The organism is Actinomadura sp. ATCC 39365 (genome assembly GCF_054392275.1).
This window is the reverse complement of the sequence record NZ_CP184335.1, coordinates 9563196-9675977: the sequence shown is the minus strand read 5'-3', so window position 1 is coordinate 9675977 and position 112782 is coordinate 9563196. Positions and strand designations below refer to the sequence as shown.

103 protein-coding genes, 1 tRNA gene and 3 pseudogenes (2 of these 107 running past the window's edge) are annotated in these 112782 nt (G+C 72.7%); 59 read left to right on the top strand and 48 right to left on the bottom strand.

Going from position 1 to position 112782, the window contains the following annotated elements:
• The 3 genes from ACNF49_RS46285 to ACNF49_RS46275 form a co-directional block, all read left to right on the top strand.
• Positions 1 to 1139: the 3' portion of a GH1 family beta-glucosidase gene (locus tag ACNF49_RS46285; protein ID WP_482941703.1), read on the top strand. Its footprint begins 1210 nt before the window's first position; 1139 of the gene's 2349 nt are visible here — the last part of the coding sequence; its start codon lies beyond the left edge, outside the window; it ends in the stop codon at positions 1137 to 1139.
• 199 nt (positions 1140 to 1338) lie between these two features.
• Positions 1339 to 2226, top strand: coding sequence for an MBL fold metallo-hydrolase (locus tag ACNF49_RS46280; RefSeq protein WP_357979364.1), 888 nt, complete (start codon positions 1339 to 1341; stop codon positions 2224 to 2226).
• A gap of 113 nt (positions 2227 to 2339) precedes the next feature.
• Positions 2340 to 2546, top strand: coding sequence for a hypothetical protein (locus ACNF49_RS46275; RefSeq protein WP_482941702.1), 207 nt, complete (start codon positions 2340 to 2342; stop codon positions 2544 to 2546).
• Here the strand turns inward: ACNF49_RS46275 and ACNF49_RS46270 are convergent.
• From ACNF49_RS46270 to ACNF49_RS46250, 5 genes are all read right to left on the bottom strand, one after another.
• The gene (locus ACNF49_RS46270; RefSeq protein ID WP_482941701.1) at positions 2543 to 3490 is read right to left on the bottom strand and encodes an isopenicillin N synthase family dioxygenase; all 948 of its coding nucleotides are present in this window, start codon (positions 3488 to 3490) and stop codon (positions 2543 to 2545) included. The genes ACNF49_RS46275 and ACNF49_RS46270 overlap by 4 nt on opposite strands.
• A gap of 62 nt (positions 3491 to 3552) precedes the next feature.
• Positions 3553 to 4950, bottom strand: coding sequence for a glycoside hydrolase family 16 protein (locus ACNF49_RS46265; RefSeq protein ID WP_482941700.1), 1398 nt, complete (start codon positions 4948 to 4950; stop codon positions 3553 to 3555).
• Positions 4951 to 5046: 96 nt separating this feature from the next.
• Positions 5047 to 5730, bottom strand: a complete 684-nt coding sequence (locus ACNF49_RS46260) for a vWA domain-containing protein (protein ID WP_482941699.1) — start codon at positions 5728 to 5730, stop codon at positions 5047 to 5049.
• A gap of 329 nt (positions 5731 to 6059) precedes the next feature.
• Positions 6060 to 6779: a DUF5941 domain-containing protein gene (locus ACNF49_RS46255; RefSeq protein WP_357979373.1), complete on the bottom strand. Its 720-nt coding sequence runs from the start codon at positions 6777 to 6779 to the stop codon at positions 6060 to 6062.
• Positions 6776 to 8284 carry a CDP-alcohol phosphatidyltransferase family protein gene (locus ACNF49_RS46250; RefSeq protein WP_357979375.1) on the bottom strand — a complete coding sequence of 503 codons (1509 nt, stop codon included), beginning with the start codon at positions 8282 to 8284 and terminating at the stop codon, positions 6776 to 6778. Before ACNF49_RS46250 ends, ACNF49_RS46255 begins: the two co-directional genes overlap by 4 nt.
• A gap of 140 nt (positions 8285 to 8424) precedes the next feature.
• On the opposite strand from ACNF49_RS46250, the gene recO reads away from it, so the two are divergent.
• The 4 genes from recO (at position 8425) to ACNF49_RS46230 (ending at position 12231) form a co-directional block, all read left to right on the top strand.
• Complete coding sequence (recO, locus tag ACNF49_RS46245) at positions 8425 to 9159, top strand: DNA repair protein RecO (RefSeq protein WP_357979377.1); 735 nt, start codon at positions 8425 to 8427, stop codon at positions 9157 to 9159.
• On the top strand, positions 9156 to 9938 hold the full coding sequence (locus ACNF49_RS46240) for an isoprenyl transferase (RefSeq protein WP_482941698.1): 783 nt from the start codon (positions 9156 to 9158) through the stop codon (positions 9936 to 9938). The genes recO and ACNF49_RS46240 overlap by 4 nt, the downstream gene beginning before the upstream one ends.
• 119 nt (positions 9939 to 10057) lie before the next feature.
• Positions 10058 to 10966, top strand: a complete 909-nt coding sequence (locus ACNF49_RS46235) for an ABC transporter ATP-binding protein (protein ID WP_482945676.1) — start codon at positions 10058 to 10060, stop codon at positions 10964 to 10966.
• The gene (locus tag ACNF49_RS46230) at positions 10963 to 12231 is read left to right on the top strand and encodes an efflux permease Rv1217c-related protein (protein WP_482941697.1); all 1269 of its coding nucleotides are present in this window, start codon (positions 10963 to 10965) and stop codon (positions 12229 to 12231) included. Before ACNF49_RS46235 ends, ACNF49_RS46230 begins: the two co-directional genes overlap by 4 nt.
• Positions 12232 to 12487: 256 nt before the next feature.
• Here the strand turns inward: ACNF49_RS46230 and ACNF49_RS46225 are convergent, their stop codons facing one another.
• Positions 12488 to 13015, bottom strand: a complete 528-nt coding sequence (locus ACNF49_RS46225) for a CGNR zinc finger domain-containing protein (protein WP_352323427.1) — start codon at positions 13013 to 13015, stop codon at positions 12488 to 12490.
• Positions 13016 to 13127: 112 nt separating this feature from the next.
• Here ACNF49_RS46225 and ACNF49_RS46220 point away from each other — a divergent pair, with 112 nt between their 5' ends.
• Positions 13128 to 14024: a DMT family transporter gene (locus ACNF49_RS46220; RefSeq protein ID WP_357979384.1), complete on the top strand. Its 897-nt coding sequence runs from the start codon at positions 13128 to 13130 to the stop codon at positions 14022 to 14024.
• Here ACNF49_RS46220 and ACNF49_RS46215 read toward each other — a convergent pair.
• Genes ACNF49_RS46215 through ACNF49_RS46195 form a run of 5 tightly spaced genes read right to left on the bottom strand, consistent with a single transcriptional unit; the run spans position 13964 to position 17320 of the window.
• Positions 13964 to 14353 (bottom strand): Fur family transcriptional regulator, encoded by a 390-nt coding sequence (locus ACNF49_RS46215; RefSeq protein WP_352323403.1) that lies wholly within the window; start codon positions 14351 to 14353, stop codon positions 13964 to 13966. The genes ACNF49_RS46220 and ACNF49_RS46215 overlap by 61 nt on opposite strands.
• On the bottom strand, positions 14350 to 15222 hold the full coding sequence (locus tag ACNF49_RS46210) for a metal ABC transporter permease (protein ID WP_357979386.1): 873 nt from the start codon (positions 15220 to 15222) through the stop codon (positions 14350 to 14352). The genes ACNF49_RS46215 and ACNF49_RS46210 overlap by 4 nt, the downstream gene beginning before the upstream one ends.
• Positions 15219 to 15998 carry a metal ABC transporter ATP-binding protein gene (locus ACNF49_RS46205; protein ID WP_482941696.1) on the bottom strand — a complete coding sequence of 260 codons (780 nt, stop codon included), beginning with the start codon at positions 15996 to 15998 and terminating at the stop codon, positions 15219 to 15221. Before ACNF49_RS46205 ends, ACNF49_RS46210 begins: the two co-directional genes overlap by 4 nt.
• Positions 15995 to 16918, bottom strand: a complete 924-nt coding sequence (locus ACNF49_RS46200; RefSeq protein ID WP_482945675.1) for a metal ABC transporter substrate-binding protein — start codon at positions 16916 to 16918, stop codon at positions 15995 to 15997. The genes ACNF49_RS46205 and ACNF49_RS46200 overlap by 4 nt, the downstream gene beginning before the upstream one ends.
• Before the next feature lie 57 nt (positions 16919 to 16975).
• Complete coding sequence (locus ACNF49_RS46195; protein ID WP_482941695.1) at positions 16976 to 17320, bottom strand: DUF6703 family protein; 345 nt, start codon at positions 17318 to 17320, stop codon at positions 16976 to 16978.
• 57 nt (positions 17321 to 17377) lie between these two features.
• On the opposite strand from ACNF49_RS46195, the gene ACNF49_RS46190 reads away from it, so the two are divergent.
• Positions 17378 to 17665 (top strand): antibiotic biosynthesis monooxygenase family protein, encoded by a 288-nt coding sequence (locus tag ACNF49_RS46190; RefSeq protein ID WP_357979392.1) that lies wholly within the window; start codon positions 17378 to 17380, stop codon positions 17663 to 17665.
• 94 nt (positions 17666 to 17759) lie between these two features.
• Positions 17760 to 19145 carry a glycine--tRNA ligase gene (locus ACNF49_RS46185; protein WP_357979394.1) on the top strand — a complete coding sequence of 462 codons (1386 nt, stop codon included), beginning with the start codon at positions 17760 to 17762 and terminating at the stop codon, positions 19143 to 19145.
• Between the two features lie 148 nt (positions 19146 to 19293).
• On the opposite strand, the gene ACNF49_RS46180 is transcribed toward ACNF49_RS46185, so the two are convergent.
• On the bottom strand, positions 19294 to 20205 hold the full coding sequence (locus ACNF49_RS46180; RefSeq protein WP_482941694.1) for a dienelactone hydrolase family protein: 912 nt from the start codon (positions 20203 to 20205) through the stop codon (positions 19294 to 19296).
• A gap of 150 nt (positions 20206 to 20355) precedes the next feature.
• Between ACNF49_RS46180 and ACNF49_RS46175 the strand changes: the two genes are divergently transcribed.
• Together ACNF49_RS46175 and ACNF49_RS46170 are read left to right on the top strand one after the other, a co-directional pair.
• Positions 20356 to 21018, top strand: coding sequence for a response regulator transcription factor (locus ACNF49_RS46175; RefSeq protein WP_352323395.1), 663 nt, complete (start codon positions 20356 to 20358; stop codon positions 21016 to 21018).
• A complete protein-coding gene (locus ACNF49_RS46170) occupies positions 21015 to 22187 on the top strand; it encodes a HAMP domain-containing sensor histidine kinase (RefSeq protein WP_482941693.1) in 1173 nt (390 codons plus the stop codon). Before ACNF49_RS46175 ends, ACNF49_RS46170 begins: the two co-directional genes overlap by 4 nt.
• Before the next feature lie 102 nt (positions 22188 to 22289).
• On the opposite strand, the gene ACNF49_RS46165 is transcribed toward ACNF49_RS46170, so the two are convergent.
• Positions 22290 to 22733, bottom strand: a complete 444-nt coding sequence (locus ACNF49_RS46165; protein WP_482941692.1) for a hypothetical protein — start codon at positions 22731 to 22733, stop codon at positions 22290 to 22292.
• A 420-nt stretch (positions 22734 to 23153) separates the two neighbouring features.
• Between ACNF49_RS46165 and ppdK the strand changes: the two are divergent.
• A pseudogene (ppdK, locus tag ACNF49_RS46160) lies at positions 23154 to 25789 on the top strand (pyruvate, phosphate dikinase).
• Positions 25790 to 26074: 285 nt separating this feature from the next.
• The gene (locus tag ACNF49_RS46155; protein ID WP_482941691.1) at positions 26075 to 26545 is read left to right on the top strand and encodes a GNAT family N-acetyltransferase; all 471 of its coding nucleotides are present in this window, start codon (positions 26075 to 26077) and stop codon (positions 26543 to 26545) included.
• Here ACNF49_RS46155 and ACNF49_RS46150 read toward each other — a convergent pair.
• Both ACNF49_RS46150 and ACNF49_RS46145 read right to left on the bottom strand, forming a co-directional pair.
• The gene (locus ACNF49_RS46150) at positions 26542 to 27810 is read right to left on the bottom strand and encodes a M48 family metallopeptidase (RefSeq protein ID WP_482941690.1); all 1269 of its coding nucleotides are present in this window, start codon (positions 27808 to 27810) and stop codon (positions 26542 to 26544) included. The genes ACNF49_RS46155 and ACNF49_RS46150 overlap by 4 nt on opposite strands.
• Positions 27702 to 28031, bottom strand: a complete 330-nt coding sequence (locus ACNF49_RS46145) for a hypothetical protein (protein ID WP_482941689.1) — start codon at positions 28029 to 28031, stop codon at positions 27702 to 27704. Before ACNF49_RS46145 ends, ACNF49_RS46150 begins: the two co-directional genes overlap by 109 nt.
• A gap of 80 nt (positions 28032 to 28111) precedes the next feature.
• On the opposite strand from ACNF49_RS46145, the gene ACNF49_RS46140 reads away from it, so the two are divergent.
• A complete protein-coding gene (locus ACNF49_RS46140; RefSeq protein WP_357979409.1) occupies positions 28112 to 29332 on the top strand; it encodes a deoxyguanosinetriphosphate triphosphohydrolase in 1221 nt (406 codons plus the stop codon).
• 77 nt (positions 29333 to 29409) lie between these two features.
• Positions 29410 to 30573, top strand: a complete 1164-nt coding sequence (locus ACNF49_RS46135; protein WP_357979411.1) for an NAD(P)/FAD-dependent oxidoreductase — start codon at positions 29410 to 29412, stop codon at positions 30571 to 30573.
• On the opposite strand, the gene ACNF49_RS46130 is transcribed toward ACNF49_RS46135, so the two are convergent.
• The gene (locus ACNF49_RS46130; RefSeq protein ID WP_357979413.1) at positions 30536 to 31441 is read right to left on the bottom strand and encodes a M23 family metallopeptidase; all 906 of its coding nucleotides are present in this window, start codon (positions 31439 to 31441) and stop codon (positions 30536 to 30538) included. The genes ACNF49_RS46135 and ACNF49_RS46130 overlap by 38 nt on opposite strands.
• Before the next feature lie 209 nt (positions 31442 to 31650).
• Here ACNF49_RS46130 and dnaG point away from each other — a divergent pair, with 209 nt between their 5' ends.
• Both dnaG and rpoD read left to right on the top strand, forming a co-directional pair.
• Positions 31651 to 33492 (top strand): DNA primase, encoded by a 1842-nt coding sequence (dnaG, locus tag ACNF49_RS46125; protein WP_482941688.1) that lies wholly within the window; start codon positions 31651 to 31653, stop codon positions 33490 to 33492.
• Positions 33493 to 33846: 354 nt separating this feature from the next.
• The gene (gene rpoD, locus ACNF49_RS46120) at positions 33847 to 34950 is read left to right on the top strand and encodes an RNA polymerase sigma factor RpoD (protein WP_241563834.1); all 1104 of its coding nucleotides are present in this window, start codon (positions 33847 to 33849) and stop codon (positions 34948 to 34950) included.
• A 63-nt stretch (positions 34951 to 35013) separates the two neighbouring features.
• Here the strand turns inward: rpoD and ACNF49_RS46115 are convergent, their stop codons facing one another.
• From ACNF49_RS46115 to ACNF49_RS46085, 7 genes are all read right to left on the bottom strand, one after another.
• On the bottom strand, positions 35014 to 35820 hold the full coding sequence (locus ACNF49_RS46115) for a transporter substrate-binding domain-containing protein (protein ID WP_357979417.1): 807 nt from the start codon (positions 35818 to 35820) through the stop codon (positions 35014 to 35016).
• Positions 35817 to 37127, bottom strand: coding sequence for a GlnX family signal transduction membrane protein (locus ACNF49_RS46110; protein ID WP_482941687.1), 1311 nt, complete (start codon positions 37125 to 37127; stop codon positions 35817 to 35819). Before ACNF49_RS46110 ends, ACNF49_RS46115 begins: the two co-directional genes overlap by 4 nt.
• 61 nt (positions 37128 to 37188) lie before the next feature.
• Positions 37189 to 37827 (bottom strand): FHA domain-containing protein, encoded by a 639-nt coding sequence (locus tag ACNF49_RS46105; RefSeq protein WP_482941686.1) that lies wholly within the window; start codon positions 37825 to 37827, stop codon positions 37189 to 37191.
• Positions 37827 to 39113, bottom strand: coding sequence for a vWA domain-containing protein (locus tag ACNF49_RS46100; protein ID WP_482941685.1), 1287 nt, complete (start codon positions 39111 to 39113; stop codon positions 37827 to 37829). Before ACNF49_RS46100 ends, ACNF49_RS46105 begins: the two co-directional genes overlap by 1 nt.
• A complete protein-coding gene (locus ACNF49_RS46095; protein WP_482941684.1) occupies positions 39106 to 39963 on the bottom strand; it encodes a PP2C family protein-serine/threonine phosphatase in 858 nt (285 codons plus the stop codon). Before ACNF49_RS46095 ends, ACNF49_RS46100 begins: the two co-directional genes overlap by 8 nt.
• Complete coding sequence (locus tag ACNF49_RS46090) at positions 39960 to 42140, bottom strand: serine/threonine-protein kinase (protein WP_357979425.1); 2181 nt, start codon at positions 42138 to 42140, stop codon at positions 39960 to 39962. The genes ACNF49_RS46095 and ACNF49_RS46090 overlap by 4 nt, the downstream gene beginning before the upstream one ends.
• A complete protein-coding gene (locus tag ACNF49_RS46085; RefSeq protein ID WP_482941683.1) occupies positions 42137 to 43303 on the bottom strand; it encodes a hypothetical protein in 1167 nt (388 codons plus the stop codon). The genes ACNF49_RS46090 and ACNF49_RS46085 overlap by 4 nt, the downstream gene beginning before the upstream one ends.
• 176 nt (positions 43304 to 43479) lie before the next feature.
• Here ACNF49_RS46085 and ACNF49_RS46080 point away from each other — a divergent pair, with 176 nt between their 5' ends.
• Genes ACNF49_RS46080 through ACNF49_RS46070 form a run of 3 tightly spaced genes read left to right on the top strand, consistent with a single transcriptional unit; the run spans position 43480 to position 45415 of the window.
• Positions 43480 to 43638 carry a hypothetical protein gene (locus tag ACNF49_RS46080; protein ID WP_352318900.1) on the top strand — a complete coding sequence of 53 codons (159 nt, stop codon included), beginning with the start codon at positions 43480 to 43482 and terminating at the stop codon, positions 43636 to 43638.
• 32 nt (positions 43639 to 43670) lie between these two features.
• Complete coding sequence (locus ACNF49_RS46075) at positions 43671 to 44945, top strand: amylo-alpha-1,6-glucosidase (RefSeq protein ID WP_357979429.1); 1275 nt, start codon at positions 43671 to 43673, stop codon at positions 44943 to 44945.
• The gene (locus tag ACNF49_RS46070; protein WP_357979431.1) at positions 44942 to 45415 is read left to right on the top strand and encodes a hypothetical protein; all 474 of its coding nucleotides are present in this window, start codon (positions 44942 to 44944) and stop codon (positions 45413 to 45415) included. The genes ACNF49_RS46075 and ACNF49_RS46070 overlap by 4 nt, the downstream gene beginning before the upstream one ends.
• 57 nt (positions 45416 to 45472) lie before the next feature.
• Here the strand turns inward: ACNF49_RS46070 and ACNF49_RS46065 are convergent, their stop codons facing one another.
• Positions 45473 to 45790 (bottom strand): YtxH domain-containing protein, encoded by a 318-nt coding sequence (locus ACNF49_RS46065; RefSeq protein WP_352318894.1) that lies wholly within the window; start codon positions 45788 to 45790, stop codon positions 45473 to 45475.
• Positions 45791 to 45916: 126 nt separating this feature from the next.
• Here ACNF49_RS46065 and ACNF49_RS46060 point away from each other — a divergent pair.
• The 7 genes from ACNF49_RS46060 to ACNF49_RS46030 all read left to right on the top strand — a co-directional run bounded on the left by ACNF49_RS46060 (position 45917) and on the right by ACNF49_RS46030 (position 52160).
• Positions 45917 to 45988, top strand: a tRNA-Asn gene (locus ACNF49_RS46060).
• A 203-nt stretch (positions 45989 to 46191) separates the two neighbouring features.
• A complete protein-coding gene (locus ACNF49_RS46055; RefSeq protein WP_482945730.1) occupies positions 46192 to 46656 on the top strand; it encodes a hypothetical protein in 465 nt (154 codons plus the stop codon).
• Complete coding sequence (locus ACNF49_RS46050) at positions 46629 to 46913, top strand: effector-associated constant component EACC1 (RefSeq protein WP_482945674.1); 285 nt, start codon at positions 46629 to 46631, stop codon at positions 46911 to 46913. The genes ACNF49_RS46055 and ACNF49_RS46050 overlap by 28 nt, the downstream gene beginning before the upstream one ends.
• Positions 46914 to 47154: 241 nt before the next feature.
• The gene (locus ACNF49_RS46045; protein ID WP_357979433.1) at positions 47155 to 48297 is read left to right on the top strand and encodes a nitric oxide synthase oxygenase; all 1143 of its coding nucleotides are present in this window, start codon (positions 47155 to 47157) and stop codon (positions 48295 to 48297) included.
• Between the two features lie 41 nt (positions 48298 to 48338).
• Positions 48339 to 49112, top strand: a complete 774-nt coding sequence (locus ACNF49_RS46040) for an enoyl-CoA hydratase-related protein (RefSeq protein ID WP_358002419.1) — start codon at positions 48339 to 48341, stop codon at positions 49110 to 49112.
• A gap of 156 nt (positions 49113 to 49268) precedes the next feature.
• A complete protein-coding gene (locus ACNF49_RS46035; protein WP_482941682.1) occupies positions 49269 to 50309 on the top strand; it encodes an NAD(P)-dependent alcohol dehydrogenase in 1041 nt (346 codons plus the stop codon).
• Between the two features lie 21 nt (positions 50310 to 50330).
• Positions 50331 to 52160 (top strand): glycoside hydrolase family 15 protein, encoded by a 1830-nt coding sequence (locus ACNF49_RS46030; protein ID WP_482941681.1) that lies wholly within the window; start codon positions 50331 to 50333, stop codon positions 52158 to 52160.
• A 5-nt stretch (positions 52161 to 52165) separates the two neighbouring features.
• Here ACNF49_RS46030 and galK read toward each other — a convergent pair whose 3' ends face one another.
• On the bottom strand, positions 52166 to 53278 hold the full coding sequence (galK, locus tag ACNF49_RS46025) for a galactokinase (protein ID WP_482941680.1): 1113 nt from the start codon (positions 53276 to 53278) through the stop codon (positions 52166 to 52168).
• A 43-nt stretch (positions 53279 to 53321) separates the two neighbouring features.
• Between galK and ACNF49_RS46020 the strand changes: the two genes are divergently transcribed.
• A complete protein-coding gene (locus ACNF49_RS46020) occupies positions 53322 to 54158 on the top strand; it encodes a 1-aminocyclopropane-1-carboxylate deaminase/D-cysteine desulfhydrase (RefSeq protein ID WP_357979442.1) in 837 nt (278 codons plus the stop codon).
• Here the strand turns inward: ACNF49_RS46020 and ACNF49_RS46015 are convergent.
• The 3 genes from ACNF49_RS46015 to ACNF49_RS46005 all read right to left on the bottom strand — a co-directional run bounded on the left by ACNF49_RS46015 (position 54092) and on the right by ACNF49_RS46005 (position 55818).
• Positions 54092 to 54763: a DUF6766 family protein gene (locus ACNF49_RS46015; protein WP_482941679.1), complete on the bottom strand. Its 672-nt coding sequence runs from the start codon at positions 54761 to 54763 to the stop codon at positions 54092 to 54094. The genes ACNF49_RS46020 and ACNF49_RS46015 overlap by 67 nt on opposite strands.
• Positions 54764 to 54842: 79 nt before the next feature.
• A complete protein-coding gene (locus ACNF49_RS46010) occupies positions 54843 to 55223 on the bottom strand; it encodes a hypothetical protein (protein WP_482941678.1) in 381 nt (126 codons plus the stop codon).
• 49 nt (positions 55224 to 55272) lie between these two features.
• Positions 55273 to 55818, bottom strand: coding sequence for a hypothetical protein (locus ACNF49_RS46005; RefSeq protein WP_357979448.1), 546 nt, complete (start codon positions 55816 to 55818; stop codon positions 55273 to 55275).
• Between the two features lie 114 nt (positions 55819 to 55932).
• Between ACNF49_RS46005 and ACNF49_RS46000 the strand changes: the two genes are divergently transcribed.
• The 4 genes from ACNF49_RS46000 to ACNF49_RS45985 are packed head-to-tail and all read left to right on the top strand — an operon-like array spanning position 55933 to position 60292.
• Entirely contained in the window at positions 55933 to 56664 is a 732-nt protein-coding gene (locus ACNF49_RS46000) for a TetR/AcrR family transcriptional regulator (protein WP_482941677.1), read from the top strand.
• Complete coding sequence (locus tag ACNF49_RS45995) at positions 56661 to 59138, top strand: PEP/pyruvate-binding domain-containing protein (RefSeq protein ID WP_482941676.1); 2478 nt, start codon at positions 56661 to 56663, stop codon at positions 59136 to 59138. The genes ACNF49_RS46000 and ACNF49_RS45995 overlap by 4 nt, the downstream gene beginning before the upstream one ends.
• A 49-nt stretch (positions 59139 to 59187) precedes the next feature.
• On the top strand, positions 59188 to 59334 hold the full coding sequence (locus tag ACNF49_RS45990; RefSeq protein WP_352352560.1) for a hypothetical protein: 147 nt from the start codon (positions 59188 to 59190) through the stop codon (positions 59332 to 59334).
• Positions 59321 to 60292 carry a phosphotransferase gene (locus tag ACNF49_RS45985; protein ID WP_482941675.1) on the top strand — a complete coding sequence of 324 codons (972 nt, stop codon included), beginning with the start codon at positions 59321 to 59323 and terminating at the stop codon, positions 60290 to 60292. The genes ACNF49_RS45990 and ACNF49_RS45985 overlap by 14 nt, the downstream gene beginning before the upstream one ends.
• A 37-nt stretch (positions 60293 to 60329) precedes the next feature.
• Here the strand turns inward: ACNF49_RS45985 and ACNF49_RS45980 are convergent, their stop codons facing one another.
• The gene (locus ACNF49_RS45980; protein WP_482941674.1) at positions 60330 to 62312 is read right to left on the bottom strand and encodes an APC family permease; all 1983 of its coding nucleotides are present in this window, start codon (positions 62310 to 62312) and stop codon (positions 60330 to 60332) included.
• Positions 62313 to 62395: 83 nt separating this feature from the next.
• The gene (locus tag ACNF49_RS45975; protein WP_482941673.1) at positions 62396 to 63367 is read right to left on the bottom strand and encodes a PP2C family protein-serine/threonine phosphatase; all 972 of its coding nucleotides are present in this window, start codon (positions 63365 to 63367) and stop codon (positions 62396 to 62398) included.
• Between the two features lie 138 nt (positions 63368 to 63505).
• On the opposite strand from ACNF49_RS45975, the gene ACNF49_RS45970 reads away from it, so the two are divergent.
• The 5 genes from ACNF49_RS45970 (at position 63506) to ACNF49_RS45950 (ending at position 70502) form a co-directional block, all read left to right on the top strand.
• Positions 63506 to 65611, top strand: coding sequence for an ATP-binding protein (locus tag ACNF49_RS45970; protein ID WP_482941672.1), 2106 nt, complete (start codon positions 63506 to 63508; stop codon positions 65609 to 65611).
• Positions 65612 to 65742: 131 nt separating this feature from the next.
• Positions 65743 to 66957 (top strand): cytochrome P450 family protein, encoded by a 1215-nt coding sequence (locus ACNF49_RS45965; protein ID WP_357979464.1) that lies wholly within the window; start codon positions 65743 to 65745, stop codon positions 66955 to 66957.
• A gap of 249 nt (positions 66958 to 67206) precedes the next feature.
• A complete protein-coding gene (locus ACNF49_RS45960; protein WP_482941671.1) occupies positions 67207 to 68151 on the top strand; it encodes an alcohol dehydrogenase catalytic domain-containing protein in 945 nt (314 codons plus the stop codon).
• 3 nt (positions 68152 to 68154) lie between these two features.
• Positions 68155 to 69447: an alpha-galactosidase gene (gene melA / locus ACNF49_RS45955; protein WP_357979468.1), complete on the top strand. Its 1293-nt coding sequence runs from the start codon at positions 68155 to 68157 to the stop codon at positions 69445 to 69447.
• Positions 69444 to 70502, top strand: a complete 1059-nt coding sequence (locus ACNF49_RS45950) for an amidohydrolase family protein (protein WP_482941670.1) — start codon at positions 69444 to 69446, stop codon at positions 70500 to 70502. The genes melA and ACNF49_RS45950 overlap by 4 nt, the downstream gene beginning before the upstream one ends.
• A 4-nt stretch (positions 70503 to 70506) precedes the next feature.
• Here ACNF49_RS45950 and ACNF49_RS45945 read toward each other — a convergent pair whose 3' ends face one another.
• Positions 70507 to 71427 carry a sigma-70 family RNA polymerase sigma factor gene (locus ACNF49_RS45945; RefSeq protein ID WP_482941669.1) on the bottom strand — a complete coding sequence of 307 codons (921 nt, stop codon included), beginning with the start codon at positions 71425 to 71427 and terminating at the stop codon, positions 70507 to 70509.
• A 204-nt stretch (positions 71428 to 71631) separates the two neighbouring features.
• Between ACNF49_RS45945 and ACNF49_RS45940 the strand changes: the two genes are divergently transcribed.
• Positions 71632 to 72939, top strand: a complete 1308-nt coding sequence (locus ACNF49_RS45940; RefSeq protein ID WP_482941668.1) for an FAD-binding oxidoreductase — start codon at positions 71632 to 71634, stop codon at positions 72937 to 72939.
• Here the strand turns inward: ACNF49_RS45940 and ACNF49_RS45935 are convergent, their stop codons facing one another.
• Positions 72940 to 74214, bottom strand: coding sequence for a C39 family peptidase (locus tag ACNF49_RS45935; RefSeq protein ID WP_482941667.1), 1275 nt, complete (start codon positions 74212 to 74214; stop codon positions 72940 to 72942).
• Between the two features lie 209 nt (positions 74215 to 74423).
• Between ACNF49_RS45935 and ACNF49_RS45930 the strand changes: the two genes are divergently transcribed.
• On the top strand, positions 74424 to 74885 hold the full coding sequence (locus ACNF49_RS45930) for a GNAT family N-acetyltransferase (protein WP_498703520.1): 462 nt from the start codon (positions 74424 to 74426) through the stop codon (positions 74883 to 74885).
• Between the two features lie 26 nt (positions 74886 to 74911).
• Here ACNF49_RS45930 and ACNF49_RS45925 read toward each other — a convergent pair whose 3' ends face one another.
• Positions 74912 to 75358, bottom strand: a complete 447-nt coding sequence (locus tag ACNF49_RS45925; protein WP_357979480.1) for an Lrp/AsnC family transcriptional regulator — start codon at positions 75356 to 75358, stop codon at positions 74912 to 74914.
• 93 nt (positions 75359 to 75451) lie between these two features.
• On the opposite strand from ACNF49_RS45925, the gene ACNF49_RS45920 reads away from it, so the two are divergent.
• Positions 75452 to 78937, top strand: coding sequence for an indolepyruvate ferredoxin oxidoreductase family protein (locus ACNF49_RS45920; RefSeq protein ID WP_498703518.1), 3486 nt, complete (start codon positions 75452 to 75454; stop codon positions 78935 to 78937).
• Entirely contained in the window at positions 78934 to 80067 is a 1134-nt protein-coding gene (locus ACNF49_RS45915) for an acyl-CoA dehydrogenase family protein (RefSeq protein ID WP_357979482.1), read from the top strand. Before ACNF49_RS45920 ends, ACNF49_RS45915 begins: the two co-directional genes overlap by 4 nt.
• A gap of 154 nt (positions 80068 to 80221) precedes the next feature.
• Here ACNF49_RS45915 and ACNF49_RS45910 read toward each other — a convergent pair whose 3' ends face one another.
• Positions 80222 to 80734, bottom strand: coding sequence for a hypothetical protein (locus tag ACNF49_RS45910; protein WP_482941664.1), 513 nt, complete (start codon positions 80732 to 80734; stop codon positions 80222 to 80224).
• A 414-nt stretch (positions 80735 to 81148) separates the two neighbouring features.
• On the opposite strand from ACNF49_RS45910, the gene ACNF49_RS45905 reads away from it, so the two are divergent.
• On the top strand, positions 81149 to 81484 hold the full coding sequence (locus ACNF49_RS45905) for a hypothetical protein (RefSeq protein ID WP_482941663.1): 336 nt from the start codon (positions 81149 to 81151) through the stop codon (positions 81482 to 81484).
• A 128-nt stretch (positions 81485 to 81612) separates the two neighbouring features.
• On the opposite strand, the gene ACNF49_RS45900 is transcribed toward ACNF49_RS45905, so the two are convergent.
• Positions 81613 to 81843: a hypothetical protein gene (locus ACNF49_RS45900; protein WP_482941662.1), complete on the bottom strand. Its 231-nt coding sequence runs from the start codon at positions 81841 to 81843 to the stop codon at positions 81613 to 81615.
• Between the two features lie 255 nt (positions 81844 to 82098).
• On the opposite strand from ACNF49_RS45900, the gene ACNF49_RS45895 reads away from it, so the two are divergent.
• The 8 genes from ACNF49_RS45895 (at position 82099) to ACNF49_RS45860 (ending at position 90081) form a co-directional block, all read left to right on the top strand.
• Positions 82099 to 82419 (top strand): hypothetical protein, encoded by a 321-nt coding sequence (locus tag ACNF49_RS45895; RefSeq protein WP_482941661.1) that lies wholly within the window; start codon positions 82099 to 82101, stop codon positions 82417 to 82419.
• A 697-nt stretch (positions 82420 to 83116) separates the two neighbouring features.
• Positions 83117 to 83890, top strand: coding sequence for an MBL fold metallo-hydrolase (locus ACNF49_RS45890; RefSeq protein WP_357979499.1), 774 nt, complete (start codon positions 83117 to 83119; stop codon positions 83888 to 83890).
• Between the two features lie 113 nt (positions 83891 to 84003).
• The gene (locus ACNF49_RS45885; RefSeq protein ID WP_357979501.1) at positions 84004 to 84897 is read left to right on the top strand and encodes a lipase family protein; all 894 of its coding nucleotides are present in this window, start codon (positions 84004 to 84006) and stop codon (positions 84895 to 84897) included.
• Positions 84898 to 85111: 214 nt separating this feature from the next.
• Positions 85112 to 86770 (top strand): serine/threonine-protein kinase, encoded by a 1659-nt coding sequence (locus ACNF49_RS45880; RefSeq protein ID WP_482941660.1) that lies wholly within the window; start codon positions 85112 to 85114, stop codon positions 86768 to 86770.
• Positions 86771 to 86928: 158 nt separating this feature from the next.
• Entirely contained in the window at positions 86929 to 87102 is a 174-nt protein-coding gene (locus ACNF49_RS45875) for a hypothetical protein (RefSeq protein WP_352318817.1), read from the top strand.
• Between the two features lie 19 nt (positions 87103 to 87121).
• The gene (locus ACNF49_RS45870; protein WP_498703516.1) at positions 87122 to 87655 is read left to right on the top strand and encodes a MauE/DoxX family redox-associated membrane protein; all 534 of its coding nucleotides are present in this window, start codon (positions 87122 to 87124) and stop codon (positions 87653 to 87655) included.
• 9 nt (positions 87656 to 87664) lie between these two features.
• The gene (locus tag ACNF49_RS45865) at positions 87665 to 88192 is read left to right on the top strand and encodes a TlpA family protein disulfide reductase (RefSeq protein ID WP_482941658.1); all 528 of its coding nucleotides are present in this window, start codon (positions 87665 to 87667) and stop codon (positions 88190 to 88192) included.
• Positions 88189 to 90081: an ABC transporter ATP-binding protein gene (locus ACNF49_RS45860; protein ID WP_482941657.1), complete on the top strand. Its 1893-nt coding sequence runs from the start codon at positions 88189 to 88191 to the stop codon at positions 90079 to 90081. Before ACNF49_RS45865 ends, ACNF49_RS45860 begins: the two co-directional genes overlap by 4 nt.
• Here ACNF49_RS45860 and ACNF49_RS45855 read toward each other — a convergent pair.
• The 3 genes from ACNF49_RS45855 to ACNF49_RS45845 all read right to left on the bottom strand — a co-directional run bounded on the left by ACNF49_RS45855 (position 90015) and on the right by ACNF49_RS45845 (position 92643).
• Entirely contained in the window at positions 90015 to 90485 is a 471-nt protein-coding gene (locus tag ACNF49_RS45855) for a S26 family signal peptidase (RefSeq protein ID WP_482941656.1), read from the bottom strand. The two genes, ACNF49_RS45860 and ACNF49_RS45855, sit on opposite strands and share 67 nt — an antisense overlap.
• Positions 90486 to 90577: 92 nt before the next feature.
• Positions 90578 to 91279, bottom strand: a complete 702-nt coding sequence (locus tag ACNF49_RS45850) for a TetR/AcrR family transcriptional regulator (protein WP_357979513.1) — start codon at positions 91277 to 91279, stop codon at positions 90578 to 90580.
• Between the two features lie 74 nt (positions 91280 to 91353).
• Positions 91354 to 92643 carry a cytochrome P450 gene (locus ACNF49_RS45845; protein WP_482941655.1) on the bottom strand — a complete coding sequence of 430 codons (1290 nt, stop codon included), beginning with the start codon at positions 92641 to 92643 and terminating at the stop codon, positions 91354 to 91356.
• Between the two features lie 219 nt (positions 92644 to 92862).
• Between ACNF49_RS45845 and ACNF49_RS45840 the strand changes: the two genes are divergently transcribed.
• Positions 92863 to 93759 carry a cation diffusion facilitator family transporter gene (locus tag ACNF49_RS45840; protein ID WP_482941654.1) on the top strand — a complete coding sequence of 299 codons (897 nt, stop codon included), beginning with the start codon at positions 92863 to 92865 and terminating at the stop codon, positions 93757 to 93759.
• Here the strand turns inward: ACNF49_RS45840 and ACNF49_RS45835 are convergent.
• Both ACNF49_RS45835 and ACNF49_RS45830 read right to left on the bottom strand, forming a co-directional pair.
• Positions 93738 to 94997, bottom strand: a complete 1260-nt coding sequence (locus tag ACNF49_RS45835) for a DUF3500 domain-containing protein (protein ID WP_482941653.1) — start codon at positions 94995 to 94997, stop codon at positions 93738 to 93740. The genes ACNF49_RS45840 and ACNF49_RS45835 overlap by 22 nt on opposite strands.
• Positions 94998 to 95016: 19 nt before the next feature.
• A complete protein-coding gene (locus tag ACNF49_RS45830; protein ID WP_357979521.1) occupies positions 95017 to 95724 on the bottom strand; it encodes a FadR/GntR family transcriptional regulator in 708 nt (235 codons plus the stop codon).
• Between the two features lie 66 nt (positions 95725 to 95790).
• On the opposite strand from ACNF49_RS45830, the gene ACNF49_RS45825 reads away from it, so the two are divergent.
• From ACNF49_RS45825 to ACNF49_RS45815, 3 genes and pseudogenes are all read left to right on the top strand, one after another.
• Complete coding sequence (locus tag ACNF49_RS45825) at positions 95791 to 96657, top strand: fumarylacetoacetate hydrolase family protein (RefSeq protein WP_482941652.1); 867 nt, start codon at positions 95791 to 95793, stop codon at positions 96655 to 96657.
• 37 nt (positions 96658 to 96694) lie between these two features.
• Positions 96695 to 97072, top strand: a pseudogene (locus ACNF49_RS45820) (AraC family ligand binding domain-containing protein); the annotation flags it as partial.
• Positions 97073 to 97230: 158 nt separating this feature from the next.
• A pseudogene (locus ACNF49_RS45815) lies at positions 97231 to 97464 on the top strand (helix-turn-helix domain-containing protein); the annotation flags it as partial.
• 88 nt (positions 97465 to 97552) lie between these two features.
• On the opposite strand, the gene ACNF49_RS45810 reads toward ACNF49_RS45815, so the two are convergent.
• A complete protein-coding gene (locus tag ACNF49_RS45810) occupies positions 97553 to 98467 on the bottom strand; it encodes an NAD(P)-dependent oxidoreductase (protein ID WP_482941651.1) in 915 nt (304 codons plus the stop codon).
• Positions 98468 to 98556: 89 nt separating this feature from the next.
• Positions 98557 to 99282, bottom strand: a complete 726-nt coding sequence (locus ACNF49_RS45805; protein ID WP_482941650.1) for an MgtC/SapB family protein — start codon at positions 99280 to 99282, stop codon at positions 98557 to 98559.
• 126 nt (positions 99283 to 99408) lie between these two features.
• Between ACNF49_RS45805 and ACNF49_RS45800 the strand changes: the two genes are divergently transcribed.
• Both ACNF49_RS45800 and ACNF49_RS45795 read left to right on the top strand, forming a co-directional pair.
• Positions 99409 to 100242, top strand: a complete 834-nt coding sequence (locus tag ACNF49_RS45800) for an SDR family oxidoreductase (protein WP_357979531.1) — start codon at positions 99409 to 99411, stop codon at positions 100240 to 100242.
• Positions 100243 to 100437: 195 nt separating this feature from the next.
• Positions 100438 to 101049, top strand: coding sequence for a mycothiol transferase (locus ACNF49_RS45795; protein WP_482941649.1), 612 nt, complete (start codon positions 100438 to 100440; stop codon positions 101047 to 101049).
• 152 nt (positions 101050 to 101201) lie between these two features.
• Here the strand turns inward: ACNF49_RS45795 and ACNF49_RS45790 are convergent, their stop codons facing one another.
• The 3 genes from ACNF49_RS45790 to ACNF49_RS45780 all read right to left on the bottom strand — a co-directional run bounded on the left by ACNF49_RS45790 (position 101202) and on the right by ACNF49_RS45780 (position 106229).
• A complete protein-coding gene (locus ACNF49_RS45790) occupies positions 101202 to 102113 on the bottom strand; it encodes an alpha/beta hydrolase family protein (RefSeq protein WP_357979535.1) in 912 nt (303 codons plus the stop codon).
• 91 nt (positions 102114 to 102204) lie between these two features.
• The gene (locus ACNF49_RS45785) at positions 102205 to 103221 is read right to left on the bottom strand and encodes a hydroxyacid dehydrogenase (RefSeq protein WP_482941648.1); all 1017 of its coding nucleotides are present in this window, start codon (positions 103219 to 103221) and stop codon (positions 102205 to 102207) included.
• Positions 103222 to 103244: 23 nt separating this feature from the next.
• Positions 103245 to 106229, bottom strand: a complete 2985-nt coding sequence (locus tag ACNF49_RS45780) for a helix-turn-helix transcriptional regulator (protein WP_482941647.1) — start codon at positions 106227 to 106229, stop codon at positions 103245 to 103247.
• A gap of 335 nt (positions 106230 to 106564) precedes the next feature.
• On the opposite strand from ACNF49_RS45780, the gene ACNF49_RS45775 reads away from it, so the two are divergent.
• Positions 106565 to 108040 carry an acyl-CoA synthetase gene (locus tag ACNF49_RS45775; RefSeq protein WP_482941646.1) on the top strand — a complete coding sequence of 492 codons (1476 nt, stop codon included), beginning with the start codon at positions 106565 to 106567 and terminating at the stop codon, positions 108038 to 108040.
• A 19-nt stretch (positions 108041 to 108059) separates the two neighbouring features.
• On the opposite strand, the gene ACNF49_RS45770 is transcribed toward ACNF49_RS45775, so the two are convergent.
• The 3 genes from ACNF49_RS45770 to ACNF49_RS45760 form a co-directional block, all read right to left on the bottom strand.
• Positions 108060 to 109067 (bottom strand): endonuclease/exonuclease/phosphatase family protein, encoded by a 1008-nt coding sequence (locus tag ACNF49_RS45770; RefSeq protein WP_482941645.1) that lies wholly within the window; start codon positions 109065 to 109067, stop codon positions 108060 to 108062.
• A gap of 81 nt (positions 109068 to 109148) precedes the next feature.
• Positions 109149 to 109739, bottom strand: coding sequence for an SRPBCC family protein (locus ACNF49_RS45765; protein WP_482941644.1), 591 nt, complete (start codon positions 109737 to 109739; stop codon positions 109149 to 109151).
• 218 nt (positions 109740 to 109957) lie between these two features.
• Positions 109958 to 110746 (bottom strand): hypothetical protein, encoded by a 789-nt coding sequence (locus ACNF49_RS45760; protein WP_498703510.1) that lies wholly within the window; start codon positions 110744 to 110746, stop codon positions 109958 to 109960.
• 320 nt (positions 110747 to 111066) lie between these two features.
• Between ACNF49_RS45760 and ACNF49_RS45755 the strand changes: the two genes are divergently transcribed.
• Positions 111067 to 112782, top strand: the 5' portion of a protein-coding gene (locus ACNF49_RS45755; protein WP_482941642.1) for an AbeC-like domain-containing protein. It continues 63 nt past the right edge of the window; 1716 of the gene's 1779 nt are visible here — the first part of the coding sequence; it begins with the start codon at positions 111067 to 111069; the stop codon falls past the right edge of the window.

Here is a 112782-nt window from a genome sequence, read left to right as displayed (position 1 = left end):
GGACGCTGCTCGACAATCTCGAATGGGCCGAGGGATACCGGCGCAAGTTCGGCCTCGTGCACGTTGACTTCGACACCCAGCGCAGGCGGCCCAAGGACAGCGCGCTGTGGTACCGCGACGTGATCAGGCGCAACGGCCTGACCGAGGCCCCGCCCAGGCGTCCCACGCTGGAGACCGTGGCCGCCCGCGCCCGCGTCTCCCGGGCCACGGTCTCCCGCGTCGTCAACGGCGAGGCTTCGGTCAGCCCCGAGGTGCGCTCCACGGTCCTCCAGGCCGTCAAGGAGCTCGGCTACGTGCCCAACGCCGCCGCCCGCAGCCTGGTGACCCGGCGCACCGACACCGTCGCGCTCGTGCTGTCGGCCCCCAGGCACGCCGCCGACCCGATGGTCGCGGCCGTCGTCCAGTACGTGACGAGCCTGCTGGAGGGCGCGGGCAAGCAGATCACCCTCATGCTCGCCGACACCGCCGAGAGCCAGCGCCGCGTCGTCCGGCACGCCGAGGCGCGGCTGGTGGACGGCGTCGTCCTGCTGCCGCCCGAGCGGGGCGACACCCTGGCCGAACGGCTCTCGCGCACCGGCGTGCCGCTCGTGCTGCTGGGCCGGCCGCCGGTCGCCTCGCTGGTGCCGTACGTGGACGCCGACAACGCCGCGGGCGCGGCGGCGGCCACCGAGCACCTGCTGGCCACCGGCCGCCGCCGGATCGGCATGATCTGCGGCCCGATGGACCTGGTCGCCACCCAGGACCGGCTCGCCGGCCACCGCGCGGCCCTCGACCGCGCCGGGCTGCGGCCCAGGCTGGCGATCGGCGACCTGACCCGGGGCTCCGGCACGGCGGCGGCCGGGCAGCTCCTCGGCGACGCCCCCGACCTGGACGCGATCTTCGCGGCCGACGACCAGATGGCGATCGGCGCGCTGCTGGCGGCCCGCGCCACGGGCCGGCGAGTGCCCGACGACCTGGCGATCGTGGGCTTCGACGACATCGACGCCGCCTCGGCCACCACTCCCGCCCTCACCACCGTCCGGGTGCCCGTCACCGAGCAGGCGCTGGCGCTGGCGCGGCTGCTGCTGTCGCGGCTGGAGGGCAGGAGCACCACGCCGGTCGTGCTGCCCACCCGGCTGGTGGTACGGGAGTCGGCATAGACGGAAACCGCGCGGCTTCGCGAAACGATCGCTTTCTCGGTTTCACTTGACAATTTCCGAAATGGCCATCTCTTCATTGGCGTACTTTTGAGATCAGGATATTCCGGAAAAGTCAACGGCGCTTTTCATTTGTCCCCTCCCCGGCGGGCGTGATAGTAAATCGGGCGTCAATTCTCGCCATTCCGGGAAGGACCACGCCATGAACGAGCCATCGGCCGACGTCGTCTGGAGCGTCGACCGTCGCTGCACCAACTGCGACGCCGCCCGGCAACTCGCCCCGGAGCTCATCGCCGAGGTCGCCGGCCGCTCCACGGTCGTCCGCGGGCCGCGCACCGAGACGGAGGAGCGGGCGATGTACGCCGCGGCGTTCGCCTGCCACACCCGATCGATCCGGCGCGGCACGCGCGGACCGGACCCCGCGCTCGATCCCTTTCCGCTGCCGCTCACGGAGCACGTGTACCTGTGCGGCCACAATTCGCCGCACACCGCCGGCGCGAACGCCTATCTGCTGCGCCGGCCCGCCGGGAACCTCATGATGATCGACACGCCGCGCTGGAGCGCCTCCCTGGCCGCGCGGTACGCCGCGTGCGGCCCGATCACCGACGTGCTGCTCACCCACCGCGACCACGCCGCGCACGGCCGCCAGTACGCCGACCGGTTCGGCGCCCGCCTGTGGATCCACGAGGGGGACCTGACCGCCGCCCCGGACGCCGACCGCGTTCTCCGGGGAGAAGAGCCGGTCGAGATCGCCGACGGCGTGACGGCCCACCCGCTGCCCGGGCACACCGAGGGCAGCGTGTTGTACGTCGCCGACGAGAGGTACTGCTTCAGCGGCGACAGCTTCTACTGGTCCAGGTCCGCCGGGGACCTCGCCGTCGCCGAGTCGGTCACCTGGTACTCCATCACCGTGCTGGCCGCGTCGCTGGCCCGTACGGCGGCGCGGATCCGGTTCGAATGGCTGCTGCCCGGCCACGGCGACCGCAGGCGGCTGCCCGCCGAGGAGTTCGCCCACAGGATGCGCGACCTGGCCGGGCGTACCGCGGAACTCGGGCCCCGGCCGATCGACTTCTCCGCGCTGCGCTGGTGAGCCGGATCCTGGCGGCGTGCGGCTTGATGGGGGAGGATCGGGTGGCAAGAGCGACATACGGCAGATGGAGGGGTCAAGTGTCCGAAGGGCCGGAAACCGGACAGACGCCTGAGTTGGGGCGCGCCTCTTCGCGCGATTCCCATGAGCACACCGTCGAGCGGATCAGGGACGTGACCCGCGGCGGCAAGGTCGTGCTGAAGGGGGGCGGCGTGGACACCGCCTTCCGGCAGCTCTTCCCCACCACCTATGACCTGGTCGTGGAGCATCCCGAGGGCGAGGAGACCGGCGAGGACAAGGAGCCGCGGGGGCCGCTCTCCTAGATCCGGCGTTCGAACAGGCGGGGGAAGACCTTGGACACCTTCGACAGCAGGTACTCGCCGTAGGTGCCGGTGAAGTCGACCTGGCCGTCCCACCGCTCGCCGGCGGCGTAGGGGAGGGGCGGCACCACGCTGTCCCACCCGGGGTCGAAGAAGAACGGGTAGCTCAGGCGCTCGTTGCCGCTGCGGTTGCGCACGCGGTGCGGCGTCGAGCGGTAGCGGCCGCCGGTGAGCTTGTCGAGCATGTCGCCGATGTTGCAGACGAACGTGCCGGGCAGCGGCGGCGCCTCGATCCAGCCGTCCGCCGTCCGGACCTGGAGGCCGCCGTTGGCGTCCTGGAGGAGGAGGGTGAGCAGGCCGTAGTCGGTGTGCTCGCCCACGCCCCAGGTCTCGTCGTCGTCCGGGGGCGCGGGCGGGTAGTGGAAGATCCGGAACAGCACGGTCGGGTCCGCGGTGTAGCCGGTGCGGAAGTAGCCCTCGTCCAGGCCCAGGCTGAGCGCGACCCCCGACATGACCGCCTGCGCGACCTCCGTCATCGTGTCCAGGTAGGCGAGCACGGCCTCCCGCAGCTCGGGCACCTGGACGGGGAACTGGTTGGGGCCGTGCAGCGGGAGCGGGCCGGGCGGCTGCTCGACGCCGAAGTAGACGCCCTCCTTCAGGTCCGGACGCCCGGAGGTCAGCTCGCCGCCCACCGGGAAGAAGCCGCGCCAGGCCGGGCCGCCCCGGTCCATCGAGATCTCGTCCTTGATCTCCTCGGGCAGCGCGAAGAAGCGCCTGGCGGCGGCGTCGAGCCGGTCGAGGAGCTCCTGCGGCACGCCGTGCCCGCGGACGTAGAAGAAGCCGCTGTCCCGGCAGGCCGCGCCGATCGCCGCACCGACGGCCTGCCTGTCACCGCCTGTGGTGTCGCTGAGCAGCGGGGAGATGTCGATCACCGGCAATTCGCGCACCGTCCCATTGTTCCCCATCTCCCGCCGTCACCACCGAAGCAGCCTCCGCCGTCCGCGGGCGGTCAGGTCGTCGAGAAGGTGAACCAGTTGACGTTGACGAAGTCGGCGGGCTGGCCGCTGCTGAAGGTCAGGTAGACGGTGTGCGTGCCGGTCACCCCGCTGATGTTGGCGGGGACCGTCCGCCAGCTCTGCCAGCCGCCCGTACTGGCCAGCGCGAAGTCGCCGATCGGCGGGGCGGACGGGCTGTCCAGCCGCACCTGCACCAGCCCGCTCACGCCGGCCGCCGCCCCCGACGCCACCCTGGCCTTGAACTGGCGGGCGGGCTCGGAGCCGAAGTTCACCCCGTCGTAGCGCAGCCAGTCGCCGCCCGCGATGGCGCCGACGTTCTGGCCGCCGCCGGTGTCGGTCGTGGCTTCCACGATGGTGCCGGACTGGGCCTGGTAGCGCTCGGCCTGGATGGTGGAGCGCGCGTCCACGCCGCCCGGGACGGTGGGGGTCGCCGTCGGGGTGGAGACCGTGCCGCTCTGCCAGACGGCCACGTAGTCCACCAGCAGCGGGTGCCCGGGGACGGTCGCGGCCGTCGGCGTGCCCGTGCCGGCCAGGGCGTTGGGGAACGCGCCGCCCATGGCCAGGTTGAGCAGCAGGAAGTAGCCGCCGTGTCCGGTCATGTCGGTCCAGGTGGTGGCGTCGAGCTGGTTCTGGCTCACGCTGTGGAACTGCTGGCCGTCGACGTACCAGCGGAGCTGGTTGGGGCTGGCGGCGCGGTCCCACTCGAAGCGGTAGGTGTGGAAGGCCGACTGGCAGGACGATCCGGGGCAGGCCCGGCTCGCGCCCAGGCCGGTCGTCTCGTTGCAGGGCCCGCCGGGGCTGACGCCGCAGTGGAGCACGCCCCACACGGAGTTGATGCCGTTGACGTTCTCCATGATGTCGAACTCGCCGATGCCCGGCCAGTTCCAGTAGTTCCCCCGGTACGGCGCCCCGAGCGCCCAGAACGCCGGCCAGTAGCCGAGCGCCGCCTGACCGGTCACGTTCGGCATCTGGATCCGGCCCTCGATCCGCAGGACGCGTCCGGCGGCCGGCTTGAAGTCGGCCCGCCTGGTCTCGATGCGGGCCGAGGTCCACTCGCCCGAGCCGCTGCGCAGGGGCGTGATGCGCAGGTTCCCGGAGCCGTCGAGGCTGACGTTGGAGGTGCTGGAGGTGTAGTTCTGGATCTCGCCGGTGCCCCAGTTGCCCGGCCCGCCGGGGTAGCCGTGCCCGGTGTCGATGATCCACTCGGCGGACGAGGGCGGCGTGCCCGCCGAGCCGTTGAAGTCGTCGGACCAGACCAGCGACCAGCCGGACGGCGTGGACGGCACGGACGCCGAGGCGCTGACGGCCACTTTGACGAGCAGGCCGGTGAGTGCCAGGAGCACCACCGCCACGGCCACCAGGCGGCGCCTGTGCCGGATCTCTGTTGTCATCCCTGCTCCATGGGGGGTGGTGGAGTCGAGTGAGAGAGCGCTCTCTTGAGGCGACGTAAACACGCTGCTGACCGCGTGTCAATATGGGAGAGCGCTCTAGAGCAGGTCGACGGACGACGTCCCTGCGGCCTCGAACGCCTCCCGCCAGAAGCTCTCCAGCAGCGGGAACCGGTCGGGGGCGGACTTCTTCCCCCGCAGGAACCCGTGCACCACCACCGCGTACCCGGACAGGTCGGGCAGCAGCCGCGCGTGCCGCAGTTCCTCGATCTTCCGGCCGCGGGCGGCCTCGCTCAGGTCCAGCTTGCCGACGTCCAGGTCGCCGTGGTTGTTGACCAGGTCGCTGAACACGATGAGCCGGTGCCCCCTGTCCGGCTGCCGCAGCGCGCTGAGCTGCTTGACCGCGTACCGCAGGGCGCCCAGTACGTCCGAGCCCCGGCCCTCCTTCGGGCAGTCGAGCAGCTCGACCGCCCGGGGCAGCACCTGCGTGATCCGGCGGGCCCTGACCCGGTCCTCGACCACGGGGTCACCGTCGGGGTTCTCGGTGCGGGCGGCGGCGATGGGCGCCGGGTCCGCGCGGCACGTGCTGCTCTCCGAGCTGCCGGTCACCGCCGCGAAGCCGATCCAGTCGCAGCCCTTGGCGAACTCCGGCAGCTCGGAGCCGACGTCGTTCCTGGAGGTCACCGGGTCGGCGTAGCCCGTCGAGTCGACGACCGCGCCGCACACCGGGCCCGGATCCGTGCCGCACCCGCTCACCAGGCCCGCGACCAACGCCAGCACCACGACGGGGACCGTTGACGGGCCTGCTCGGGCGGGTCGTGGCGAGAAGGGGCGCACCTCCGCGCGCCCGTCCGGCGGGTCCCCTCGCTTGAACGGCGCCTCCGCGCGCTCGTCCGGCGGGTCCCCTCGCCTGAACGGCCGCGACAAGAACGCCCTCCGCGTCTCCTGGCTCCGGCCGGACCGGACTCCGGCTCGAATGTCCGCAAATTTCAGACTAGTCCGTCATATCCTTTCCGGTGGGGCGATCCGGCGCCCGCACGCGAGACGGCGGCCACCGGCGCCCTGATCGGGAGCCCGTGACCGCCGTCGTGTCCGGAGGGGGAAGTGGCCGCTCAGCCCTTCTCCGCCTCGCCGGTGGCCTGCTCGAGCGCGTCCTCGGGCGAGGCCTCGAGGTCCTGCTCGGCGTCGGCCCCGGCCTGCGCGGAGGCCTTGTCCAGGCGCACCCAGCTCGTCACGCTCTCCACCGCGAACAGCACGAACAGGTACGCCGTCAGCACCGCGAGCACCGGCGTCAGCCAGCCCAGCGCCGCGCCGACACCGATGATCAGCAGGCGCAGCTCCCAGCCGAGCCCCGCGTGGAACACCCACGCGGGCGGCCAGATGCTCTGCCGGGTGCGGTAGACGGTGTCGTAGGTGTGGTAGCCCACCACGTAGACCAGCACGAACAGCAGCCACTTCGGCGCGCCGGCGGCCAGGCCGACCGCGATCATGGCGAGGAACTCGGTGCCGCGCAGCAGCGGCGGGGTGAGCCAGTCGAAGCGGCCCAGGTGGTCGCGCGGCGCGGTCGGCAGCACGAGCAGCAGCGTGATGGCCACCGGCAGGAGCAGCATGGGCCCCTTGTCGGGCAGCCCGACGACGGTGACGGCGACGACGGCGAGCAGCGCCACGAGCGTGGCGGGCACGGGCGGCAGGCCCTTGCCCAGCTTGCCCGCGAGGGCGTGCACGAGCGGGCCGTCGTCGCGGTAGGCGAGCAGGCGGGCGGTCTGGATGCGGCGGCGTTCCTCGTCGGGGTCCGGCGTGGGGGTGGCCATGGCCTGCGGTTGAGTGATCATACGAGCGACCTCATGAGGCGTCCGGTGAGGGTGTAGGCGGCGGCGACGGAGCCCCAGATCACGAGGGTGAGGAAAGTGATCCGGGCGTCGAAGAGGGCGGCGGTGATCGCGATGGCCGCGAACCGCTCGCCGATGGGGAACACGATCATCTTCCGCGCCCAGTGGACCGCGCGGAACTTGCCCGCCCTGGTCCACATCTTGAGCACGCCGCGCAGGCCCTGGCTGCGCTCGACCTTGCGCCGCTCCAGCGCCCTGCGCAGGTCGCGGTCGTCGGGGGCGTCGAGCGGGAGGGTGGGGAGCTGCCCGGGCGGCTTGCGCCGGTTGGAGATGCCGAAGGAGAAGTCGAGCAGGTGGCGTACGGACTGGAGCCCGATGGCGGCCAGCGCCAGGATCCAGATGTCGTCGCCGTTGCCCGAGACGACCCAGCCGACGGCCAGGCCGGCGAAGACCACGTATTCCTTGAAGCGGTCGAAGGTGGCGTCGAGCCAGGCCCCCAGCACGCCGAACTTGCGGGCGTACCGGGCCACCTGCCCGTCGACGCAGTCGAAGACGAAGGCGAAGTAGATCAGCAGGCCGCCGGCGACCATCCACGGCCGGTCGCCGGTGGCGAAGCAGGCGGCGGCGGCCACGCCGAGCAGGATCGAGATCAGCGTCACCTGGTTGGGCGTGAGCCCGCGCCGCGCCGCCCAACGGGCGATGAAGCGCGAGTAGGTGGAGACGAAGTAGGTGGTGAAGAAGCCGTCGGCGCCCTTGACCGCGTTGTTGAGCCGGGCGCGGTCCTCGTTCATGCCGGCCATCTCGGCGCCGGCCTCGTTGACCTCCTCCGGCGTGCTCACCCGGCGGTAGAACAGGTCGCGGCGGCCGCGCACGCCGACCGACACGCCGTTGCGCACCAGGCCGAACACCACGAGCTGGACGAGGTCGTCGTCCGCGCCGAAGCGGTCGGCCATGAGGGCCAGCTCGCGGCAGGTCTGCGCGAGCACGGGGGCGTTGCGGGCGCTGATGTGCAGCGGGCCGAGCACCACCGCGTTGGGCCTGGTCACCGCGTGGTTGGCGGTGCCGACCGACACGACGCGCGACTTGCCGACACGCGCGCGCACCGGCAGCCCTTCGAGACGGCCGTAGCCGATCTCCGGGTCGGCCTCGTCGATCGGGACGGTGTCCTCCTGCGCCTCCTCGGTCACCTCCAGCCGCGGCTCCTTGGCCACGAGCGCCAGCGCGCCGCGCTTGGCCTTGCTGATCTGGTAGATCAGCTCGTCGTGGAGGACCGAGTTCTGGGGGATGATGAAGAGGTTCTCCGTTGCCGATTCTGCGACGTCGGCCAGGGCACGCAGGGCGGCGGCCACGTCGCCGGTCTCGATCGTGGCGGGCCGCGGGTCATAGGAGACGAGCTGGCTGCGCAGCCGCTCGGCCACGGTGGGATTGCCGGGCAGCGCGGCCAGCCTCAGGCCGGTCGGAGAGGTGTCGGGGCCGGGCGAAGAGCCCAGCAGGACCACGCGGGTCATGACTCCCTTTCGAGGCAGTAGCGGGGGGTTGAACAACGGGTGATGCGGGGACAGACGTCAAAGTCTAGTGACGGCAGGGCAAACTCGCGTCACCAGAGCATGCCCGGAACATGCCGCGCGTGCGGCCGTAAGATGGGCAAGTGAGTCTCTACCGCGACGAAGGCGTCGTCCTGCGGACGCAGAAACTCGGTGAGGCCGATCGCATCGTCACCGTTCTGGCCAAGCGCACCGGCAAGATCCGGGCGGTGGCGAGGGGCGTGCGCCGCACCAAGTCACGCTTCGGCGCGCGGCTGGAGCCGTTCACGCACGTCGACCTCCAGCTCCACACCGGCCGCACGCTCGACGTGATCACCCAGGCGGAGACCATCAGGCCCTACGGCGAGGCGCTGGCCGTCGACTACCCCCGTTACACCGCCGGCAGCGCCATGCTGGAGACGGCCGACCGGCTGACCCACGGCGAGAAGGAGCCGGCGCTGCGGCAGTTCCTGCTGCTGGTCGGCGGCCTGCGCACACTGTCCGAACGCGTCCACGAGGCCAGGCTGGTCCTCGACGCGTACTTCCTGCGCTCGCTGGCGGTGGCCGGGTACGCGCCCGCGCTGGAGGCGTGCGCCAAGTGCCAGGCCCCGGCGGTCAGGGCCTTCGCCATCGTCGCGGGCGGCGTGGTGTGCGGGGCGTGCCGTCCGGCGGGCTCGGCGGTGCCGGCGGGGGAGACGATCGGGCTCATGACGGCGCTGCTGCGCGGCGACTGGGCCACCGCCGACGCCTCGGAGTCGCGCCACCGCAGCGAGTGCAGCGGTCTGGTGGCCGCATATCTGCAATGGCATCTGGAACACGGAATACGCTCTCTGCGACACGTCGAAAGGGAGCATGCGTGAACGTCCGGCCTCCGACCCCTCATCCGTCAGGCGCGACCCCGCCGCCGATCCCGCGTGACCTCGTGCCCCGGCACGTCGCCATCGTGATGGACGGCAACGGCCGCTGGGCCAAGGCACGCGGCCTGCCGCGCACCGAAGGGCACAAGGCGGGCGAGTCCTCGCTGTTCGACGTCATCGAGGGGGCCCTTGAGCTGGGCGTCCCCTACCTGAGCGCCTATGCCTTCTCCACGGAGAACTGGAAGCGCTCGCCCGACGAGGTGCGCTTCCTGATGGGCTTCAACCGCGACGTCATCAGGCGGCGGCGCGACGAGCTCAACGCCATGGGCGTGCGGGTGCGCTGGGCGGGCCGTCCGGGCCGGCTGTGGAAGAGCGTGATCTCCGAGCTGCAGAGCGCCGAGCAGATGACCGTCGGCAACAACAAGCTGACGTTGCAGTTCTGCGTCAACTACGGCGGCCAGGCCGAGATCGTCGACGCGGCGGTCAAGCTGGCGGCCGACATCGCGGCCGGGCGGGTCAAGCCGTCCAAGGTGAGCGAGAAGGTGTTCGCCCGCTACCTCGACGAGCCGGAGATCCCGCCGGTCGACCTGTTCCTGCGCTCCTCGGGCGAGCAGCGCTTCTCGAACTTCCTGCTCTGGCAGTCGGCCTACGCCGAGATGGTCTTCCTCGACCGGCTCTGGCCCGACTTCGACCGCCGCGACCTGTGGGCGGCGTGCGAGATCTACGCCAAGCGCGACCGCCGCTACGGCGGCGCGATCCCCAACGAGGTCACCGGCGCCTAGAGAAAACCCGGGTTCACCCCTGCTGAGCTGCCGCGCTGGACAACGACTATACGCCGATATAGCGTCCTGCTCGTTCGGGTAGTCAACTGTACGAGCGAACAGTCATGAGACAGATCATCATGAGCGACGCCATCTCGGTGGCCGCACTCGTCAAGGCGTACGGCCGGACCAGAGCCCTCGACGGGCTCCACCTGAGCGTGCGCACCGGCGACGTGCACGGCTTCCTGGGCCCCAACGGCGCGGGCAAGAGCACGACGTTCCGGATCCTGCTCGGCCTCGCGCGGGCCGACGCGGGCAGTGTCCGGCTGCTCGGCGGCGACCCCTGGCGGGAGGCCGCCGAGCTCCACCGCCGCCTGGCGTACGTGCCGGGCGACGTCACGCTGTGGCCCGACCTGTCCGGCGGCGAGGTGATCGACCTGCTGGGCCGGCTGCGTGGCGGTCTCGACCGCGGGCGCAGGAAGGACCTGCTCGACCGGTTCGGCCTCGATCCGCGCAAGAAGGGCCGGGCCTACTCCAAGGGCAACAGGCAGAAGGTCGCGCTGGTCGCGGCGCTCGCCTCCGACGCCGAGCTGCTGCTGCTGGACGAGCCGACCTCCGGGCTCGACCCGCTCATGGAGGAGACGTTCCGTGAGGTCGTCAGGGAGGAGCGGCGGCGCGGCGACCGGACCGTGCTGCTGTCCAGCCATGTCCTGTCGGAGGTCGAGGCGCTGTGCGACCGGGTCACGATCATCCGCGACGGCCGCGCGGTCGAGAGCGGCACCCTGGCGGCGCTGCGTCACCTGACCCGCACCACCGTGCACGCCGAGCTCGACCGGCCCGCCGAAGGGCTGGCCGGGCTCCCCGGCGTGCACGACCTGCGCGAGGAGGGCGGCCGGGTGCGCTTCGACGTGGACGCGGACGCGCTCGGCCCGGCGCTGCGCCGCCTGACCGCGGCGGGCGTGCGCACCCTGGACAGCCGCCCGCCCACGCTGGAGGAGCTGTTCCTGCGCCACTACGAGAGCGGCCGGCGGACGGAGGCCGTGCGATGAGCGCAGGCACCGGGACGCTCGTCCGCCTGGCGCTGCGCCGCGAGCGCGCCATCGCCCCCTGGTGGTTCCTGCTGCTGGTGGCCATGAGCCTGGCCATGGTCGGCTACATCAACCGCAACATGGGCACCTACGAGCTGAAGCTCGCCTACGGCGCCGCCGTCGTGGTGGCGGGCTGGGTGTTCGCGGGCGTCGGCGCCGTCGCCGCGCAACTGGCGCGCGACGCCCGCACCGCCACGGTCATCGGCCTGTACGCCCTCGGCCTGGCCTACGTCCTGCGCTACGCCGCCGACGCGAGCGACCGGCCGTGGCTCAAAGTGCTGTCACCGCTCGGCTGGAGCCACCTGGTGGACGCCTACCGGGGCGATCGCTGGTGGTGGCTCGGCGTCTCCGCGGCGGCCGCCGGGGGGTTGTGCGCGCTGGCGTACACGCTGCTCGGCCGCCGCGACCTCGGCTCGGGCCTGCTGCCGGAACGGCCGGGCAAGCAGGAGGCCCCCCGGCTGCGCGGCCCGGTCGCCCTGGCCTGGCGGCTGCACCGCGGCCTGCTGCTGAAGTGGGCGGCGGGGACGGCGGCGTTCGCGGCGGTGGGCGGCGCGATGGGCCCGCTGGCCAAGGACGTGCTGGCCCGCCCGAGCATCGTGGTCACCAACATCACGACCCTGCTCGGCGTCCCCGCGGACGCCGCCCTCGACGGATACATGTGGTACTACCTGCTGATCCTCGCCTACTGCGGCGCGCTCTACCCGGTGCTCATGATCATGCGGCTGCGTTCGGAGGAGACCTCGGGCCGCGCCGGCCAGGTGCAGGCCACGCCCCTGACCCGGGTCCGCTGGGCGGCCGGGCACCTGGTGGTGGCCGCGCTCGGCACGGCCGCGCTGCCGGCGCTCGCCGCGCTCGTCTTCAGCGCCGTGTACGCCGCGCTCCTCGGCGACTTCGCCGGCACCGCGCCGCGCTTCCTGGCCGCCGCCCTGAGCCAGGTACCGGCGGCGTGGTGCCTCGGCGCGGTCTGCCTGGTGGCCTACGGGCTGCTGCCTCGGGCGAGCGTGCCGCTGTGCTGGGCGGCCTGGATCCTGACCGCCCTGCTCGGCCAGGTCGTCGCCCCCTTCTACGGGGTGTGGGGCGGCACGCCGTTCGAGCCGTTCCACTACCTGCCGAACATCATGGCGGGGCAGGCGTTCGGCACGGTGCCGGAGCTGACGCTGCTCGCGCTGACGGCCGCGCTCACGGCCGGCGGGCTGCTGGCCCTGCGGCGGCGCGACGTCGGCTGAGGGACGTGGCGGCGCGGCGGTATCCGGAATTCTGGCACGAGGGTCAGGCTGAGAGCCGGTGAAGGCGGGTACAACCCGTTCCCCCACGCTGAAGGAGGGCCGATGATCCCAGGTTGCGGCTCGTGCAACTGTTCCGACGTCTTCGCCACCGCCAAGCCGCCGTGGTGGCAGACGTCCAGCGAAGCACCCTGAATCACCCGCACCTGCCGCCCGTCCCCCGATCGTCGCGGGGACGGGCGGTTTGCGTGCGGGACGGTCAGGCGCGGCGGCGGGCCCGGTAGGCGGCGACGTGCATGCGGTTGCCGCAGGTGCGGCTGTCGCAGTAGACCCGCGAGCGGTTGCGGGACTCGTCGACGAACACGCGGTCGCAGTCGGGGGCCGAGCAGGTGCGCAGGCGTTCCATCTCGCCCTCCACCAGCAGGTGCGCCAGCGCCACGCCGCAGTCGGCGGCCACGTGCTCGGCCAGGGAGGCGTCGGTGGCGAAGTAGTGCACGTGCAGCGGGTGGCCGTCGTGCTCGGTCAGCCTGGGCGTGATGCGCGTCTCGGCGAGCAGGGCGTTGAGCGTGCGCACGGCGCTCGCCACGTCGGAGGCCGTGAACACCCGGTGGAACGCCTCGCGCACCATGCGCACCTGGCCGAGGTCGCGGGCGGTCAGCGCGCCGATGCCGCTGATCTGCCGGGACTCCACGAACGCCTGCAGCTCGGCCAGGCTGGCCAGACCGTCGTCGCCGCCGGTGGACGGCGAGGTGTTGACCAGGTCGACAACGGTCGCCAAAGAATGCACCATGTCATGGCCAAACGGCATGTTGACTCCTGTCGGGGCCGGTTCTAGCGTGGTCGCAGCGTATCTCTCCCATGGGACTCCGGGGGTTTCCGTGAGTGCATATCGGCGTATCGTGCTGATCGCGATCGCCGGAGCGCTGATCATCTCCACCTCCGCGCCCCTGGTGCGCCTGTCCGGGGCGTCGCCCGCGACGTCGGCGTTGTTCCGCTGCGCGTACGCGGTGCCGCCCATGTTGCTGCTCGCCTGGCTCGAACGGCGGAAGCTGGGGCCCCTGCCCTGGCGGAACGCGCTGCCGGCCTGGGCGGCGGGCGTGCTGTTCTCGCTCGACCTGCTGTTCTGGCACCAGTCGATCAAGCTGGTCGGCGCGGGCCTGGCGACCGTGCTGGGCAACCTCCAGGTGTTCATCGTGGCCTTCGCCGCCTGGGGCGTCTTCCGCGAGCGTCCGTCCAACCGGCTCATGGCGAGCACGCCGATCGTCTTCGGCGGGGTCGTGCTGATCTCCGGGGTGTTCGACGGCGCGGCCTACGGGCTCGACCCCGTCATGGGCGCCGTCACCGGGCTGGCGACCTCGGTCGTGTACGCCGCCTACCTGCTGCTCATGAAGGCCGGGCCGGGCCGGACGGCGGGGCCCCTGGCGCACGCGACCGTCGTGGCCACCGTGCTGATCGCCGCGCTCAGCCCGCTGTTCGGCGGGGCCGACCTGGCGCCGGAATGGCCGGCGCACGGGTGGCTGCTGCTGCTCGCGCTGGGGCCGCAGGTGGCCGGATGGCTGCTGATCACGTACTCGCTGCCCAGGCAGCCCGCGGCGCTCACGGCGCTGCTGCTGCTCGTGCAGCCGATGACCACGGTCGCCATCTCCACGCTCACGCTGGGGGAGCGGCCCTCCGCGCTGCAGCTCGCCGGGTGCGCCGCGGTCGTGCTCGGCGTGCTGTACGGCTCCCGCGGCCCTCAGCCCACGCGGGCCGGCGCCGAGCAGGACGAGCAGGTGCCGAAGACCTCGACCGTGTGAGTGATCTCGGTGAAGCCGTGGTCGCTGCCGACCGCCTCGGCCCAGCGCTCGACCGCCGGCCCGGCCACCTCGACCGTGTGCCCGCAGCGGCGGCAGACCAGGTGGTGGTGATGGTCGTCGCTGGCGCACGCCCGGTAGACCGACTCGCCCTCGTCGGTGCGCAGAACGTCGACCTGGCCGCAGTCGGCCAGCGCCTGCAGCGCCCGGTAGACGGTGGTCAACCCGATCTTCGCGCCGTGCAGGCGCATCTCTGCATAGACGTCCTGGGCGCTGCGGAACCCCTCGCTGCGGCGAAGGGTGTCGTGCACGGCATCGCGCCTCGTCGTCATGCGACCTCCTCGACACGGACATGTGGTCGCCGGCTCACTGGGGACTCCTGGATACGACCTCGCCGTACGAATTTACCGACAGCCAGGGCCAGGACGAAGCCGGCGAGGGCGAGAAGCACGATCGCCGCGCCCGGAGGCACCCGTGACGACATCGTCGAGGCCAGCAGACCGCCCACCGAGGCGAGCACGCCGAACAGCATCGCCAGCCCCATCGTGGCCCTGAACCCCCTGGTGAGCTGCTGGCTCGTGGCCACCGGGATCACCATCAGGGCGCTGACCAGCAGCAGGCCGACCACGCGCATGGCGATGACCACGGTGAGCGCGGCGGTGACCGCGATCAGCAGGCTGAGGAAGCGCACCGGCAGGCCGCTGGCCTTGGCCATCTCCTCGTCCTGGCAGAGCACGAACAGCTCCCTGCCGAAGACGACGACCACGCCGATCACCGCCACGGCCAGCGCGCCGATGATCCAGATGTCCTCCCGCGTGACGCTGGCGATGGCGCCGAACAGGTAGGAGTTCAGCTTGGCGTTGCTGCCGCCGGGGGCGATGCCCATGAGCATGACGCCGCCCGCGATGCCGCCGTAGAACAGCAGGGCGAGCGCGACGTCGCCGCTGGTCCGGCCCCGGGCCCTGACCAGCTCGATCGCCACCGCGCCCAGCACCGAGACGATCACGGCGGTCAGCACCGGCGCCGTGCCGGTCAGGAAGCCCAGCGCCACGCCGGTCAGCGCGACGTGCCCGATGCCGTCGCCGAGCAGCGACAGCCTGCGCTGCACGATGAACGTGCCCACCGCGGGCGCGCACAGCCCCACCAGCAGCGCGGCGATCAGCGCGAGCTGGAAGAGGTTCTCCTGCAGAAGGTCGATCATCGCGGTTCTCCCTGCCAGCCGGTCAGCGGGCCGGCGGCCGGCTCCTCGGCGTGCGGATGCTGGTGCTCGTGTCCCGGCCTGGCGCACTCGCCCTCGGGCCGTGGCGGCTCGCCGTCGTGCACGACGCGGCCCTCGCGGACCACGACGCCGCGGGTGATCAGCGGCTCCAGCGGGCCCAGCTCGTGGGCGACCAGGACGATCGTCTTGCCGTCGCGGACCAGGCTCCCCAGCGTGTCGGCCAGGAGCCGCTGGGTCTCGGCGTCGACGCCCGCCGTGGGCTCGTCCATCACGTACGTGTCGGGCTCCCCGGCCAGGGCGCGGGCGATGAGCACGCGCTGCTGCTGGCCGCCCGAGAGCGACTGCACGGGGTCGCCGGCCCGGCCGGTCAGGTCGACCGCGTCCAGGGCGTGCGCGACCGCCGCCCGGTCGGCCGCGCTGGTCCTGCGCAGCCGGCTCTGCCTGGCGACGCGGCCCGAGGCCACGACCTCGCGGACGGTGGCGGGCACGCCGCCGCCGACCTGGAGGCGCTGGGGCACGTAGCCGATGCGCCACCACTCGCGGAACCTGGCGGGCGGGGAGCCGTACAGGAGGGTCTGGCCGCCGGACAGCGGGGTGAGGCCGAGCAGCGCGCGGACCAGGGTGGACTTGCCCGAGCCGTTGGCTCCCAGGAGGGCCACGACCTCGCCGGGGCACACGGTCAGGTCGATGCCGCGCAGGATCTGCCGGCCGTCGAAGCTGACCCGGCCGCCGGTCATCGCGAAGGCCGTCTCGCTCATGCCGCACACCCCAGAGCCGTCCGGAGGGTCTTGAGGTTGTCGCGCATGGCCGTCAGGTAGTCGCCGGCGGGCTTGCTCTCCAGCGGGTCGAGCACGGCCGTCTTCGCGCCGACCTCGCCGGCCAGCACCTCGGCCACCTTCGGGCTCACCAGGGACTCGGTGAAGATCGTGGTGGCGCCCTCGGACCTGGCCAGCGCGGCCACCTCCGACAGGCGCTTGGGCGACGGCTCGGTCTCGGGGTCGAGCGTGATGCCCACCTGCTTGAGCTTGTAGCGGTCGGCCAGGTAGCCGAACGCCTCGTGCGCGGTGACCAGCGTCTTGCCGGCGCAGGCGGCCAGGCCCTTGGCGAACTCCTGGTCGAGGCCGCCCAGCACGCCCGCCGCCGTGGCGGCGCGGTCCTTGTACGCCTGCGCGTGGGCGGGGTCGGCGGCGGCCAGGCGCTCGCCCAGCTTTCCGGCGACCGTGGCCAGCCGGGACGGGTCGAGCCAGATGTGCGGGTCGTAGGAGACGCCGTGCTCCTCCGCGTGCCCCTCCTCATCGGCGTGCCCGTCCGCCGGGATCGTCGTGACGGCGGCGGCGGCGTCGAAGGCGGTGTCGGCGGAGACGGCGTCGTCGACGGCCGGCTGCACGCCCTTGACGTAGACCGTGAGCGCGGCGTCCTGGAGCTTGGTCATCTGCTGGATGCCCAGCTCCAGGTCGTGCGGCTCGACGCCGGGCGCGGTCAGGACGGTCACGTTCGCGTCGGGCCCGGCCACCTGCTCCGTGAGCCACTGGAGCGGGTAGAAGGCGGCGATCACCTCGGGCCTGCCGCCCGCGGCGGTCTCGGTGCTCTCCGCGGCCCCGGCGCCACAGGCGGACGTGGCCAGCAGGGCTGCTCCGGCGAGGAAGATCAGGGCGCGCATTGGGGGCGTACGGGACATCACGCCCTCAAGTATGGAGAAAATGAAAATGATTGTCAAAATCTCCGGCGGGCCGCCCTAGAACGCCCCAAACCGGTCAGCGGCCAGGATCGCCAGGAAGACCAGCATCACGACCCGCAGCAGCCGCCCGCCGATGCCCAGCGACGGCCACGACAGGTACGCCAGCCACCCGACGAACGCCAGCACCAGCAGCGCCGCCACGCCGCCCAGCCAGTTGGCCAGCGCGAAGGCGGCCAGCAGCAGGATCACCAGCACGGCGGGGGCCACCCACCTGGGCACCTGCGTGAACAGAAACGTCATCGGGACCGCGCTGCGCCGCTCGACGGCCTTGCGCGCGCCGCCCGCGCCCGGCGTGAAGAACTGCTCGCCCTGGGGCAGCGGGCGCTTGTTTTTGGAGGCCACGTCGAGAGCCTATGGGAGTTCGTGTGACAGCAGGGTGCGCACCTCTAGGCTGGGCTGGTGCTCGCCGTGATCCGATACACCGTGCCAGAGTCCCAGTCCCAGGACTTCCTCAAGCAGGGCCACACCATCCTCGACACCTTCGCCGCCCAGCCGGGTTACCACCGCGGGCGGCTGGCCCGTTCGGTCGACGAGCCCAACCTGTGGGCGCTGGTCAGCGAATGGGAGGGCGCGGGGTTCTACCGCAGGGCGCTGTCGGCCTCCAGGATGGTCATGTACCCGTTGATGATCCTCATGGTCAACGAACCCAGCGCGTACGAGGACGTGTACACGCAAGAGGGTGCGTAGCGTTACTCGCGCGCGAGACCGGGTGAGCGTCCCCTAAGCTGGGATCTCATCGAATTCACTCGCCGACCTCCAGCCGGAAAGAGACGCAACCAAAATGGCACGACGCACCGACGTCATGGACACCATCGTCAGCCTCGCCAAGCGCCGCGGGCTTGTTTACCCGTCGAGCGAGATCTACGGCGGACTTCGCGCGTCGTGGGACTACGGTCCTCTGGGTGTCGAGCTGAAGAACAACGTCAAGCGGCAGTGGTGGCTGTCGATGGTCCAGTCGCGCGACGACGTGGTGGGCCTCGACTCCTGCGTCATCCTGGCCCCCGAGGTCTGGCGGGCCAGCGGCCACGTCGAGACCTTCAGCGACCCGCTGACCGAGTGCATGTCCTGCCACAAGCGCTTCCGCGCCGACCACCTCGTGGAGGCGTACGAGGAGAAGAACGGCAAGGAGCCCGAGAACGGCCTGGCCGACATCACCTGCCCCAACTGCGGCAACAAGGGCACCTTCACCGACCCCCGGCAGTTCAGCGGCCTGCTCAAGACCTTCCTCGGCCCGGTCGAGGACGAGTCGGGCCTGGCCTACCTGCGTCCGGAGACGGCCCAGGGCATCTTCATCAACTACCTCAACGTGCAGCAGTCGGCGCGCAAGAAGGTCCCGTTCGGCATCGGCCAGGTCGGCAAGTCCTTCCGCAACGAGATCACCCCGGGCAACTTCATCTTCCGCACCCGCGAGTTCGAGCAGATGGAGATGGAGTTCTTCGTCAAGCCCGGCACCGACGAGGAGTGGCACCAGTACTGGATCGACGAGCGTTTCCGCTGGTACTCCGACCTGGGCATCAACAAGGACAACCTGCGCCTCTACGAGCACCCGCAGGAGAAGCTGTCCCACTACTCCAAGCGCACCGTCGACGTCGAGTACCGCTTCAACTTCCAGGGCTCGGAGTGGGGCGAACTCGAAGGCATCGCCAACCGCACCGACTTCGACCTCACCGCCCACTCCAAGGCCTCGGGCGTCGACCTGAGCTTCTTCGAGCAGGACACCGGTGAGCGTTACGTCCCCTACGTCATCGAGCCGGCCGCCGGCGTCGACCGGGCCACGCTGACCTTCCTGATCGACGCCTACACCGAGGACGAGGCGCCCAACGCCAAGGGCGTCCTGGAGAAGCGCACGGTGCTGCGGCTCGACCACCGGCTCGCGCCGGTCAAGGCCGCGGTGCTGCCGCTGTCGCGCAACGCCGACCTGTCGCCGAAGGCCCGCGACCTGGCCGCGCAGCTGCGCCGGCGGTGGAACGTCGAGTTCGACGACGCGGGCGCGATCGGCCGCCGCTACCGCCGCCAGGACGAGATCGGCACCCCGTTCTGCATCACCGTCGACTTCGACACCCTCGAAGACCACGCGGTGACGATCCGCGAGCGCGACAGCATGGCCCAGGAGCGCATCGCCATCGACCAGGTCGACTCCTACCTGCGCCAGCGCCTCAACGACTGACCTCGGCACCACGCCACCGACGCCGCCCCGGCTCTCCGCCGCGGGCGGCGCTCGTGTTTCCGCCCCGGCCGAGCAGGACAGACCCGGCCGAGCAGCACAGGCCCGGCCGAGCAGCACAGGCCCGGCTGAGCAGGACAGGCCCGGCCGGTCAGGACAGGTGGCGGCCGAACCAGGTCAGCACGTAGTCGTAGGCCTGCGAGGCGGCCCGCTCGTCGTAGCGGGCTCCCGTGTCGTTGAAGAAGGCGTGGCCGACGCCGGGGACGGTCACCAGCTCGTGGGTGAGCCCGGCCTTCGTCAGCGCCGCCTCGGCCGCGTCCCTGGTGGCGTTGACGCGGTCGTCCTGCTCGGCGTAGATCGCCAGCACGGACGCCTCGGTGCCGGTCAGGTCGGCGTCGTCGGGCAGCGGGCCGTAGAAGGGCGCCGCGGCGGCCAGCCGGGTCTCCCCGGACGACAACAACAGCCACGTCATCCCGCCGCCGAAGCAGAACCCGATCATGCCCAGCCCGGCGCCCTTCGCCCGCTTCTCCAGCTCGCCGACGGCCGCCTTCATGTCGGCCACGAAGCGTTCCTGGGCGATCTCGCCCAGCTTGGCCGTGACCTGCGCGGTGTCGGCGAACGCGGCCGTGCCACCCTCCCGGGAGAGCAGGTCGGGCGCCAGGGCCGAGTAGCCGCTCGCGGCCAGCCGGCCGGCGACCGAGCGGATGTGGTCGGTCAGCCCGCGGTTCTCGTGCATGACCAGCACCGCGCCCTTGGGGTCGGCGGCGGGCGCCCAGGCGGCCCGCAGGGTGGTCCCGTCCGGGCCGGGGAACGTGATCTCCTGCGTGGGCAGCGGGGCCGGGCCCGCGGGGGAGGCCGTGCCGGACGGTGAGGCCGCGAGCGGCGTAGGCGTGCTCGCCGGGTCGGTGTCCGGGGTGGCGCCGCAGGCGGCGAGGAGGGCAGTGGCGGCGGGGAGGGCGAGCCCGAGGAGGCCCAGGCGGCGCAGGGCCTCCCGCCGCGAGATCAGGCCCTCTACGTGGTCGAGTGCCACTTCTTCTGCCAAATATCGCTGGAAGGGCGTCATGGTCGAAAGATCTAACGGTGAACACCGAAAAATCGTGTAAAGGCGATAGTTATGTGGGCTTTCGCTGGCGTTTGGTGAGGTGGTGCTGAAGCCGGGAACGCCGCTCCGGACCCATGGCGTGACACCTCATCCGGAACTATGGTCAAGATCATGCGACTGCTGGTGGTCGAGGACGAGGAAGACCTGGTCGACGCGTTACGGGTGGGTCTGGTCCGGGCGGGCTACGCGGTGGACGTGGCCTACGACGCGCCGTCGGCGCACGAGAAGCTGGAGGTCAACACCTATGACCTGGTCCTGCTCGACCTGAACCTGCCCGGCGGCGACGGCTTCGAGCTCTGCCGTTCGGTACGGGCCGCCGGCCGCGGGGTGCGGATCATCATGGTCACCGCCCGCGACCGCCTCGACGACCGGGTGCGCGGCCTCGACGAGGGCGCCGACGACTACCTGGTCAAGCCGTTCGCCTTCCCCGAGCTGCTGGCCAGGGTGCGGGCGCTGCTGCGCAGGGACACCGGCGGCACCGCCGTCCTCCAGGTGGGCGGGTTGCGCATCGACACCGCCCGCATGGAGGTCTCCCTCGACGGCCGGTCGCTGGCCCTGACCCCCAAGGAGTACGGCGTGCTGCACTACCTGATGACCCGCCCCGGCCACGTGGTCTCCACCGAGGAGCTGCTCGAACACGTCTGGGACGAGCACGCCGACCCGTTCACCAACACCGTCCGGGTCACCGTCGGCAACCTGCGCCGCAAGCTCCAGGAGGACGGCCTCATCGAGACGGTGATCAGCCGCGGCTACCGGCTCAGGGAGCCGGCGTGATCCACACCATCCGCTTCCGGCTCACCGTGCTCTACTCGGGGCTGCTGTTCGTGCTGGCCGCGCTGGTGCTGGGCGGCATCTACGTCGCGGTCTCCAAGACCACCGAGGAACGCCCGTACTCCACCGAGTACGCCAAGGCGTACCGCGGCAACCAGTACGTGGGCAAGCAGGAGGTCGTCTTCATCGAGGAGGTCGAGAACGAGGTCAACATCAGGACGCTGGCCACGCTGCGCGACTACTCGCTGGCCACCCTGGCCGCGCTCTACCTGGCGTCCCTGGGCATCGGCTGGGTGTTGTCGGGACGGGTGCTGCGCCCGGTGCGGTCGATCACCCGGACGACGGAGGAGATCCAGGCGACCGACCTGACGCGGCGGATCAGGCTGGGCGGCTCGCGCGACGAGCTCAAGGACCTGGCCGACACCATCGACACCATGCTCGACCGGCTGGAGGAGGCGTTCAGCGCGCAGCGCCGGCTGATCGACGATGCCTCGCACGAACTGCGCAGCCCCCTGACGATCATCCGGGCCAACGTGGACGCCGTGCTCGCCTCGCCCGAGGCCAGCGAGGAGGAGCGGGCCAGGGCCGTGCAGATCGTGGACCGGGCGACCACCCGCATGACCAGGCTCGTGGAGGACCTGCTGGCCAGCGCCCGGCGGCAGGCGACCGCGTTCGCCGACACCGACCTCGACCTGAGCAGGGTGGCGCGGGAGGCGTGCGAGGAGTACGCGGCGCCGGCCGCCGCCCGCGGCCTGACGATCACCCGCGGGCTGGACAGGAACCTGGAGATGACCGGCGACCAGGACGCGCTGCGCCGGGCCGTGGCCAACCTGCTGTCCAACGCGGTGCGCCTGACCCCGCCGGGCGGCAGCGTCCGGGTGGAGGCCGGCCGGTCGGGCGGCTGGTTGTGGGTCGCGGTCAGGGACGACGGCCCCGGGCTCGGCGCCGCGGAGCAGGAGCGGGTCTTCGACCGGTTCTGGCGCGGCGAGGCCAGCCGGCGCGACCGGCACACGGGTCTCGGCCTGGCCATCGTCCGGCAGATCGTGGAGTCGCACGGGGGACGGGTGGCGGTGTTCTCCAGGCTCGGGCAGGGGGCCACGTTCGTGTTGTGGCTGCCGCCGCGCGACGGCGCGCCGGGCCCGGCGCCCGAGGGCAACCCCATCCCCGCCTGACCGCCCCGCCTGACCGCCCCGCCTGACCGCCCCGCCTGACCGCCCCGCCTGACCGCTCTGCTTGACCGCCCCGCGGGGCCCGCGCCGACGCGGGCCCGGCGTCTACTCCAGCACGCGCCCGACGAGCTGCCCGTCACGCGCCACCGCCACGCAGTACGCCGTGCGGTGGCGCGGCCACTCCTCCTCCAGCGGCGGCAGCGCGGTCACCTCGACCTCGCTCACCCTGCCCGGCGCGACCCGCAGCCGCGGCGCGCAGAAGTCCGTGGCCTGCCGCTTGGCCTGCTCGGCGCCCGGCCACGCGCCCTCCGGCACGACGTAGATCATGCCGAACTCGGCCGCGTGCGGGTTGCCGCACGGCACGAGCGTCGCGATCAGGTCGTCGGGGATCGACACGAGGCAGTCGCCCGGCCGGAGTTGGGTCGCGTGTCGCTGTTCCGCCCCCGGCACCAGCGACCCCGCGGAGGGCTCGGGCGTTCCCGAGCCGCAGGCGGACAGCGCCAGGACCAGGCAGGCGGCCATCAGACCTCGTGGCGTCGTGCGGGGCATGCGAGCAGAGTGTCATGCCTCGATCACGTCCATATCGCGGAACGACCCGAGCTGGGTCACGTTGAGCGATCACGACGGCCGCCGGCCCGGTGCGGCGGCCGGAGGTCCAGGTAGATCACCGTGTCCGCGGGGGACTTGGGCGATCCCGCGACGAAGCCTGCACGGCGCTTTGGCTTGGCGGGAGCGGCCATGGGCGTCTCCTGGCGGGACCGGATCCGATTCCCCACCTCTCGCTCCTCTTTCTCAAGAATTGGTGTAAACCAATTGGTATAAACCAATTTATCGGGCAGCGGTCCTATAATTGGATTAGACCTGTCGCGGGCGGTTGACCTGCAAAAACGATGACTTATCCGAGGAGTGCAGTTTCATCATCAATTTCGCCGGTAGAGTCCGGGACAGAAGCGTTGGATTGGAGCTGTGGTGGCCAAGTACGTTTACGACTTCACCGAGGGCAACAGGAATCTCAAGGATCTTCTCGGTGGAAAGGGCGCGAATCTCGCCGAGATGACGAATCTCGGGCTGCCCGTACCCCCGGATTCACGATCACCACTGAAGCCTGCCGTCACTACCTGACGGAAGGCGCTCTTCCCGACGGCCTGGAGCGCGAGGTCGCCGAGCACCTGGACGCCCTGGAGGCCCAGATGGGCCGCCGGCTCGGTCAGGCCGACGACCCGCTGCTGGTCAGCGTACGGTCGGGCGCGAAGTTCTCCATGCCGGGCATGATGGAGACGGTCCTCAACATCGGGCTCAACGACGAGTCGGTGCACGGCCTGGCCAAGCAGGCGGGCGGCAACGACCGCTTCGCCTGGGACTCCTACCGCCGGCTGATCCAGATGTTCGGCAAGACCGTGCTCGGCCTCGACGGCGACCTGTTCGAGCACGCGCTCGACGAGCTGAAGGGCCGCCGCCAGGACACCGACCTCGACGCGGGCGAGTTGCAGGGGCTGGTCGAGACCTACAAGGGCATCGTCCGGGAGCAGACCGGCAAGGACTTCCCCGCCGACCCCCGCGAGCAGATGCGGCTGGCCGTCATGGCGGTCTTCGACTCCTGGAACGCCCCGCGCGCCATCCTCTACCGCCGCCAGGAGCGCATCCCGGCCGACCTCGGCACCGCCGTCAACATCGTGGCCATGGTCTTCGGCAACGTCGGCAACGACTCCGGCACCGGCGTCGCCTTCACCCGCGACCCCGGCTCCGGCCAGCAGGGCATCTACGGCGACTACCTGCAGAACGCCCAGGGCGAGGACGTCGTCGCCGGCATCCGCAACACCATCCCCCTCCAGGAACTCGAACGCCTCGACAAGCGCTCCTACGACGAGCTGCTGCAGATCATGGAGACGCTGGAGAACCACTACAAGGACCTGTGCGACATCGAGTTCACGATCGAGCGCGGCAAGTTGTGGATGCTCCAGACGCGGGTCGGCAAGCGCACCGCCGCGGCCGCCTTCTGCATCGCCACCCAGCTCGTCGACCAGGGCCTGATCACCCTCGACGAGGCCGTCACCCGCGTCAACGGCGACCAGCTCGCCCAGCTCATGTTCCCCCGCTTCGACGGCGGCGCCGAGAAGAAGAAGATCGCCAAGGGCATGAACGCCTCGCCGGGCGCCGCCGTGGGCAAGGTCGTCTTCTCCTCCGAGCGCGCCGTCGAGCTGGCCGGACGGGGCGAGGACGTCATCCTCGTCCGCCGTGAGACCAACCCCGACGACCTGGCCGGCATGATCGCCGCCAAGGGCATCCTGACCAGCCGCGGCGGCAAGACCTCGCACGCCGCCGTGGTCGCCCGCGGCATGGGCAAGACGTGCGTGTGCGGCGCCGAGGAGCTGGAGGTCTCCACCGGCGAACTCAGGTTCACCGCGCCCGGCGGCGAGGTCGTCTCCGAAGGGGACGTGATCTCCATCGACGGCAGCACCGGCGAGGTCTACCTCGGCGAGGTCCCGGTCGTGGACTCGGCCGTCGTCGAGTACTTCGAGGGCGCGCAGCCGGACGACGACCTGGTCAGGGCCGTGGACCGGATCATGGGCCACGCCGACTCCGTGCGCCGGCTCCGGGTCCGCGCCAACGCCGACACCCCCGAGGACGCCGCGCGGGCCCGCCGCTTCGGCGCCCAGGGCATCGGCCTGTGCCGCACCGAGCACATGTTCCTCGGCGAGCGCCGCCAGCTCGTCGAGGACCTCGTCCTGGCCGACGGCGACCAGGAGCGGCAGGCCGCGCTCGACGCCCTCGAACCCCTCCAGAAGGCCGACTTCATCGGCATCTTCAAGGCCATGGGCGGCGACCCGGTCACCATCCGGCTCATCGACCCGCCTCTGCACGAGTTCCTGCCCGACCTGGTGGACCTGTCGGTCAAGGTCGCCACCTCGCCCGACGTGACCGACAAGGACCGCAGGCTGCTGGCCGCCGTCAAGAGGCTGCACGAGCAGAACCCGATGCTGGGCCTGCGCGGCGTGCGACTCGGCCTGGTGATCCCCGGGCTGTTCGCCATGCAGGTGCGGGCGATCGCCCAGGCCGCGGCCGAGGTCCCGGGCGCGCGTCCGGAGATCATGATCCCGCTGGTGGCGTCGGTCCAGGAGCTGGAGTCCGTACGCGAGGAGGCGACCAGGATCCTCGCGGAGACCGGCGTCGAGGCGCTGATCGGCACCATGATCGAGGTGCCGAGGGCGGCGCTGACGGCGGGCCAGATCGCCGAGGCCGCCGAGTTCTTCTCCTTCGGCACGAACGACCTGACCCAGATGACCTGGGGCTTCAGCCGCGACGACGTGGAGGCCGCCTTCTTCTCGCGCTACCTGGAGCTCGGCATCTTCGGCGTCAGCCCGTTCGAGACCCTGGACCGCGACGGCGTCGGACGGCTGGTCAGGATCGCCGTCGAGGAGGGCCGCGCGGCCCGCCCCGACCTGCACGTCGGCATCTGCGGCGAGCACGGCGGCGACCCGGACTCGGTGCACTTCTGCCACGAGGTCGGCCTCGACTACGTCTCCTGCTCCCCGTTCCGCATCCCGGTGGCCCGGCTGGAGGCCGGCCGCGCCGCCCTGACCGACACCGACTCCGACACCCGCTGACGAGCGCGGCGGCCGGGACCCCGCAGCCCGGCCGCCCCTACCCGCGGCGCCGGTTGGCCAGCGCCACGGCGGTGAACACCACGACCCCGATCAGGAGGAAGAAGAGCACGAAACCGATGATGATCTCCGGGACGCCTAAGTTCACGAGGGTTCCCTCCCTACCGGCGCCCCTGGAGGAGCGCTCCTTGCGACGGATCGTAGGAGCGCACGGTTGAGGATCTGTTGATTTCCTGTCCACGAACCCCGGAGATCGCGCCAAAACCGGCCATTGGGATACTTTCCGCCATGAAAGATCTCCTGGAATGGGAGCTGCGGACCGCCGGACCGGACGACGTGGAGGCCATCGCGGAGCTGCGGGCCACGGTGATGCGCCCCGACCTGGAACGGCTGGGCCGCTTCGACGAGCACCGGGTACGGCAGCGCTTCCGCGACTCCTTCGCCCCCGGGCACACCTCCGTCATCCTGGCCGACGGCGCCTTCACCGGCTGCGTCACCCTGCGCCCCGCCGAGGACGGGCGCCGGCTGGAGCACTTCTACCTCGCCCCCGCCGTCCAGGGACGCGGGCTCGGCACGGCCGTCCTGCGCGCGCTGCTGGACCGCGCCGACGCCGAGCGCGCGACCGTGCGCCTGGTCGTCCTGCGGGGCAGCGCCGCCCAGCGGCTCTACGAGCGGCACGGCTTCACCGTCGAGGGCGAGGACCAGGTCGACGTCCTCATGATCCGCCGGCCGGCCGCCGGGCCGCCCGCGGCGGGCTAGCGGGGCAGGGCCTCCTCGGCCGGTACGTAGTCGTGCCGCATCCCGTGGTCGCCCAGCCACTGCCGCAGCCCGGCCACGGCCTCCGGATCGCCGGCGACCCGGGCCGCGTACTCGGCCAGGGCCACCTCCTCGCCGTCCTCGAACAGCAGCCGGGCGGGGCCCGACCAGGACAGCGTCCACCTGGCCTCGCCGAGCTGGATCAGCACCGCCTCCAGGGCCTGCCCCAGCACCCCGGCGAGCAGCGTCTCCGAGGGTTTCCAGCCCAGCTCGCGCAGCTGTTCGGCCAGCTCGGCCTGCCGGCCCCTGGCGATCGACTCGAAGGCCGCGTCGAGGTAGGGCCGCGTGGCCCCCATCACCCGCTGGCCCGCCACCGCGAGGTCGTGCAGGGCCTCGGCGTTGCGCCCGGCGTACATGCCCTGGGCCACCAGCTCGTCCCACGGCACCGGGCGCAGCCCGGCCAGCGCCTCCGGCGTCCACATCGACCGCTCCACCGCCTCGGCCGCGACGTCGGGGTCGCGCAGCAGCGTCAGCGCCGGACGCGGGTCGGGGACGTGCTCGGGCTCCGGCAGCACCGCGATGGCCGCCAGCCGGTCGGCCAGGCTGGGATGGGAGTCGTACGGCGAGACCTCCTCGGGCCGCTCGCCCAGCCTGGCGATCTCGGCCTGCCGGCCGGGGTCGTTCATCAGGGCGTGGAAACCGCCGAACACCGAGGCGGGCCGGGTGCCGCCCACGCCGGTCAGCGACAGGTAGTCGCCGGCGTACAGCTCCCAGCCCAGGGAGGTGTCGTGGATCTTGCGGAGCGCGCCCGACATGGCCTGGCGCCCGCCGATCGCCACCGCGAACGTGTCGGCCTCCAGCTCCTGACGGCGCGACACGGCCTGCGAAACCCGCAGGTAGAGCTTGGCGTACCAGGCGAAGAGCCGTTGAATGATCGGATGGTTGCCCAACCCCTGCACGGTCGCGATCAGCGAGACCCGCCCCCGGTAGACGGGCGCGCCGAGCCGCGTGTGGGCCCCGCTGTAGTGGCCCAGCTCGTGCCCGAGCACGGCGCGCATCTCGTCGACGGTGAGCGTCTGGAGCAGCGGCAGCCCGATGAACATCCGCCGCCGCGTCGCGCGCAGCCCCAGGAACCGGGTGTCCTCCGAGACCGCCGCGTTCACCTCGGGGACGAGCCGGATCTCGTCGGGCGGCGCGGTGCGCACCCGCCGGGCCAGGTCCTCCACCGCCTGCCAGAGGGCGGGCTCGTGCTCGCGCCCCACCGGCACGCCCGGCAGCTCGCCCCCTGCCTCCTGCCGACCATGAACAGCGCCCGCACCAGCGCGCCCGCCGCCAGCGTGAGCACGATCGCGACCTTCAGCGCCGCGGTGTGGAAGTCCACCAGCAGCAGGACGTCGAAGAACACGGCGGCCACCAGGATGACGCCGACCAGCACGTAGAAGCCGGCGAGCAGACTGAAGGCCAGCACCGCTCGGAACGCTGTCGTCATGGGGGAGGGCTCCCGGGGAAGGGGTTCTCGCGAGGCTCGACACTAGCGGAGACAGGAAACTGGATAAAATCACTGCACCAATGTCGTACTACGACGAGCACGACCAGGAACGATGGGTCCCGGAACCACCCGGCAACCCCGGCCGCGGTGCGTTCGAACGCGACCGCGCCCGCGTCCTGCACAGCGCCGCGCTGCGCAGGCTGGCGGCCAAGACCCAGGTCGTGGGCCCCGGCGAGACGCTCGGCGGCGGCCAGCACATCCCGCGCACCCGGCTGACCCACTCGCTCGAGTGCGCCCAGGTCGGCAGGGAGATGGGCGCCACGCTCGGCGTCGACCCCGACCTGGTCGAGACCGCCTGCCTGGCCCACGACCTCGGCCATCCGCCGTTCGGGCACAACGGCGAGGTGGCGCTCAACGCGCTGGCCACCTCGTGCGGCGGCTTCGAGGGCAACGCCCAGAGCCTGCGCCTGCTCACCAGGCTGGAGGCCAAGGTCCTGACCGACGACGGCCGCAGCGCCGGACTCAACCTCACCAGGGCCGCCCTCGACGCCTCCGTCAAATACCCCTGGACGTGCGAGAAGTCCCCGAAGTTCGGCGTCTACCACGACGACCTGCCGGTCTTCGAGTGGATCAGGGACGGCGCCCCGGAGGGCCGCGTGAGCTTCGAGGCCCAGATCATGGACTGGGCCGACGACGTCGCCTACTCCGTCCACGACCTGGAGGACGCCCTCCACTCCGGCCACGTCACCCCCGAGGCGCTCCAGTCGCCCGTGGAGCGCGGCGCGGTGGCCCGCATCACCCGCACCTGGTACGCGCCCGGCGCCGACCTCAACGAGCTGGAGGAGGTCTTCGCCAAGCTGATCGCCGACCCGCTGTGGCCGCGCCGGTTCGAGGCCACGCTCGCCGACCTGGCCGGCCTCAAGGCGCTCACCAGCGGCCTGATCGGCCGGTTCTGCCGCTCGGCCCAGACCGCCACCAAGGAGGTCCACGGCGCCCGCCACCGCGCCGACCTCGTCGTGCCGCGCGCCACGCTGCTGGAGTGCGCCCTGCTCAAGGGCGTCACCGCCCACTACGTGATGACCACCGAGGGCCACCACGCCAACCAGGCCAGGCAGCGCGAGCTGATCACCGAGCTGGCCTCGCTGATCACGCTCGGCGCTCCCGGCACCCTCGAACCCGCCTTCCGTCCCGCCTTCGTCGACGCCCCCGACGACGCCGCGCGGGTGCGCGTCGTGATCGACCAGATCGCCTCGCTCACCGACACCTCGGCCGTGGCCTGGCACCGGCGCCTGTCGACGTGACGCCATGCCGCCGGGGCCGGTGAAACCGCCCCCACGAGCGGCTTTGCGGACCTGCCTCGTCGGCGGATACTGCGCGCATGGCTACATATGTCATCGTCGGCGCGGGCCTTGCGGGAGCCAAGGCCGCGCAGACGTTGCGCGAGGAGGGCTTCGCCGGCGAGGTGGTGCTCGCCGGCGCGGAGAGCGAACGCCCGTACGAGCGGCCGCCCCTGTCCAAGGAGTACCTGCGGGGTGGCAGTGAGCGGGAGAGGATCTACGTCCACGCCCCCGGCTGGTACGCCGACAACGACGTTGAGCTGCGGCTCGGCCTGCCCGTCACCCGCATCGAGCCCCGCAACCACGTCGTCAGGTTCGCCAACGGGTCCCGGCGGGCCTACGACAAGCTGCTGATCGCGACCGGGGCGACGCCGAGGCGCCTGCCCGGCCCGGCCTACTACCTGCGTACCGTCGAGGACTGCGAGGCGCTCAGGCGGCGCTTCGCCGAGGGCGGCAGCGTCATCGTGGTCGGGGCGTCCTGGATCGGGCTGGAGAGCGCGGCGGCGGCCCGCGCGGCGGGCTGCCCGGTCACCGTCGTCGAGCCCGAGCCCACCGCGCTCCACCGGGCGCTCGGCCCCGAGCTGGGCGCGGTGTTCGCCCGCCTGCACGCCCGCAACGGGGTGGACCTGCGCTTCGGCACCGCCGTCGCCGAGGTCACCGGCACCGGCGTACGGCTCAGCACGGGGGAGCGGCTGACGGCCGACCTCGTGGTGGCCGGCATCGGCGTCGCGCCCGAGGTGGAGCTGGCCCGCGACGCGGGCCTGGAGGTCCGGCACGGCATCCGCACCGACGCCTCCCTGCGCACCTCGCACCCCGACGTGTACGCCGCCGGCGACGCCGCCGAGCCCTTCCACCCCCTGTACGGCAGGCACGTCCGCGTCGAGCACCGGTCGGGCGCGCTCAAGGGCGGTCCGGCCGCCGCCCGGGCCATGCTCGGCCAGGACGTCGTCCACGACGAGATCCCCTACCTCTTCACCGACCAGTACGACCTGAGCATGGAGTTCACCGGCGACACCGGCGGCCACGACGAGATCGTCTGCCGCGGGTCGGTGGAGGACCTGCGGTTCGTCGCCTTCTGGCTGCGCGAGAGCCGGGTGGTCGCCGGCATGAGCGTCAACACCAGGGACGCCGTGCCGGAGATCCAGGAGCTGATCAGGACGGGCGTCGTCATTGACCGAAAGGAGTTGACGACGGGTCCGCCGTGATCGGGTTGTCGTCCTTGGCGTCGGCGGTCCTGCGCGGCTTCCTGGGCTGCTTGGTGGCCTGCGGCACCTTCTTGGACGTGCACTGGACCGCGCAGCGCGGCGTCTCGCCGAGTTTGCCGCGCAGCGCCAGGGTCTCCTTGCGGGGGGAGAGCGTGCGGTTGCCGGAGCGCCAGGCGTCCAGGTAGTCCCACGGCTCGACCATGCCCCGGCGCACCCACCAGTAGGCCGGGCCGGTCTTCCAGGAGATCGCGAAGTAGAGGTTGGAGCCGGCGTCGCGGGCGTTGCCCGACCTGCCCACCCGGCCGAGCAGCTGCCCGGCCTTGACCCGCACGCCGGGCCGTACGCCGTCGGCGACGGAGTCGAGGTGGCCGCCGAGGTAGCGCACGCCGTCGTCGCCGACGATCGTGACGAACCTGCCCTCGCGGTCGGCGCCCTTGTCGGTGGAGGGCGCCCACCGGTTCTTGACGTTGACCTCGTCCACGACGCCGTCCACCGGCGCGACGAACGAGCAGCCCTGCGGGGCCCAGATCGTCGTCTTGGGCAGCACCAGCAGGCTGCGCTGGTAGGTCGTGCCGCAGCCCTTGACCGGGAACGTGTAGGTGAACTTCGACAGCTTGGGCGGCGGCACCTTGACCGGGTCGTCCCCCTTGGGCGGCCGCTCGGCCTGCTGCTCGCCCTCCTGGCCGGACGGGCCGGGCGAGGGGATGGTGGCGGTGACCGCCGGGGTGGCGGTGGGCGTGCCCGTGGCCGGGGCCGTGGAGGGTGACTGGGCGCTGACGCCCGCCACCCCGGTCGCCTGGGCGCAGGCGCCGGTGAGCAGCACGGCGCCGGCGACAATCGCCCACCGTACGATATGCCCGGAATGCATAGTCTTCCTCACCCGTGTCACCGTTTCCACCGACAACCCTCACCTTTGTAGCCGACCACGGGACTCCGCATCACCAGTTTCCCGCTTTAGCAACCCAGAGGTGACGCCCGTCTTCCCCGGCCGTCGACAGCCCGTGCCCCGCCGTTCACCGGCCGCGGCACACCCCGCGAGGGGCGGAACCGTCGGTCGGGCGGAATAGACTCACCGGCGTGGCTGGCCGGATCCGTGATGTCGACATCGCGCTCGTACGCGAGCGTTCCCCCATCGCCGACGTGATCGGCGAGCACATCCAGTTGCGCAACGCCGGAGGGGGCAACCTCAAGGGCCTGTGCCCCTTCCACGACGAGAAGAGCCCGTCGTTCAACGTCACCCCCGAGCGCGGCATGTACTTCTGCTTCGGTTGCGGGGAAGGCGGCGACGTGATCACGTTCGTCGAGAAGATCGAGCACCTGCCGTTCGGCGAGGCGGTCGAGCGGCTGGCCCAGCGGGCCGGCATCCAGCTCCAGTACGAGCAGGGCGGCTACGTCCCCAAGCGCGACCACGGTGAGCGGGCCCGGCTGATCGAGGCCCACCGGGTGGCCGCCGAGTTCTACGCCGAGAAGCTGTTCGGGCCCGACGCGGCCCCGGGGCGGCGGTTCCTGTCCGAGCGCGGGTTCGAGCGCGCCGACGCCGAGACGTTCGGCGTCGGCTACGCGCCGGCCGAATGGGAGGCGCTGGCGCGCCACCTGATGGGGCGCGGGTTCACCGCCGACGAGCTGGTCAAGGGCGGCCTGGCCAAGGAGGGCAGGCGGGGGCCGATCGACCGGTTCAGGGGGCGGCTGATCTGGCCGATCAGGGACGCCACGGGCGACGTGATCGGATTCGGCGCACGCAAGTTGCTCGATTCCGACGATGGTCCGAAATATCTGAATACGCCTGACTCGCCGCTTTACAAGAAGAGCCAGGTCCTTTATGGCATTGATCTCGCCAAACGAGAGATCAGCAAGCGTGCCCAGGCGGTGATCGTCGAGGGATACACCGACGTGATGGCCTGCCATCTGGCCGGAGTTCCGACCGCGGTGGCCACCTGCGGCACGTCGTTCGGCGAGGAGCACATCAAGATCCTGCGCCGGTTCCTGCTCGACCAGGCCGAGTTCCGCGGCGAGGTCATCTTCACCTTCGACGGCGACGCGGCCGGCCAGAAGGCGGCGCTGCGGGCCTTCGCCGACGAGCAGAAGTTCGTCACGCAGACCTACGTCGCGGTGCAGAGCGACGGCCTCGACCCGTGCGACCTGCGGATCAAGCAGGGCGACGCGGCGGTGCGCGACCTCATCGCGAGCCGCGAGCCGCTGTTCCAGTTCGCCATCAGGAGCACCATCTCCCGCTACGACCTGCGCAGCAACGAGGGCAAGATCGCCGCCCTCGACGCGGCGGCGCCCATCGTGGCCGGGATCAAGGACGTCGGCCTGCGCAAGCGTTACGCCATCGACCTCGACCGCTGGCTCGGGTTCATGGACGAGCGCTTCGTCATGCAGCGCATCGGCGAGGTCGCCAACACCCAGCAGGGCCGCCCCCAGCGCGCCCCCAAGGCGGCTCCCGTCGATCCGAGCGTGCGGGTGGAGGGCGAGCTGCTCAAGCTGGCCGTCCAGCGGCCCGCGCTGCTCGGGCCGCGCTTCGACGCCCTCGACCCGCAGGCCTTCACCGCGCCCGACCACGTCGCGCTGCACAAGGTCATCCAGGCCGCCGGAGGCGCCGGCGCGGCCGGTCACGGCGGCCGTGAGTGGGTCGACCGGCTGCTGGAGCACGCCCACGACGAGGGCGCCAGGGGGCTCGTGACGAGGTTCGCGGTGGAGCCGATCCAGGCCGACGCGCACGCCGAGGAGCGTTACGCGGGGGCGATGTTGGCGGCCATCGAGGCGATCGCGGTCGACCGGGCCATCGCCCAGGCCAAGTCCCGCATGCAGCGCCTCAACCCGGTGGAGGAGCAGCAGGAGTACAACAAGCTGTTCGGCGAGCTGGTGGCGCTGGAACAGCAGCGCCGGGTGCTGCGCGACCGCGCCGCGGGAAGCTGACCGCCGGGGGCTTTTGATAACAGTTCGGCAGCGGGGACGGCCGGTGAACCGGGGGTGTACGGGGAATCCCGGCCGGTCCGCGCTGCCGTTAAGCGGCATGTCGGACATCATCCGGGCAGCGAAAGAGATACGTCCGGCCGGCGGACGTCGCCGGACGTGGGATTCCAGACCGCGTAATTGACTTTTCTTTCCTGATCAAACTCGGGCCAAACCTTTACTCGATCTCAATTCGGTAATGCTGATCGTCTTACCTTCCGCAACAAAAATGGGTCTGCCATTTGATGGAACCAATACTGCAGACTGTCTCCCGTGGGTGCATCGGTGCTGCCAAGCGGGCCGCCATCGGTAGATCAGGTGGCGGACCTCGTCGCGAAGGGAAGGGAGCGCGGAAGCGTAACCGTCGATGACGTCGCCGCCGCGCTTGACCGATCCGAGCTGCCGTCCGACGCGCTGGAACGCGTCGTGCGGATGCTCGCAGAGAACGGCGTGGAGGTCCTCGAGCCCCAGGGCGACGAGGAGTCCACCCGCGCCGATGAGGAGGACGTAGGCAAGCGGGCGCCGACCAGCGATCTCGTCCGTATCTATCTGCGGGAGATCGGCCGCGTCCCCCTGCTGACCGCCGAGGAGGAGGTGGAGCTCGCCAAGTCGATCGAAGCCGGCCTGTTCGCCGAGGACAAGCTGGCCAACGGGGTCTCGCGTCTGGCCTTCCCGGAGTTCAGGGAGCTCGTCTGGCAGGGCACCAGGGCCAAGCAGCGGCTGATCGAGGCCAACCTCAGGCTCGTGGTGTCGATCGCCAAGCGGTACGTGGGCCGCGGCATGTTGTTCCTCGACCTGATCCAGGAAGGCAACCTCGGGCTCATCCGGGCGGTCGAGAAGTTCGACTACACGAAGGGTTACAAGTTCTCCACCTACGCCACCTGGTGGATCAGGCAGGCGATCACCCGGGCGATCGCCGACCAGGCGCGCACCATCCGCATTCCGGTGCACATGGTGGAGACCATCAACAAGCTCGTCAGAGTGCAGCGTCAGCTCCACCAGGACCTCGGCCGCGAGCCCATCCCCGAGGAGATCGCCAAGGAGATGGACCTCCCGGTCGACCGCGTGGTGGAGATCCAGCGCATCGCCCAGGAGCCGGTGTCCCTGCAGTCGCCGATCGGCGAGGAGGACTCCGACCTCGGTGACTTCATCGAGGACGCCGACGCCGTCGTGCCCATGGAGGCCGCCGCCTTCATCATGCTGCAGGACCAGCTCGACGACATCCTGGCCACGCTGTCCGACCGCGAGCAGCGCATCATCCAGCTCCGCTTCGGCCTGGCCGACGGGCATCCGCGCACGCTGGAGGAGGTGGGCAGGGAGTTCGGCGTGACGCGCGAGCGCATCCGGCAGATCGAGTCGAAGACCCTGGCCAAGCTCCGCCACCCGACGCGCGCGCAGATGCTCAGGGACTACCTGGACTGACCCTTCGACCCCGCGGCGGGCCCGGCGAGCGTGCCGGGCCCGTCCGCATGCCGGGCGGCGGGCTCAGGAGCAGCCCTCGAACTGCGGCACGGCGATGTTGTCCAGGTTCAGGCCCGCCTTGCCGAACCACTTGTGCAGCAGCCTGCCCGCGGTGCCGTCCTGGTACATGTCGGTGATCGCCCGGTTCACCGCCTCGCAGCCCGGCACGTCGTCCTTGTGCAGGCCCACCCCGCTTCGCTGCTCGTTGAACTGCGCGTTGGCCAGCCGCAGCCCCGAGCCGTCCTGATTGGCCAGGCCGGCCAGGATCACGTCGTTGGTGGTGACCGCGTCCACCTGCCGGTTCTTCAGCGCGCTCAGGCACGACGCGTAGTCCTTGAACGGCACCAGCTTGGCCGCCACGCTGCGTTCCTCCACGACCCGCTCGGCGGCGTTCGAGCCCTCCACCGCGCAGATCCGGCGGCCCTTCAGCTCCCGGACGTTGTTCACCTTGTCGTCCGGCCGCGTCAGGATGTCCTGGTAGGAGATGTGGTACGGCCCCGCGAACAGCACCTTCGCCTTACGGTCCATGCTGATCGTGTACGTCGCCACCACCATGTCGGCCCGCCCTTGGAGCAGCACCTTCTCCCGGTCGCCCGCCAGCACGGGGATCAGCTTGAAGTCCTTGCCCAGCCGCTTGGCCACGTAACGCGCGACGTCGACGTCGAAGCCCTCGAAGGTGCCGCCCGGCTTGCGGAAGCCCACCGACGGCAGGTCGGACCGGACGGCGATGACGATGGAGTCCTTGTCGAGGATCGACTCCCGGCCGCCGGTCCCGCAGCCCGCGGCGGCCACCGCGGTCAGGGCCAGGGCCGCTACCAGTGCCCGCTTCAACGGTACTCCTTGAGTCTCGGCCACACCCCGGCGATCATCAGCAGCCCGATCCCGGCGATCGCGAACGGCAGCAGCCGCCACAGGTTGTCCAGCGCGTTCTCGCCGGCGTCGATGGACCGGTCGAAGGTGCGCTCGTGCCGTTCGGCCAGGGCCACCAGGGCCTGGTCGTAGGCGTCGAACGCGGCGGTGACCGGCCCGAGCTTGGCGGTCACGGCCTCGGCGGTCCTGCCCTCCAGCGCCAGCGCCCGGAAGGAGGTGTCGGCCTGCTGGAAGGCCCGGTACGCGTCCAGCACGCGGGTGCCCTCCGGGCCGGTCAGCTCGGGCCCCAGCATGCCCCGGGCCGCCCCGGCGTCGGCGGCCACCTTCGCGTGGTACTGGGTGAGGTTGCCCGACTCGAAGTAGACGACCGACTGCGACTTGTCCAGGAACGTGTGCTCGTAGGTGTCGGCGCGGTCCTTGTCCAGCAGGTAGCGGCTCTGGTCGCCCTGCATGCTGTTGCTGATCGCGCGGGCCTTGGCCAGCGTCAGGACCGAGTCGAAGCCCTGTGTCTTGGCCGTGCGCAGGTCCGTCTGGTCCTGGCCGAGCACGTTCACGCCGAGGATCAGCGAGATCACGGTGGCCAGCGTGGCGACCAGCAGCGCCGGGCCGAACACCCGGCGGAAACGCCGGGCCAGGAAGACCTGGAGCCAGATCAGGCAGCCCAGCGCGAGCAGCCCGGCCAGCAGCACCGCCGAGCGCAGCAGCGGGACCATGGCGTTCTTGTCGTCGTAGGTGCGGCGGACGATCGTGCCGCTCTCCAGGGTCAGGTTGTAGGCCTGCGGCAGCAGCACCAGCCGCATCAGGTCGGTGGCCTGCCGGTAGGTGCCCACGACACCGTCCGGCGGCGCGCCGGGCGCGTGCCGGGCCTGCTCGTTCAGCAGGAGCGCCTGCCCGGCGAGCCGTTCGTAGCGGCCGAGCCCGTCCAGCACCGACTGCACGGTCCGCCGCTCGGCCGCGTTGTCGCCGGCCAGCTCGAACGCCTTCAGCAGCGCCTGGTTGGCCTCCGTGCGCCGCCGCTCGTACCGGTCGACGGCCTCGCGGCGCTGCTGGCCGTACTGGTCGCCCATGACCAGCGCGTTGGCGACCTGGGCGTCCATGTCGCTGAGCGCCAGGTAGAGCCCGGCGGTGGCGACGACCTGCGGCCCGGCGTCGCGGCCGATGACCTGCAGCCCGTCGCCGGCGGTCAGGCTGCCCACCCCGAGCGCCGCGAACAGCAGCGCGAGCGCCGCCACGGTGACGCCGGAGATGACGCGGATGCGGCCGGGCACGCTGTGGCGCGGCAGGGGGCGGCGCCCGCCGGGACGAGGGCGCCCGGGTTCTGCACCAGGGTCACGGCGTCCCCTCCCTGATGGTGATGACGGTCCAGGCGCCCAGGTGGATCCGGTCGCCCGGACCGACCCGGACGGGCGTGTTGATCTCCACGGTCCTGCCGTTGACCTGGGTGCCGTTGGCCGAGCCCGGGTCCACCAGCGTCCAGGTGCCGTCGGGCTGGGCCAGCAGCACGGCGTGCAGGTGCGACACGCCCGGGTCCTCGGGCGGGCCGGTCAGGTCGATCTCCGGCGCCAGGTTCCTGGCCCTGCTGCGCCGCCCGATGCGCACCTGCTCGCCGACCAGCCCGAACGAGCGCTCGGGGCAGTACGGCGGGAAGGCCATGCGCGCCGCGTCGGGACCGCCCTCGGCGACCACCTTCTCGTAGTAGGTGCGGTCGGCGGCGGCGACGGCCTCCCACCGCGCCCCCCGCACCGGGAGCGGGACGCCGCCCCCGCCGCCGGTGAAGTCGTGCCCGCACACCTCGCAGAACTGCCCGGCGCGCGGTGTCTGGCAGACCGGGCAGGCGTCGTCACCCCCGCCGGCGCCCGCCGCCACCGGCTGGGGCTGGGACGCGGCGGGCGTCCCGCCCATCTGCGCGCCGCAGACGTCGCAGTAGTCGTCGGAGCCGGAGGCGTGCCCCTGGGGACAGGTCGCCATCAGCCCTCGCCCTTACGCAGCCGGCTGGTGCGGACGGAACCGGTGTCCAGCTCGATCTCGTCGGCCTTGTCCACGTTCCTGCGCAACCGGGCCGTGCCGGTCGCTGGATCGACCTCCACGACCTTCTCCAGCAGCCGGGCGGTGTCCTCGCGGCCCGACTCCGCGGCCAGCTCCCTGGCCTTGGCCAGGCGCGCGGTCGCGGCCTCCACGTCCCCGGCGGCGCGGGCGCTGAGGCCGTCCTGGATGAGCTCGTGCAGCTCGGCCTGGCCGGTGTAGTGGGCGACCTTCCGGTTGATCTGCGTGGACTGCGCCAGGTCGTCGGTCCACTGGGCCAGCACGTTGCCGCTGGCCACGACGTCCTGGGTGTCGGGGCGCACCAGCTTCACCCAGCCCGCCCTGATCTCCTGGCCGATCTGGCCCGGCGGCACCTCGACGCACAGGTGGTACTCGCGTTCCTCCCGGCCCCACGAGCCGGTCGGGTAGTCGCCGGTCAGCGGGTTGACGTCGGTGCGCTTGCCGGTCAGGTCGAGCAGCGTGGGGGAGACCTGCTTGACGAACTTCAGCTTGGCGGTCTGCGGCACCCACACCCGCAGCGACAGGTCCGCCACGGTCTTGCTCATCGACGTCTGCGTCACCCGGCGGAAGAACTCGGCCAGATCGCTCTGGTTCCGTACGAACTCGAACGAACCGAGCATCGCCTCGGCGACCTTCCGCAGCTCGGCGGGCACCCAGTCGTCGCCCACGCCCAGGCTGTCGCAGACGAACTTGCCGCTCCACCCCTGCAGCACGGCCCCGAACACCTCGGGACGCTCGTTGTTCTGCCCGTCGGTCATCAGCAGCGCGTGCCTGATCGCGTTCGGGTACCCGCTCAGCAGATGCCCGGCCAGCTTCAGCCACTCGCCGATGGCCGTGCCGCCGTGCGCGAGCAGCCTGCTGATGGCCCGCTCGGCCTCGGCGCGGGTGGCGGGCGTGGCCCTGACCAGGTTGGCGTTGCCGCCGGGGTAGACGACCCTGGCCTTCTCGGTCCCGGCGATCACCGCGAAGTGCACGCCGTCGCGCAGCGCGTGCACGGCCGCCGCCGCGGCCTGCCGGGCCTCGCGGATCTTGCCGCCGCTCATCGAGCCGGAGGTGTCGACGATGATGACCTCGGCCGCCTCGGTGGGCGCGGCCTGGGCGAAGCCGCCGCCGGAGGAGGCCACGGTGAGGATCGCGTGCACCTCGCGGGCGTCGGTGGACAGGTACTTGTTCTGGTCGATGTTCAGCGTGAACGTGGGCTGGTCACCCATGCGTTTCTCCTAGGGGGATGAGAACGATCGTCACGTTGTCCTGGCCGCCGGAGGCCAGTGCGTGGCGCAGCATCTCGCGGGCCATGTCGAGGGGGGTTCCCGTCTGCGGGAACCGGTAGCCGTCCAGGTAGCGCCACAGCCCGTCGCTGCACACCAGCAGCAGGCCGGGCGCCCCCGGGGCGAGCGTGCGCACGTGCAGCGACACCTCGCCGGAATCCGCGCCGAGCCACGCGGTGATCTCGCCGGTCGGGACCACGTCGTCCTCGGTCAGCAGCACGCCCTGCCCGGGGGCCTCGCCGGGCAGCCAGTACGCCCGCGTGTCGCCCGCCCAGCTCAGCGTGATCCCGCCGGGGCCGGCGACCGCGGCGACGTAGGTGCAGGCGGGGGCGTCGTCCACGGAGGTCGCCAGCGCGGTCACCGCCTTCCCGGCCAGCTCGAACGCCTCCTGCGCGGACGCCCCTCTGGCCAGGGCGGCCCCCGCGGTCTGCACCGCCGCGGCCGAGGCCTCGTCGGCCCGCGGCGAGCTGCCCACGCCGTCGCACACCACCGTGACCACGGCGTCGCCGGTGGTCAGCAGCGCCATGGCGTCCTCGTTGCGGGCGCGCCGCAGCCCCCTGTCGGTCACGGCGGCGGCCCCGCCGTCGAGCACGGTCTCGGCGTGGTCGCGGCCGGTGGGCTGGCGGGCGCCGCAACGTTCGCAGTAGCCCTCCGCGTCCACCGCGGCCGCGCCGCAGGAGGTGCAGACCGGCGCGCCGAGCGCGTGCCCGCACCGCTCGCAGTAGACGTCCCCCTGGACGACAGGGGACGCGCACATCGGGCAGTTCTGGAGGGTCGGTACGGGTTCCGTCACAGCCACGTCCTCGGTCGTACGGCGTTCGCCTCGTCGATGAGCGCGTGGCGTTCATGGCGGGAGCCGGCCGCCACCGCGAGCTTCCGGTAGATCGACTCCAGCCGCCTGCGCAGCCCCGGTTCGGTGAAGTCGGCCTCGGCCAGCTTCGTCCCGGGCGGCGCGGGGTTGTTCGCCAGCCAGGCCAGCGCGCAGCGCAGCAGCTCGGCGGTGAGCAGGTCGCGGCGGCGCGGGTCGAGGTCGGCCAGGTTGGCCAGCCGCCCGGCCGCGCCGACCAGGTCGGCGGCGGACACCGTGCTCAGGTCGGTCCGGCGGAACACCGAGGCGGCCAGCGCCACCTGCGCCGCAACCCGGTAGCTGGAGGTGGGCGGCACCTCGTCCAGCACGTTGACGCGGCCCGTCCTGGCCAGCCCGAACGCGGCGCTGACGTAGGAGTGGTCGGTCCGCCAGACGGCGTTGTACCAGTGGGCCGCCTGCCTGCCGGCGCACTCCAGCGCGAACGCCAGCGCCAGCTTGGGCGCGAGCTCGCCGGGCAGCGCCGACACGCACGCGTCGAACATCGTCACCGCGGTGTCCGTCTGGCGCGTGGCCAGCGCGAGCACCCCGCGGTACCAGGTCGTCCGCCAGTCGCCGGGGAACTGCTGTGCCAGCTCCGACAGCGCCGACGAGGTCTCGGCGGCGCCCGCCTCGGCCAGCAGCCTGGCGCGCATGAGCCGGGTCTCGGGCGTCGGCGGCATCGCCGAGAGCTGGTCGAACAGCTCCTTGCCGTCGAACCCGAGCAGGCCCGCCAGCGCGCCCGCCGCCGGGTCGAGCGGATCGACGTGCGGCACCGGCAGCTCGACCGCGACCACGGCCGGGTCGAGCGGCCCGAACACCTCCTGGCGCGAGTCCGACAGCGCCGTCCACACGGCCGAGCGCTCGGGCCCGAACAGGGTCGAGGGCGCCGGGAACGGCACGCCATCCTCGGCCGCGCTGATCTCCCGCAGCACCCCGACGAGCTGCTCCTCCATCTCCCAGGCGCTCTGGAACCGGTCGGCGGGGTTGGGCGCGGTGGCCTTGCGCAGCAGCCGCGCGAACGACTCGTGCCCGCAGTCCTGCGGCAGCGCGCTGGCCACGCCGCCCTTGGCCGGGCTCCAGGACGGGATCGTCAGCACCGCCAGGGTCCTGGCCACGGTGTAGAGGTCGGAGGTCACGGACGAGGGATGGGTGTCCAGCTCGGGCGCGTGGTAGCCGACCGTCGCCCAGGACGTGCCGGGCGGCGAGCCGACCGGCTGGACGGCGCCCAGGTCGATCAGCTTGAGCCGCCGGCCGACCCGGATCACGTTGGCCGGCTTGAGGTCGCAGTAGACCAGGCCGTTCTCGTGCAGGTAGCCGAACGCGTGCAGGATCTCGCGGCCGTAGATCAGCGCCTCGCGCAGCGGCAGCGGGCCCTGGCGGCGCAGCTCGTGCAGGGACTGGCCGCCGACGTACTCCATGACGATGTAGCCGAGGCCGCCGGAGAGCTGGAAGTTGAGGATCTTGACGATGTTCGGGTGGTCGACCGTGGTGAGGAACTTGCGTTCGGCCTCGGCCGCCGCCAGCGCCTCGGCGTCGTTGGTGTTGAGCAGGCCCTTGAGCACGACCCAGCGGCCGTCCAGGGCCTCGTCGGCGGCCAGGTAGATCCAGCCGAGACCGCCGTGCGCCAGGCAGCCGAGCACCCGGTACTGCCCGGCCACCATGTCGTCCTTGGCCAGCTTCGGGGTGAAGGAGTACGGCGTGCGGCAGTGCGGGCAGAACCCCTCCGTCAGCCCGGGACGGCCCTGCCGGGACCGGCCCACCGGCTCCCCGCAGGCCGGGTTGGCGCAGAACCGCTTCTCCTCCGGCACCTGCGGATCGGCCATCACGGCCGTCGCCGGATCCCGGTACGGCACGGACGGCAGGTCGGCGATGCCGCCCAGCACCCCGGCCCGCGACCTGCCGCTGCTGCTCACCGGCGAGGTCAGCGACCGGCTCACCGGCTGGGTGTTCACCGGCCCGGAGAGCGGGCCCGAGAGCGGACCCGAGAGCGGCCCCGACGCCGGGGCCGACGCCTGCTGGGGGACGGACACCGCCGGGGGCGGCGCGCCCGCCGCGTTGCCGCACAGGTCGCAGTAGCCGTCCTCGATGGTGCCGGTGCAGCCCGGCTGCGCGCAGCGGGTCATGGCTTACCTCCGTGTATCGCGCGCTGGTAGGTCTCGACCGCGGCGGCCGCCTCGGTCAGGTCGCAGGGAGCGCTCCACAGCAGGGATCGTGCCCGCTCGAAGCACGCGGTGACGCCGGGGTCCTCGGCCATGCCCTTGCGCACCGCCATGGCCTGGCAGGCGCCGAGCCGGCCGCGTAACTCGTCGCGCCTGCCGACCAGGCCGTACAGGGCCTTGGCGGTGGCCCGCGCCCGGTCGGCGGCCTTCTCCGCCTCGCTCTCCACGCTCGCCAGCCGCCTGGCCCGTAGCACCCAGGTGTCGGCCGAGGCGTCGAGCGCGGCCAGCTCGCCGGTCAGCTCCTCGACCCGGCTGCGCGGGCGGGCCTGCGGCGGCAGGGCGATCTTGACCACCACCGCGCCGTGGGCCAGCCTGGCCTCGCTCTCGGCCGCGCGTACCCGGTCGAGGGCGGCCACCAGGTCCTCGCGGCGCCTGGCGTACTCGCGCTTGACCACGATCGCCTGGTCGACCTCCGCGCGGGCCTCGGCCAGCACGCGGGCGACCCCGCCGAGGTCGGGGCCGACGCCCGCGCCGAGCGGGTCGGCGAGCAGGGCCGCGCGCATCCGCCGCAGCTCCGACTCCTGCGCCTCCAGGCCGACGCTCTCGCCCAGCTCGCGCTCCAGGTCGTGGATCTCGCGCAGGGCACGGTCGGCGTCGTCGAGCCGGGGCAGGACGGCGTTCCACACGGCGTCGATGTCGTTGAGCGCCGAGGTGACCTCGCGGAAGGCGCCGTCCATGCGGGCGACGGTCTCGTCCAGGGTCAGCCGCTCGTCGGCCTCGGGCAGCAACGAGCGCTGCTCGACGGGCTTGGCCGCGGCCCGCAGCACGACGGACGTGCCCGACAGCAGCCGGGTCAGCTCGTCGAGCTGCTCGGCGCCGAGCTTCGCGCGCGCCGCCCTGACCTGCTCGGCGTTGCGCAGCACGGCCCGGTAGGCGTCGTTCAGCAGCCACAGCCGGGTCAGCGCGCCCTGGACGGCGGCCCAGCGCTGCCGCGTCACCCCGTCCAGCGTCGCGCCCTTGAGCAGTTGGTACGTGGTGTGGGATTCGAGATCGAGCAGGTCGCCGGAGATCCGGTCACGTTCGTCGGCCCGAGCGCGCAGCGCGTACTCGGCGCCTTCCCTGCTCATGGGTGGTCCCAGACTCATCACGCTCCCCGTGAAGAGGGCCCCCGACGCCCCGTGTCCTACCGGCTCAACGGGAGTCTTGACCGGTTGGTTCCAAAGGGTAGGGGTGACCCTGACTTGTCCCTGATTCAACCCTCGGTCACCTGCAAACGGCTTAAAGGATCTCCTACGGTGGAGACATGGCACGCATCCTTCTGATCATCGCCGCGATCATCGTCGCACTGCTTCTCGTCGGCCCGCTCGTGGGTTTCGTCTTCACGCTTCTCAAGTGGGCTCTCATCATCGGCGCCGTCGTCCTCGGTGTCACGTTCGTCGCGAAGTGGGCCAAGAGGCCGTAGCTTCCGCCCGCTTCCCAAGGCATAGTGAGTGAATGGAGGCGCGGCCGGCGGTTGACGATGCCGCGCTCGGGCGCGAGGCGCTGGCCGTGCTCGAGGCGAACTGGACGGGCAGCGGCACCGTGCCCGCGCCGGGTCTCTACCCGCACCAGTGGAGCTGGGACTCCGCGTTCGTCGTCATCGGCCTGGCCAGGCACCGCCCGGAGCGCGCCCGGGAGGAGCTGCTCAGCCTGCTGAGCGGCCAGTGGGCGACCGGCATGGTGCCCCACATCGTCTTCCACACCCGCGAGGCGTACTTCCCCGGGCCGTCGGTCTGGCGCTCGCAGGAGCACGCGTCGGCGCCCAGGGTCTGCACCTCCGGGCTCACCTCACCGCCGCTGCAGGCGCTGGCGCTGCGGTGGCTCTACCGGCACACCGGCGACGTGGCGTTCGTCCGGCGGACGTTCCCGCTGCTCGTCGCCCAGCACCACTACCTCGCCTCGGCCCGCGACCTCGGCGGCGCCGGGCTGGCGGCGATCGTCCACCCCTGGGAGTCGGGCATGGACGACAGCCCGGCCTGGGACCAGCCGCTCGCCGCGCTGCCCGCCATCGGGTACGGCTACCGCAGCGTGGAGCTGGCCGACCGCCACCCCGACAGCGACCATGACCGTTACGTCTGGCTGGCCATGCGGTACCGCGACGCCGGCTACCGCGCCGAGTACCTGCGCGACGAGCACCCGTTCGCGGTCGAGGACCCGATGTTCAACGGCATCTGGCTCGCCTCCTGCCAGGCGCTGGCCGAGCTCGCGCCGGTGGCCGGGGCCGACCCCGCGCCACACGCCGAACAGGCCGGACGCATCAGGCAGGCCATGCTCGACCGGCTCTGGGACGGCTGCTTCTACCCCCGCGACCTGCGCTCCGGCCGACTGATCAAGGTCTGCACGGTGGGCGCGTTCGGGCCGCTGCTCGATCCCGGGCTGCCCAGCGACCAGCTGCACGCCTGCGTCGAGGTGCTGGAGTCGGCCCGGTTCATGGGCGCGACCGGCTACCCGGTGCCGAGCTGCGAGATCCGCGCCGCCCAGTTCGACCGCACGCGCTACTGGCGCGGGCCGTCCTGGGTGAACACCAACTGGCTGTTACGCCGGGCCGCCGCCGTCCACTCGCTCGACCAGCTCGGCCGGCAGCTCGCCAACGGCACCCTGCGGCTCGTCCGGCAGGCCGGGTTCCGCGAGTGCTTCGACCCGTTCGACGGCAGCGGGCGCGGGTGCCGGGACTTCTCCTGGAGCGCGGCGCTCACCCTCGACCTGCTCGCCGATACCGTGGAGATATGAGCATTCTTCGCCGCCTGCCCGCCGACGTGCGCCGATCGCTGGACACCCGGCCGGGGGAGCGGGTGCTGACGTTCACCGAGACCGGCGACGGTCACCTGGTGGCCACCAATCTGGCCCTGTTCCTGTCCGACGGGACGCGGGTGCCGTACGAGGAGATCGACAAGGCGTCCTGGGACGACGAGGGGCTGCGGGTCGTCACCACCGCCGGTGCCCGCCACTTCGAGCGCGTCGCCGAACCGCGGATGGTGCCCGAGACCGTGCGCGAGCGGGTGAACTCCACCATCGTGGTCAACAAGCACGTCAGCCTGCCGGGGCGCGGCGGCGTACGGCTGGTGGCCAGGCGCCCGCCGGGCGGCGAGGTGCTGGGCTGGACGCTCGTCTTCGACGAGGGGCTCGATCCGGCGGACCCGGGCCTGCGCGCGCAGGCCGAACAGGCCCTGGAAGGCGTCCGGCGCAGCATGGGCGTGTGAGGGATCACACGTCCGTGCCGCGCCGGATCTCGGGGCCGGATCTCGGGGGAGACCCCCTCAGTAGGGGATGCCGGTCTCGCGGGACTTCCGTTCCGCGAGATCCTCCTCCTCGGGCCAGCCGCTGCCGGACCTGTGGTGGCCGTCGGAGCCGAGGAACGGGATCTTCTCCTGAAGCGTCCCGCCCACCTTCTCCCTGGCCGCCCCGGCCAGCCTCGACGCCTGCGCGCCGACCACCCCCGCGGCCTCCTGGACCCTCGGGCTGTCGGCCACACGCTGGGCCGCCCGCTTGATCTGTTCGTACCGCTCGCGGCCCGCCCGGCTGCCGAGCACGTAACCGACAGCCAGACCGACCGCAAATGTCATCCGATAACGCATCTTGCACCTCCGCTGTCTCCCGGCCTACCCCAGTTGCGATGCGACACGCACTCCAGGAGTGCGCTAATCTATTCCTGCGCACGAAGGAAGGGCCCAACAGGCCCGACCAGCAGGGCGAACGTACGATCCCGCGTAGCTCAACGGCAGAGCAGCCGGCTGTTAACCGGCAGGTTATAGGTTCGAGTCCTATCGCGGGAGCTGCAGTCAACCAAGAGGTTGGCAGTTCAGGCCCTCTCACCGACAGGTGAGAGGGCCTGATGCGTTCCACGGAGAGGTCCCCCGTCGCGTACGGATGGGACGGCAGGGTGGGCTCCAGAAAGCCATCTCGCTGACGCCCTCGTCGAGAAGTTGTACATTCACAACGGGTCCAGTGAACGTCCTCCTCACTCCGCGAGAAGCCGTTGACCACGTCTGAAGCACCGCTCAGCCCGGAGCAGGGCCGCACTCCGCCGGCGGGCCTGACGCGTGCCAGGGCGCGTCAGATCGTCGGGCGTCTCACGCTCTGGGTGGTGTTCGGGGTGATTTTCGGCCTGCTGCCCATCTGGATCGATGCCTTGCGTGGCGTCATGTCGCCTCAGCGGTTCAGCTGGATGTCCATCCTGGCCAAGGGGGAGCTTTTCATCGCGTCCTCCGCGCTGGCCGCCGCGGCGGTGGGTGAACTGGTCTTCGCGCCCTTCGGTCATGAATGGCAGATCATGAGAGCCATGATGGTGGGATCGTCGCTCCTGTGCTGCATAGGGAACGCGGTCGCGTACACCCAGGTGGCCATGGCGGGGCCGGGCACCGTCGCCGACGTCTCGCTGACGCTGTTCGTTCTCACCCTGGCCGCCAGCGCCGCCTGCGTCGGATTGGCGGCCGGCCGATGACCGATGTTCTCGGCCTCGCGGTCGTCCTGGCCGGATCGGGCGCCCTGGGCGCGTTCGCCTCCGCGCTGCTGGCCTGGTTCAGGCTGCGGCGACACGGTGCCGAGGTCCGCATCCGGGTACGGAACGAGGGCGGAACCACGATCGAGCTGGCGGCGACGAATCTGCGCGGCCTCTCGGGCGAGGAAGTGCGGGAACTGACGCAGCGGATTTCCGACGCGCTCGAGGAATCACGTATCGCTGACGATCCGAAACCCTGAACGATCAGGACATCGGCATGTCCTGAAAGAAGGGGATTCACGCGTTGTAGTGGGTGGGTTACCGATTTTTGGCGTTACGGGGACAACGGGGGTTCGGGGCGGGAAGATGGCGGAGTCGGCCGGGTGCGGCCGGCAGCCGCGGGAAGTCGTGACGGAGGCGTGGAGAGGGGCGCCGCCGGCAGGACGTGCCGCCGACCCGGAATCGGCGGGGCGCTCCGCTGAGCGAAATGTTGGTTGCCGCGTGCGTACCTGGATCAGGTCACTGCGTCCCTTCGATGTGCATGCCGTGCACGCGCTGTTCGAGCGCACCACGGACCTCCGCGAGGCGGAGCGCTTCGTCAGGCTCTTCCACGCCGAGCACCCCTCCGCCGGCGGCCTGGCCGCCCGGCTGCGCGACGTCGCCAGAGACGTCGCCCGCCACGGCACCTACGTCCACACCTTCGAGGAGCTGGAGTTCGGCGCCCGGGTCGCCTGGCGCAACAGCGGCCGGTGCATCGGACGCCTGTACTGGCGTTCGCTGAAGGTCCGCGACCGGCGGGAGGTGACGACGGCCGAGGGAGTGGCGGTGGAGTGCGTGGCGCACCTGCGCGAGGCGACGGGGGAGGGACGCATCAGGCCCACCGTCACCGTCTTCGCCCCGGACACCCCGGCCATGCCGGGGCCGCGGGTGCTCAACGACCAGCTCGTCCGCTACGCGGGCCACCGGCTGAACGGCGGCGGCGTCCTCGGCGACCCGCGCAACGCCGAGCTCACCGACCTGGCCAAGAAGCTGGGCTGGCGCGGCGGGCCGGGCCGGTTCGACGTGTTGCCGCTGGTCGTGCGGGCCGGGCTCGGCGACCCGCTGTTGTGCAACCTGCCGGGCGACGCCGTGCTGGAGGTGCCGCTGCTGCATCCCGAGTACGCGTGGTTCGCCGAGCTGGAGCTGCGCTGGCACGCCGTGCCGGTCATCTCGGACATGTGCCTGGAGATCGGGGGCGTCTGCTACCCGTGCGCGCCGTTCAACGGCTGGTACATGGGCACCGAGATCGGGGCGCGCAACCTGGCCGACTCCGACCGGTACGACCTGCTCCCCGAGGTGGCCAAGCGCCTCGGGCTGGACACCTCCACCGAGCGCTCGCTCTGGCGCGACCACGCGCTGGTCGAGCTCAACGTGGCGGTGCTGCACTCGTTCGAACGCGCGGGGGTGACGATCACCGACCACCACACCGAGTCCCGGCGTTTCCTGACCCACCTGGAACGCGAGGAGCGCGCCGGACGGCGCTGCCCGGCCGACTGGTCGTGGATCGTGCCGCCGCTGTCGGGCGGCGCGACCCCGGTCTTCCACCGGTACTACGACACCTGCGAGCTGACCCCCGCGTACGTGCACCGCCACCCCACCCGCTGAGCCGCTTGCCAGCCCCGCCCAGAACATGATTCGGTTAGCGCATGGCGGAACTCGTGCTCTCATCGTCGGACCGGGGCGTGCTCACGCTGACCTTCAACCGTCCCGACACGCTCAACGCCTGGACGGACGCCATGGGCCGGCGCTACTTCGACCTGCTGGCCGAGGCCGAGAAGGACCCCGACGTCCGGGCGATCGTGGTGACCGGCGCGGGCAAGGGCTTCTGCGCCGGGGCCGACTTCAGGACGCTCGCCGCCATCCAGACCGGCTCCTACGACGAGACCCCCGACCCCCGCCCCAACACCTTCCCCACCACCATCGGCAAGCCGATCATCGCCGCGGTCAACGGCGCCTGCGCCGGGCTCGGCATGGTGCACGCGCTCGTCTGCGACCTGGTCTTCACGGCCGAGGAGGCCAAGTGGACGACGGCGTTCCCGCGCCGTGGCCTGGTCGCCGAGTACGGCCTGTCCTGGGTGCTGCCGCGGGTCATGGGCCAGCAGCGGGCCATGGACGTCCTGCTGTCGGGCCGGGTGTTCAGCGGGCGGGAGGCGTACGAGCTGGGGCTGGCCAACCGCGCGGTGCCGGGGGAGTCGCTGCTGGAGCAGGCCCAGGAGTACGCCAGGGAGCTGGCCGTGCACAGCTCGCCGGCGTCCATGGCGGTGATCAAGCGGCAGGTGTGGCAGGACTGGGACGTCACCCTGGAGGAGTCGGCCAGGAAGGCCGTCCACGAGATGCTGGCCTCCTTCGGGCGGCCCGACTTCGCCGAGGGCGTCGCCAGCTTCCTGGAGCGCCGCCCGCCGGACTTCCCGGCGCTGTGAAACCGCAGGCCGGAGGGGTTACGGGCAGAGCGCGCCGAGGTTAGACGGCGATCCCGGCAGGGTAGGGCTGGGCGTGTCCGAAGGGTCCGCGGCCAGGCCGGGGCGTGGGGGGACGTCCAGCGGGGCACGTTCGGGGGCGCGGTGCAGGCTTTCGTCATGAAGGAGATCGGCCGGGTCGGCTTCATGGACAAACCGGTGCCGCGGCCGGGTCCACGCGACGCCGTCGTCCGCACCACCACCGCCCTCATCTGCACCTCCGACTCCCACACCGTCCAGGGCGGCATCGGGCCGCGCACCGATCTCACGCTCGGGCACGAGGGCGTCGGCGTGGTGCACGAGGTCGGCGAGGAGGTACGGGACTTCCGGCCGGGCGACCGCGTCCTGGTGGGGGCCATCACCCCCGACTGGGGCGATCTCGCCTGCCAGGACGGCCATCCGTCGCAGTCGGGCGGCCCGCTCGGCGGGTTCAAGTTCGCCAACTCCAAGGACGGCGTCTTCGCCGAGTTCTTCCACGTCAACGAGGCCGACGCCAACATGGCGAAGATCCCCGGCGGGGTGCCGGACGAGACGGCCGTCTACTGCTCGGACATGCTCTCGACCGGGTTCATGGGCGCCGAGAACGGTGACATCCCCATCGGCGGGGCGGTCGCCGTGCTGGCCCAGGGCCCGGTGGGCCTCATGGCCACCGCGGGCGCCCGGTTGCGCGGCGCCGGCCTGGTCATCGGGGTCGAGTCGGTGCCCCGCCGCAAGCAACTGGCCCGCGACTTCGGCGCCGACGAGATCGTCGACTTCAGCGCCGAGGACGTCGTCGAGGGCGTGCTCCGCCTGACCGGGGGACAGGGCGTGGACACCGCCATCGAGGCGCTCGGCGCGGACGCCACCTTCCAGACCGCGATCAAAATCATCAAGCCGGGCGGGACGGTCTCCAACACCGGCTACTACGGCCAGGGCGAGTTCGTCCGCATCCCGCGCGTCGAGTGGGGCGTCGGCATGGCCGAGAAGAAGATCACTACCGGCCTGTGCCCGGGCGGGCGGCTGCGCATGGAGCGCCTGCTGCGCGTCCTGGAGGGCGGCCGGGTCGATCCCACGCCGCTGACCACCCACACGTTCCGCTTCGAGGAGATGGAACGCGCCTTCGAGGTCTCGGACAAGAAGCTCGACGACGTGGTGAAGGTGATGATCACCTTCCAGCGGTGATCGCAGAGGAGAACGCCGGCCATGCTCGATCTCGATCCACCCTTCCGCCCGGTGCGCCACCGGGAGGGCTACCCGGCGCTGGAGGACCTGGGGCTCATCGGCGACGGCACGACGGCGGCCCTGGTCGCCCTCGACGGTTCGATCCCGTGGTTGTGCCTGCCGCACTTCGACAGCGACCCGCTGCTGTGCGGCCTGCTCGACCGCGAACGCGGCGGCTGTTTCACGCTGACGACCGACGATCTGCGCGAGGCCAGGCAGTACTACGAGCCGGACACCGCCGTGCTGGTCACCGAGCTGCGCGGCCCGTCCGGCGTGGTCCGGATCACCGACGCGCTGGTCCTGCGCGCCGGCGCCGACCTCAGCGACGACGCGGGCGGCGGACGGGGCGAGCTGGTCAGGTCCGCGGTCGTCCTGGCGGGGGACGTGCGCCTGCGGGCGGAGCTGGCGCCGCGCGGCGGCGGGCAGGCCCGGGTGCTTGGCAGCGGCCTGGAGGTGCGCGCGTCCCGCCGTCCCGACCTGCGGCTGCACCTGCGGTCCGACCGGCCGCTGACCGGGCTGCGCACCGTGCACGACCTCCACGAGGGCGAGCGCCTCGACCTGGTGTTGTCGTGGGGGCGCATCCACCGTCACCACCGGTTCGACCCCGAGGCGATGGTGCGGCAGACCGCGGACGCCTGGCGGCGCTGGATGAGCGCGTGCACCTACCGGGGCCCGCAGGAGGCGCTGGTCCGGCGCTCGGTGATCACGCTGAAGCTGTGCGACGACTGGATGAACGGCTCGCTGGTCGCGGCGCCGACGTCCTCGTTGCCCGCGCCCGTCGGCGGGGTGCGCAACTGGGACTACCGCTACACCTGGATCCGCGACGCCGCCTACGCCGTCTTCGCGCTGCGCCGCGTCGGCTTCGCGGAGGAGGCCGACGGCTTCCTCGGCTGGGTCCTCGACGCCTTCGAGCAGAGCGGCCAGCCGCGGATCATGTACACGCTGCGCGGCGACCCCGTACCCGAGGAGGTCGTCGACGCCGACCTGGAGGGCTACCGGCGCTCTGCGCCGGTGCGGTGGGGCAACGGCGCGGCCGACCAGCGCCAGCACGACGTCTACGGCGAGGTGCTGGACTGCGCCGACCAGTGGCTGCTGCCCGGCCGCGACCTCCAGCCCGCGCTGTGGTCGGGGCTGTCGGCGCTGGCCGAGGCGGCCGCGCACACCTGGCGGCAGCCCGACCAGGGCATCTGGGAGGTACGCAGCCAGGGCCGGGTCTTCACCTACTCGGCGGGCATGTGCCAGGTGGCGCTCGACCGGGCCGCGGCCATCGGCGAACGGCTGGGCCTGGCCGGTCCGATCGCCAGGTGGCGCTCCACCGCCGAGGAGCTGCGCCGGCTGATCCTGGAGCAGGCATGGGACGAGGAGGAGCAGTGCCTGAGCGAGCACCTCGACGGCGGCGGCGGCCTGGACGCCAGCCTGCTCGCGCTGCCGCTGCGCAAGGTCGTGCCGGCCGACGACCCGCGGATGGCGGCGACCACCGCCGCCGTCGCCGAACGCCTGTCCGCCGGTGACGGCCTGCTCTACCGCTACCTGCACCAGCAGTCGCCGGACGGCCTGCCCGGCGACGAGGGCGCCTTCCTGCTGTGCAGCTTCTGGCTGGTGGACAACCTCATCCTGCAAGGCCACCGGGCCCGCGCCGAGGAGCTGTACGCCTCCCTGTGCGCCCGCGCCAGCCCGCTCGGCCTGCTCCCGGAGCAGATCGACCCGGCCACTGGCGCGTTCGCGGGCAACTTCCCGCAGGCGTTCAGCCACATCGGGGTGATCGCCAGCGGGGTCAACCTGGCACGGGCGGGAGCGGCCCGGACGCCCTGACCGGCTCAGGCCAGGCGGTGGGCGCCCTTGGCGGCGGTGGCGGCCAGGAAACGCGGGGGCTGGAAGCCGCGCTCGGCGTAGGCGGCCGAGACCGACTCGCGCACGCTGTCCAGGCGGTCGTCCGGGACCAGGGCGATGGCCGAGCCGCCGAAGCCGCCGCCCGTCATCCTGGCGCCGCGGGCCCCGCCGCGGAAGGCGGCCTCCACGGCCACGTCGAGCTCCGGCGAGGAGACCTCGTACTGGTCGCGCAGCGACAGGTGGGAGGCGTTGAGCAGGGCGCCGATCTCGGTCACCTTGCCCGCGCGCAGCAGGCCGACCAGGGCCTCGACGCGGTGGTTCTCGGTGACGACGTGCATGACGCGCTTGCGCTCGTCGCCCTGGAGCCGGTCGAGGGCCGCGGCCAGGTCGGTGACGTCGCGCAGGGACGCCACACCCAGCTTGCGGGCGGCGGACTCGCACTCGGCGCGGCGCTTGGCGTACTCGCCGCCGGCGTGCTCGTGGTGGACCTGGGTGTCGATGATGAGGATGCTCAGGCCCTCGGCGGCCAGGTCGAGGGGGATCTTCCTGGAGCCGAGCGAGCGGCAGTCGAGGAACAGCGCGTGGCCCTCCTCGCACAGCGCCGAGGCGGCCTGGTCCATGATGCCGCACGGCATGCCGACGAAGTCGTTCTCGGCCCGCTGGCTGAGCAGGGCGATCTCCATCGGCGTCAGGCCGAGCCCGTGGACGTCGTTCAGCGCGGAGGCGACGGCCACTTCCAGCGCGGCGCTGGAGCTCAGCCCCGCGCCCTGGGGCACGTCGCCGTCGATCGCGATGTCCGCGCCGGCGACCCGGTCGCCGAGCATGGCCAGGACGCCCACGGCGTAGCGGGCCCAGCCGGTCGCCTCCTCCCTGGCCGACAGCTCGATCGGGCCGCCGGAGGACTGGAGGGACAGCAGCCGGATGGTCTGGTCGGCGCGCGGGGTGACGGCGGCGCTCACGCCCCACGGCACCGCGAAGGGCAGGACGAAACCGTCGTTGTAGTCGGTGTGCTCGCCGATCAGGTTGACCCGGCCGGGCGCGCGCCAGACCGTCCGGGGATCGGCACCGAAGGCGGCACGAAAAGCTTCAGCAACGCGCATAATCCAACACTCCTCAACAAAGGCCCGACCGTAGACTAGCGCCATGGAGGAGCTCCTGGATCCAGCGCTCGGCGAGGTCCGGGTGTTCCTGAAGCACGATGACAACAAGCGGCGCAAACTCAAGTACAACCTGGGCCATCGGCGGCTGCTCACCTTCGGCGGGGCGTACTCCCATCACATCAGGGCCGTGGCCCAGGCCGGACGGCTGCACGGCATCGAGACGATCGGGGTGATCAGGGGCGAGGAGCACCTGCCGCTCAACCCCACGCTCGCCTTCGCCGCCTCCTGCGGGATGACCCTCACCTACCTCGACCGCGCCTCCTACCGGCTCAAGCACACGCCCGAGGTGCAGGCGCGGCTGCGGGAGCGGTGGGGCGACGTCACGATCCTGCCCGAGGGCGGCAGCAACGCCGCGGCCGTGCGCGGCTGCGCCGAGCTCCCGCCCGAGATCGACGTCGACTACGACGTCGTCTGCTGCCCGGTCGGCACCGGCGGCACCCTGGCCGGCATCTCGGCCGGGCTGCCCGAGGGCAGGCGGGCGCTGGGCTTCGCGGTGCTCAAGGGGGCCGGCTTCCTGGCCGGCGAGGTGGCCCGGCTCCAGCACGAGGCCTACGGCCGCACCTGGACGAACTGGTCGATCGACCTCGACCACCACTTCGGCGGCTACGCCCGCTCGACCCCCGCCCTCGACCGGTTCGCCGCCGAGCACCGGGTCGAGGGCGTCTACGTGGCCAAGATGCTCTACGGCGTCCTCGACCTGGCCCGGCAGGGAGTGTTCGCGCCGGGCACCCGCGTCGTGGCCGTGCTGACCGGTCAGCCCTCGACGTCGGTGGCCGCGTGCGGGGCGCCGACCGGCTTCGACTCGGGCGAGCCGCGCTGACGCAGGTAGACCGACAGCACCACCATCGACAACACGGCCAGCAGCTCCGACTGCCAGTTCTGCAGGCTGCGGTTCCAGAACTCGGCGGAGGTCACGTACTGGCCCCATGAGACGGGGTCGCGCAGGTCGCCGAGCCGTTCGGCGTTGTAGGCCGCCTGGCCCGCCACCGACTGGGCCAGCCACGACAGCACGAAGATGGCCCCCATCACCAGCCCGAGCGAGTTGCTGAACAACCACAGCCGGGCGCCGCGGGCCTTGGCCCAGGCGGGGGAGTAGCTGGTGGCGTGCGCGCCGACCTGCTGCTCCTCGTCCGACTCGGCCCCGGCGTCCTCCACCTTCTTGGACTCGGGGGAGCCCTTCTGGACGAGCCAGACGGTCAGCATGATGTACAGGAAGAACTGCAGGTACTCCGACTGCCAGTTCTCGGCCACGTCCACGGCGAAGTCGGAGGAGGTCACGTACTCGGCGAACGACACCGGGTCGGCGCCCTGAACCATCTGCAGGTCGTTGAACTGCAGCATGCCCGCCACAGCCTGGCCGCCGAGCGCCAGCAGGAACATGACCAGGAAGACCAGCGAGAGGGAGTTCTCCTTCAACCACTTCACAACCGCGCCCACCCTATGGCCAGGAACCAGGCCAGCCCCGCCGCGATGACGAGCAGGGTCAGCGTGAACATCACCCGCATCAGTCCTCCACCTCGCATTCGTAGGGCAGGTCGTGCACGGGCCGGCAGCCCGCGGCCTTGACCCGCCAGCCGTCGTCGAAGCGGTGCAGGAACAGCGTGTCGCCGGCCAGCCGCACCTGGGCCTCCTTCCCCCACACGTTCACCTCGGTGACCGCGCCGCCGGGCCCCAGCTTGAGGTCGCCCAGCGCCTGGGCGCAGGTCTGGCCGCGGTCGGGCAGCTTCTCGGCGGTGGTCCGGGCCAGCAGTCCGCACGCCGCGTCCTCCTGGTGAGCCGCCAGCGCCGCGTGGAAACTCTCGGTGGCGCGGGCGGGGGACGTCGTGTCCACGGCGCAGCCGACGGCCGCCAGGAGGAGCGTCGTCACGACGAACGGAAATCTCATGAGCCTCCCGCTACCCACGGGGGCACCGGGCATGCTGGCCGGGAGCGGGCTACCCGAGCTGGTCGAGCACCGGGGCGACCAGCGCGTTGAGCTCGCGGACCAGCACGAGCACGGCCCGGTGGGCGCGCTGCTCGACCTCGTCGTGCGGCCCCTCGGGCTCCGGCGGGAGGTCGCCGAGCGGCACGGGCGCCTCGACGAGCAGCGTGGCGCGCAGGAACGGGATGCGCGCGAGGTCCTGCTGGCTCGGCTCGACGTACTGGCCGAAGGTCTCCTGCCAGCCCAGCCAGCCGCGGTCGCGCCACCAGGCACGCGACCTGGTCAGCTCGGCGGGCGGCGGCGAGACGATCCGGACGCGCGCGAACAGGGTGCCGTCCCAGGTGTTGCGGTGGCAGGTGGCCTCCAGGACGCGGCGGTCCCAGCGCACGTAGCCGGGGGTGAGGGCGGGCGGGGTGGCCAGCCGCCAGGCCGCGCAGGCGAACCTGACCGGCGCGATGTCACCCCACTCGAACTCGTCGAGGTTCTTGCGCACGTGCACGGCGTAGCGCCCGTCACGGTCCCTGTCGAACTCCTGGTCGATCCAGAACGCCTTGCCCATGCCCCCTACGCTACGGCCCGGCGGCGCCTTCCCGGCGGCGTACGGGAGATCCGGGCTTGCCGTCGATTGTGTGACCGTTTATGCTCATTTGGTCAAACAATTGGAGGATGACGTATGGCCCGAGCGGGCAGGCCCCCACAGGACCCCGCGCGGCAGGCCGAGCGCGCCCACCGGATCCTCGACGCCGCCGCCGAGCTGATCCTGCGCTGGGGCTACGACAAGACCACCGTCGACGACGTCGCCAGGCGCGCCGGGGTCGCCAAGGGCACGATCTACCTGCACTGGAAGACGCGTGAGGAGCTGTTCGCCGCGCTGCTGCGGCGCGAGCGGGTGCTCATGCTGGACCGGGCGCGCGACGGCGCGCCGGCCACCCTCGGCGAGCTGTTCCGGAGCCTGGCCGCGGCGCTGCTGCACCGGCCGCTGCTGCACGCGGTGCTGCTCGACGACTCCGAGGTGCTCGGCAAGCTCACCCGGCTCAAGCGGCAGGGCCCGGCGGCCAGCGGCCTCGAACTCGGCGGCCCCTTCGACGCCTACCTGCGCGAGCTGGTCCGGCTGGGCGCCGTGCGCGCGGAGCCGGCCGAGCACGTCACGGTGATCGGCTCGATCTTCTACGGCTTCATGTTCCTGCCCGGCGCGCAGCCGGAGTCCGAGCGGCTGCCCGACGACCGCGTCGCCGAGCTGCTGGCCGAGACCGTCGAGCGCGCGGTGGGCACCGGACGGGCGCTGCCGCCCGCCGGCGCCGCCGCCGTCGCGCGGGCCACGCTCGACCTCCTCGACGCCCTCGCCGACGTCGCCCGGCGCAAACTGGCGACATCCATGAGCCCGGCCAAGGAGCGCGTGCAATGAAGGCAGTCATTCCCCTCGACGACGAAGCCGCCGCCGACCTCGGCACCGCGGGCGGCAAGGGCGCCTCGCTGGCCCGGCTGGTCAGGGCGGGGCTGCCGGTGCCCGGCGGGTTCGTCGTCACGACGCTGGCGTACCGGTCGTTCGTGGCGGCGTTCGGCGACGAGATCGCCTTCAGCGACGACCCCGGCGCGCTGTTCGCCGGGCACGAGATCCCGTCCGCCCTCGCCGAGGCGATCCGGGCCGCGCACGCCGCGCTCGGCGACGACGTCGCGGTGGCCGTGCGCTCCTCGGCCACCGCCGAGGACCTGCCCGACCTGTCGTTCGCCGGGCAGCAGGACACCTTCCTCAACGTCAGGGCCGACGGCCTGCTGGAGGCGGTCCGCCGCTGCTGGGCCTCGCTGTGGAACCCGCGCGCCGTCGCCTACCGCGAGCGCAACGGCGTCCCGCACGACGACGTGGCCCTGGCGGTGGTCGTCCAGGAGCTGGTGGACGCCGACGCGGCCGGGATCATGTTCACCGCCGACCCGGTCACCGGCGCGCGCGACGAGATCGTGGTCAACGCGTCCTGGGGGCTCGGCGAGGCCGTCGTCGGCGGGCAGGTCACGCCGGACACGATCACCCTGTCCGGCGGCCGGGTCACCGGCTCGCGGGTCGCCGACAAGACCGTCATGACCGTGCGTACCGCGAGCGGCACCCGCGAGGAGCCGGTGCCCGAGGAGCTGCGCCGCGCTCCCGTGCTCGACCCGGCGCAGGCGGTGGAGCTGGCCGCGCTCGGCGAACGCGTCCAGGCCCTGTACGGCATGCCCATGGACGTCGAGTGGGCCAGGCGCGACGGCACGTTCGCGATCCTCCAGGCCCGCCCGATCACCGGCCTGAAGCCGCAGGTCGAGGAGTGGAACGACAGCCTCAAGGGCGACTACCTGTGGACCGCCGGCAACCTGGGCGAGGCCATCCCCGACGTGATGACGCCGGCGACCTGGTCGTTCGTCCGGATCTTCATCCACGAGGCCATGTCGGCCTCGGCGCTGCCCGGCTTCGACCTGGTGGGCAACATCGGCGGCCGCTTCTACATGAACCTCAGCGTCGTCCACTCCATAGCCGCCGCCCTCGGCATGCGGAGCAGGCTGGGCGCGGTCGAGCAGATCTTCGGCAGGCTGCCGACCGGCCTGGAGGTGCCCCCGGTGCGGCTGTCCCGCTGGGAGATCGTCCGGCGCGTCCTGCCGATGGCCGTCGACCTCCAGCGCCGGGTGCGCCGGAACCTCAAGGACATGCCGGCCTTCCTCGCCACCTCCCGGCAGCGCTGCGAGGAACTGCGCGAACGCGTGGCCGCCACGTCCTCCGGTCCCGAGCTGGCCGACCTGTGGGCGTCCGAGATCGAGCCGCACATGGTCACCTCCAGCCGCATGCTGGAGGCCGCCGGCCGCCAGGGCGGCGCCACGCTGGTCTGGACCCGCGACCGGCTGCGCAGGCTGATGGGCGAGGTGGACGCCGAGGCCATGCTCACCGGCGTCAACGCCGACGGCGAGCTGGCCAGCCTCGGGCCCGTCCTGGGCCTGGGCAGGCTGGCCAGGGGCGAGATCAGCAGGGAGGAGTTCGCGCTGGCCTACGGGCACCGCGGCCCCCACGAGTTCGAGGTCTCAAGGCCCAGGCCCGGCGAGGACCCGGCCTGGATCGACGCCCAGCTCGCCGGCCTGCGCGACCTGCGGGCCGACACCGAGGCGCTGCTGGCCCGGCAGGAGAAGGCCAGGCGGGAGGCGTGGGCCCGGTTCGCCGCCCGCCACCCCCGCAAGGAGGCCCGGATGCGCGCCCGGGTACGGCGGTGGAACGCCGTCGTCCGCGACCGGGAGAACGCCCGCTCGGAGAACATGCGGGCCTTCTGGGTGCTGCGCGCGTTCGTGGTGCGCGCCGGGGAGCTGACCGGGCACGGCGACGACCTGTTCCACCTCTACCTGGAGGAGATCCTCGACGTGCTGCGCGGCGACGCCTCGGCCCTCGCCCGGGTCCCGGTCCGGCGGGCGACGCACGACCGGTACGCCGCGCTGCCGCCGTACCCGACGGTGATCGTCGGCCGATTCGATCCCGTCCGGTGGGCCGCCGACCCGCGCCGCCGGGCCGACGTCTACGACGCCCGCGGCTTCGACGTCCCGGTCAGCGACACCGTGACCGGGTTCCCCGGCGCGCCGGGCGTGGTCGAGGGCGTGGTCAGGGTCATCGCCGGCCCGGAGGACGGCGACCGGCTGGGGGCCGGCGAGATCCTGGTGACGACCCTGACGAACGTCGGCTGGACGCCCATGTTCCCGCGCGCCGCCGCCGTCGTCACCGACATGGGCGCCCCGCTGTCGCACGCCTCGATCGTGGCCCGCGAGCTGGGCATCCCGGCCGTGGTCGGCACCGGCAACGCCACCATGCGGCTGCGCGACGGCGACCGCGTCCGCGTGGACGGCGAGCGCGGCACGGTCGAGTTGCTCCAGTGAAAAGACTGCGCCAAGTCGGCCGTCCCCCGGCGGCCGGTGTGTTCACTGGATGACCATGATCGAACAGTGGATCCTCGACGACGAGCGCGAGCTCGAAGCACGCTGTGCCCGCTTCCGCCTCGCCCTGCTGGGCCTCGACCGCGACGCCGCCCAGCCCGACCTCCAGGAGGCCCGGCAACCGGATGACACCACCTGAACAGCACGACCCGCCCGGCCCCCGGCCCGGACCGCACGGATGGGACGACCAGCCCGGCCCCGGGACCGGACCGCACGGCTGGGACGACCTGCCCGGCGCTCTCGTCCGGGAGGTCGAGCGGCGGCTCGGCGGGGCGGCGGCCGGCTTCGCGGAGCGGCACGGCGGATTCACCGGCGGCGTGCGCGGCGTGCTCACGCTGACCGGCGGCGGCCGGGTGTTCGTCAAGGCCGTGCCCGCCGGTTCGCCGTACGCGGCCGACTACCGGGCGGAGGCCGGGGTGGGCGCGGCCCTGCCGCCGGGCGTGCCCGCTCCCCGGTTCCTGTTCTCCTGCGAGGCGGCGGGGTGGGTGCTGCTCTGCTCGCGGGTCGCGCCCGGCCGGATCCCGCACGAGCCCTGGCACGACGACGAGCTGGCCGCCGCGCTCGCCCTGCTCACCGCGTGCGCCCGCGAGCTGACCCCGTCCCCGCTGGCGGGCCTGCCCACGCTGGCCGGGCGCATGTCGGGACGCTGCGAGCTGTGGAACAGCCTCGACCCCGCCCGCGCCGGTGCCTGGGAACGCGCCCGCCTGCCCCGCCTGGCCGCGGTCGAACGCCGCTGGACCGCCCTGGTCACCGGCGGCACGCTGCTGCACTTCGACCCGCGGTTCGACAACATCCTCATCGACCGCGACGGGACCGCCCGCCTGGTGGACTGGGGGCGCGCCTGCACCGGCCCGGCCTGGGCCGACCTGGTCTGCCTGCTGCTGCAGTCGGACCTCGGGCCGCGCGACCCCGAGCACCTGCTCACCACGCACCCGCTCGGCCGCCGGGCGCCCGCCGAGCAGGTGGACGCCCTCCTGGTCGCCCTCCTCGGCTACTGGACGCGCTCGGCCGCCGCGCCCGCGCCGCCGGCGCTGCGCGACCGGCGCGAACGCTCCCGCCGCGCCACCCTCGCCTGGCTGCGCACCCGCTGGCCCTGACGCGGCCCCGAACCGGCCCCGAACCGGCCCCGGCCGATCAGCCGCCGACGTGGATGCCGGGCCGCCGCTGCGGGTCGGGCTCGACCTTGCGGATGATCTCGCGGACGACCGGCGCGGTGTCGCCGCGGCCCAGGATGAGGTAACGCAGCAGGTGGACCATCGGCGAGCCCTCGGCCCACTCGAAGTAGCAGTGGGGGCGCACCCCGGTGCCGTCACGCAGCGCCAGCAGGACGGCCGCGATGGCGTTGGGCGCGGCCGGGCTCTCCGCGCGCAGCACGCGGTGGCCGTCGACCTCGACGCCGTGCACCCGCAGCACGTCGCTGAAGCTGGACGGGTCGATGACGTCGATCTCCAGGAACAGCACGTCGGCCCGGCCCGGCACCGGGTTCATGGACCGCTGCTCGCTCTCCTTGGCCAGGTACTCGGCCGCGTCGCCGGGGCCGCGCCGGTTGGCGATGATGTTGAGCGCGCCGTCGTGGTTCAGCGAGTCGGTGACGAACCGGCGCGCCGCCTCGTCGAACTCGATCCGGTCGGCCCGCAGCTCGGTCGTGCGCGACACCCGCGAGATCAGCGAGATCGCGACGATGCCGAGGATGAAGAACGCCGAGATGGTGATGCCGTCGGGCTTCTCCCTGATGTTCTCCACCAGCGCGTAGACCAGCACCAGGGTCAGCACGGCGAAGCCCACGACGGCCGGGGTCTGGCGGTGGCGGACGGCCGAGATGGTCACCGCCACCGCGCCGGAGACCATCATGGCCAGGATGCCGGTGGCGTACGCGCCGGCCTGGGCGTCGACGTCGGCGTTGAAGGCCAGGGTGAGCAGCACGCAGATGGCCGTGTAAACCAGCACGACGGGCCGGACGGCCTTGCCCCACTCGGGCGCCATGCCGTACGAGGGCAGGTAGCGCGGCACGATGTTGATCAGGCCCGCCATGGCCGAGGCGCCGGCGAACCAGAGTATGAGGATGGTGCTGACGTCGTAGACCGTGCCGAAGCCCTCGCCGAGCCGTTCGTGCGCCAGGTACGCCAGCGCCCTGCCGTTGGCCTGCCCGCCCGGCGCGAACTGCTCGGCCGGGATGAGCACGGTCGTGACGAAGCTGGTGGCGATCAGGTAGACGCTCATGATGAGCGCGGCCACGGTCAGCAGCTTGCGGGTGTTGCCGATACGCGAGCGCAGCCGCTGCTCGGGGTCGTCGCCCTGGGCGGCCACGAGCGGCATCATGCTGACGCCCGTCTCGAACCCGGACAGGCCCAGCACCAGCAGCGGGAAGGCCAGCACCGCCGGGCCGAGCAGCCCGGTGACGCCGCCGCGCCCGCTCAGCAGCGCGTCCGTCCAGCGCGACAGGGACTCCGGCTCGGCCGCCATGTCGGCGAACCCGACGGCGACGACGACCGCGTTGAGCAGCAGGAACAGCGCGACCAGCGGGATCGCGACGCCGACCGCCTCGGTGAAGCCCATCAGGAACACCCCGCCGAGCACCACCAGCAGCACCACGGTGATGATCACCGCGTGCCCGTGCAGGAAGCTCGGGAAGTACGGGTTCTCCAGGATGTGCACCGAGGCGTCGGCGGCCGACAGCGTGATCGTGATGATCCACGACGTGGCCACGAACCCCAGCAGGACCAGCACGAACAGCTTGCCCCGCCAGAACGGCAGCAGGCGTTCGAGCATGGCGACCGACCCCTGCCCGTGCGGGCTCTCCTTGGCCACCCGCCGGTACATCGGCAGCATGCCCAGCAGCGTCAGCGCCACGATGAGCAGCGTGGCCAGCGGCGACAAAGCGCCGGCCGCGAGCGCGGCGATGCCGGGCAGGTAGGCCAGGGTGGAGAAGTAGTCGACGCCGGTCAGGCACATGACCTTCCACCAGGGCTGCGGCTCGCCATGGCCCTCGGCCGACTCGGGGCCGACCGGCTGGACCTGGTGCCGCAGCAACCATCGCGCCAGGCCGGTCGAAGGCGGCCCGGTACGGCCCGCGCTCTCGATCGCCTCGGGTATGGCAAGCCCACCGGTACCGCTCACCGGAACTTCCTCTCGGGGACGCCGCCAACGAACGTCCCCACCTTAGGGGGTCGGCTCTCGGCGGCACCCGGTGCGGTCCTCCCTCAGAAGCCGTCCTTGCGGGAGTCGGCCGGAAGGACGGTGGCGGCCGGGCCGTCCGGCGCGGGACCGGCCGCGCGCTCGGCGGGGTCCGGCGCGGGCACCGGCTGCACCAGCACCAGCGTCAGGTCGTCGCGCAGGTCGCCGGCGTGCTCGTCCAGCAGGTCGAGCAGGTTGGGCAGCGCGTGGTCGAGGCCGGGCGCCGCCAGGGCGTGCCGGACGTGCTGGTCGAGCGGGAAATCCACGCCGTCGGCGTCCCTGGCCTCGCTCAGGCCGTCGGTGTAGAGCAGCAGCCGCTGGGACAGGCCGAGACCGGCGCGCCGCATCCGCGGCTCGGGGCCCAGGCCGAGCGGCGGCGAGGGCTCGGGCGGCTCCAGCGCCTCCAGGCGGTGGCCGATGCGCAGCGGAGCCGGATGGCCGCAGTTGACCAGCCGCACCTCGCCGGGCACGAACTCGGCCAGCAGGACGGTCACGAAGTCCTCCTCGCCCAGGTGCGGGACGAGGTCGGCGTCGAGCGCCGCGGCCAGCGCCACCAGGTCGGGCGCGTCGGGCGCGTGCCGCCGGAAGGAGGCCAGCACGACGGCGCTCAGGCGGACGGCCTCCATGCCCTTGCCCTTGACGTCGCCGACGATCAGCCGCGCCCCCGAGGGCGCGACCAGCGCGTCGTGCAGGTCGCCGCCGATCAGCGCCTGGTCGGTGGCCGAACGCGTGTGGACGGCCAGGCTCATGCCGCCGAGCCGGGGCGGCAGCGGCCGGACGATCGCCTGCTGGGCCAGCTCGGCGATCTGGCGCACCCGGGACAACTCGCGCTCCTGGTCGCACTGGAACCGGTAGGCCACGGACGTCAGACCGGCCGCGGGAGCGAGGACGAGCAGGCCCGTCAGAGGGTCGAAACCGGCGCGCCCGAAGGTGACATAGAGCGCGACAACCCCTTCGACCAGCAGGAACAGCAGGAACCAGCCTCGCTGTGAACGCATGGTGTGTCTCCGGTTATCGGCTTCTTCTTTCCGGACGCGGCGAACAGGGTGAGTAGCTACTTTCTCACTTTTAGTCACGCAGTGCATCAGGTTCCGGCAAGCTGCTGTCACAACTTCATCCGATAGGTGGCGATCACGATGGCAGGTAAGTGGCAGGCGGGCAACCTTCCAGCGGAACTCACGAGCCTGATCGGCCGCGGCGCGGAGCTGGAGCAGGTGCGCAGGGCGTGCCGGCGTTCGCGGCTGGTGACCCTGACCGGGGTGGGCGGCGTCGGCAAGAGCCGCCTGGCCCTGCGTGCCGCCGCCGACCTGCGGCCCGACTTCGCCGGCGGGTGCTGGCTGGTCGAGCTGTCGCCGCTGGACGACGGGACCCTGCTGCCGCACGCCATCGCCGAGGCGCTCCGGCTCACCGACCAGACCACCAGGCCGATGTCCGAGGTGCTGGCCGAGCACCTGTTCGGGCGCGAGCTGCTGCTCGTGCTGGACACCTGCGAGCACCTGGTCGGCGCCTGCGCGGCGACCGTCGAGGGGCTGCTCGCGGCGGTTCCCGGGCTGCACGTCCTGGCCACCAGCCGCCGTCCGCTGGAGGTGGACCCCGAGCTGGTGATCGTGGTCGACCCGCTGCCGGTGCCGGCCGCGGGCGCCACCGCGCCGCTCGGCCACGACGCCGTGACCCTGCTCGTCGAGCGTGCCGCGGAGACGATGCCGTCCTTCGAGATCACCGACACCAACCGCGACGACGTCGTCCGGCTGTGCCGCAGGCTCGAAGGCATCCCGCTGGCGATCGAGCTGGCCGCGGCCCGGCTGCGCGACCTGCCCCTGGGCCATCTGGCCGACCGGCTGGAGGACCGCTTCGCCACGCTGGAGGACGACCTCGCGCTCACCCAGGAGGCCGACCCGCCCTGGCACCAGGCGCTGCGTACCGCCGTCGGGTGGAGCCACGAGCTGTGCGAGCCCGCCGAGCGGCTGCTGTGGGCGCGGGTGTCGGTGTTCGCCGGCGACTTCGACGCCGAGGCGGCGCGCCGGGTGTGCGCCGACGAGCGGCTGCCCGAGGCCGACATCGGGCTGCTGCTCGACGCCCTGGCCGACGAGTCGATCCTGACCTGGCTGCCGACCGGCTCCGGCGAGCGCTACCGCATGCTCGACACGCTGCGCGAGTACGGCGCGGGCTGGCTGCGCGGCCTCGGCGAGGAGGAGGAGCTGCGCCGCCGGCATCGTGCCCACTACCAGGACCTGGCCGTGCGCGGCGCGGCCGGCTGGCTCGGCGCCGGCCAGCCCGCCTGGTACGACCGGATGGTCGGCGAGCACGACAACCTGCGCGCCGCGCTGGAGACCGCGCTCGGCGAGCGGGACGGCGGGGCCGCCCTCGACCTGGCCGGCACGCTGGCCTTCTTCTGGTACGGCTGCGGCTACGCCAAGGAGGGCCGCCACTACCTGGGCCAGGCCCTGGCGCTCGACCCGGCCCCCGGCCCGGTCCGCGCCCGCGCCCTGTGGGCCGACGGCCTGCTCGCCGCCACCCAGGGGGACGGCGCCGCCGTCGAGGCGCGGGCCGAGGAGTGCGAGGCCGCCGCGGCCGACGACGACGCCTTCGCCGCGCTGTGCGTCAAGGCGCTGCGCTCGGCGGCCGGGGTGATCCGCGGCGACCTGGAGCAGGCCATGGCGGAGTCGGAGCCGGCGTACGCGATGCGCTGGAGCGGCGACGAGCTGACGATCGCGGGGCTGCTGGCGCTGATGTGCCGGGCGGTCACGCACACCGTCGCCGGCCGGATCGAGGAGGCGATCTCGGTGCTGGAGGATCTGCGCGCCCTGTGCGACCAGCAGGGCGAGCAGGCGATGCGCTCCCACGGCGACCTGCTGCGCGGCCAGGCCGAACTGGCCCGCGGGCAGGTGGCCGCGGCCGTCGCCTACGGGCAGGCGGCGCTGCGCACCAAGCGCCGGCTGCACGACGACTTCGGCATCGGGCTGACCGTCGACCTGCTGGCGCTCGGCGCGGGGGCCGCGGGCCGGCCGGAGCGGGCGGCCCGGCTGCTGGGGCTGGCGCAGCGGATCTGGAGCAGCCACGGGCAGGCGCAGGCCAGCGTCCCGGCCTGGGTGGCGGCCCGGCAGGAGTGCGAGCGGCAGGCGCGCGAGGCCCTGGGCGACGACGCGTACGGGTCGGCGTTCAGCGCCGGGTACGACGGCGAGGTCGACGCCGGGATCGCGTACGCGCTCGAACCCGAGGGGGAGGGGCTGCCGAACGTGTGAGACCGCCGATCCTGGGGCTCCGACGTGGCGGAGGAGGCAGATGTTGCCTGCCTGGCGGTGACAACCTCACCCCTTGGATCCATCGGCGTTACCACGGAGAGTAGGGAGACATCCGTACATGGGAGGCTGCATTGGACACCGCGCCACTTCCGTTCCCGGTTCCCGGCGAGCGGACGTCCGAGACGATCCGCCGCCTGCGGGACGAGCACGGCCCGGTCCTGCCCGTCCTGCTGCCCGGGGGGGTGAACGGCTGGCTGGTGACCTCCTACGAGGCGACGGACGAGGTGCTGGCCAACGACGAGGCGCTCTACAGCAAGGACGCCAGGAACTTCACCGGCCTTCATGACGGCACCGTCCCCGCCGACTGGCCGCTGCGCCAGGTCATCGAGGGCGACCACCTGCTGACCAAGGACGGCGCCGACCACCGGCGGCTGCGCAGCCTGATCAACCGCGCCTTCACGCCGGCCCGGGTGGCCGCGCTGGCGCCGCGCGTCCAGGAGATGACCGACGAGCTGCTCGACCGCCTGGCCGGGCGGGACGGCGAGGTCGATCTCGTGTCCGCCTTCAGCGAGCCGCTGCCGGTCGCCGTGATCTGCGAGCTGTTCGGCGTCCCGCAGGAGGAGCGGGCGCAGATCCGCGAGTGGACCGGGGTGATGTTGTCGCACGCCGCCGCCCCCGACGAGGTCAACGCGGCGGCCGGGGCGCTGCTCGGCTACCTGGCGGCCTTCATCGCGCGCCGCCGCCGCGAGCCGGCCGACGACCTGACCACCGGTCTGATCCGCGCGAACGAGGACGACGGCGGCCGCCTGTCCGACAACGAGCTGCTGTGGATCCTGTGGGTCGTGCTCGTCGCCGGCCACGAGACGACCGTGCACCTGATCGCCAAGGCGGTCGTGGCCCTGTGCGCCGACCCCGCCCAGCTCGACCGCGCCCGTACGGAGGACGCGTGGGAGCAGGTGGTCGAGGAGGCGCTGCGCAGCCGCAACTCGGTCGTCGGCCTGGTCTTCCGCTACGCGCTCAAGGACGTCACGGTCGCCGGCACGACCATCCCGGCGGGCCGGCCCATCGTCGTCGGGCTCACCGGCGCGGGCACCGACCCGGCCCGCTACGGCCCGGACGCCGGCCGCTTCGACCTGGGCAAGGCCAAGGAGGGGCACCTGGGCTTCGGCCGGGGCCCGCACTTCTGCCTGGGGGCGCCGCTGGCCCGGCTGGAGGCCAGGATCGCGCTGTCCTCGCTGTTCGGCAGGTTCCCTGGGCTTCGCCTGGCGGTCCGCCCCGAGGAGATCGCCTACACGGCGTCGATCATCACCGAGGGGCCGCTGGCGGTGCCCGTACTGCTGCGCTGATTCTGCCTGTCAAACCGTCTTTCCGTCATTCGGAACAGGATGGCCGGGGTGGGGTGACGTCCCCGACCCGGCCGCTCCTGCGTTGCCGGGTGCGGCGATGCCGCCTGCGGTCCGGGGGAGTTCGCCCCCGCCTCTTGACACGCTCTTCGCCTCAATGGTCTCCTAGCGCCAGTTCGGAATAGCATTCCTTATGACGGAATAGGACGGGGATCTCATGGAACGCGCGCATTCGACCGCCGGCCGGCCCTCGTGAGGGCTCTCGTCTTCACCGCCCCCGGCGTCGTGGAGCAGCGGGACGTGCCCGAGCCCGTGGCCGGGCCGGACGAGGTGCTGGTGCACGTGGTCGCCGCCGGCATCTGCGGCAGTGAGCTGCACGGCGTGCGGACCCCCGGGTTCCGGGTGCCGCCGCTGGTCATGGGGCACGAGTTCGCCGGGCGCACCCACGACGGGCGGCCGGTGGCGGTCAACCCGATCCTGTCGTGCGGCGGGTGCGACGTGTGCCTGCTCGGCCGGCCCAACGTGTGCAGGAAGCGGCAGATCATCGGCGTGCACCGGCCGGGCGCCTTCGCCGAGCGCGTCGCGGTGCCGGCCGCGGCCGTGGTGCCGCTGCCCGAGGGGCTCGGCTGGACCGCCGCGGGGGTGGTGGAGCCGGCCGCGAACGCCGTGCACGCCTGGGGGCTGGCCGGGCGGCCGGCCGGGGCGCGCGTGGGCGTGATCGGGGCCGGGGCCATCGGCCTGACCTGCCTGCTGACCGCCCTGTCCGGCGGCGCGGCCGGCGTGGACGTGGCCGACCGCTCGCCCGAGCGGCTGGCCGTCGCCGCCGGGCTCGGCGGCGTGGCGGCGGGCGCCGAGCTGACCGGCGAGTACGACGTGATCTTCGACGCGGTCGGCGCCGCCTCCACCCACGAGCAGTCCCTGTCCCGGCTGCGCCCCGGCGGCGTGGCCGTCTGGCTCGGCCTGGCCGACCACGTGGCCGGCTACGACGCCGCCGACCTGGTGCGCGGCGAGAAGCGGGTGCTGGGCTCGTTCGCCTACGACGCGGCCGACTTCGCCGCGGCCGTCGACCTGGTCACCCGCTGGGACCTGAGCTGGGTCCGGACCTTCCCCCTCGAAGAGGGCGCCGAGATCTTCACCCGGCTGATGAACGGCCAGGCCACCCCCGTCAAAGCCCTGCTGACCCCGGAATCGAGGTAACCCATGGCCCGCATCGTCCTGGTGGGCGCCGGCAGCATCACGTTCGCCAAGAACCTTCTCTCCGACATCCTGACATTTCCGGAACTGTCGGAGTCCACGATCGTGCTCCACGACATCGACCGGGCCCGGCTCGACACCGCCGCGGCGATGGCCCGCTGGATGGTCGCCGAGCTGGGCATCGGCGCCAGGATCGAGGCGTACGCCGACCGTCGGCCCGCCGTCGAGGGCGCCGACTACGTGATCAACGAGATCGCGGTGGGCGGCCTGGAGGCGGTCAGGCGCGACCTGGAGATCCCCGCCGCGTACGGCGTGCGCCAGACGATCGGCGACACCCTGGGCATCGGCGGCATCTTCCGCGCCCTGCGCACGATCCCCGTCATGGTCGGCATCGGCGAGGACCTGGCCGAGCTCGCCCCCGACTCGGTGCTGTTCAGCTACACCAACCCGATGTCGATGATCCCCTGGTCGGTCTACGCCGGCACCCCGTTCAAGAACGTCGTGGGCGTCTGCCACGCCGCCCGCGACACCCAGAGCACGCTGGCCGCCATGGTCGGCGTGCCGGAGGAGGAGATCTCCTTCCTCACCGCGGGCGTCAACCACCAGGCGTTCGTGCTGCGCTTCGAGCGCGACGGGGAGAACCTGTACCGGCGGCTCGACGAGCTGATCGACCAGGACCCCGAGCTGCGGCGGCGGGTGCGCGTGGAGGTCTACCGCAACTTCGGCTACTTCCCGACCGAGTCCTCCGAGCACGGCTCGGAGTACCTGCCGTGGTTCCTGCCGCACGCCGAGGAGGTCGAGCGGTACCGCATCCCGATCAACGTCTACCTGGAGTGGCTGGCCGAGGGCTACGAGGAGTACGAGGAGTACAAGAGCTCGCTGGAGGCCGGGCGGGGCGTGCCGATCGAACGCGGCGACGAGCTGGCCTCGCTGGCCATCCACTCGATGGAGACCGGCACCCGCAGGCTGATCCACGGCAACGTGCGCAACGGCGGCCTGATCTCCAACCTGCCGCCGGAGGCCACCGTCGAGGTGCCCTGCCACGTCGACCGGTCCGGCGTGCAGCCGGTGCCCGTCGGCGAGCTGCCCGCCCAGGTCGCCGCCCTCAACCGGGCCTTCCTCAGCGTCGGCGAGCTGACCGTCAAGGCGGCCCTGGAAGGGCGGCGCGACCACGTCTACCAGGCGGCGCTGCTCGACCCCAACACCGCCGCCACCCTTCCGGTCCGCAAGGTCCGCGAGCTCGTGGACGCCCTCATCGAGGCCCACGGCGAGCTGCTGCCCGAAGGCATCAGGAAGTGACCCTGCCCGACGCCGGGCTGCCGTTGTCCCGCTACCGTCCGGTGTCGCAGCTCCGGGTGGCCGTCCACGAGGTCGAGCGGGCCCGGCTGCCCGTCGTGGACGCCCACATCCACCTCGGCCGCTGGCTGACCGAGGACGACGGCTGGATGGTCGAGGACGTCCCCGCCCTGATCGGCATGATGGACGAGCTCAACCTGCGCGGCATGGTCAACCTCGACGGCCGCTGGGGCCGGGAGCTGGCCGAGAACGTCGAACGCTACGACGCCGCCCATCCGGGCCGGTTCGCCACGTTCTGCCACGTCGACTGGTCCGAGACCGGAACGCCCGGCTTCGGCGAGCGGCTGGCCGCCCAGCTGCGCCGGTCGGTCGCCGAGGGCGCGGCCGGGCTGAAGGTGTGGAAGGACGTCGGGCTGCGGGTGCGCGACCACCGGGGCGAGCTGGTCATGCTCGACGACCCCCGGCTGGACCCGCTGTGGGCCGCCGTGGGGGAGGCGGGCGTCCCGATCGCCCTGCACACCGCCGACCCGGTCGCCTTCTTCGAGCCCATGGACGAGCGCAACGAACGCCTCGAACTGCTGGCCGCCCGGCCCGACTGGAACTTCTCCGGGCCGCGGTTCCCGCCGTTCGAGCGGCTCATGGAGGCCATGGAGTCGATGGTCGCCCGGCATCCGGCCACGACCGTGATCGGGGTGCACGCCGGGTGCTGGCCGGAGAACCTGGGGTTCGCCGGCCGGATGCTGGACGCGTACCCGAACTTCCACATCGACATCGCGGCGCGCGTCGCCGAGCTGGGACGCCAGCCGCGCGCCACGCGGGCGCTCATGCTCCGCCACCCCGGCCGGGTGTTGTTCGGCACCGACGAGATCCCGCCGCACCCGGACGTCTACCGGATCCACTTCCGGTTCATGGAGACCGACGACGAGGCGTTCGCGCACTCCCTCGACGACCCGCCGCTGATGGGCCGGTGGACGATCTCCGGGCTCGACCTGCCCGACGACGTCCTGGAGCAGGTGTACGCGCGCAACGCGCTGCGGCTCGTGCCGCGGCTGGCCTGACGGATCAGGGCGCCGGCACGCCGCCGTCCGGGGCAGGGTCGAGGTCGAGGTCGAGGTCGGGCTCGGGGGCGAGGGCGAGGTCGAGGGCGGCGAGGCGGGCGGGGTCGGAGACGATGTCGATCCCGGTGATGCGCTCGCCGTCCGTCGTGACGCGCAGCACCAGGAACAGCCGGCCGCCGCGCAGGACGCCGATGCCCGGCGTGCCGTCGATGAGCACGAGATCGGCGAAGCGCGCGCGGCCGGAGTCGGTGAGCGTCCCCTGGGCCACCGGTCGGGCGCCGCGCCGCTCGCCGCCCGACCCCGGCACGTCCGACCGGTGCAGCACGTCGGGGTCGAGCACCGCGAGCAGGGCGTTCAGGTCGCCGGCGCGGGCCGCGGCGAGGAAGGCGGCCACGAGCCTGCGCTGCCTGGCGTGGTCGGCGGCGGGCAGGACGGGCGTGCCGTGCACCCGCTGCCGCGCCCGGCTGGCCAGCTTCTTGGCCGTGGCGGGGGAGCGCGCGACGATCTGCGCGATCTCCCCGAACGGCACCGCGAACAGGTCGTGCAGCACGAACGCGACCCGCTCGGCGGGGCTCAGCGTGTCGAGGACGACCAGCAGGGCGAGCCCGACCGAGTCGGCCAGCACCGCCGCGTCGGCCGGATCGCCGTCATGGACGCTCACCTGGTCGAACCGCTCGCCCTCGACGAGCTGCTCGTCCCTGCGCCCGTGGGCGCGCAGCATGTCGAGGCAGACCCGGCCGACGATCGTGGTCAGCCAGCCGGGCACGTTCGCGACCCCGCCCGTGCCGGCGCGGGCGGCCCGCAGCCAGGTCTCCTGGACGGCGTCGTCGGCCTCGTCGGCCGAGCCGAGCATGCGGTACGCCACCGCCCGCAGGTGGCTCCTGGCCAGGTCGAAGTGGCCGGCCAGGTCGGCTTGCGCGTTCATCGGTCACCTTTCGTCGCGCCGGGTCGTCATACAGGCGGCTGGGCGACGACGGGGGGCGACCATGGCGGCATCCTAAGCCCGTCCGGACATGGTGAGGGGTCCCGGCGTACGAGTGCGCCAGGGCGATCGTCCTTTTTTCGGTGGGCGGTCACCTTTCCCGGGCCCGCGTCGTCAAGGGGGTGAGTCTTCATGAAGGAGTGGACGATGACGTACGACAAGCTGCGCACCGCGGTCGAGGGACGCGTCTGGCTGCCCGGCGACGAGGGTTTCGAGGCGGCGGCCAAGGCGTGGAACCTGACCGTGGCCCAGCCGGTGGCCGCCGTGGTCGAGGCGGCCGACGCGGACGACGTGGCCGCCCTGGTCCGCCATGCCCGCGAGGAGGGGCTGACCGTCTCCGCACAGCCGCGCGGCCACGGCGCGAGCGGCACCGCCGACGGCGTGATCCTGCTGCGCACCCACCGGCTGGACGAGCTGGAGATCCATCCGGGCGAGCGGCGCGCCCGCGTCGGCGCCGGCGTGACCTGGGGCGCGGTGCAGACCGAGGCGGGCAGGCACGGCCTGACCGGGCTCGCCGGCAGCAACCCCGCGGTCACCGTCACCGGCTACACCCTCGGCGGCGGCCTGAGCTGGTTCGGCCGCAGGTACGGCTGGGCGGCCGACAGCGTGCGCGCCTTCGACGTCGTGGACGCCGAGGGCGGGCCCGCGCGGGTGACCGAGGAGAGCGACCGCGACCTGTTCTGGGCGCTGCGCGGCGGCGGCGGCGACTTCGCGCTGGTGACCGCCGTCGAGTTCGACCTGTACGCCGAGCGCGCCCTGTACGGCGGCCGCCTCATGTGGCCCGGCGCAAAGGAGGCCGAGGTGTTCGCGGCCTTCCGCGAGCTGACCGCCGACGCGCCGCCCGAGCTGTCGTTGTGGGTGAACCGGGTGCAGTTCCCCAAGGCGCCCCCGGTGGTGACCGTGGACCTGGCCTATCTGGGCGCGGCGGCCGAGGCCGAGGGTCTGCTGGGCCGGCTCGCCAAGATCGACGGCGTGCTGAGCGACTCGCGGGCCGCCATGGCCACGGCCGACCTCGGCGCGATCACCGCCGAGCCGACCGACCCGGCGCCCGCGGTGGCCCGTACCGAGCTGCTGACCGGGCTGGACGCCGGCGCCGTCGAGATCCTGCTGGCCGAGCCGGTCGGGCCGCTGGTCGCCATGCAGGTCAGGCACCTGGGCGGCGCGCTGGCCCGGCCGGGGGGCGGCGCCGGGGGCGCGCTGGCCGAGCCGTACCTGCTCTACCTGCTCGGGGCCGGCATCAGCCCCGAGCTCGGCCAGGCCGTACGGGCCAAGCAGGACGCGGTCGTCGCCGCCCTGGGCGACCGGGTCAGCGGGCGCAAGCCGTACACGTTCCTGTCGCCGGGCGAGCGGGCGGCTCAGGCGTTCCCCGAGCCGGCGCTCGCCCGGCTGCGCGAGATCAAGCGGTCGCGCGACCCGCAGGGCGTGTTCCGCGCCAACTACCCGGTCCTGGACTGATCACCAGTTGGCGGGCAGCCCCGGCGTCGTGGCGGGCAGGGCGTGGCCGGGCGGGCGGATGACGTAGACGACGCCGCCGCTGCTCGAACTGCGCAGCCACACGTTCTCGAAGTCGGCGCGCTGATAGACGTGGCGGACGGCGTCGTTGCCGGCGGAGGCCGGGTCGTTGGCGATCACGTCGCCCGTCGCGGTGAAGCCGACGATCACCATGAGGTGGCCGTCGGTGCCGTAACCGGCGCCGGGCAGCTCGCCCTTCTTGAACGACTGCGAGGTGATCACCGGGATGCCCGCCTTGATCAGCCGCTCCAGCTCGGTCAGGGTGCGCAGGCGGGTGACGAAGCCGTCCAGGCCGTACCGGCCGGCGTAGGCGGTGTTGAACGGCCAGTTGCCGGCGCCCTGGTAGGCGTGGTCGTAGGTGTAGCGGGCCGCGTGGTCCACCTCGGGGTTCGGGTCGGAGGGGTCCACCCAGGAGGTGTCCTGCGCGCTCGGCCACTTGTCCCAGTAGCCGAGCACCATCGTGGTCGAGGTCGGGCTGCACCACGCCTCGCCGCCGCCGTCCCATTCGGGGTAGTGGCCCGCGTGCACGTTCTGGGAGCGGCGCGGGACGTTCAGCTCGACGCCCCACGCCCCGCCGCCGGGGCTGACCGGGACGGTCTTGCGCTCGGGCACGTTCGAGGCCATCGCGCCGAACGTGCGCACCCGGGGCGTCACGGCCGAGCCCGGCCTGCGGTAGAGGGTCAGGCGCAGCTGGTACGCCGACAGCTGCCGCCCGGACGCCGCCACCAGCGTGTCCACGGCGACGGACCCGTCCGCGTCGCCCTGGCCGGCCACGGAGGTGCGCAGGATGTCGCCCTCCGCGTAGGACCAGCGGCCGAGGACGTACCACTTGCTCAGCCCGGCGGTGTTCTTGGCCCTCGCCTCGACCTGCAGCCAGCTTCCCTGGGGCACGTCGGCGGTCCAGGAGGCGATCAGCTGGGTGGCCGGGAAGCCGACCGTGCGCTCGGGGCCGGTCCAGCGGGCGTACTCCCAGGTCTTGGTGCCCAGGGCGTCGGTGTAGGAGGCGGTGCCGGCGGCCGAGGCGAACGACAGCCCGTCACCGGCGGACGTGCCCTCGCCGGTGCCGGTGGCGAAGTCGGCCCGCTGGTAGACGACGTCGGGGACGACGGGACCCGGCTTCTTTGCCGCGACGTCCTTTCCCGCGACGGCGGCGACGGCGGGAGCTTGGAGGGTGGTGGCCAGCAGGAGTCCGGACAGGAGGACGGTCAGCGCGCGCATGAACCCACCTTGCTCGGAAGGCTTCGGATGGGCCCGACAGTAGGGACATCCGGCGGGCAAAACATCGGGAAATCTACGTATGGGCCATGAAGCTGCGGCATGACCTCCCGGCGACCGGCCGGGCCGTCGCGCCCGAAGGGCCGTCCCGGTATGGAAGGCTCTCCGCCATGCTGATAAGGAACGGGATATTTGACGACATTTCCCCGATCGTGGCGTTGCACGTGGAGAGCTGGCGTACGGCCTATGCGGGCATCATGCCCGCCGGTTTCCTGAACGGCCCCCTGGACGACGACCGGCTCGCGCTCTGGCGGGAGCGGCTGGACCCGCCCGTCCGGGGAGCGGGCCTGTTCGTCGGCCACGACGACGACGGGGAGCTGCTCGGCTTCGCCTACCTGCTGCCGGCCCCGGACGGCCGGATCCTGCTCGACAACCTGCACGTGCGGCCGGGGAGCACGGGCTCGGGCGCCGGGTCGCGCCTGCTGCGGCACGGACTGGCCTGGGCGGCGGACGAGCATCCCGGCCGGGAGGTCTACCTGGAGGTGCTCAGGGCGAACACCCGGGCCATCGGCTTCTACGAACGGCACGGCGCACGCCGCACCGACGAGCGGATGTGCCGTTTCCGGCAGGGGTTCGAGCTGCCCGAGCTGGAGTACGCCTGGCAGGTGAACTGACCGTCCGGCCACGCGCGCCGCGCGGGTCAGGTGAGGGCGTCGCGCGTCCAGGAGCCCAGGACCAGCAGGGATTTGGTGCCGGTGACGTTGCCGGCCCGGCGTAGCCGGTCGATGACCTGCTGGAGGTGTCCGAGGTCGCGCACCCGTACGTGGATGAGGGCGTCGGGGTCGCCGGCGATGGTGAAGACGGCCTGCACCTCGGGCACGTCCGTCGCCGTACGGACGATCTCGCCCACCGGCGTGGTCCCCGGGTACCGCAGCTCGGTGAACGCCTCGATGCCCCAGCCGAGCTTGGCGTAGTCGATCTGGACGGTGAACCCGGTGATCACCCCGATCTCCCTGAGCCGGTCGACCCGCCGCTTGACCGCCGCCACCGACAGCCCGACCTGCTCGGCCATCTCGGAGAAGGTGCGTCGGCCGTCCTCGCGCAGCAGCCGGAGCACCTGATGGTCGATGTCGTCGATGTCCGGCATGTGAGAATCCTCCTTGGTGACGCAAAGATCTTCTGCGCCAGAATCGCCCAGCTCACATTATTTGCGTCTTCGTTGTGGTTTCACGTCTGATACTTGCGCACAGTAGCTCTCCGTTGCTGTGCTGGGAAACCCCACATACGCATTGCCCGCCAGGAGGTTCGCGTGAGCGTGAACAGCGCGACCGTGTCGCTCGACGACAAGTACGCCGCGCCGGACGGCCGGGTGCTGATCTCCGGCATCCAGGCCCTCGTCCGGCTGACCCTCGAACAGCGGCGCCTGGACCGGGACCGCGGCCTGAACACCAGGGCCTTCGTCTCCGGCTACCAGGGCTCCCCGCTGGGTGGCCTGGACCTGGAGATGGGCCGTGCGGCCCGTTTCCTGGACGAGGCCGGCGTCGTCTTCCAGCCCGGACTCAACGAGGAGCTGGCCGCGACGGCCGTTGCCGGCACACAGCTCCTCGGCCAGGTCCCCGGCCGCAGCCACGACGGCGTCACCGCCTTCTGGTACGGCAAGAACCCCGGCCTCGACCGGGCCGCCGACGCCATCAGGCACGGCAACATGGCCGGCACCGCCGCGCTCGGCGGCGCGGTGGCCTGGATCGGCGACGACCCCGGCTGCAAGTCCTCCACCGTGCCCAGCTCGTGCGAGCCGATGTGCCAGAGCCTGTCGATGCCGCTGCTCGCGCCCGGCTCGGTCGCCGAGATCATCGAGTTCGGCCTGCACGCCGTCGCCCTGTCCCGCGCCACCGGCCTGTGGACGGGGCTGAAGATCGTCGCCGACATCGCCGACGCCTCGGCCACCGTCGAGCTCGGCGCGCCGTACGACGGCATCCCCTTCCCCGACCACGCCGACCGCGGGAAGTCGCCGATCCTGGTCGGCCCCTCCGCCCTGGACGCCGAGTACGACCTGCTCACCCGCAGGCTGGAGCTGGCCCGCGACTACGGCCGCAGGCACGGGCTCAACCGCGTCATGCGCGACGCCCCCCGCGCCACGCTCGGCATCCTGGCCTCCGGCACCACGTACGCCGTGGTCCTGCGCGCCCTTGCCGACCTCGGCCTGGACGAGAGTGCCACCGAGGACCTCGGGCTGCGCCTGATCCGGCTCGGCATGCCCTTCCCGCTGGCCGAGGCCGACCTGGCCGCCATGACCTCCGACCTCGACCGGGTGCTGGTGGTCGAGGACAAGGTGCCGTTCCTGGAAGGGCAGCTCAAGCAGGCCCTCTACGGCGGCGAGCGCGCTCCCGTCGTGTCGGGCCGGGACCTGCTGACCGCCCGCGGCACCCTCGGCGCCGAGGACGTCGCCAAGGCCCTGGCCACCTGCCTCGGCCCCGACCGGCTCCCGCGCGGGACGGTCCACCTGGCCAAGCCCGCGTCCGCCGCGCGCCGCCTGCTGCCGATGGTCGCCGCGCGCACGCCGTACTTCTGCTCGGGCTGCCCGCACAACTCCTCCACCCGCACGTCCGACGACACGCTGGTCGGCGTCGGCATCGGCTGCCACGCCATGATCGCCCTCGACGGGCACGGCCGCGGCACCCAGATCGGCATCACCCAGATGGGCGGCGAGGGCGCCCAGTGGATCGGGCTCGCGCCGTTCACCCGGGACCGGCACTTCGTGCAGAACCTCGGCGACGGCACCTTCCACCACTCCGGCTCCCTGGCCGTGCGGGCCGCGGTGGCGGCCGGGGTGACGATGACCTACAAACTGCTCTACAACGACGCCGTCGCCATGACCGGCGGCCAGCGCGCGGAAGGGCGGCTCGACGTGCCCGCGCTCACGCGCTCGCTGGCCGAGGAGGGCGTGCGCAGGATCGTCATCACCACGCCCGAGCCGGAGACGTACCGCGGGGTGCGACTCGCGCCGATCGCCTCCGTGCGGCACCGCGACGACCTCGCCGACGTCGAGCGGGAGCTGGCCGCGCTCGACGGCGTGACCGTCCTGCTGCACGACGACAAGTGCGCGGCCGAGGAACGGCGGCTGCGCAAGCGCGGCAAGCTGCCCACCCCGACGGCGAAGGTCGTGGTCAACGAGCGCGTCTGCGAGGGCTGCGGCGACTGCGGCGACGTCTCGACGTGCCTGTCCGTCCAGCCCGTCGAGACCGAGTACGGCCGCAAGACCCGCATCCACCAGGCGTCGTGCAACTCCGACCTGAGCTGCCTCAAGGGCGACTGCCCGTCGTTCCTGCTGGTCGAGCCCGGCACCAGGGCGCCGCGCGAGCTGCCGCCGCTGCCCGTGCGGCTGCCGGAGCCGGTCGCCAGGCTCGACGGCGACGCCGAGACCCTGATCCGGATGCCCGGCATCGGCGGCACCGGCGTCGTCACGGTCTCGCAGATCCTCCAGATGGCCGCCCACCTCGACGGCCTGCACGCCGCCGGCATCGAGCAGACCGGCCTCGCGCAGAAGGGCGGCCCGGTCGTCAGCGACGTGCGCATCGCCAAGCGGCCGGTGGACGGCTCGGTGCGCGCCTCGCGCGGCACGGCCGACGTGCTCATCGGGTTCGACCTGCTCGGGGTCGCGGCCGACGCCAACCTCGCCGTCGCCGCGCCCGGCCGGACGGTCGCCGTGGTGAACACCTCCATCGTGCCCACCGCGGCCATGGTCACCGGACGGGTGACCGTGCCGGGCTCCTCGGCCGACGCCGTGGCCAGGCTGGAGTCCGCCACGGAGGGCGGGGACAACCTGTACCTCGACGCCCACGAGCTGTCCGAGGCGCTGTTCGGCGACCACATGCCGGCCAACATGCTGCTGGTCGGCGCGGCGTACCAGCACGGCTGCCTGCCCGTCTCCGCCGCCTCGATCGAGGCGGCGATCAGGCTCAACAAGGCCGCCGTCGAGCAGAACCTCGCGGCCTTCCGCTGGGGCCGGGCCGCCGTCGCCGACCGTGAGGCGGTACGCCGGGCCGCGCTCGCCGAGCCCGCCGAGCTGCCCGCGCCCGGTCTCGAGGAGACGCTGGCGCTGCGGGTCGCCGACCTGACCGGCTACCAGAACCAGACCTACGCCCGTACCTACGAGACCGACGTCAGGCGCGTGATCGCGGAGGCGGCCGGGCGCGTGGGGGAGGAGGCCGGCGCGCGCGTCGGGCTCGCCTACGCCCGCTCCCTGCACAAGCTCATGGCCTACAAGGACGAGTACGAGGTCGCCCGCCTGCACCTCGACCCCGAGGAGCAGGCCAGGCGCGAGCGCGAGTACGGCGCCGACGCGGTCGTGTCCGTGCTGCTGCACCCGCCGCTGCTGCGCGCGATGGGCATGAAGCGCAAGATCCGGCTGCGCCGCTCCGCCCCGACGCTGTTCCGCGGCCTGCGGGCCGCACGCGTGCTGCGCGGGACCGCCTTCGACGTGTTCGGCCAGGCCGAGCTCCGCCGGGTCGAAAGGGAACTGATCACCGAATATCGTGATCTCATGCGTGCCGCCCTCGCCCGGCTGACCCCCGGCACGATCGACGCCGTCGCCGAGATCGCCGGCCTTCCCGGGTCGATCCGCGGGTACGAGGACATCAAGCTCGCCCGCGTCGCCGAGTTCCGTGAGCGGGCCGCGGCCGCCCTGGCCCGCCTCGCCGAAGCCGCACCCAAGGAGTCGTCGTGACCGTTGACCGCCTGCTCCCCGACCAGGACGCCAAAGACCTGATCGAGCTGACCCGCGACATCGCCGACAAGGAGCTCGCGCGCCGGGTCGACGAGCACGAGCGCGCGGAGACGTACCCGGAGGGGCTGTTCGCCACGCTCGGCGCGGCCGGGCTGCTCGGGCTGCCCTACCCCGAGGAGTTCGGCGGGGGCGGCCAGCCGTACGAGGTGTACCTCCAGGTGATCGAGGAACTGGCGGCGCGCTGGGCGGCGGTCGCGGTGGCGACGAGCGTGCACACGCTGGCCTGCTTCCCCGTGGCCGCGTACGGCACCCCCGAGCAGCGCGAACGGTGGCTGCCCGACATGCTGGCCGGGCGGATCGTCGGCGGCTACAGCCTGTCGGAGCCGCAGGCGGGCTCGGACGCGGGCGCGCTCACCTGCCGGGCCGAGCGCACCGAGAGCGGCGACTACCGCATCACCGGCAACAAGGCATGGATCACCCATGGCGGCATCGCCGACTTCTACGCCCTGTTCGCCCGTACCGGCGAGCGCATCTCCTGCTTCGTCGCGCCCGGCGCGGCCGAAGGGCTGACGTTCGGCCGCCCCGAGGAGAAGATGGGCCTGCACGCCGTGCCGACCACCAGCGCTCACTGGGACGGCGCCGTCATCGACGGCGACCGGCTGATCGGCGAGGAAGGTCAGGGCCTGCAGATCGCCTTCAGCGCCCTCGACTCCGGCCGGCTCGGCATCGCCGCCTGCGCCGTCGGCCTGGCCCAGGCGGCCCTCGACGAGGCCGTCGCCTACGCCAAGGAACGGCAGACCTTCGGCAAGCGCATCATCGACCACCAGGGCCTCGGCTTCCTGCTGGCCGACATGGCGGCCGGGGTGGACAGCGCGCGCGCGACCTACCTGGACGCCGCCCGCCGCCGGGACGCCGGCCTCGACTACAGCAGGCAGGCCAGCGTGGCCAAACTGGTCGCCACGGACACCGCCATGAAGGTCACGACGGACGCGGTCCAGGTGTTCGGCGGCTACGGGTACACCAGGGAGTTCCGAGTGGAGCGGTACATGCGCGAGGCCAAAATCATGCAGATCTTCGAGGGCACCAACCAGATCCAGCGCCTGGTCATCGCCCGCCAACTGGCGAAGTAGCCCTTGAGGTGCGAGAGCCCCGTGTGACCAGTGTCGGAGATCGCCCAGTTCTACGAGGGCAGAGCGCAACGCGGGCGCCTGCGTGGACCGTGCACAAGCGAGCCCATGACCGGCGCAAGCCCGCTGCGTCCATGCCCGGAGGAACACCCATCGATCACGGTTTGCTGCCCGCTGTGATCTTGCCGACGATCGCGCCGGCAACGGATGCCACTCCGCGCACCAAGGTGCGCCACCATGTGCCAGGCCGGTTGGCCCAGGCGATGACCGGGTCCGTGTGCTGCGGCAGCAGGACGACGAACTCGCCCGAGGGCTGGGCGACTCGTGCGATGCCGATGGGGTCATGGGCGGCGAGCAGGTCCTTCACAGCTTCGGCACCGTCGGTGATGTGGTCGAGGTGTGCCTGAACGGCGACTCTGTCCGCCGGCCCGTTGACCCAGACGGCGATTGGGGCGCCGTTCCGCAGTGCGTTGAGGAGCCGGGTCCGCAACGGGCTGGGTACGGCGGTCAGAACCTTGTCATGCAGGCGCTCTTGCCCGCAGGGAACGGTGGACACCGCCGCGGCTCGTTTGCAGCGCGGGCAGGCTTGGGCGCTGCTGGTCCTGAAGTGGTGCCGGTAGACCACTATCTGTTCTGCCGGGATGCCGCATAGCGTGGCGTGGGCTCCCATCGCATGCTCCGCTTCGGGGGAGCGGCCGTGTTTTGCGGCGGCGAATCGGGCCGGTCCTCTCGCGGAGGCGAACGACCAGCCCGCGCCTTCCCCGGTCATCGTCCACCGCCGCCTTCAGGCTCGTCTTCGGCCAGGGCGACTTCGATCCTGCACCGGGCAATGTCCACCCTGAGTGATGCCACGGTGAAAAGCGCTCGCTTCGGAAGAGTGCCGTACATGCCCGTCAGGGTGGCACCGCTCTCGGTGGCAGGGCAACGCATGATCGCCGGGCCATGAGCGGGCCATCAAGGGCGGTCAACAGCGAGTGGTCACGGTCACTCGCGGACTGCTGCTCGCCCAGGTCGGGGGCGTTTCTCCTGGTGATCCGGCCGATTCGCCGGACGGTTCGATTTCTCTCCACGGATGGAGCCTGCAATGATCAGCGGATGGAGTTGGAGCTCGAGCCGCCGCACGGGATCGGTCCGCTGCGGCTCGGTGCGATACCGCGACGTCGACATCTTTGGCTTGCCCGCGCTGGAGGTCGTGGAGCGGCTCCGAAGCCACATCGAGCTCACGCCGAACGAAGACGATGACGGGTTCACGGCGCGAGCGACATACCTCGCGTTGTGGCGACCGTTCGCAGCCGATGACGACCCAGATGAGGCACAGGGGCACTTCTTTCAATCGGTGCTCGTGGCCCGGCCGGGCTACGACGACACTCCCGCCGAGGCAGCGGCCCGGCTGGCCGCTGGGGGCGAACCCGGCTACTGATCAACCCAGGACTGTGCGTTCGCCTCGCTCTGCTGGAGAGGGCGCATCATGATGAGGCCGATGGTGGCCGGTCTTGCTGACAACGTCCCTGGATACCGATGGACGTTCGTGGAAGGACTGGCTACAGATCAGATGTGCTCCCCAGTCTGACCACCCTGGAGTTCGTCAAGGCCTCGCCGGCAGACAGCCCACTGAATGTTCTCGCTGCCGGCATCAGCGAGAATCACGCTCGCGACGATCGCGTCATGACAGGGAGGGTTTCCGTGCTGGCTGCAACCGCCTCTGGCAGCCGTACTGGTGCGCTTCTTGTACCAACTCGAAGGTTGAGGGGAGAGGATCTCCACGATGGTCGACTTCATGCCCCTCAATGTAGGAAACCGCGTCCGACAGTGCGAGAGGCCACATCCAGCGATTGGTCATCGCCCGCCGGCTCGCCAAGTAGCTCCTGACGCCGCGACCCCGTCTCCCATCGCAGAGAGGCGGGGCTTGTTGCTTCGCGGGCTGTGTGTGACAGGCCCTCATTACTATCGTTACGGATAGTAGTTGATTAATCACCCTATGCTTATGGTTGGGGTTGGGTGGCATTCGCGCCCGTTTTCGAAGGGAAACCGATCATGCGACGCATCCCGATCGCACTGGCCGCCCTCGCCGCCGCCGGCGCCGTGGCGATGGCCCCGCTCACCACAGCCCAGGCCGCCTCCGCTGTCTCGCTCAACGCGCCGATGGCGCGGGCGGGCGAGGTCTTCACGTGTCAGGAGGTGGACGCGCAGTTGCCGGTCGTCTTCGCCCGCGGCTGCGACACCGGCCACTGGGGGCCCGTTTCGAACTTCCTCATCAACTCCAGAGACCGGACCGTCTACCACTGCGCCACCGGCTGGGCCGAAGGCAGCCTGTGGGTCCGTGGCCAAGACTGCCGGCGGCTCCAGAGCTCCTGACCGGCTGACGGTTCAGACCGGTGGCCCCAACCGTCGTGGGCGCGTGGGGGAGTCCGTCCGGGAAGTGCGTGAACCGCTGGGACTGGTGACTGCATCGTGAGCGCCGCCGGTCCGGCGGCGGCCGGGAGGGGCCTGAGAGCCGCACCCGGCGGGCCGATCCGCCAGGCAGCGCCGAGCACTCCCGCCGGCCCTCCGCACGCGCCTCGCAGGCGTACCGGGTCGGGCCGTTGGAGGAGCCGAGGGCGTTCGCGCCCTTCCCGCCGACGCGTGTCGCCGACACCGCCACCGCCCAGGCCCCCGCCGAGGAATGGAAGCGCCGTTCCTGCGGCGTTCCGGATCTCGCGCCACCTCTGGGCGGGCGTGGTCATCGGCGCTTCGCGTCTCCACCTACTGGGGTCAGGGCCGGCAGCCGGTACGTCGCCCGCATCGGGCACAAGAGCCCCGCTTGGCGAGCGCGCCTCCTGACCGGCCTGGTCCGAGGGGGGAGCCGTGGCGATGAAAGCCCGGCTCCGGGCGGGCCTCCGGATCTTCCCCCCGCACTCCCGCGGCGCCCGCGAAAGCCCCCATGAGGTCGCCGCAGCCCAAATCCCCGGCTCTCCATCCTGCTGCCGGTCGGCATGTGCGATGCCGAGTCCCTCGGCAGCCTGACGCAGGGCATCCCTCCCTGCCCACGTCCCCCGTGACGGAAAGGAACCGCATGCGGTTGCATCTCATCGGCACTGGATCGATCTTCACCGACCGGATGAGCGCGAGTGCGCTCATCGACGGCACGCTCCTCATCGACACACCCAACGGCTCGGTCAAGGCGATGCGCCGCGGCGGGATCGACCTGACGGCCATCGACATCTGCCTGATCACACACTTCCACGCCGACCACTTCTTCGACATCATCTTCCTGCTCATGGAGCAGGGGCTGCTGCGCGAGCGCGACCGTGAGCTCGTCCTGCTCGGGCCCACCGGGCTGGAAGAACGCATCCGGCACCTGTTCCAGATCAGCTATCCGGGCACCTGGGAGACCGTCGAGCCCAACCTGCGGCCGCGATTCGTCGAGTTCGGCCATGACGGCGGCCGATGGCAGGGCCCCGGTCAGGGACGCGACTACCTGGTGCGGGCCCTGCCGGTGCAGCACACCACGCCGATCGCGCTGGGTTACGCCGTCACCGACGACGAGTCCACCACGCTGGGCTACACCGGCGACACCGTGTACTGCCCGTCGGTGGAGGACCTCGCCGCCACCGGCGCGGTCGTGGTGCTCGACACGTCCTTCCGCACCTCCAGGGCCGGCCACATGGGCCTGGACGACGTGGAGGCCCTGGCCGGACGCTGGCCCGACCGCACCTTCATCCCCACCCACCTGGGCGACGACGTCACCGGCTCCGACCGGCCCAACATCGTCTTCCCGGCCGACGGGCAGACCTTCACCCTCGACGCGAGCGGCCTGACCGGCAGCCCGTCGCGGCCGGGCCGCTGAACGTCCGAGCACGTCGACATGGAAGGCGGCATACCCGCACAGCGCGGACGCTTGGTCAAGCAGCGGGTACGGACAGTGACGACAGCTCGGAGCGCTTCACACGGGGGACGTCCATGACCGCGATCACCTTCGACCACGCCGCCACCGGCTACACCCTGGCCCAGGCCCGCCGCCTGGCCCACGCCGCCGCCCTGGCCTACAGGGACGAACCCGAGATCCGAGCCACCGCCAACGGCTGGGGCTTCGACCGTGTCAGAAGCTTCCGCGTGCCGCACGCCGCGCCGTTCCCGCTGGAGGACACCCAGGCGTACGTCGCGGCCAGCGACCACATGATCATCGTCGCCTTCCGCGGCACCCAGCCCGAGGAGCTGCGCGACTGGCTCTCGGACGCCGACACCCTGCTCACCCCGTACACCGCCGCCGACGGCAACATCCACGCCGGCTTCTACCGCGCCCTGGACGTCGTGCACCCCGCCCTGCTGCACACCCTGGAGGAGTGGCACACCTCGCGCCAGTCGCTGTGGTTCACCGGGCACAGCCTCGGCGGCGCGCTGGCCATGCTCGCCGCCGCCCGTACCCACTTCGAGGACCCCACGCTGCTCGCCGACGGCGTGTACACCTACGGCCAGCCCCGTACCTGCTGTCCCAAGCTCGCCGCCGCCTACGACCAGGCCTTCGGCGGACGCACCTTCCGCTTCGTCAACAACAACGACATCGTCGCCCAGCTCCCGCCCGCTCCGCTGTTCCACCACGTCGCCGAAGAACGGTACTTCGACACCCACGGCAAGCTGCACGACAGGATGCCGACCGTGACCGGCCTGATCGACCGGTTCGCCGGGGCCACCGCCGACCCGCTGGCCCCCGGCGCCGACGGCATCCGCGACCACTTCATCAACGCCTACCTGGCCAGGTTCGACGCCGCCGAGCAGGCAGGGACCTCTCCGGCCGCCGGCCGGAAAGCGAAGTCCGGCCGCGGCGGTGCGCTGAACGGCCTGCTGCCCGAGTAGGCCCGGCGCCCCGGCCGGACGGTGACGACCGTCAGGTGCCGCCGAGCCCGCCGCACCTGACGGCCCGAACGCCGCCCGGATGCCGCCCCGATGCCGCCCGGACGCCACCCCGACGCCGCCCGGACATCCCAATGGTCCGGGTGCTCCGCAGTGACTTGACCCACTGTGTGTGGCATTGAGGAGATCTTGCCGGCGAGCGCTAGGGTGAGATCTCGTGCAGTCGCTCACGCCGGAAGACTTATCGTGGATCGGCCCCTATCAGCTGGTCGAAGTGCTGGGGCGAGGCGGTCAGGGAACGGTCTACCTGGGCCGGGCGCCGTCCGGCGAGCAGGTCGCGATCAAGGTGCTGCACGCCGATGCCGCGGCGGACGAGAACGCACGCCGCCGCTTCCTGCGCGAGGCCGAGGCGGCCCGCCGGGTCGCCGCGTTCTGCACCGCGCGGGTGCTGGACACGGGCCTGGTGGGCGGCCGGCCGTACATCGTCAGCGAGCACATCCCGGGGCCGTCGCTCGACCTGCTGGTCAGGACCGAGGGGCCGCGTTCGGGCAGCGGGCTGGAGCGGCTCGCGGTGGCCACGCTCACCGCGCTGGCGGCCATCCACCGGGCCGGGATCATCCACCGCGACTTCAAGCCGCACAATGTGATCATGGGCCCTGAGGGGCCCGTGGTGATCGACTTCGGGATCGCCAGGGTGACCGCCCAGACGGCCACGCACAGCGTGATGGGCACCCCCGTCTACATGGCGCCGGAGCAGTTCGGGGGAGCGCCGATCACCCCGGCGGCCGACATGTTCAGCTGGGCGGCCACCATGGTCTACGCGGCCACCGGGCGGCAGGCCTTCCGCGGGGACACCTTCCCCGCGATCATGCACGCCATTCTGACCCGCGAACCCGACCTGTCGTCGGTGCCGCCGGAACTTCGTCCGGCGCTGGCGGCCTGCCTGGTCAAGGATCCCACGGCCCGGCCGGACGCCGCCGCCCTGGTACGCCGCCTGACCGGCGACGAACCTCCCGTCCCGACGGCGCCGCACGGGCCGCCTGGATGGGGCGTCCCTCCCCGTCCCCCCGGCGACGGCGACGGTGGCGGTGGCGGCCGGTCGAAGCGGATCGGCCTGGCCGTCGGCGCCGGAGCGGTCGCTCTGGTGCTGGTCGTGGTGGGCGTACGAGCCGTGGCCAAGAACGCGGTACGGGGAGCGCTGTCGAGCGGCCGCCCCTCCACCGCTGCCTCCTCCCCGCAGCCGAGCCCCTCTGACACGCCGACGCCTTCTCAGACGCCTTCCCAGACCGCTTCGGAGAAGCCGCGCGAGGACCCGTTCACCCCCGCCGACCTCGACAAGGAGAGCACGGACCCGACCCCGATCACGGCCGACGCCCTGCTCCCGCAGTCGTTCACGAGCGCCATGGGGGTGCGTTTCAGCCGTAAGGCGGCCGGGGTGGAGGACTGCCCGAGCCCGTGGCCCGTCGCCAGGGTCAAGTCCGCCCTGCGCAAGGCGCGCTGCGACGACATGGCCGTGGGCGTCTACGTCAGCTCGGGCGCCCCGAAGGGACGCGTCATGGTGACCGTCTGGGTCGTCCCGCTGAAGGACTCGGGCCGGGCCGGCGCCGCGTACGGAAGGCTCAAGAACGTCTACGCGCAGGAATGGGGCATCCGGTGCCCGCAGACGGGTCCGGGGTCGACCGGAATCTGCTACACGTCGAACTGGTGGGACGTGCAGCTCTACTCGTGGACCGGGCAGCGCGGCCGGTACGTGATCCGCACCCTGGCCGTCTACACGAACCTCACCCGAGCCGCCGCCGCGGCCAAGTGGCTCAAGGACGCCTCGCGCGCGGCGTTCAAGAAATCGGGCCCCCTGGTTCACCAGAACGGACAGTGAACGACACCGACGGCCTACGTGCGCATAAAGATCAGATCCGAAATGTCAAGATCACTTGCTGCTCAAAGCCAACTCCAGTCTCAGCCGATCTCTCCGTTAACTCCGGTCTCTTGCTGGGCGACGTTGATCGCGTAAAGATCCCCACGCAAGGAGCTGCCATGATCCGCGCACTCAACCAGCTGGGAGACCGCCTCCTCGACAAACTCCTCCCCTCGGCGAACGCGTCGGCCGCGTGCTGGACCGACTGGTGCTGCCAGGGCAAGTTCTGCCGGACCTGCTGCTACCACGACTCCAGCGGCACGGTCAGCTGCGGCAGCTTCGACTACTGCTGACGCCCCCTCCCGATCTCCCATGACAGCCATGCAGTACGTCGCGCTGGCCTGCCGGGTGACGCTGGGCGTGGTCTTCCTGGTCGCGGTGGCCGGCAAGGTGCGCGGCAGGTCCGCGTTCGCCGGGTTCCGCGGGTCCGTGCGCGGCCTGGTCCCCCTGGGGCCGCGGGCCGTCACGGCGCTGAGCGGCGCCGTCGTCCTGGCCGAAGGGTGCGTCGTCGTACTGCTGGCGATCCCCGGGACAGTGCGGGCCGGCATGATGCTGGCCGGCACCGTCCTGGTGGGTTTCTGCGCCGGCATCGTCAGGGCGATGCGGTCGGGCTCCACGACGCCGTGCCGGTGCTTCGGCGCCGCCGGGACGCCGCTCGGCCGCCGCCACCTCGTCCGCAACGCCGGGCTGCTCGCGCTCGTCGCCGCCGGGCTCGTGCCGGGGCACGCCGCACCGCATCCGGCGGGCGTCGCCCTGAGCGTGCTGGCCGGCGGCGTCCTCGCCGTCATCGTGATCTTCTTCGACGACCTCGCCGACCTGTTCGCCGCACAACCGCGTCACCCCTGAGGAGCCCGCATGCCCTATCTCGCCGCCGCCGTCGTCATCGTCGGACTGTTGTGCCTGGTGAACCTGGTGCTGACCCTGGCGGTGATCCGCCGCCTGCGCGCGCACACGCTGCAGCTGTCGGAGCTGGGGCCGACGCGTCCCCCGACGGTGCAGCCGGGCACGACGATCGGCGAGTTCAGCGCGACCGCCGCCGACGGCGGGACCGTGTCGCGCGCGTTCTTCTCGGGGGTCTCCGTGGTGGCGGTGTTCTCCACCGAGTGCGCGTCCTGCCACGAGCTGCTGCCGGAGTTCACGTCCTACCTCGCCGACACGCGTCCCGAGCGCGTGCTGGCCGTGGTGACGGGCGACCCGGAGGAGGCCCGGCGATTCACCCGCGAGCTGACCTCGGCCACCGTCGTCGTGGAGCCGATGGGCGGCCCGGTGAGCAGGGCGCTGCAGGTCTCGCAGTTCCCCAGCTTCTTCCTGGTCGACGGCGACGCGGTGGTCGTGGCGGCCGACACCGCCCCGGGCAGGCTGCCGGCGGTCACCCGCCGATGACCCCTCCCGCCGGGCCCGGCGGGGCCGCCCGGGGACGCGGTGCGCGCGCGGCCGTGGCGCTCGCCTGGCGGGCGCACCCGGCCGCCGTCCTGGGGTCGGGGATCGCGGTGCTGCTCATGGGCCTGGTCCCGGTGGCCGCGGCGTGGCTGACCAAGCTCGTCCTCGACGGCCTGGCCGCCGGGGCGGGGCCCGCCGAACTGCTGCCGCCCGGCGTGGCTCTCGGCGTGACCGGCCTGGCCGGCGCGGCCCTGCCCGCGGTCGCGGAGTACGCCCAGGAGCAGCTCCGCCGCGCGCTCCAGGTGCTGATCCAGGACCGGCTGTTCCAGGCCGTCAACGCCCATCCGGGGTTGAGCCGGTTCGAGAACCCGGCCTTCCACGACCGCGTACGGCTGGCGCAGGAGGCCGGTCAGAACGCGCCGCAGCGGATCGTCCGCTCGACCCTGGGGATCGCCCAGGGAGCCGTCACCCTCGCCGGGTTCACCGCGGCGCTGGCCGTGCTCGCGCCGGGGATGATCGTCGTCGTGGCGCTCTCGGCGATCCCCTCGGTCCGCGCCCAGCTCGACCTGTCCCGGCGCCGCGCGGGCATGATGTGGGGCGTCAGCTCCAGGGCCCGGCGGCAGATCTTCTTCGCCGGGCTGCTCACCAGCCCCGACGCGGCCAAGGAGATCCGCCTGTTCGGCCTCGGCGACCTGCTGCGCGGCCGGATGCTGGGCGAGCTGCGCGCGGTCAACGCCGCCGAGCAGGGGCTCGCCCGCCGGACCCTGCGTACCCAGGGAGCGTTGTCGCTGGTGGGGGCGGCCGTCGCGGCGGCCGGCCTGCTCTGGGCGATCATCGCCGCCGCGTCGGGCGCGCTGAGCGTCGGCGACGTCGCCGTGTTCGTCGCGGCCGTGGCCGGGGTGCAGTCGGCGCTGGCATCGATCGTCGGCCAGTCGGCGGACGCGCACAACGCGCTGCTGATGTTCGGGCACTACCTCGACGTGGTCGCCGACCCGCCCGACCTGCCCGTGCCGGGGCGGCCGCGGCCCGTCCCGGCGTTGCGCGAGGGCATCGAGGTGCGCGACGTCTGGTTCCGGTACGACGAGAGCCATCCGTGGGTGCTGCGCGGGGTCGACCTCTTCATCCCCCGCGGCGGCTCGCTGGCCCTCGTCGGCCTGAACGGCGCGGGCAAGAGCACCCTGGTCAAGCTGATCTGCCGGCTGTACGACCCGGTGCGCGGGTCCATCCTCTGGGACGGCGTCGACCTGCGCGAGACGGACCCCGCCGAGCTGCGCGGCCGCATCGGCGCGGTGTTCCAGGACTACATGTCCTACGACCTGACCGCGGCCGAGAACATCGGGCTCGGCGACGTCGAGGCGATCGGCGACCGGGGGCGGGTCGAGGCCGCCGCCCGGCTGGCCGGCGTCCACGAGACGGTGGCCGCGCTGCCGCGGGGCTACGACACGCTGCTGAGCCGGATCTTCTTCGGCGACCGGGACGACCCCCAGGCCGGAGTGGTGCTGTCCGGCGGTCAGTGGCAGCGCCTCGCGCTGGCCCGCGCCCTGATGCGGAAGGGCCGCGACCTGCTCGTGCTGGACGAGCCGAGCTCCGGCCTGGACGCGCAGGCCGAGCACGCCATCCACCAGAGCCTGCGCCGCCACCGCGCCGGAGGCACCAGCCTGCTGATCTCCCACCGGCTGGGCGCGGTCCGGGAGGCGGACGTGATCGTCGTGCTCGCCGAAGGGCGGATCGCCGAGCAGGGCTCGCACGCGGAGCTGATGGCGCTCGGCGGGGAGTACGCGAGCCTGTTCACCCTCCAGGCCCAGGGCTACGAGCCGGCCGCCCCTCAGGGCTCACGGGCAGGCGACAGCGCCCGGACGACGACGCCGAGCACCCGGTCGAACGGCACGTAACCCCACACCCGCGAGTCCTCGCTGACCGGCCCGTCACCCAGGACCACCAGCCGGCCCGCCGGGACCCTGTCGCCGGGCGACGCCCCCACCCGGCCCGCGACCTCGGGCGGAACCGGGTCGCCCGGCACGGCCACCGCCCGCTTGATGAACCACCTGGCCGCACCCGGCGCCGGCAGCGGCCCGGTACGCCACTCGCCCCCGGGCGGCAACGTCTGCAGCACCACGACCTGACCGCGCCCGACGCCCGCCCCCGTCGTCCGGCGGACGAGCACCCGGTCGCCGGTGCGGTAGGTCGGCAGCATGCTCGCCCCGCTGATCCGGACGATGACCAGGCGCCGCCGGGCGACGACCAGCCCGGTGGCGAGGGCCGCGATCGGGGCCAGCAGGATCAGGACACGCCGCACGACGCCCTCCCAAGTCGATCATCACCGGAGACTGCCGACACTAGCGCCGGATCTGCCCGCCGGACAGCCCGTACCGCCCCCGAAGGGGCTGCTCACCTCGCGGCCGGCTGCCTGGCGGGCTCGGGGTGGCCGGGGTGGTCGAGGCCGGCGGTGAGCTGGTCGATCGCCGTGTCGATCCGCCGTCCGAGCAGGGCGGTGTCCGGCGGCCCCGCGGCGGCCGCGGTCTGCCGGAGCCACTGGTCGAGGACGACGCGCAGCGCCGTCAGGGCCGCGGCCGCGCACAGCAGGGGATATCCGGTGTCGCCGGGACGGCCGGGGGCGGGGTGGCCGATGTGCTCGGCGATCGCCTCCGCCAGGGCCTGTTCCTGCGCGGCGAGCACGGCCAGTTGCTGGGGCACCAGCGTGGGCGCCGAGCGGACGAGCTGCAACGCCCGGACGTGCTCGCGGCCGGCGGCGTCGCTCTCGTTCATGACCGTCAGCACGGCCTCGCGGAAGGCGCGCAGCACCGGCTCGGTCCGCGGCCGGGCCCTGAACCGGGCGATGAGCTCCTGCGCGGCGGCGGCCAGCGGGGCCACCACCGCCTCCTCCTTGCTGGAGAAGTAGTTGAAGAACGTGCGCAGCGCGATGTCGGCCTCGCCGGCGATCTGCTCGACGGTCACGTTCTCGACGCCGTGGCGCAGGGCCAGCCGGAGCGCCGCCTCGCGGAGGGCGGCGCGGGTGGCCTGCTTCTTGCGTTCGCGGCGGCCGACGGCCGGCGACGCGGGCTCCCCGCCGCCCGATGCGAGCTGAACCACCCCGGCCTCCTCTGCCACGGTCCTCATTATGGGCTCCGGCGAGGCGACGGGGCTCCGGCGCGCGTCGCGCCCGGTCAGGACCAGGCGACGGGCAGGGAGTGCACGCCGAAGATGAGCATCTCGTTGCGCACCGGCACCTGGTCGGCCGGCACCCCCAGCCGCAGGTCCGGCAGGCGGGTGATCAGCTCCTTGAGGCCGATGCGCATCTCCACCCGGGCGAGCTGCTGGCCCAGGCACTGGTGCACGCCGTGCCCGAAGGCCAGGTGCGGGACGCGGGCGCGGTTGACGTCGAAGCGGTCGGCGTCGGGCCAGTGGCGGGGGTCGCGGTTGACCTCGGGCGTGGCGATCACGACGGTCGCGCCGGCGGGCAGGTCGGCGCCGCCCAGCGTGACGGGCTCGGTCGTGACGCGGCTGACGCCGAGCTGGATGATGCTCAGGAAGCGCAGCAGCTCCTCGACCGCGTTGTCGACGAGGGACGGGTCCGCCCGCAGGGCGGCGAGCTGGGCGGGGTGCTCCAGCAGGGCGAAGGCCCCGAGCCCCAGCATGTTGGCGGTGGTCTCGTGGCCCGCGCCGAGCAGGACGAGGGCGACGTCCACGAGCTGGGCGTCGGTCAGCGGCGGGTCGGCGTCGTGGACGAGCCCCGACAGCAGGTCGTCGGCCGGCTCGGCGCGCTTGGCGGCCACCAGCCGCTGCATGAACGCGTACAGCTCGACGCCCGCCACGGCCCGCTCCTCGTCGGTGGAGTTGGCGTTCAGCCCGACGGAGGTGCGTTCCTGGAACTCGGCGCGGTCGGCGTAGTCGACGCCGAGCAGCTCGCAGATGACCAGGGACGGCAGCGGCAGCGCGAACGACGGCACGAGGTCGGCCTGCGTGCCGGCCGCCTTCATCGCCTCGATGTGCTCGACCGCGATCTCGGTGACCCGGGTCTCCAGCTCCCGCATGCGCCGTACGGTGAACTGGCCGGTCAGCAGCCGGCGGATGCGGGTGTGCTCGGGCGGGTCCATGAACACGAAGAAGCCGTCCTCGCGGCTCTCGACGGACGGGCCCGCCGGGAGGGCGCCGGCCGCCTGCTCGGCCACCTCGTGCGGCTGCAGCGACGTGGCCTCGCGGTGGCGGACCCGGTCGGCGCTGAAGCGGGCGTCCGACAGGACGGTGCGGGCCTCGTCGAAGCCGGTGACCAGCCACGCCCGCGCGCCGTTGAGCAGCTCCACCGGCCGGACCGGGTCCTGGCCGCGCCGCTCCCGCAGGCCCGGCGGCGGGTCGAACGGGCACCCGCCGCGCTCGACCAGGTCGGCGGGCAGGATCCGGCGCATCGCCGTGGGGCTCGCGCCGGGGGAGTCGTCGGTCAGGCTGCGGTCGCTCATCGGCACGTCCTGTTCTCTCGGGTGCGGGCCGTTCCACCCTACAAACATGCACGACGCGCATCAATGCACGTTGTGCATGTCCATTCGGACGCCGGATCAAGGTGTGCCCGCGGGCCCACGGGGCAAAGGCACGCATCCGACAGCTCACCCGCACGGGAGGAACGTGATGACGCGACAGCCTGTACGAGCACCGGTTGCGGCACCGGTTGCGGGGACGGCGTGAGCGGTAAGGGCTCGCAGGAGGCGACCTACGCGGCGCTGGCCGCCAACCTGGGGATCGCCGTCACCAAGTTCGTGGCGTTCTTCTTCACCGGCTCGTCCTCGATGCTCGCCGAGGGCATCCATTCCTTCGCCGACTCGGGCAACCAGGGCTTGCTGCTGCTCGGCCAGTCCCGCGCCAAGCGCGGGCCCACGCCGTCCCATCCCTTCGGTTACGGACGCGAGCGGTACTTCTACGCCTTCCTGGTCTCGGTCGTGCTGTTCTTCGGCGGCGGCCTGTTCGCCCTGTACGAGGGTTACGAGAAGATCAGCCACCCGAAACCCCTGGAGAGCTGGCCGTGGGCGATCGGGGTGCTGGTGGGCGCGATCGTCATGGAGGGCCTGTCCCTGCGCACGGCGGTGCGCAACGCCAACCGGGTCCGCCGCGGCCGGTCGTGGGCGCGCTACATCCGCGAGGCCAAGGCCCCCGAGCTGCCCGTGGTCCTGCTGGAGGACACCGCCGCCCTGCTCGGGCTGGCCTTCGCCCTCATCGGGGTCACGCTCGCGCTGGTCACCGGCGACCCGGTCTACGACGGCATCGGCTCGATCGCCATCGGCGTGCTCCTGATCATCGTGGCCGTCACCCTGGCCACCGAGACCAAGAGCATGATCATCGGTGAGTCGGCGTCGCCGGAGGTCCAGCGGGCCATCGAGGAGGCCCTGCGCGAGGACGACGCCGTCGCCTCCTTCACCCGCCTGCGCACCCTGCACCTGGGCCCGGAGGAACTGCTCGTCGCCGCCCGCGTCACCGTCGCCGACCAGGGGGACGCCGTGGCCGAGGCACTGGCCAAGGCTGAACGACGCATTCGCGAACGCGTCCCGATGTCCACGGTCGTCTACCTCCAGCCCGAGTCCTGACCCGCCCGCCACTGCCGGACCCACGAGCGGCCGTAGTCGTTGCCGTGCGGCGTGCGCAGCACGGTGTGGACGTGGAACGGCTTGGGCGTGTCGTAGTCGAGGAAGACGCCGCGGTGGTGGTCGAGCTCGGCGACGATCACCGGTGACTGCAGCCGGTAGTAGAAGACGTCGCCCGGCCGGTGGCCGCCGATCCAGCAGAACCAGGTCTCGTCGAGGTGCGCGGCGATCTCCCGCAGCCGGGCGGCGCGCGGCCCCGCCGGGAGCAGGCCGACGAACGACTCCGCGACGGCCAGCGCGCGCTCCCGGGCCGCCGTGGGCATGGCGGCGACCCGTACGCCCTCGAACGGGATCACGCGGTTGTCCTGGAACGCCCCGGCCAGATGGCGTTCGTCCCCCGGGTGCACCCGTCCCTCGGGCATCGCCGGGTCGACCATGCGCTCGTAGACGACGGCCTGCCGGCGCTGCTCCTCGGGCAGGGCGGCCATCAGCCGGAGGCCGCGGGCGACCCGGTCGGCGAACAGGTCGCGCAGGCCGGCGTGCGGACCGGCGTCGATCTCGTCGGGCTCGGCGCCGAGGAACACCGGCGACAGCGCCATGCGGCCCTCGACGACCAGGCAGTTGAGCGCGCAGTGGTGGCCGTAGAGCTGCCAGCCCCAGGGGGCCCGCGGGTCGGGCGTGCCGTAGAGGGCGAAGTTGTAGCTGAACTCGTTGAGTATCGTCTCCAGGCCGACGACCTCGCCCAGGAAGCCGTTGACCCGCATCACCGCGCGGACGAGCCGGCCGCCCTCGGGCGAGAGCGAGGCGGCCACCAGCGCCAGCGCCTTCTCCCTGACGGCCGGCGGTCGCAGGTCCAGCCGCAGGCCGGTGTCGAACTGCATGAACTCCGGATTGGCCCAGGTCTGCCAGGCCACGGCGTCGACCTCGTGCGAGAGGCGTTCGCGGCCCTCGTCGTCGAGGCAGGCCAGCAGGGCGCGGGCGGCCGACACCATCGCGGCGACCGGCGCCTCCTCGCCGGGGGCGGCCGGTGTCAGCGGGTACAGGCCGTCCCGCAGGACGCCGTCCTCGGTGACGCCGCGGAAGTCGTTCCCGTACAGCGGGGTCCAGCCCTCGATCAGGCCGCCGGTGAACGTCCCCGGTCTCCTGGCCAGCTCGCGGTAGGCGTAGGGGTCGAGGCCGCGTACGCCGGCCAGCCGCGGGTGGTCGTGCGGGAACAGGTACTGGCGGTACTCGCCGGGCATGAGGGCTCTCCGGTCTGTCTCAGGCGGTGGTGTTGTGCCGGGCGACGGCGTCCCGTACGGCGCTCTCGTCGCCGGCCGCGATCGCCTCGACCAGGTCGGCGTGGATCTGGTGGCGCAGCTCGCGGTAGCCGGCGCCGGCCGCGTCGTCGGGGCGCGGGGACGCGGCGCCCAGATGGCCGAGCGTGCCGATGTAGACGGCCCGGGCCATGGCGTTCGGGCTGATGGCGGCGATGCGCTCGTGCAGGGCCCAGTTGGCGCGCATGAAGGCGTCCCAGCCGGGCGCGGCGCGCAGCCGTCGCAGCAGGCGGCGCAGGTCGGCGACGTCCCGGCGGGTGCGGTGGCGGGCGGCGCCGACGTCGATCAGCTCCTCCAGGTGGTCGCGCAGCTCGACGGCGTCGGCGACCGTGCCCGGCTCCTCGGTGACGCCGAGCAGGGTGTGCCGCAGCCGCACCACCGGGCCGGGGTCGGCGACGAACAGCCCGCCGCCGCGGCCCGGCCGGATCTCCAGCACGCCCCGGTCGCGCAGCAGCCGGACGGCCTCGCTGACCGTCGCGTAACCCAGGCCCGTCTCCGCGCGCAGCGACTCCAGCGTGCCGACCGGCTCCCCGGGACCCAGCCCGCGCGATCTGATCCGGTCGTCGAGCGCGGCGGCCAGCCGCTCGGCCCGCGTACCCGCGCCCTGTCCGAGCGCGGCGGCCGGTTGTCCGGGCGAGGGGTGGTAGGGCATAGTCCGGATCCAATCACAAAACCTGCGGACCCTTAGCAGGTTTTCGCCGCCTTGAGGAGATGAGCGATGAGGATCGTCGGGATCCGCCGGAACGCCGCCGGGGGCGTAGAGGCGGGCGCGTTGTCGGCCGACGGGGCCGAGGTCACCGTGCTCGCCCCGCTGGAGCGGTTCTGGGCGGGCGCGGCCGCGTTCCTGGCCCGCGAGCCGGACGGGGAGCGGGTCCCGGTCGCGTCGGTCACCCTCGTGCCGCCGGTGCTGCCGGAGGCCCGGGTGATCTGCGTCGGGCTGAACTACCTCAGGCACGTCGCCGAGGGCTCCTACGCCGGTGAGGGCGTGCCGCCGCACCCGACGCTGTTCGCCCGCTGGACGCGGTCGCTGACCGTGGGCGGCGTCCCGGTGCCGGTGCCCTCGGGCGAGGACGGCCTGGACTGGGAGGGCGAGGTGGTCGCGTACGTCGGCGCGCCTCTGGTGGACGCGGACCCGGAGGAGGCACTGGCCGCGGTCGCCGGTTACTCGGTCTTCAACGACCTCACCGCGCGCAGGGCGCAGAAGCTCACCAGCCAGTGGATCCTCGGCAAGAACGCCGACCGCTCCGGCCCGCTCGGCCCGCTGGTGCCCGCGTCCGAGGTCGGTGACCTGCGTGCGGGGCTGCGGGTGCGGACCCGGGTGAACGGCGAGGTCGTCCAGGACGGGCGTACCGACGAGATGGTCTACGGCGTCGGCGACACGCTGGCCCTGATCTCGCGCACGTTCACGCTGCGGCCCGGCGACCTGCTGGCCACCGGCACGCCCGCCGGGGTCGGCTACGCGCGCACCCCGCCGTGGCTGCTGCGGCCCGGCGACGTCGTCGAGGTCGAGGCCGAACGCCTCGGCAGCGTGCGCAACCCGATCGTCGGCAACGACGCGCGGGCGCTGACCGCGCCGGAGGGGTGAGGTCTGGCTCGACGGCCGGCACTGGGCCGACACTGGGGTGGTGGAGACACGACCTGTCCGCGGCGGGGCGGGGCGGCCGGGACACCGGTTGCGCTTCGGCCCGCCCGCCGAGGGCATCGAGCGGCTGGCGGCCTCGCTCGTCGGCGAGGCGTTCGCGCCCCACCGCCACGACACGTACGCGATCGGCGTCACGCTCGCCGGCGTGCAGACCTTCCGCTACCGCGGCGAGCTGCGGCGATGCCTGCCGGGGGAGTGGCACGTCCTGCACCCCGACGAGCTGCACGACGGGGCCGCGGGCACCGACGCGGGCTTCGGCTACCGGATCTTCTACGTCGACCCGTACCTGATCCAGGAGGCGCTGGGCGGCCGGGCGCTGCCGTTCGTCGCCGACCCGGTCGTGCGGCCGGAGGGGATGTCGCCGGTGTTGCTCGCCTGGCTGCGGCACCTGGACGAGCCCCTGGAGGAGCTGGCCCGGCTGGAGGTGGCGCTGCTGGTCGCGGCGGCCCTGGAGCGCCACGCCGACGTCCCCGTCCGGCGGCGGCGCGACCCCTCGCGGTCGAGGCGCTGGCACGGGTGCGCGAGCTCATCGCCGCCGACCCCGCGACCCGGCACCCGGTGGCCGAGTTCGAACGCGTCTCGGGGCTCGACCGCTGGACGATCGCCCGCCAGTTCCGCGCCGCCTTCGGCACCAGCCCGACCCGGTTCAGGACGATGCGGCAGCTCGACGTCGCCCGGCGGGCGATGCGCGGCGGCCTGCCGCTGCGGGAGGCCGCGCTGCGCGCTGGCTTCGCCGACCAGAGCCACCTGACCCGCATGTTCAAGCGCGCCTACGGGCTCACCCCCGGCGAATGGACCGCGGCCCTCGCCTTGACGCCCGGCGAATGGACCCCGGCGCTCACCTGACGCCCGGCGCGTCCGCCGCGGCGCTCACCTGGCGGCCGTCGGTCCTGGCCTCGATCGCGCGGACCACGGCCACCATGTCCAGCGTGCCGTGCCCGAGCGCCAGGGTCTCGGCGAACAGCGCGTGGCAGACGTCGATCAGCGGCGAGGCCACGCCCGACGCCCGCGCCGCCCCGGCGATGAGCCGGTTGTTCTTCAGCACGTCGGCGATGGCCGCCTGGGCGGCGAAGTCGCCGTCCAGCAGCTTGCGGACCTTTCCTCGCGACACGTCGCTGGCCATCGGGCCCGAGTCGAGCACCTGGGCGAACCTGTCCAGGTCCAGGCCGTGCCGGGCGGCGAAGTGCGCGGCCTCGGCCAGGCCGCTGACCATGGTGATCAGGAAGATGTTCACCGCCAGCTTCATCAGCAGCCCGCCGGGGACCGGGCCGCACGCGATCGTCCCCGCGCACATCGGCGCGAGCAGGGGGCGTACCTCCTCGACCGCCGCGGGCTCGCCGGCCAGCATCGCCACCAGCCGCCCGGCCTCGGCCGGGCCGCGCGAGCCCGACACGGGCGCCTCGACGTAGTCGCCGCCGGCCGCCCGCAGCGCCGCGCCCAGGTCCGCCGAGTACGCCGGGGACGTCGTGCCCATGTGCACCACGATCCGCCCCGCGACCATGGACGCGAACCGCGGCGTGCCGCGCCCGAGCACCGCGTCCACGGCGGCCTCGTCGGCGAGCATGAGCAGCACGACCCTGGCCTGCGCGAACACCTCGTCCGGGCTCGCCGCCACCCGCGCGCCGGCCGCCCGCAGCGGCTCGCACCCGGCGGCCGTACGGTTCCAGACGACGACCGGCGTGCCCGCCCGCACCAGGTTGAGCGCCATGGGCCGGCCCATGATCCCCAGTCCGATGAATCCCGTTCCGGCCATCCGCCCTCCCGCTCTCCGTGTCCCGCCGCCACCGTTGTAGCGGCAGGGACGGGCTCCGGTCTTGAACGGTTGTGCGGCTCCCGCCGGTGTCAGGGCGTGGTGACGTCGAGGTCGACGCTGGAGACGCCGAGCACGCCGTCGATCTCCAGCAGCTCGGTGATCAGCACCTCGACCGGCCCCGCGCCCTGGACGACGAGCCAGATCGAGATCGACTCCCGGTCCTTGCCCGGGTGGTCGCGTTCCAGGGTGAGCTCGGCGATGACGAAGCCCCTGTCGCTGCACAGCGCCAGCACCCGCCGGAGCGCGCCGTGGCGGTCGAGGTAGGTCATGTGCAGGCGCGACTGGGCGTACTTCGAGCGGGGCAGCCGGGCGCTGAGTGGGGTGAAGGCGAACAGGACCAGGAAGTGGCCGGCGGTGACGGCGACCGCCAGCAGCCACAGTCCGGCCCCGGCGGCCATGCCGACCGCGCAGGTCAGCCAGACCACCGCGGCGGTGGTGAGGCCGCGCACCGCGTCCCGGCGGACGAAGATCAGGCCGCCGCCGATGAACCCGATGCCCGACACGATCTGCGCGGCCACCCGGGAGGGGTCGAGCGTGACGTTGTCGCCCAGGACGTCGGCGAAGCCGTACTTGGACACCAGCATGATCAGCGCGGAGGCGAAGCCGACCAGCGTGTGGGTGCGCAGGCCGGCGCTCTTCTGGCGGACCTCGCGTTCGAGCCCGATGGCGGCCGACAGCAGCAGGGCCAGGCCCAGTTCTCCCAGCTGGGTCCATCCTTGCCCGGCCAGTGCCGCCGTGGCGAACGCCGTCCCCATTTGCCCAGATGTCCCCGGCGTGGGTGGCTCTCACACCTTCCCCGATCGAAGTTAGTTGTATGACTTAGTTTCTGTGCTACGGTTCTTCTTAGTCAGGCAACTAACTAATGACTGAGGAGAACCACCATGTTCGTTGTCACGGGCGCCACCGGGAACGTCGGCCGCACGCTGGTCCGCCTGCTCGCCGAGCAGGGCCACGAGGTGACCGCCGTGTCGCGCCGCATCACCCCGTCCGACGTGCCGTCCGGCGTGCGCGCGGTCGCCGCCGACCTGTCCCGTCCCTCCGCCGACCTGCCGGCCGCGTCGGACGCGGTCTTCCTGCTCATCGGCGGCGACCTGATGATGGCCGGGGACCCGGCCCGCGTGGTGGCCCCGTTCGCCGGGGCCGGCAGGATCGTCCTGCTCTCCTCCCAGGGCGTGGCCACGCGCCCCGACTCCGTCTCGCACGGCAAGTCCTTCGCCGCCTTCGAGCACGCCGTCATGAACTCCGGCGCCGAGTGGACGATCCTGCGTCCGGGCGGCCTGGCCTCCAACGCCTACGCCTGGGCCCCGTCCGTCCGGTCCGGCCGTGAAGTGGCCGCGCCCTTCGGCGACGTCGGCCTGCCGATCGTCGACCCGGAGGACATCTCGGCAGTGGCCGCCGCCGTCCTCACCGAGCCGGGCCACGCTGCCGCGACGTACGAGCTGACCGGTCCCGCCCGCACCACCCCGCGCGAGCGGGCCGCGGCCATCGCCGAGGCGATCGGCGAGCCCGTCACCTTCACCGAGCAGTCCCGCGAGGAGGCCCGCGCCCAGATGCTCACGTTCATGCCGGCCCCCGTCGCCGACACCACCCTCGACATCCTCGGCACCCCCAACGTCCGCGAGCGGACCGTCAGTCCCGACGTCGAGAAGATCCTCGGCCGGGCCCCCGGCACGTTCGCGGGCTGGGCCCGGCGCAACGCCGCCGCCTTCCGCTGACCCCCGGCGACGAACGCGGCACAGCGCGTACGGCGAGGCGGGCGCGGTGGGTGTGGCGCGTTGGGCGCCCTGCGGTGCGGTGGGCGTGGCGCGTACGGCGAGGCGGGCGCGCTGCGGTGGGCGCGGCCTGCGGGAGGGCGTGGCGCGTGGGAAGGGCGCCGGTTTTTGTCGGTGGCGGGTCCTACGGTGGTCTGCATGACCGACAGTGACACCCCCTGGGAGCCGCCCATCGCGGGCAGCGAGGCCGAACACCTGCTCGGGACGCTCGACCGCCTCCGCACGACCTTCCGCTGGAAGGCCGACGGCCTCGACGCCGAGGGGCTGCGGGCCCGCGTCGGCGCCTCCGCGCTCACCCTCGGCGGCCTGCTCAAGCACTTGGCCCTGGTCGAGGACCATCTGTCCACTGTCAGGCTGACCGGCGCCCCGCTCGGCGAGCCGTGGGAGTCGGCCGACTGGAACGGCCCCGACTGGTCGTTCACCTCCGCCGTGCACGACAGCCCCGCCGACCTCTACGCCCTGTGGGACGACGCGGTCGAGCGCTCACGCGCCCGGATCGGCGCGGCGCTGGCCGACGGCGGCCCGGCGCGGCTCGTCCACCTGTCCTGGCCCGACGGCCGCCACGCCAGCCTGCGCCGCCTGCTGTGCGACCTCATCGAGGAGTACGGCCGCCACACCGGCCACGCCGACCTCCTCCGCGAGGCCGTCGACGGCCTGGTGGGCGAGGACCCGCCGGCCGGCTGGAAGCCCCGGGGCGCGGCCGGTCAGGGAGATCCCTCGCCGCACGGCTCCGTCGCGGCCGATCGGTAGGCCCGCACGGTCTGCGCGGGACCGCACGGCTCGCGTGGCTCGCCGCGCGGGGCCACACGGCTCGCGTGGCTCGCGAGGGTGCGCCGGGAAACTGTCGGGAACGCCGGAGGAGCCGGTGACGGCGGGCGTCACCGGCTCCGGGGCTCGGCCCGTCAGGTGATCGGGCAGGTGTCGCGGTACTCCTCGATCGCGGTCCCGCGCGGGGCGGGGCACAGGAACTGGTCGTAGCGGGTGTCGTCGTCGACGAACCGCTTCAGCCAGGCCACCATCGACTTGGCCATCGTGGTGTTGGTGACCTGCGGGAAGAAGTGCGAGGCGCCGTTCAGCTCCAGGTACGCCTTCTCCACCGACGACGGGATCGACTGGTAGAACGGCTCGGAGTGGGTCGCCACCGGCGCGATCGTGTCGGCCTCACCCCCGATGATCATCGTCGGCACCCGGAGGCCCGACCAGCTCTTGGTGAGGTTCCACGGCGCGAGTGGCACCGCCGCCTGGAGCGACGGGCGCGCGTCGGCCGCCTCCAGCGTGCCGCCGCCGCCCATGGAGTGTCCGGCCACCGCGAGCCGGGACGGATCGATCCTGCTCCGCACGGCCGTCGGGCTGCCCGAGGTCAGGTAGTCCAGCGCGGCCAGGAGCTGACGGCCGCGACTGGCCGGCTGGTCGTAGATCGTGGTGGTCTCGATGCCGATCACCACGAACCCGTGCGAGGCGATCCGCGGCCCCAGCCAGGCGAGGCTGGACCAGGTCGCCGTGTAGCCGGGCGAGATGGCGATCGCGCCGAAGGTGCCCTGGCTGGTGTCGGTCGGGTAGTAGACCGTCCCGCCGCCGAAGCCGGAGACGCTCAGCCGCGAGACGCTGAGCTCCGCGGTCGCGAACGGGCCGCGCGCGGCTTCCAGGACCGCGCTCGTCGGGTCGGGGCCGCGCTCGTACGGGCCGGCCGCGTGGGCGGCCGGGGCCGTCGCGACGCCGCCGGCGAGCAGCGTGACGGCCAGGGCGAGCTTGGTGAACGTTCGCGCGCCGAAGTGGGGGGTGGAGAGCTGCACGTCGTCGAACTCCCTGCTCATCGGGGGTGACTGCTGTCTGTCGCCATTGTCGGGACACACTGTCAGCCGTGCATCGGTGAAATCACCGGTCTCGTGCCGCGCGCCGTCCGGCTCAGGCGCTCACGCCTAGGTCGCCGGCGGTCACCGGGGCGCGCGGCGGACGGCCCGACACGTGCCGTTCCAGCTCGTCGAGCGCGCTCTCGCTCAGCCGCCGGGTCTCCGAGCCGAGCGAGCCGGCGACGTGCGGGGTGAGCATGACGTTGGGCAGGTCGTACAGCGGCGAACCGGCCGGCAGCGGCTCGGGGTCGGTGACGTCGAGGATGGCGTCGATCCGGCCGGCCACGCACTCGCGCTCCAGCGCGGCGGTGTCCACGACCGAGCCGCGGGCGGTGTTGATCAAGGTCGCGCCGTCGCGCAGCAGGGCCAGCTCGGCGGCCCCGATGAGGTGACGGGTGGCAGGGAGCGCCGGGACGTGCAGGGTGAGCACGTCGCAGCGGGCCAGCAGCTCGGGCAGCGCCACCAGGCGGGCGCCGGCCGCGCGCACCTCGTCCGCGTCCGCGTACGGGTCGGCGACCAGCACCTCGGCCGGCTCCAGCACGCGCAGCAGGTCCACGACCCGGCGGCCCGTCCGCGAGAAGCCGACGACGCCGACCGTCCTGCCGCGGTTGGACAGCTCGCCGCGGCGGGCCAGGTAGGACCGGTCCTCGCGGTGCAGGCGCGCGTCCTGGGCGAGGAACGGGGCCTTCTTCCCGGCGAAGACGATCGCGGCCAGGGTGAACTCGGCCACCGGGATCGCGTTCTCGGCGGCCGCGGTGGTGACCAGGAGGCCGCGGCGCCAGACCTCGTCCGTGACGAACCCGCGTACCGAGCCCGCGCAGTGGAAGACCGCGCGCAGCCGGGACGCCTCCGCCAGGCGCTCGGCGGTCAGCGGCGGGCAGCCCCACGACGTCACCAGCACGTCGGCCGCGTTCAGCGCGCGCCGTGCCGCGGGCGCGTCCAGATCGGCGGTCGAGACGGGGTCGCCGACCTCGGCCAGCTCGCGCAGCCGCCGTAACTGCGGCTCGTGGAACTGCTCGGCGAAGCTGGCGGGGTCCATGACGAGCAGGGCACGCGGACGTCGTACGTTCACCTGGGTCCTTCCGGCGGCATCGCTCAGGACATGAACCTGACCAGCTCCACCCGTGAGCGGATGCCGAGCTTGCTGAAGATGTTCCTGAGATGGTGCTCGACCGTGCGCCTGCTGAGGAAGAGCTGCTCGGCGACCTCCTTGTTGGTGGCGCCCGCGGCCACCATGCGGGCGATCTGCGCCTGCTGCGCGGTGAGCTGCGACACCGTCGCCTCCGCGGCCGGGCGGACGGGCTCGCCGGAGGCCCGCAGCTCGGCCCTGGCCTGCTCGGTCCACAGCCGCGCGCCGTGCCGTTCGAACGTCTCCAGCGCCGTGTGCAGGTGGTTCCTGGCCGCGCCGGGCCGCCGGTCGCGCCGCAGCGCGCTGCCCAGCAGCAGGTGCGTACGGGCCGACTCGAACGCGCAGACGCCCTGGCCGTGCAGCCGCAGGGCGTCCCGGAACAGCTCCTCGGCCTCGCCCGGACGCACCGACAGCAGCGCCCGGCAGCGCGCGACCAGCGCCCGCAGGTCGGGGCTGCGCGTGCTGCCGACCCAGCGTTCGAGCACCCGCAGGGCGGCCGCGGCCCGCTCGCGGTCGCCGGTGCGGGCGGCCGCCTCGATGTAGTGCGGGGTGGACATGACCCTGATGACGACGTGGTGGTTGCGCCGCTCGGCCCGCAGCCTGCCGGCGGCGTCGGCCACGCGGCCCGCGGCCAGGTCGAGGCAGGCCAGCGCCCAGTTGCCGACCGCGCCGGCCAGGCCCAGCTCGTGGGCGTCGGCCAGCTCGATGGCGGCGTCCGCGCGGATCCTGCACGTCTCCTGGTCGCCCTCCACGGCGGCGCTGATCGCCAGCCAGGCCAGGTGCTGGGCGGCGGTGTTCAGCTGGCCCGTCTCGCGGGCCAGCCGCAGGCCCTTCGCGGCGGTCGCGGCGACGGAGGCGTACCGGCCCATCCAGACGTCGGGGTAGATCGTGAACTCCAGGAGCTGCGGCACCGCCGACGCGGCCCCGCGCAGCCGGGCCTCCTCCACGGCCCGCGCCGACAGCCGGTGGGCCACCGCGTCCTCGCCCAGCAGCATGCCCGCCACGCAGGCCCAGGTGAGCACGGCCGGGTCGCGTACCGACCCGGCCAGCTCCAGCACCCGCCGCAACGGCCCGGCCGCCTCCTGGTGCAGGCCGCTGAAGGTGTGGGCCATGCCCGCCAGGTACTCGAACATGAGCTGCGCCGGCGCCGACTCGTCCGGACGCCGCAGCGCCGCCGCCTGCCGGGCGATCGCGATGAACGCCCGGTTGTCGCCCGCCCGGTAGCTGGCGTCCGCCGCGCGGACCAGCGCCCGCACGCCGAGCAGGCGGTGGCTGTCCAGCAGCCGGCGGGCCGCCGCCAGCAGCTCCTCGCGGGCGCTGCCGGTCTCGCCGCCCAGCAGCTCCAGGCTGCCGCGCAGGAGCTGGACGTGGCCGCGCAGCTCCTCGGGCGCGCCGGGCGACCTGAGCCGGGCCAGCAGGGAACGCGCGGCCAGAGGACGTCCGGACACCCAGGCGTGCCTGGCGGCGGCGGCCAGCCGCTCGGCCTTGACCGCGGGATGAGCGGTCAGCTCGGCGGCGCGCTCCAACGCCAGATAGGGCTCGGGGAACCCGGCACGACGCTCGGAGGCGAGGCACGGCTCGGAGCTCCCGGCGGCCCACCGCACGGCCAGCGCCGCCCGCGCCAGCTCGTCCCCCACCTTCTCCTCACCAGCCCCCGCCCAAGCCCGATGCCAAGCTCCCCGCAACCTCCGCCACCCATCCACCTCCACAAGACCCCCGTCCGGGACGCCCGTTCCCGGGCCGGGCGCCTCCGCGCCGGCGGCGTTCGCGGGCAGGCTCCGGGGCGGGGTGAGCAGGTCGGCGAGGAGGCGGTGGGCACGGCGGCGCTCGGCCAGCGACGCCGCGTGGTAGGTGACCGCCCGCATCGCGGGTTCCAGGAACACGAACGTGTCCCCGTCGACCCGCAGGACGCCCGCCCGTTCGGCCGGTTCGAGCACGGACAACGCGCACGCCGGGGCCGCCGCCCTGGCCAGGGTCGCCACGTCCAGGGCCGGATCGGCGGCGATCAGCAGCGACAGCCACCGCGTACGCGCGGGCAGCCGGGTCAGCACGCCCGTGTGCTCCCGCCACAACCGCCCACCAGGAGGCAGGACGGCGGGCGGCGCCGCGAGCCCGGCCCGCTGGTCGGGGGTGAGCGCGCCGATCAGCTCGCGCAGCGCCAGCGGGTTTCCGCGGGCGATCTGGTCGAGCGCGGCCGACAGGTCCTCGGCGAGTCCGCCGGGCACCAGATCCGCGGCCAGCTCCCGCACCGCCGGCCCGTCAAGCCCGCGCAACTCCCGCGCGGGCACCCCCTCGAACCCCGGCCTCGCCCCGCCGTCGAACCCCTCGGGCTCCCGCTCGCCGTACGGGGCGGGACGGGAGGACGGGGGAGGGGCGGTGTGGGGCGTCGTGCCCGGGGTGAAGGCGGAGATGCTGGTTGGCGGCGGTACGTCGGGGGCCGGGGGTCTGGTGGTGAAGAGCATGGCGATCGGTTCGCAGGACAGGCGGCGGGCCACGAACGAGAGCGCGTCCAGGCTCGCCGCGTCCAGCCGGTCGGCGTCGTCCACGCAGGCCAGTACGGGACGCTCGGCGGCGACCGCCGACAGCAGCCCGAGCACGGCGGCGGGCAGTGCGAGCCCCGTCCCGCAGGTCCCGGACTCCAGGGCCTCGGTCAGCGCGCGGGCCTGGGCGGCCGGCAGCGCCGCGACGGCCGCGGACACCGGCCTCAGCAGGCCGTGCAGCCCCGCGTACGGCATCCGCGACTCCGACTCCACCCCCGACACCCGCAGCACCCGGAACCCGGAGGCCCGCGCGGCCGCCAGGTCGAGCAGGGCCGTCTTGCCCATGCCTGCCGCGCCGGTCAGCAGCAGCGCCCCGCCGGAACCGGTCCGGGCGACGTCGAGCAGCCGCAGCAGGACGTTCTCCTCCGCGCCGCGGCCGCGTAACACGGGAACGCGCGTGACTGGGGACACGCCGTCCAGTGTCACGCGCGGGTGCCGCCGCTGAAAGGGCCCGCCACCGACGGAAACCACCGACCGGCGGCCCCGCCCAAGCCCCCAGCCATCGCACCGACCACTCCCGGACGTGTCACCATCCCTGGGCGTCCGGCCCACCTGCCCCAGCCACCCCACCGACAGTCCCTGGGCGTCCGGCCCGACCACCCCAGCCCGCGGGAGAGGGGATGGGCGGGAGAAAGTGTGGCATTCCGGGGACAGCAAGCGCTTGGTGACCTACCTTGAGTCCTGACCGTCAAGGAGTGCCGATGCGGAATCAGGGGCTTGGGTCATGGCCGGCACGCAGGGCGCGGATGACGCCCGCCCGGCCCGCCGTCGGTTACCCGGGAATCGACCGCACCTACGGCGACCTGTACGACCGGGTCACCCGCCTGGCCCACGGGCTGGCCGGCCTGGACGTGGGCCGCGGCGACCGGATCGCCTATCTCGGGCCCAACCACCCGTCCCTGGTGGAGACGTTCTTCGCCGCGGGGCTGCTGGGCGCGGTGTTCGTCCCGCTCAACGCCCGGCTGGCCCCGCCCGAGCTGCGCTTCCTCCTGGACGACTCCGGTGCCCGCGTAGTCGTCCTCGGCGAGGGCGAGGGCGAGGGCGAGGGCGAGGGCGAGGGCCGGGACGGCGGCGGCCTGCCCGGCCGGCACCTGAGCCAGGACGCCTTCGAGGAGCTGATCGCCGGCGCGCCCGCCGACCCCGTGGACGAGCCGGTGAGCCAGGACGACATCTGCCTGATCATGTACACCTCCGGCACCACCGGCCGCCCCAAGGGCGCGATGCTCACCCACGGCAACCTCATCTGGAACGCCGTGAACCTGCTGGTCGACGTGCCGCTCGCACACGACGAGGTGACGCTGGTCAGCGCGCCGCTGTGCCACATCGCGGCCCTGGCGCAGACACTCGTGCCGACCGTGCTGAAGGGCGGCAGGGCGCTGCTGGAGCCGTCGTTCGGGGTGGACAGGACCTTCGACCTGGTCGAGTCCGAGCGGGTCACGATGATGTTCGGCGTGCCGACGATGTTCGCGGCCCTCGCGCGGTCGCCGCGCTGGGCGGGCGCCGACCTGTCCAGCCTGCGGCACCTGCTGTGCGGCGGAGCGCCGGTGCCCGAACCGCTGATCAGGACGTACCGGGAGCGCGGGCTGCCGTTCCTGCAGGGGTACGGCATGACGGAGACCTCCCCGGGCGCGCTCTTCCTCGGGGCGGGGCACCCGGACGCCGGGCTCGGTTCGGCCGGGGTGCCGTGCTTCTTCTCCGACGTGCGGCTGGTCGCCCCCGACGGCTCGCCCGCCGCCCCCGGCGAGCCCGGCGAGGTGTACGTCCAGGGCCCCAACGTCATGCCCGGCTACTGGCGGCGTCCGAAGGAGACGGCGAAGGTGTTGTCCGCCGACGGCTGGTTCAGGTCGGGCGACATCGGCGTGGCCGACGAGGACGGGTACGTCCGCATCCGCGACCGGATCAGCGACATGTACATCTCCGGCGGCGAGAACGTCTACCCGGCCGAGATCGAGAACGTGCTCCATGCCCATCCGGCGGTGGCCGAGTGCGCGGTGATCGGCGTACCGGACGAGAAGTGGGGGGAGACCGGCAAGGCGCTGGTCGTGCTGCGGCCGGGCGCGAGCGCGGAGCCCGAGGAACTGCTCGCCCACCTGGACGGCCGCCTGGCCCGCTTCAAGATCCCGAGATATCTGGAGCTCGTCCCCGATCTGCCGCGGAACGGCGCCGGCAAGCTGCTCAGGGCGTCCCTCAGAAGGCTGCACGGGCAGCAGCAGGGGCGGTGACCGTGCGGGGAGCGGCGGGTCAGCCGATGGCGGGCAGGCGCAGGTCGGCGAAGACGCCGCGGTGGTCGGTGCCGGGCACGTCGAGGATCTCCGTACGGGCCACGCCCACCCGGCGGTCGGCCAGCACGTGGTCGATCGTGATGATCGGCGGAATCGCCCTGCCGTTGGGCCAGGTCGGGACGAGTCCCTTGCCCACCTGGTCGGCCGCGTCGACGTAACCCCGGGCCAGCAGGTCGCGGAAGGCGCGGTGGTCGAGGGTGGCGTTGAAGTCGCCGGCCAGGATCCTGACCACCGACGGCGAAGGGGACGGCAGCGCCTTGAGCGAGGCGTCCCACTCGTCCGCCATCCGGCCCAGTGGCGGGTTGGGGTGCACGGCCACGACCTCGACCTTGCCGCCCGAGGGCAGGGAGAGCGTGGCGGCCGGCATGTTGTGGCCGATCGGGGTGAACAGCCCCCGCCGCGGCCGCAGCGGGTGCTTGGCGAACAGGCCGCTGCCGATCGCGCCGTCCGCGGCCTGGAGCACCCGGTACGGGAGCAGCTTGCGCAGCCCCGCCTGGTCGAGCCGCCGGACCGCCTCCGGGGTCAGCTCCAGCGCGCTGAACACCTCGATCTCGTACGTGCGCACCAGGCGGACCACGGTCTCGGCGTCGGCCCGTCCGAACAGGTTGACCGACAACACCCGCAGCGGGACGCCATCGATCACTTTGCCCGCCTCCACCCCGGACGTCCTCGGGATCAGGCACGCGATGAACACCATGCCCACGAGCGCCGCGGACAGCCCCGCCGGACGGTTGCGCCTGAGCATCGCCAGCAGCGCGGTCAGCGCGGCCAGCCCAGCGCCGATCGGCGTCACCGTCATGAGCTGGATGAGGAAGGAGCCGGTCTCCAGGCCGCCGACCCGCAGCGCCGCCCAGGCCGCCAGCAGCGCGACCACCGTCCAGGCGAACCAGCGCCTGCGCCGCCGGGGCGAGGGACGCTTGCCGGCGGATGCGCGTTCGGCCGTCGCGCTCGCTCCCCGTTGATCCACAGCATGAACCATAGGGCAGTGGCGGAGGAGCCGGACCGGGGCCGGTCAGCCCGGCTCGACCCAGTGGGTCGGTTCAGTGGCTCACCGCGCCGACTCGGCCCCGGCCTTGACGGCGAGGAGCTGCCTGCGCATCGCGACGAAGTCGCCGACGTCCGTCATCGCGACGTGGGCGGCGCCGCGTACGGTGGGCTCGCCGCGCATCCGGAGCCGGTAGACCAGCCGGGTGCCGCCGCCGGTGTCGCGGAGCGCGATGGAGCAGGTCGTGGTGGCGTCGGCGCCGCGGTCGGCCAGCACGAGGCTGTGCGGGGCCTCGATCCGCTCGACGACGAAGCCGCCGCCGTCCATGACGTCGCCGGGCTTGAGGTCGTGCGGGGGCTGCGCGGGCTCGCCGGCTGCTTCCGTCCGTACATCCGGCCCCGTGCCGGAACGGGTGCCGGGGCCCGGGTAGCCGCCGAGCCGGACCACCCAGGCCCAGACGACCGCCGGCGGCGCGTCCACGGTGACGGCACGGGTGGCCTGGAGCTGGGGGAGCGGCACGACGTCGTCACCCGGCAGGTCACCGTGCACCTCGCTGTCGGTCGCGCCCCAGCGCAGGTGCCAGGGACGCACGGCGAGCAGGTACCCGGCCGCCGCACCCGCGGCCAGCCGGAACAGACGGCGTGGCAGGATCATCGCAGCACTCCTTCGTGTCACTGACGAGACGTGTCGCTGGACGGAACGTGTCACCGACGGTGCATGTCACCGGCGGTGCGTGTCACCGGTGTTGTCGTCACCGGAGCCCCTGCCGGGACGTGCCGCCGGAGCCCCTGACGGGACGTGTCGTCTGCGGACCTCTCGTTGATCGGCGCTCGGAATTACGGTGCTTATGCCTGAATTATGGGCCAATATGGCTAGATCTGGTCAGCTTTCCATATTGTCAGGCCATATGTCTCCGCTATCGGCCGCCACGCCTGCGCGAATTGTGCCTTGGCCGTCTGTGCGGCCTCCGATCTGCTGAGACCGCGCCGGTAATCGCGGTCGTCCGAGACCGGGCCGGTGCAGCCGCCCGCCAGATGGCGCCGCGCCCAGGACAGGAAGGCGGTGTCGGCGTCGTAGGAGGCGTCGAGCGCGGTGATGAGCGTCTGCTTCAGCGCCGCGCCCTCGGGCAGGGCCGTCACCTCCAGCGTCCGGGCGGCGGCGAGCTGGTCGCGGCGGCTCGCGGTGATGTCCTCGATCGTGGTCACGCCGGTTCGGCGGCAGCCGGTCGCGTCCGCGATCGCCGCCGACAGGCTGGAACGGGTGGAGCTGCTGCTGGACAGCAGCTCGTCCACCTGCCCGGCCTGCCCGGCCGCGCCTGCCGTGGGGTCCGCGCTCGGCGTCGGGTCGGCGCTGGCGGCCGGGTCGTCCGCGGGGGTGGCGTCCCCGGTCGGCGGGTCTTCCGTCGCCTCGTCCGATGCCTGAGGCTGGACGGCCGACGGTGTGCCGCCCGAGCTGCCGCCCGCCTCCGCCGGGGCGGACGGGCGGCTCCCGGCCACCCACCAGACCAGCACCGTCGTCGCGCACGCCGCCGCCACGCTGACCAGCACCACCGGCCGCCGCCACCCCGGCGGACGCAACCGCGAGGGCGGCGGCGGATGCTCGCCCCCCAGCGGCCCCCGCGAAAGGTCGGCGAACGCCCCCTCCCCGGCCGAGCGCGCCACCGGCGGAACACCGCCGGCACCCACGCTGTGGGGTGCGGGGGGCGAGGTGGCGGGGGGTGAGGGGGTGGGGAGGAGGGCACCGCAGCGGGGGCACTGTGTGAGGGCGCCGGTGTCGCTGCCGCATCGCCCGCACCGCCCCCCGGCGCCTGAATGGTGGACCAATACGCCCTCCCGTAATGCTCCGTAAAGGGAAGAATTTCGATTTATCGGGCTTTTGTCCCGAGCTTCACTTCTGGTGAACGAGACTATTTGATAACAACGAGCCCCCCAAAGCACTCGCCCCTCATAAGCTCGGCCGGGTTCACCGACGAAGGAGGGTCATGGCCGTCGACAGCTCCGGCGCCACCGGCTCGACGCGGGACACCGCGGCCCACCCGGGCGTGCCCCGCATGAGCAACGTCACCCGCTACCTCAGCGCCGCCGCCTACCTCGACAGCGGGTTCCGCGACCGGGTGCTGGGCGAGCTGATGTTCGACCCCTACCGCGCGGTCCCCCCGTCCTACGGCGGCTTCGACCTCATCCCGGTGATCCACCACTGCCGGCGCTCGCGCTCGATGCTCGTCGTCCGCGACGCGCTCATCACCGTGTTCTTCCTGGTCGGGTTCGTGATCTCGCCGTTGACCACGATCGCGTGGGTGGCGACGCTCGTCCCGCTGGTGCTGCTCACCTCGGGGCGGCTCCGGGGCGGCTCGTTCGTGCTGCGGGCCATGCTCTGGGCCTGGTCCGCTGGCATGGCCCTGCTCCTGCTGCTCGCCGGGTTCTCCACCGCGCTGTCCGTGCTGCTGCTGCAGAGCTTCTCCAGCTCCTCGTTCTACGACGACGGCCCCTCCTACGGCCTCGCCGACGTCCTGACCCAGGGGCTCGGCACGCTGGCGCTGGCGATGTCCGTGCCCTTCACCACGCTCGGGGTGGCGCTGGTCTACCGGATCGCGACGTACATGACCCTGGCGGGCACGCTGCGGCCGGGCGCGCCCGAGCCGGTCACCGGCGCGACCGGCCCCCGCACCGCCCATCGCGTCGACTACGTGCGCAGCGCCCAGTGGGGCAACATCACCATGTACGCCAACGAAGACGCCTTCATGGGCGCCGGATCCATCGCCAGGAGCTGGTCGATCGCCGTGGAGCTCGACCGCGTGCGCGGCCGCGAGGGCCCGCCGCGCCGCCAGGACGACCCGGTCGACATCGACCCCGTCGAGCTGCACGCCTTCGTCCGCGAGCGGCTGAAGGACATGCGCGACCGCGTGCTGCGTCCCAACGAGGGCATCCAGCGGCTCGACATCGGCGACCACGTCGTCGCCAGGGGGATCTTCACCGTGGCCGACTGGCACCAGGGCGGCGCACCGGTGTCCCATCCGCTGATCGGCAAGAACGGCCTGCCCAGGTCCCACGCCACGCCCGAGGAGATCGAGGCCGTCGTCCGCCATCCGCAGGGCGGCGTGCGCTACTACCAGCGCGTCACGATCAACAACGCCGGGCAGGAGATCCGCGACCGCAACGGCCGGCTCGTCGCGCCCGCCGAGGACCAGGAGGCGCTGACCTCCGCGTTCATCTACCTGGCCGTCGAGGGCCGGATGCTCTACACCCAGTTCGTGGTCACCGTGCTCCCGCCCGCCTACGGCCCTTACCACGTGGTCGACCGGCTGCCCACGATGACCGGCGGCCGCATCGCCTGGGAGGCGGTCAGGTCGTTGAAGCTGCGGCTGCTGCGCGACGTGCTGGCCGCGCCCGCGCGGCTGGCCCGTACGGGGGTGCAGGCCGTCCGGCAGAACATGCTGGCGCCCGACCCGCGCAAGCACATCGTCTACCCCTACGGCGCCCGCTTCAGCGTCCGGGAGCTGGGCGCGAGCGACGACCTGCAGACCCACATCCAGGTGCTCGACGTCTCCAAGTACGTGCGGATGATCGAGCAGCGGCTCACCGAGGCGGTCCTCGACTTCCTGGAGGACAAAGGCGTGGAGACCGGCGCCTACCGGTTGCAGGCGGCGAGCGTGACCATGAACACGCTGTCGGTCAGCGGCGGCGCCACGGTCAACGGC

Excerpts from the sequence above, each read along its gene's own strand:
- ACNF49_RS46280 (WP_357979364.1), top strand. The coding sequence starts at position 1,339 with ATGAACGAGCCATCGGCCGACGTCGTCTGGAGCGTCGACCGTCGCTGC.
- ACNF49_RS46265 (WP_482941700.1), bottom strand. The coding sequence starts at position 4,950 with ATGACAACAGAGATCCGGCACAGGCGCCGCCTGGTGGCCGTGGCGGTG.
- ACNF49_RS46255 (WP_357979373.1), bottom strand. The coding sequence starts at position 6,779 with ATGATCACTCAACCGCAGGCCATGGCCACCCCCACGCCGGACCCCGAC.
- ACNF49_RS46250 (WP_357979375.1), bottom strand. The coding sequence starts at position 8,284 with ATGACCCGCGTGGTCCTGCTGGGCTCTTCGCCCGGCCCCGACACCTCT.
- ACNF49_RS46235 (WP_482945676.1), top strand. The coding sequence starts at position 10,058 with ATGAGCGACGCCATCTCGGTGGCCGCACTCGTCAAGGCGTACGGCCGG.
- ACNF49_RS46230 (WP_482941697.1), top strand. The coding sequence starts at position 10,963 with ATGAGCGCAGGCACCGGGACGCTCGTCCGCCTGGCGCTGCGCCGCGAG.
- ACNF49_RS46215 (WP_352323403.1), bottom strand. The coding sequence starts at position 14,353 with ATGACGACGAGGCGCGATGCCGTGCACGACACCCTTCGCCGCAGCGAG.
- ACNF49_RS46210 (WP_357979386.1), bottom strand. The coding sequence starts at position 15,222 with ATGATCGACCTTCTGCAGGAGAACCTCTTCCAGCTCGCGCTGATCGCC.
- ACNF49_RS46205 (WP_482941696.1), bottom strand. The coding sequence starts at position 15,998 with ATGAGCGAGACGGCCTTCGCGATGACCGGCGGCCGGGTCAGCTTCGAC.
- ACNF49_RS46200 (WP_482945675.1), bottom strand. The coding sequence starts at position 16,918 with ATGTCCCGTACGCCCCCAATGCGCGCCCTGATCTTCCTCGCCGGAGCA.
- ACNF49_RS46185 (WP_357979394.1), top strand. The coding sequence starts at position 17,760 with ATGGCACGACGCACCGACGTCATGGACACCATCGTCAGCCTCGCCAAG.
- ACNF49_RS46180 (WP_482941694.1), bottom strand. The coding sequence starts at position 20,205 with ATGACGCCCTTCCAGCGATATTTGGCAGAAGAAGTGGCACTCGACCAC.
- ACNF49_RS46175 (WP_352323395.1), top strand. The coding sequence starts at position 20,356 with ATGCGACTGCTGGTGGTCGAGGACGAGGAAGACCTGGTCGACGCGTTA.
- ACNF49_RS46165 (WP_482941692.1), bottom strand. The coding sequence starts at position 22,733 with ATGCCCCGCACGACGCCACGAGGTCTGATGGCCGCCTGCCTGGTCCTG.
- ACNF49_RS46155 (WP_482941691.1), top strand. The coding sequence starts at position 26,075 with ATGAAAGATCTCCTGGAATGGGAGCTGCGGACCGCCGGACCGGACGAC.
- ACNF49_RS46145 (WP_482941689.1), bottom strand. The coding sequence starts at position 28,031 with ATGACGACAGCGTTCCGAGCGGTGCTGGCCTTCAGTCTGCTCGCCGGC.
- ACNF49_RS46140 (WP_357979409.1), top strand. The coding sequence starts at position 28,112 with ATGTCGTACTACGACGAGCACGACCAGGAACGATGGGTCCCGGAACCA.
- ACNF49_RS46135 (WP_357979411.1), top strand. The coding sequence starts at position 29,410 with ATGGCTACATATGTCATCGTCGGCGCGGGCCTTGCGGGAGCCAAGGCC.
- ACNF49_RS46130 (WP_357979413.1), bottom strand. The coding sequence starts at position 31,441 with ATGCATTCCGGGCATATCGTACGGTGGGCGATTGTCGCCGGCGCCGTG.
- ACNF49_RS46105 (WP_482941686.1), bottom strand. The coding sequence starts at position 37,827 with ATGGCGACCTGTCCCCAGGGGCACGCCTCCGGCTCCGACGACTACTGC.
- ACNF49_RS46100 (WP_482941685.1), bottom strand. The coding sequence starts at position 39,113 with ATGGGTGACCAGCCCACGTTCACGCTGAACATCGACCAGAACAAGTAC.
- ACNF49_RS46090 (WP_357979425.1), bottom strand. The coding sequence starts at position 42,140 with ATGACCCGCTGCGCGCAGCCGGGCTGCACCGGCACCATCGAGGACGGC.
- ACNF49_RS46085 (WP_482941683.1), bottom strand. The coding sequence starts at position 43,303 with ATGAGCAGGGAAGGCGCCGAGTACGCGCTGCGCGCTCGGGCCGACGAA.
- ACNF49_RS46080 (WP_352318900.1), top strand. The coding sequence starts at position 43,480 with ATGGCACGCATCCTTCTGATCATCGCCGCGATCATCGTCGCACTGCTT.
- ACNF49_RS46075 (WP_357979429.1), top strand. The coding sequence starts at position 43,671 with ATGGAGGCGCGGCCGGCGGTTGACGATGCCGCGCTCGGGCGCGAGGCG.
- ACNF49_RS46070 (WP_357979431.1), top strand. The coding sequence starts at position 44,942 with ATGAGCATTCTTCGCCGCCTGCCCGCCGACGTGCGCCGATCGCTGGAC.
- ACNF49_RS46065 (WP_352318894.1), bottom strand. The coding sequence starts at position 45,790 with ATGCGTTATCGGATGACATTTGCGGTCGGTCTGGCTGTCGGTTACGTG.
- ACNF49_RS46040 (WP_358002419.1), top strand. The coding sequence starts at position 48,339 with ATGGCGGAACTCGTGCTCTCATCGTCGGACCGGGGCGTGCTCACGCTG.
- ACNF49_RS46035 (WP_482941682.1), top strand. The coding sequence starts at position 49,269 with ATGAAGGAGATCGGCCGGGTCGGCTTCATGGACAAACCGGTGCCGCGG.
- ACNF49_RS46030 (WP_482941681.1), top strand. The coding sequence starts at position 50,331 with ATGCTCGATCTCGATCCACCCTTCCGCCCGGTGCGCCACCGGGAGGGC.
- galK (WP_482941680.1), bottom strand. The coding sequence starts at position 53,278 with ATGCGCGTTGCTGAAGCTTTTCGTGCCGCCTTCGGTGCCGATCCCCGG.
- ACNF49_RS46020 (WP_357979442.1), top strand. The coding sequence starts at position 53,322 with ATGGAGGAGCTCCTGGATCCAGCGCTCGGCGAGGTCCGGGTGTTCCTG.
- ACNF49_RS46010 (WP_482941678.1), bottom strand. The coding sequence starts at position 55,223 with ATGAGATTTCCGTTCGTCGTGACGACGCTCCTCCTGGCGGCCGTCGGC.
- ACNF49_RS46005 (WP_357979448.1), bottom strand. The coding sequence starts at position 55,818 with ATGGGCAAGGCGTTCTGGATCGACCAGGAGTTCGACAGGGACCGTGAC.
- ACNF49_RS46000 (WP_482941677.1), top strand. The coding sequence starts at position 55,933 with ATGGCCCGAGCGGGCAGGCCCCCACAGGACCCCGCGCGGCAGGCCGAG.
- ACNF49_RS45995 (WP_482941676.1), top strand. The coding sequence starts at position 56,661 with ATGAAGGCAGTCATTCCCCTCGACGACGAAGCCGCCGCCGACCTCGGC.
- ACNF49_RS45990 (WP_352352560.1), top strand. The coding sequence starts at position 59,188 with ATGACCATGATCGAACAGTGGATCCTCGACGACGAGCGCGAGCTCGAA.
- ACNF49_RS45985 (WP_482941675.1), top strand. The coding sequence starts at position 59,321 with ATGACACCACCTGAACAGCACGACCCGCCCGGCCCCCGGCCCGGACCG.
- ACNF49_RS45975 (WP_482941673.1), bottom strand. The coding sequence starts at position 63,367 with ATGCGTTCACAGCGAGGCTGGTTCCTGCTGTTCCTGCTGGTCGAAGGG.
- ACNF49_RS45970 (WP_482941672.1), top strand. The coding sequence starts at position 63,506 with ATGGCAGGTAAGTGGCAGGCGGGCAACCTTCCAGCGGAACTCACGAGC.
- melA (WP_357979468.1), top strand. The coding sequence starts at position 68,155 with ATGGCCCGCATCGTCCTGGTGGGCGCCGGCAGCATCACGTTCGCCAAG.
- ACNF49_RS45945 (WP_482941669.1), bottom strand. The coding sequence starts at position 71,427 with ATGAACGCGCAAGCCGACCTGGCCGGCCACTTCGACCTGGCCAGGAGC.
- ACNF49_RS45940 (WP_482941668.1), top strand. The coding sequence starts at position 71,632 with ATGACGTACGACAAGCTGCGCACCGCGGTCGAGGGACGCGTCTGGCTG.
- ACNF49_RS45935 (WP_482941667.1), bottom strand. The coding sequence starts at position 74,214 with ATGCGCGCGCTGACCGTCCTCCTGTCCGGACTCCTGCTGGCCACCACC.
- ACNF49_RS45925 (WP_357979480.1), bottom strand. The coding sequence starts at position 75,358 with ATGCCGGACATCGACGACATCGACCATCAGGTGCTCCGGCTGCTGCGC.
- ACNF49_RS45910 (WP_482941664.1), bottom strand. The coding sequence starts at position 80,734 with ATGGGAGCCCACGCCACGCTATGCGGCATCCCGGCAGAACAGATAGTG.
- ACNF49_RS45905 (WP_482941663.1), top strand. The coding sequence starts at position 81,149 with ATGATCAGCGGATGGAGTTGGAGCTCGAGCCGCCGCACGGGATCGGTC.
- ACNF49_RS45900 (WP_482941662.1), bottom strand. The coding sequence starts at position 81,843 with ATGAAGTCGACCATCGTGGAGATCCTCTCCCCTCAACCTTCGAGTTGG.
- ACNF49_RS45895 (WP_482941661.1), top strand. The coding sequence starts at position 82,099 with ATGCGACGCATCCCGATCGCACTGGCCGCCCTCGCCGCCGCCGGCGCC.
- ACNF49_RS45890 (WP_357979499.1), top strand. The coding sequence starts at position 83,117 with ATGCGGTTGCATCTCATCGGCACTGGATCGATCTTCACCGACCGGATG.
- ACNF49_RS45885 (WP_357979501.1), top strand. The coding sequence starts at position 84,004 with ATGACCGCGATCACCTTCGACCACGCCGCCACCGGCTACACCCTGGCC.
- ACNF49_RS45875 (WP_352318817.1), top strand. The coding sequence starts at position 86,929 with ATGATCCGCGCACTCAACCAGCTGGGAGACCGCCTCCTCGACAAACTC.
- ACNF49_RS45870 (WP_498703516.1), top strand. The coding sequence starts at position 87,122 with ATGACAGCCATGCAGTACGTCGCGCTGGCCTGCCGGGTGACGCTGGGC.
- ACNF49_RS45865 (WP_482941658.1), top strand. The coding sequence starts at position 87,665 with ATGCCCTATCTCGCCGCCGCCGTCGTCATCGTCGGACTGTTGTGCCTG.
- ACNF49_RS45860 (WP_482941657.1), top strand. The coding sequence starts at position 88,189 with ATGACCCCTCCCGCCGGGCCCGGCGGGGCCGCCCGGGGACGCGGTGCG.
- ACNF49_RS45845 (WP_482941655.1), bottom strand. The coding sequence starts at position 92,643 with ATGAGCGACCGCAGCCTGACCGACGACTCCCCCGGCGCGAGCCCCACG.
- ACNF49_RS45835 (WP_482941653.1), bottom strand. The coding sequence starts at position 94,997 with ATGCCCGGCGAGTACCGCCAGTACCTGTTCCCGCACGACCACCCGCGG.
- ACNF49_RS45830 (WP_357979521.1), bottom strand. The coding sequence starts at position 95,724 with ATGCCCTACCACCCCTCGCCCGGACAACCGGCCGCCGCGCTCGGACAG.
- ACNF49_RS45825 (WP_482941652.1), top strand. The coding sequence starts at position 95,791 with ATGAGGATCGTCGGGATCCGCCGGAACGCCGCCGGGGGCGTAGAGGCG.
- ACNF49_RS45810 (WP_482941651.1), bottom strand. The coding sequence starts at position 98,467 with ATGGCCGGAACGGGATTCATCGGACTGGGGATCATGGGCCGGCCCATG.
- ACNF49_RS45805 (WP_482941650.1), bottom strand. The coding sequence starts at position 99,282 with ATGGGGACGGCGTTCGCCACGGCGGCACTGGCCGGGCAAGGATGGACC.
- ACNF49_RS45800 (WP_357979531.1), top strand. The coding sequence starts at position 99,409 with ATGTTCGTTGTCACGGGCGCCACCGGGAACGTCGGCCGCACGCTGGTC.
- ACNF49_RS45795 (WP_482941649.1), top strand. The coding sequence starts at position 100,438 with ATGACCGACAGTGACACCCCCTGGGAGCCGCCCATCGCGGGCAGCGAG.
- ACNF49_RS45790 (WP_357979535.1), bottom strand. The coding sequence starts at position 102,113 with ATGAGCAGGGAGTTCGACGACGTGCAGCTCTCCACCCCCCACTTCGGC.
- ACNF49_RS45775 (WP_482941646.1), top strand. The coding sequence starts at position 106,565 with ATGACGCCCGCCCGGCCCGCCGTCGGTTACCCGGGAATCGACCGCACC.
- ACNF49_RS45765 (WP_482941644.1), bottom strand. The coding sequence starts at position 109,739 with ATGATCCTGCCACGCCGTCTGTTCCGGCTGGCCGCGGGTGCGGCGGCC.